Annotated in this window: 102 protein-coding genes (1 of these 102 running past the window's edge); 39 read left to right on the plus strand and 63 right to left on the minus strand. The window is 39.4% G+C overall.

Annotated elements, in window-relative coordinates; translation table 11 throughout:
* Positions 1–158: 158 nt before the first annotated feature.
* From I6F45_RS13365 to I6F45_RS13395, 7 genes are all read right to left on the minus strand, one after another.
* Positions 159–2420, minus strand: coding sequence for a xanthine dehydrogenase family protein molybdopterin-binding subunit (locus I6F45_RS13365; RefSeq protein ID WP_197160771.1), 2262 nt, complete (start codon positions 2418–2420; stop codon positions 159–161).
* On the minus strand, positions 2417–2914 hold the full coding sequence (locus tag I6F45_RS13370) for a (2Fe-2S)-binding protein (RefSeq protein WP_165721286.1): 498 nt from the start codon (positions 2912–2914) through the stop codon (positions 2417–2419). Before I6F45_RS13370 ends, I6F45_RS13365 begins: the two co-directional genes overlap by 4 nt.
* Before the next feature lie 187 nt (positions 2915–3101).
* Complete coding sequence (locus I6F45_RS13375) at positions 3102–3857, minus strand: hypothetical protein (RefSeq protein ID WP_197160772.1); 756 nt, start codon at positions 3855–3857, stop codon at positions 3102–3104.
* Positions 3858–3983: 126 nt separating this feature from the next.
* Entirely contained in the window at positions 3984–4772 is a 789-nt protein-coding gene (locus I6F45_RS13380; RefSeq protein WP_165728500.1) for a DUF3800 domain-containing protein, read from the minus strand.
* Positions 4773–5026: 254 nt separating this feature from the next.
* On the minus strand, positions 5027–7657 hold the full coding sequence (gene metH, locus I6F45_RS13385) for a methionine synthase (RefSeq protein WP_197160777.1): 2631 nt from the start codon (positions 7655–7657) through the stop codon (positions 5027–5029).
* Between the two features lie 9 nt (positions 7658–7666).
* Positions 7667–8740: a homocysteine S-methyltransferase family protein gene (locus I6F45_RS13390; protein ID WP_007581206.1), complete on the minus strand. Its 1074-nt coding sequence runs from the start codon at positions 8738–8740 to the stop codon at positions 7667–7669.
* The gene (locus I6F45_RS13395) at positions 8730–9677 is read right to left on the minus strand and encodes a homoserine O-succinyltransferase (protein WP_007376156.1); all 948 of its coding nucleotides are present in this window, start codon (positions 9675–9677) and stop codon (positions 8730–8732) included. Before I6F45_RS13395 ends, I6F45_RS13390 begins: the two co-directional genes overlap by 11 nt.
* A 223-nt stretch (positions 9678–9900) precedes the next feature.
* On the opposite strand from I6F45_RS13395, the gene ettA reads away from it, so the two are divergent.
* From ettA to I6F45_RS13420, 5 genes are all read left to right on the plus strand, one after another.
* Positions 9901–11574 (plus strand): energy-dependent translational throttle protein EttA, encoded by a 1674-nt coding sequence (ettA, locus tag I6F45_RS13400; protein ID WP_007581203.1) that lies wholly within the window; start codon positions 9901–9903, stop codon positions 11572–11574.
* 156 nt (positions 11575–11730) lie between these two features.
* Positions 11731–12099 carry a PilZ domain-containing protein gene (locus I6F45_RS13405; protein WP_007581201.1) on the plus strand — a complete coding sequence of 123 codons (369 nt, stop codon included), beginning with the start codon at positions 11731–11733 and terminating at the stop codon, positions 12097–12099.
* Between the two features lie 53 nt (positions 12100–12152).
* Positions 12153–13061 carry a histone deacetylase family protein gene (locus tag I6F45_RS13410; protein WP_197160779.1) on the plus strand — a complete coding sequence of 303 codons (909 nt, stop codon included), beginning with the start codon at positions 12153–12155 and terminating at the stop codon, positions 13059–13061.
* 62 nt (positions 13062–13123) lie between these two features.
* The gene (locus I6F45_RS13415) at positions 13124–13621 is read left to right on the plus strand and encodes a TlpA family protein disulfide reductase (RefSeq protein ID WP_197160781.1); all 498 of its coding nucleotides are present in this window, start codon (positions 13124–13126) and stop codon (positions 13619–13621) included.
* A gap of 82 nt (positions 13622–13703) precedes the next feature.
* Complete coding sequence (locus tag I6F45_RS13420) at positions 13704–14369, plus strand: hypothetical protein (protein ID WP_010555183.1); 666 nt, start codon at positions 13704–13706, stop codon at positions 14367–14369.
* A 99-nt stretch (positions 14370–14468) separates the two neighbouring features.
* Here I6F45_RS13420 and cyoE read toward each other — a convergent pair whose 3' ends face one another.
* The 17 genes from cyoE to I6F45_RS13505 all read right to left on the minus strand — a co-directional run bounded on the left by cyoE (position 14469) and on the right by I6F45_RS13505 (position 31575).
* Complete coding sequence (cyoE, locus tag I6F45_RS13425; RefSeq protein ID WP_197119093.1) at positions 14469–15353, minus strand: heme o synthase; 885 nt, start codon at positions 15351–15353, stop codon at positions 14469–14471.
* 9 nt (positions 15354–15362) lie between these two features.
* Positions 15363–15701 carry a cytochrome o ubiquinol oxidase subunit IV gene (cyoD, locus tag I6F45_RS13430; protein ID WP_165728489.1) on the minus strand — a complete coding sequence of 113 codons (339 nt, stop codon included), beginning with the start codon at positions 15699–15701 and terminating at the stop codon, positions 15363–15365.
* Complete coding sequence (cyoC, locus tag I6F45_RS13435; protein ID WP_165728488.1) at positions 15701–16342, minus strand: cytochrome o ubiquinol oxidase subunit III; 642 nt, start codon at positions 16340–16342, stop codon at positions 15701–15703. Before cyoC ends, cyoD begins: the two co-directional genes overlap by 1 nt.
* Positions 16339–18327: a cytochrome o ubiquinol oxidase subunit I gene (gene cyoB / locus I6F45_RS13440; protein ID WP_165728487.1), complete on the minus strand. Its 1989-nt coding sequence runs from the start codon at positions 18325–18327 to the stop codon at positions 16339–16341. Before cyoB ends, cyoC begins: the two co-directional genes overlap by 4 nt.
* Before the next feature lie 2 nt (positions 18328–18329).
* Positions 18330–19289: a ubiquinol oxidase subunit II gene (cyoA, locus tag I6F45_RS13445; protein ID WP_165728486.1), complete on the minus strand. Its 960-nt coding sequence runs from the start codon at positions 19287–19289 to the stop codon at positions 18330–18332.
* A gap of 318 nt (positions 19290–19607) precedes the next feature.
* Positions 19608–20027, minus strand: coding sequence for a hypothetical protein (locus I6F45_RS13450; protein ID WP_165728513.1), 420 nt, complete (start codon positions 20025–20027; stop codon positions 19608–19610).
* A gap of 1387 nt (positions 20028–21414) precedes the next feature.
* Positions 21415–21627, minus strand: coding sequence for a (Na+)-NQR maturation NqrM (gene nqrM / locus I6F45_RS13455; RefSeq protein ID WP_007376137.1), 213 nt, complete (start codon positions 21625–21627; stop codon positions 21415–21417).
* Positions 21628–21728: 101 nt separating this feature from the next.
* Complete coding sequence (locus tag I6F45_RS13460) at positions 21729–22760, minus strand: FAD:protein FMN transferase (RefSeq protein WP_197160783.1); 1032 nt, start codon at positions 22758–22760, stop codon at positions 21729–21731.
* Between the two features lie 109 nt (positions 22761–22869).
* Positions 22870–24099, minus strand: coding sequence for an NADH:ubiquinone reductase (Na(+)-transporting) subunit F (nqrF, locus tag I6F45_RS13465; RefSeq protein WP_007584893.1), 1230 nt, complete (start codon positions 24097–24099; stop codon positions 22870–22872).
* A gap of 19 nt (positions 24100–24118) precedes the next feature.
* Positions 24119–24727 (minus strand): NADH:ubiquinone reductase (Na(+)-transporting) subunit E, encoded by a 609-nt coding sequence (nqrE, locus tag I6F45_RS13470; protein WP_002958896.1) that lies wholly within the window; start codon positions 24725–24727, stop codon positions 24119–24121.
* Positions 24728–24737: 10 nt separating this feature from the next.
* Positions 24738–25370, minus strand: a complete 633-nt coding sequence (locus I6F45_RS13475; RefSeq protein ID WP_007584891.1) for an NADH:ubiquinone reductase (Na(+)-transporting) subunit D — start codon at positions 25368–25370, stop codon at positions 24738–24740.
* Positions 25370–26122: a Na(+)-translocating NADH-quinone reductase subunit C gene (locus I6F45_RS13480; protein ID WP_165728484.1), complete on the minus strand. Its 753-nt coding sequence runs from the start codon at positions 26120–26122 to the stop codon at positions 25370–25372. Before I6F45_RS13480 ends, I6F45_RS13475 begins: the two co-directional genes overlap by 1 nt.
* Positions 26115–27317 (minus strand): NADH:ubiquinone reductase (Na(+)-transporting) subunit B, encoded by a 1203-nt coding sequence (locus tag I6F45_RS13485; RefSeq protein WP_010555189.1) that lies wholly within the window; start codon positions 27315–27317, stop codon positions 26115–26117. Before I6F45_RS13485 ends, I6F45_RS13480 begins: the two co-directional genes overlap by 8 nt.
* Before the next feature lie 4 nt (positions 27318–27321).
* On the minus strand, positions 27322–28665 hold the full coding sequence (locus I6F45_RS13490; RefSeq protein ID WP_197141202.1) for a Na(+)-translocating NADH-quinone reductase subunit A: 1344 nt from the start codon (positions 28663–28665) through the stop codon (positions 27322–27324).
* Positions 28666–29292: 627 nt separating this feature from the next.
* A complete protein-coding gene (gene fabV, locus I6F45_RS13495; protein WP_197160784.1) occupies positions 29293–30486 on the minus strand; it encodes an enoyl-ACP reductase FabV in 1194 nt (397 codons plus the stop codon).
* Positions 30487–30590: 104 nt separating this feature from the next.
* On the minus strand, positions 30591–30902 hold the full coding sequence (locus I6F45_RS13500) for a BolA family protein (protein WP_165728481.1): 312 nt from the start codon (positions 30900–30902) through the stop codon (positions 30591–30593).
* A gap of 61 nt (positions 30903–30963) precedes the next feature.
* Positions 30964–31575, minus strand: coding sequence for an alpha-ketoglutarate-dependent dioxygenase AlkB family protein (locus I6F45_RS13505; protein WP_024589283.1), 612 nt, complete (start codon positions 31573–31575; stop codon positions 30964–30966).
* Between the two features lie 42 nt (positions 31576–31617).
* Here I6F45_RS13505 and I6F45_RS13510 point away from each other — a divergent pair, with 42 nt between their 5' ends.
* Genes I6F45_RS13510 through I6F45_RS13525 form a run of 4 tightly spaced genes read left to right on the plus strand, consistent with a single transcriptional unit; the run spans position 31618 to position 35374 of the window.
* Positions 31618–32760 carry a methyltransferase gene (locus I6F45_RS13510; RefSeq protein WP_007584883.1) on the plus strand — a complete coding sequence of 381 codons (1143 nt, stop codon included), beginning with the start codon at positions 31618–31620 and terminating at the stop codon, positions 32758–32760.
* Positions 32761–33321 (plus strand): YajG family lipoprotein, encoded by a 561-nt coding sequence (locus I6F45_RS13515; RefSeq protein WP_197160785.1) that lies wholly within the window; start codon positions 32761–32763, stop codon positions 33319–33321.
* 2 nt (positions 33322–33323) lie between these two features.
* A complete protein-coding gene (locus tag I6F45_RS13520; RefSeq protein WP_010555196.1) occupies positions 33324–33944 on the plus strand; it encodes a peptidylprolyl isomerase in 621 nt (206 codons plus the stop codon).
* A 50-nt stretch (positions 33945–33994) separates the two neighbouring features.
* Positions 33995–35374, plus strand: a complete 1380-nt coding sequence (locus tag I6F45_RS13525) for an AmpG family muropeptide MFS transporter (protein WP_007584875.1) — start codon at positions 33995–33997, stop codon at positions 35372–35374.
* 70 nt (positions 35375–35444) lie between these two features.
* On the opposite strand, the gene I6F45_RS13530 is transcribed toward I6F45_RS13525, so the two are convergent.
* Positions 35445–35684: a helix-turn-helix domain-containing protein gene (locus I6F45_RS13530; RefSeq protein ID WP_007584874.1), complete on the minus strand. Its 240-nt coding sequence runs from the start codon at positions 35682–35684 to the stop codon at positions 35445–35447.
* Positions 35685–36136: 452 nt separating this feature from the next.
* On the opposite strand from I6F45_RS13530, the gene I6F45_RS13535 reads away from it, so the two are divergent.
* Positions 36137–36325: a hypothetical protein gene (locus I6F45_RS13535; protein WP_165728476.1), complete on the plus strand. Its 189-nt coding sequence runs from the start codon at positions 36137–36139 to the stop codon at positions 36323–36325.
* Between the two features lie 48 nt (positions 36326–36373).
* On the opposite strand, the gene erpA is transcribed toward I6F45_RS13535, so the two are convergent.
* Positions 36374–36712, minus strand: a complete 339-nt coding sequence (erpA, locus tag I6F45_RS13540; protein WP_002958911.1) for an iron-sulfur cluster insertion protein ErpA — start codon at positions 36710–36712, stop codon at positions 36374–36376.
* A gap of 322 nt (positions 36713–37034) precedes the next feature.
* Between erpA and I6F45_RS13545 the strand changes: the two genes are divergently transcribed.
* The 5 genes from I6F45_RS13545 (at position 37035) to I6F45_RS13565 (ending at position 43632) form a co-directional block, all read left to right on the plus strand.
* The gene (locus I6F45_RS13545) at positions 37035–38717 is read left to right on the plus strand and encodes a chloride channel protein (RefSeq protein WP_007584866.1); all 1683 of its coding nucleotides are present in this window, start codon (positions 37035–37037) and stop codon (positions 38715–38717) included.
* Between the two features lie 15 nt (positions 38718–38732).
* Positions 38733–39167 (plus strand): CopD family protein, encoded by a 435-nt coding sequence (locus I6F45_RS13550; RefSeq protein ID WP_007584864.1) that lies wholly within the window; start codon positions 38733–38735, stop codon positions 39165–39167.
* A 114-nt stretch (positions 39168–39281) separates the two neighbouring features.
* Positions 39282–40298, plus strand: coding sequence for an aspartate carbamoyltransferase (locus I6F45_RS13555; protein WP_007584862.1), 1017 nt, complete (start codon positions 39282–39284; stop codon positions 40296–40298).
* Between the two features lie 33 nt (positions 40299–40331).
* Positions 40332–41612, plus strand: a complete 1281-nt coding sequence (gene hemL / locus I6F45_RS13560; protein ID WP_165741544.1) for a glutamate-1-semialdehyde 2,1-aminomutase — start codon at positions 40332–40334, stop codon at positions 41610–41612.
* Positions 41613–41790: 178 nt separating this feature from the next.
* The gene (locus tag I6F45_RS13565; protein ID WP_024608758.1) at positions 41791–43632 is read left to right on the plus strand and encodes a methyl-accepting chemotaxis protein; all 1842 of its coding nucleotides are present in this window, start codon (positions 41791–41793) and stop codon (positions 43630–43632) included.
* A 270-nt stretch (positions 43633–43902) separates the two neighbouring features.
* On the opposite strand, the gene mrcB is transcribed toward I6F45_RS13565, so the two are convergent.
* The 4 genes from mrcB to I6F45_RS13585 all read right to left on the minus strand — a co-directional run bounded on the left by mrcB (position 43903) and on the right by I6F45_RS13585 (position 49417).
* A complete protein-coding gene (gene mrcB / locus I6F45_RS13570; protein WP_165728474.1) occupies positions 43903–46245 on the minus strand; it encodes a penicillin-binding protein 1B in 2343 nt (780 codons plus the stop codon).
* A 150-nt stretch (positions 46246–46395) separates the two neighbouring features.
* On the minus strand, positions 46396–47625 hold the full coding sequence (locus I6F45_RS13575) for an ammonium transporter (protein ID WP_197141205.1): 1230 nt from the start codon (positions 47623–47625) through the stop codon (positions 46396–46398).
* 9 nt (positions 47626–47634) lie between these two features.
* On the minus strand, positions 47635–47973 hold the full coding sequence (locus tag I6F45_RS13580) for a P-II family nitrogen regulator (RefSeq protein ID WP_004587162.1): 339 nt from the start codon (positions 47971–47973) through the stop codon (positions 47635–47637).
* A 220-nt stretch (positions 47974–48193) separates the two neighbouring features.
* Positions 48194–49417 carry a diguanylate cyclase domain-containing protein gene (locus I6F45_RS13585; RefSeq protein WP_165728473.1) on the minus strand — a complete coding sequence of 408 codons (1224 nt, stop codon included), beginning with the start codon at positions 49415–49417 and terminating at the stop codon, positions 48194–48196.
* A gap of 365 nt (positions 49418–49782) precedes the next feature.
* On the opposite strand from I6F45_RS13585, the gene I6F45_RS13590 reads away from it, so the two are divergent.
* The gene (locus I6F45_RS13590; protein ID WP_165728472.1) at positions 49783–51300 is read left to right on the plus strand and encodes a S10 family peptidase; all 1518 of its coding nucleotides are present in this window, start codon (positions 49783–49785) and stop codon (positions 51298–51300) included.
* A 39-nt stretch (positions 51301–51339) separates the two neighbouring features.
* Here the strand turns inward: I6F45_RS13590 and I6F45_RS13595 are convergent, their stop codons facing one another.
* The 4 genes from I6F45_RS13595 to I6F45_RS13610 all read right to left on the minus strand — a co-directional run bounded on the left by I6F45_RS13595 (position 51340) and on the right by I6F45_RS13610 (position 56644).
* A complete protein-coding gene (locus I6F45_RS13595; protein WP_197160786.1) occupies positions 51340–53571 on the minus strand; it encodes an ATP-binding protein in 2232 nt (743 codons plus the stop codon).
* On the minus strand, positions 53558–54367 hold the full coding sequence (locus I6F45_RS13600; RefSeq protein WP_197160787.1) for a phosphate/phosphite/phosphonate ABC transporter substrate-binding protein: 810 nt from the start codon (positions 54365–54367) through the stop codon (positions 53558–53560). The genes I6F45_RS13595 and I6F45_RS13600 overlap by 14 nt, the downstream gene beginning before the upstream one ends.
* An 87-nt stretch (positions 54368–54454) precedes the next feature.
* A complete protein-coding gene (locus I6F45_RS13605) occupies positions 54455–55120 on the minus strand; it encodes an START domain-containing protein (RefSeq protein ID WP_197160788.1) in 666 nt (221 codons plus the stop codon).
* On the minus strand, positions 55121–56644 hold the full coding sequence (locus I6F45_RS13610) for a CYTH and CHAD domain-containing protein (protein ID WP_197160794.1): 1524 nt from the start codon (positions 56642–56644) through the stop codon (positions 55121–55123).
* A 214-nt stretch (positions 56645–56858) separates the two neighbouring features.
* Between I6F45_RS13610 and I6F45_RS13615 the strand changes: the two genes are divergently transcribed.
* The gene (locus I6F45_RS13615; RefSeq protein ID WP_197160795.1) at positions 56859–57464 is read left to right on the plus strand and encodes a TIGR04211 family SH3 domain-containing protein; all 606 of its coding nucleotides are present in this window, start codon (positions 56859–56861) and stop codon (positions 57462–57464) included.
* A 30-nt stretch (positions 57465–57494) separates the two neighbouring features.
* Here the strand turns inward: I6F45_RS13615 and I6F45_RS13620 are convergent, their stop codons facing one another.
* The 5 genes from I6F45_RS13620 to I6F45_RS13640 all read right to left on the minus strand — a co-directional run bounded on the left by I6F45_RS13620 (position 57495) and on the right by I6F45_RS13640 (position 63436).
* Positions 57495–58556, minus strand: a complete 1062-nt coding sequence (locus tag I6F45_RS13620) for a DUF21 domain-containing protein (RefSeq protein ID WP_197160798.1) — start codon at positions 58554–58556, stop codon at positions 57495–57497.
* Positions 58557–58578: 22 nt separating this feature from the next.
* A complete protein-coding gene (locus tag I6F45_RS13625; RefSeq protein WP_197160800.1) occupies positions 58579–59931 on the minus strand; it encodes a magnesium transporter in 1353 nt (450 codons plus the stop codon).
* Positions 59932–60245: 314 nt separating this feature from the next.
* The gene (locus tag I6F45_RS13630; protein WP_166420151.1) at positions 60246–60995 is read right to left on the minus strand and encodes a serine/threonine protein kinase; all 750 of its coding nucleotides are present in this window, start codon (positions 60993–60995) and stop codon (positions 60246–60248) included.
* 133 nt (positions 60996–61128) lie between these two features.
* Complete coding sequence (locus tag I6F45_RS13635) at positions 61129–61617, minus strand: MarR family winged helix-turn-helix transcriptional regulator (RefSeq protein WP_197160802.1); 489 nt, start codon at positions 61615–61617, stop codon at positions 61129–61131.
* Between the two features lie 151 nt (positions 61618–61768).
* Positions 61769–63436, minus strand: a complete 1668-nt coding sequence (locus I6F45_RS13640) for a methyl-accepting chemotaxis protein (RefSeq protein ID WP_197160804.1) — start codon at positions 63434–63436, stop codon at positions 61769–61771.
* 486 nt (positions 63437–63922) lie between these two features.
* Between I6F45_RS13640 and I6F45_RS13645 the strand changes: the two genes are divergently transcribed.
* The 7 genes from I6F45_RS13645 to pelG are packed head-to-tail and all read left to right on the plus strand — an operon-like array spanning position 63923 to position 75585.
* The gene (locus I6F45_RS13645; RefSeq protein WP_165728465.1) at positions 63923–66631 is read left to right on the plus strand and encodes an endo alpha-1,4 polygalactosaminidase; all 2709 of its coding nucleotides are present in this window, start codon (positions 63923–63925) and stop codon (positions 66629–66631) included.
* Positions 66631–69918, plus strand: coding sequence for a tetratricopeptide repeat protein (locus tag I6F45_RS13650; RefSeq protein ID WP_197119081.1), 3288 nt, complete (start codon positions 66631–66633; stop codon positions 69916–69918). The genes I6F45_RS13645 and I6F45_RS13650 overlap by 1 nt, the downstream gene beginning before the upstream one ends.
* 14 nt (positions 69919–69932) lie before the next feature.
* On the plus strand, positions 69933–70448 hold the full coding sequence (locus I6F45_RS13655; RefSeq protein WP_165728463.1) for a protein PelC: 516 nt from the start codon (positions 69933–69935) through the stop codon (positions 70446–70448).
* Positions 70445–71743: a PelD GGDEF domain-containing protein gene (locus I6F45_RS13660; protein WP_165728462.1), complete on the plus strand. Its 1299-nt coding sequence runs from the start codon at positions 70445–70447 to the stop codon at positions 71741–71743. Before I6F45_RS13655 ends, I6F45_RS13660 begins: the two co-directional genes overlap by 4 nt.
* A complete protein-coding gene (locus tag I6F45_RS13665; protein WP_165728461.1) occupies positions 71740–72723 on the plus strand; it encodes a HEAT repeat domain-containing protein in 984 nt (327 codons plus the stop codon). The genes I6F45_RS13660 and I6F45_RS13665 overlap by 4 nt, the downstream gene beginning before the upstream one ends.
* Positions 72716–74233 (plus strand): GT4 family glycosyltransferase PelF, encoded by a 1518-nt coding sequence (gene pelF / locus I6F45_RS13670; RefSeq protein ID WP_165728460.1) that lies wholly within the window; start codon positions 72716–72718, stop codon positions 74231–74233. The genes I6F45_RS13665 and pelF overlap by 8 nt, the downstream gene beginning before the upstream one ends.
* Complete coding sequence (gene pelG, locus I6F45_RS13675) at positions 74221–75585, plus strand: exopolysaccharide Pel transporter PelG (protein WP_007584803.1); 1365 nt, start codon at positions 74221–74223, stop codon at positions 75583–75585. The genes pelF and pelG overlap by 13 nt, the downstream gene beginning before the upstream one ends.
* 48 nt (positions 75586–75633) lie before the next feature.
* Here the strand turns inward: pelG and I6F45_RS13680 are convergent, their stop codons facing one another.
* On the minus strand, positions 75634–76608 hold the full coding sequence (locus I6F45_RS13680; protein ID WP_165741000.1) for a DNA topoisomerase IB: 975 nt from the start codon (positions 76606–76608) through the stop codon (positions 75634–75636).
* Between the two features lie 217 nt (positions 76609–76825).
* Here I6F45_RS13680 and I6F45_RS13685 point away from each other — a divergent pair, with 217 nt between their 5' ends.
* Together I6F45_RS13685 and purU are read left to right on the plus strand one after the other, a co-directional pair.
* Positions 76826–78712, plus strand: coding sequence for a hypothetical protein (locus tag I6F45_RS13685; protein WP_165728458.1), 1887 nt, complete (start codon positions 76826–76828; stop codon positions 78710–78712).
* 213 nt (positions 78713–78925) lie between these two features.
* Positions 78926–79756 carry a formyltetrahydrofolate deformylase gene (gene purU, locus I6F45_RS13690; RefSeq protein ID WP_007584800.1) on the plus strand — a complete coding sequence of 277 codons (831 nt, stop codon included), beginning with the start codon at positions 78926–78928 and terminating at the stop codon, positions 79754–79756.
* 181 nt (positions 79757–79937) lie between these two features.
* On the opposite strand, the gene I6F45_RS13695 is transcribed toward purU, so the two are convergent.
* Positions 79938–80588 carry a response regulator transcription factor gene (locus I6F45_RS13695; RefSeq protein ID WP_007584799.1) on the minus strand — a complete coding sequence of 217 codons (651 nt, stop codon included), beginning with the start codon at positions 80586–80588 and terminating at the stop codon, positions 79938–79940.
* 104 nt (positions 80589–80692) lie between these two features.
* Complete coding sequence (gene acs / locus I6F45_RS13700; RefSeq protein ID WP_165741001.1) at positions 80693–82633, minus strand: acetate--CoA ligase; 1941 nt, start codon at positions 82631–82633, stop codon at positions 80693–80695.
* A gap of 440 nt (positions 82634–83073) precedes the next feature.
* Between acs and I6F45_RS13705 the strand changes: the two genes are divergently transcribed.
* Together I6F45_RS13705 and I6F45_RS13710 are read left to right on the plus strand one after the other, a co-directional pair.
* The gene (locus I6F45_RS13705) at positions 83074–84240 is read left to right on the plus strand and encodes a DcaP family trimeric outer membrane transporter (protein ID WP_197119077.1); all 1167 of its coding nucleotides are present in this window, start codon (positions 83074–83076) and stop codon (positions 84238–84240) included.
* Positions 84241–84461: 221 nt separating this feature from the next.
* On the plus strand, positions 84462–86585 hold the full coding sequence (locus I6F45_RS13710) for a TonB-dependent siderophore receptor (RefSeq protein ID WP_165742066.1): 2124 nt from the start codon (positions 84462–84464) through the stop codon (positions 86583–86585).
* Positions 86586–86967: 382 nt separating this feature from the next.
* Here I6F45_RS13710 and recA read toward each other — a convergent pair whose 3' ends face one another.
* Together recA and I6F45_RS13720 are read right to left on the minus strand one after the other, a co-directional pair.
* Positions 86968–88011, minus strand: a complete 1044-nt coding sequence (gene recA / locus I6F45_RS13715) for a recombinase RecA (RefSeq protein ID WP_024591486.1) — start codon at positions 88009–88011, stop codon at positions 86968–86970.
* A gap of 68 nt (positions 88012–88079) precedes the next feature.
* Positions 88080–88568: a CinA family protein gene (locus I6F45_RS13720; protein WP_101217726.1), complete on the minus strand. Its 489-nt coding sequence runs from the start codon at positions 88566–88568 to the stop codon at positions 88080–88082.
* A 21-nt stretch (positions 88569–88589) separates the two neighbouring features.
* Here I6F45_RS13720 and mutS point away from each other — a divergent pair, with 21 nt between their 5' ends.
* Complete coding sequence (gene mutS / locus I6F45_RS13725; protein WP_165741561.1) at positions 88590–91175, plus strand: DNA mismatch repair protein MutS; 2586 nt, start codon at positions 88590–88592, stop codon at positions 91173–91175.
* Between the two features lie 252 nt (positions 91176–91427).
* On the opposite strand, the gene rpoS is transcribed toward mutS, so the two are convergent.
* The 11 genes from rpoS to I6F45_RS13780 all read right to left on the minus strand — a co-directional run bounded on the left by rpoS (position 91428) and on the right by I6F45_RS13780 (position 99013).
* Positions 91428–92402, minus strand: a complete 975-nt coding sequence (gene rpoS / locus I6F45_RS13730) for an RNA polymerase sigma factor RpoS (RefSeq protein ID WP_007584786.1) — start codon at positions 92400–92402, stop codon at positions 91428–91430.
* Between the two features lie 35 nt (positions 92403–92437).
* Positions 92438–93262, minus strand: a complete 825-nt coding sequence (locus tag I6F45_RS13735) for a peptidoglycan DD-metalloendopeptidase family protein (RefSeq protein ID WP_197160806.1) — start codon at positions 93260–93262, stop codon at positions 92438–92440.
* A 41-nt stretch (positions 93263–93303) separates the two neighbouring features.
* Entirely contained in the window at positions 93304–93882 is a 579-nt protein-coding gene (locus I6F45_RS13740) for a YqaA family protein (protein ID WP_197160808.1), read from the minus strand.
* Between the two features lie 9 nt (positions 93883–93891).
* Entirely contained in the window at positions 93892–94530 is a 639-nt protein-coding gene (locus tag I6F45_RS13745) for a protein-L-isoaspartate(D-aspartate) O-methyltransferase (RefSeq protein ID WP_197160810.1), read from the minus strand.
* Positions 94520–95284, minus strand: a complete 765-nt coding sequence (gene surE, locus I6F45_RS13750; RefSeq protein ID WP_197160812.1) for a 5'/3'-nucleotidase SurE — start codon at positions 95282–95284, stop codon at positions 94520–94522. The genes I6F45_RS13745 and surE overlap by 11 nt, the downstream gene beginning before the upstream one ends.
* Positions 95265–96317: a tRNA pseudouridine(13) synthase TruD gene (gene truD / locus I6F45_RS13755; protein ID WP_101217722.1), complete on the minus strand. Its 1053-nt coding sequence runs from the start codon at positions 96315–96317 to the stop codon at positions 95265–95267. The genes surE and truD overlap by 20 nt, the downstream gene beginning before the upstream one ends.
* Positions 96314–96811 (minus strand): 2-C-methyl-D-erythritol 2,4-cyclodiphosphate synthase, encoded by a 498-nt coding sequence (gene ispF / locus I6F45_RS13760; protein WP_197160813.1) that lies wholly within the window; start codon positions 96809–96811, stop codon positions 96314–96316. The genes truD and ispF overlap by 4 nt, the downstream gene beginning before the upstream one ends.
* The gene (gene ispD, locus I6F45_RS13765) at positions 96808–97509 is read right to left on the minus strand and encodes a 2-C-methyl-D-erythritol 4-phosphate cytidylyltransferase (protein ID WP_197160815.1); all 702 of its coding nucleotides are present in this window, start codon (positions 97507–97509) and stop codon (positions 96808–96810) included. The genes ispF and ispD overlap by 4 nt, the downstream gene beginning before the upstream one ends.
* Positions 97499–97786 (minus strand): cell division protein FtsB, encoded by a 288-nt coding sequence (gene ftsB, locus I6F45_RS13770; RefSeq protein WP_007584772.1) that lies wholly within the window; start codon positions 97784–97786, stop codon positions 97499–97501. Before ftsB ends, ispD begins: the two co-directional genes overlap by 11 nt.
* Before the next feature lie 37 nt (positions 97787–97823).
* Positions 97824–98459 carry a hypothetical protein gene (locus tag I6F45_RS13775; protein ID WP_197160816.1) on the minus strand — a complete coding sequence of 212 codons (636 nt, stop codon included), beginning with the start codon at positions 98457–98459 and terminating at the stop codon, positions 97824–97826.
* 74 nt (positions 98460–98533) lie between these two features.
* Positions 98534–99013 carry a DUF2947 domain-containing protein gene (locus tag I6F45_RS13780; RefSeq protein ID WP_165740820.1) on the minus strand — a complete coding sequence of 160 codons (480 nt, stop codon included), beginning with the start codon at positions 99011–99013 and terminating at the stop codon, positions 98534–98536.
* A gap of 60 nt (positions 99014–99073) precedes the next feature.
* Here I6F45_RS13780 and I6F45_RS13785 point away from each other — a divergent pair, with 60 nt between their 5' ends.
* Genes I6F45_RS13785 through I6F45_RS13800 form a run of 4 tightly spaced genes read left to right on the plus strand, consistent with a single transcriptional unit; the run spans position 99074 to position 102120 of the window.
* A complete protein-coding gene (locus I6F45_RS13785; protein ID WP_165728443.1) occupies positions 99074–99313 on the plus strand; it encodes a DUF1653 domain-containing protein in 240 nt (79 codons plus the stop codon).
* Between the two features lie 52 nt (positions 99314–99365).
* Positions 99366–100214 carry an AAA family ATPase gene (locus tag I6F45_RS13790; RefSeq protein ID WP_165740821.1) on the plus strand — a complete coding sequence of 283 codons (849 nt, stop codon included), beginning with the start codon at positions 99366–99368 and terminating at the stop codon, positions 100212–100214.
* A gap of 1 nt (position 100215) precedes the next feature.
* On the plus strand, positions 100216–101403 hold the full coding sequence (locus tag I6F45_RS13795; RefSeq protein WP_197160817.1) for a vWA domain-containing protein: 1188 nt from the start codon (positions 100216–100218) through the stop codon (positions 101401–101403).
* A gap of 9 nt (positions 101404–101412) precedes the next feature.
* Complete coding sequence (locus I6F45_RS13800) at positions 101413–102120, plus strand: hypothetical protein (RefSeq protein ID WP_197160818.1); 708 nt, start codon at positions 101413–101415, stop codon at positions 102118–102120.
* A 10-nt stretch (positions 102121–102130) separates the two neighbouring features.
* Here I6F45_RS13800 and I6F45_RS13805 read toward each other — a convergent pair whose 3' ends face one another.
* The 3 genes from I6F45_RS13805 to I6F45_RS13815 all read right to left on the minus strand — a co-directional run bounded on the left by I6F45_RS13805 (position 102131) and on the right by I6F45_RS13815 (position 103298).
* Entirely contained in the window at positions 102131–102445 is a 315-nt protein-coding gene (locus I6F45_RS13805; protein WP_197160819.1) for a helix-turn-helix domain-containing protein, read from the minus strand.
* On the minus strand, positions 102432–102764 hold the full coding sequence (locus I6F45_RS13810) for a type II toxin-antitoxin system RelE/ParE family toxin (protein WP_039486712.1): 333 nt from the start codon (positions 102762–102764) through the stop codon (positions 102432–102434). Before I6F45_RS13810 ends, I6F45_RS13805 begins: the two co-directional genes overlap by 14 nt.
* A 78-nt stretch (positions 102765–102842) precedes the next feature.
* Positions 102843–103298, minus strand: a complete 456-nt coding sequence (locus I6F45_RS13815) for a GNAT family N-acetyltransferase (RefSeq protein WP_197160820.1) — start codon at positions 103296–103298, stop codon at positions 102843–102845.
* 618 nt (positions 103299–103916) lie between these two features.
* Here I6F45_RS13815 and I6F45_RS13820 point away from each other — a divergent pair.
* Positions 103917–104696, plus strand: a complete 780-nt coding sequence (locus I6F45_RS13820) for a hypothetical protein (RefSeq protein WP_197142429.1) — start codon at positions 103917–103919, stop codon at positions 104694–104696.
* 15 nt (positions 104697–104711) lie between these two features.
* On the opposite strand, the gene I6F45_RS13825 is transcribed toward I6F45_RS13820, so the two are convergent.
* The 4 genes from I6F45_RS13825 to tkt form a co-directional block, all read right to left on the minus strand.
* On the minus strand, positions 104712–105887 hold the full coding sequence (locus tag I6F45_RS13825; protein ID WP_197160841.1) for an NRAMP family divalent metal transporter: 1176 nt from the start codon (positions 105885–105887) through the stop codon (positions 104712–104714).
* Between the two features lie 162 nt (positions 105888–106049).
* Positions 106050–106406: a ribosome hibernation-promoting factor, HPF/YfiA family gene (gene hpf / locus I6F45_RS13830; protein WP_007376058.1), complete on the minus strand. Its 357-nt coding sequence runs from the start codon at positions 106404–106406 to the stop codon at positions 106050–106052.
* Positions 106407–106593: 187 nt separating this feature from the next.
* On the minus strand, positions 106594–106908 hold the full coding sequence (gene ppnP / locus I6F45_RS13835) for a pyrimidine/purine nucleoside phosphorylase (protein ID WP_002958974.1): 315 nt from the start codon (positions 106906–106908) through the stop codon (positions 106594–106596).
* A gap of 490 nt (positions 106909–107398) precedes the next feature.
* The gene (gene tkt, locus I6F45_RS13840) at positions 107399–109390 is read right to left on the minus strand and encodes a transketolase (protein WP_197160822.1); all 1992 of its coding nucleotides are present in this window, start codon (positions 109388–109390) and stop codon (positions 107399–107401) included.
* Between the two features lie 303 nt (positions 109391–109693).
* On the opposite strand from tkt, the gene metK reads away from it, so the two are divergent.
* From metK to serA, 5 genes are all read left to right on the plus strand, one after another.
* Positions 109694–110845, plus strand: a complete 1152-nt coding sequence (gene metK, locus I6F45_RS13845; RefSeq protein ID WP_101164183.1) for a methionine adenosyltransferase — start codon at positions 109694–109696, stop codon at positions 110843–110845.
* A 175-nt stretch (positions 110846–111020) separates the two neighbouring features.
* Entirely contained in the window at positions 111021–111569 is a 549-nt protein-coding gene (locus I6F45_RS13850; RefSeq protein ID WP_197142433.1) for a hypothetical protein, read from the plus strand.
* 18 nt (positions 111570–111587) lie between these two features.
* A complete protein-coding gene (locus I6F45_RS13855) occupies positions 111588–112184 on the plus strand; it encodes a 5-formyltetrahydrofolate cyclo-ligase (protein ID WP_197119060.1) in 597 nt (198 codons plus the stop codon).
* 53 nt (positions 112185–112237) lie between these two features.
* Positions 112238–112891: a ribose-5-phosphate isomerase RpiA gene (gene rpiA / locus I6F45_RS13860; RefSeq protein WP_007584757.1), complete on the plus strand. Its 654-nt coding sequence runs from the start codon at positions 112238–112240 to the stop codon at positions 112889–112891.
* A gap of 9 nt (positions 112892–112900) precedes the next feature.
* Positions 112901–114130 carry a phosphoglycerate dehydrogenase gene (gene serA / locus I6F45_RS13865; protein ID WP_007584756.1) on the plus strand — a complete coding sequence of 410 codons (1230 nt, stop codon included), beginning with the start codon at positions 112901–112903 and terminating at the stop codon, positions 114128–114130.
* A 67-nt stretch (positions 114131–114197) separates the two neighbouring features.
* Here serA and panP read toward each other — a convergent pair whose 3' ends face one another.
* Positions 114198–115343, minus strand: the 3' portion of a protein-coding gene (gene panP, locus I6F45_RS13870) for a pyridoxal-dependent aspartate 1-decarboxylase PanP (RefSeq protein WP_024594075.1). 480 nt of this gene lie beyond the right edge of the window; 1146 of the gene's 1626 nt are visible here — the last part of the coding sequence; its start codon lies off the right edge, out of view; it ends in the stop codon at positions 114198–114200.

The following is a 115343-nucleotide window of genomic DNA, read 5'->3' on the forward strand; positions in this document are numbered from 1 at the left end:
GAACGAGTGAAACGTTATATTCTTCCAGAAAAAAGAAAACGGCCCAAAAGTAGGACCGTTCGAATTTCAAAAACTCGGTACACCATTAAGTCAAAGCATGCTTAACTGAATGGTGTTAGCCTTTTGGCGGTTTTTTTGTTTAAGCTGTAGTTATTTAGCTACGCTTTTAGCTGATCACCTATTGGTAACTGCCTAATGCGCTTTCCGCATGCTGCAAAAATAGCATTACATAATGCTGGCGCATAAACTGGTGTAGATGGCTCACCTACCCCTGCTGGTGGTGCATCGCTTTGTACAATTTCAACGTCAATCTCAAGCGGTGAGTCACTCATACGCGGTACGCGATAATCATGAAAGTTACTTTGCTGCACGCGGCCTTTATCAAAGGTAATACCGTCACTAATTGCAGTGGTAATACCGTAAATAGAGCCACCTTGGGTTTGATTTTTAACGGTGTCGGTATTTACAACCGTGCCCGCATCAATGGCAACCCACGATTTAATTACTTTTAAATCGCCAGTATCCGACACTTCTACTTCAACTACCGTCGCTACGTAAGTTAAAAAGCTTCTATGCGCTGCTATACCTAAACCTCGCCCTTTAGGAAGCTCTCGCCCCCACTTACTCATATCAGCGACCTTTTCAATAACATGGCGCAGCCTGCCAATATCTAAAGGGTAAACTGCTTTATCGCCGCCATAATTATCGTATGTAGCATTTTGCTCAGTTACATCAAGGATTCGGCTTGGACCTATAGTGTCTAGTAAATAGTCTTTTTGGTCGCGACCGGCTTTGTGCGCTGCTTCGCCAATAAATGACTGAATAGCAAAGGCATGAAAAATATTTGATACAGAACGCATCCAACCAATTCGTGCTTTGGCTTGCGCATCACCGTTTTCTAACTTCATGTTAGGTGTGTTAATTGGGTTATCGGTAAACCCTAAGCGCAGTTCAAAGCTCCCTGGCGTAGTTGCCCCTTCTGAAAAGGTAGAGGTAATTGGTGAAAACGCGGTGCGGTGTAAATACGATTCTATAGCGCCATTTTTATCTAGCGATGCTTCAATGTGCTGAGCCGAAACCGCATGATAAAAACCATGTTGTATGTCGTCTTCACGCGTCCATTGCACACGAATAGGCTTGCCTACTTTCATTGAAAGATAAGCTGCTTCTGCTGAAAAATCAGGTTTTGACTTACGCCCAAAGCCGCCTCCTAACATGGTAACGTGAACATTAATTTTGCTCTCATCCATGCCAAGCATTGCAGCCACTGTTTTCATATCGGCTTGTGGGTTTTGCGTAGCAGCCCATATATCAACACTGTCTTTGTTGTACATCGCTGTGGCACAAGGCGGCTCCATTGGTGCTTGAGCAAGGTGCGGCGCGTAGTAATCGGCTACGAGTTTATTGCTCGATTTAGCCAATACGCCCATGGCATCGCCTTTATCACGTATGTTTGCCTGTGGAGTTTGTACTGTTTGTAATAATGACTTTTTAAATTCTTCTGAATTGTAATCGCCATTTTTGCCATCATCCCACACGACTTTTAATGCTTTACGCCCTTGCCATGCAGCCCATGTGTTTTTAGCTATAATCGCAATGCCGCCTTTTGGCTGAAACTGCGGTGCGCCTTTTGGTACAGGCATTTCAATTACATCTATAACGCCATTTATCGCTTTTGTAGCACTGGCATCAAACGACTTAACAACACCGCCTACTACCGGCGGGCGTTCAATTATAGCCACCAGCGCTTGTGGCTCGCGTACATCGGCTGCAAATATAGCTTTGCCTGTTACTAAATCTGCTAAATCTATGTGCGCCATGCCGGTATTAATATAACGCCATTCTTTGCGTGTTTTAAGTGTTAGCTTGTCTGCCTCTGGTGGCGTTATTGTAAGTGCTAAGTCGATTAAATCTTTATAAGTAAGCGATTTACCTGAGCTGTGTGTAACAACGTGTTGATTAGCAGTACAGGTTTGTGGATCAACTTTCCAATACTTAGCGGCAGCGTGCTGCATCATGTAACGCACACTTGCGCCCATTTCACGCAGGCGCTGCATATTGTAGCGAATACTGCGCGAGCCATCGGTATTTTGATCGCCGTATTTAGGGTCACCCTTACCCTGAATAACAATAACCTTATCCCACGCAGCTTCCATTTCATCGGCAACAATTTGTGCAATCGCGGTGCGAATTTGCTGACCCATTTCAGAGCGATGGCAGGTTATTTCAACCATGCCGTCTGGGCGCAGTGCAATAAATAAGTTTGCGCGTTTTGCCAGCTCAGACGGTTGCTCTAACACGCCAGCAAATGCTCTTGGCGCACTGCCAACAAAATAAGTACCCAGCACTAGCGCACCTAGGGCACTAGTTTTTAAAAACTTACGGCGGGTTAAATCAAAGTATTTGTTATCTTGGTTCATACTTCTTCCCCTTGTTCATTTGGGTCGAAATACTGAACACTCGCCATTGTTTTAGCAGCTGATTTAATTGCTTTATGAATACGCGGGTATGTACCACAACGGCAAATATTTCCCGACATATTACTTACTATTTCATCATCGGTAGGGTTTGGATTGGCAGCTAATAAGCTTGCAGCTTGCATCATTTGGCCGCACTGGCAAAAACCACACTGCGGTACTTTATGCTCAACCCATGCTTGTTGTACTGGATGGTCGCCCTGCTCGCTTAACCCTTCAATTGTTGTAATTGAAAGACCCGCTACTGCCGCTACAGGTAATACACACGAGCGCTGAGCTACCCCATCAATATGCACAGTACACGCACCGCACTGAGCCATACCACAGCCAAATTTAGGGCCGGTTAAATTCAATTCGTCTCGGAGATACCATAATACTGGCGTTGACGGATCGCCAGAAAACTCATGTTTATTACCATTAATGGTAAGCGTGATCATACTAAACTCCTTGGCAAAGCGCTTTACAGGAGGGTTCCTTGTTGCGCGAGAACTATTTTTAATTACTTACTATTTTATACTTACTACTTTTAGCCTACCACTTAGATCTATTTTATAAAAATACTAATTATTAGAACGTTTTACTGTTAAAAACAGATCTACATTATCAAGCATACTAAAACATACATTAATGAGTGCTTATAACATCTTCAAATAGTAATCGCTCATCGTCTTTATAAACTTCAAGCCAACCTGGTGGTGATGTATCGCAGCCAATAATGGTTACTTGTAGCACATAACTATAGCGACCATTTTTAAACGTATAGTGATGATTCCCGCCGCTACCCTCAAATGTAATATCGCCGTTTAGTAAAACCATATCAGGCTTATCACTTGGCTTTTTATTAATACCCCACGATGCATACCGATAATTATGCCCCCCTAAATCATCAACACGAATATGGTAGTTAGCCGTTTTCCAATCAAGTACTGGTTTTTCAAAAGTGTTGATACTTGCGTGCAAGGATTGCTTATCGTGTTCGATTAAGCTTTTAGCAAGTGCCTGCTCTTTAGTATTTTGTGTATTTACAGCAATAATTTTACCGTCAGTATCAACCCACATAACGCCGTTATTTAGCATAATGCCGCGCCAACCAACTTTATCCCAATCGGTATTAATGTTTGAGGCGGCAATAACTTTGGCGAGTTCATCGTCAAACACTTCATCAAAGCGGTTAATAAACTCAGCTTCATTTTTAATGTCAGGTATGGGGTACTGTCGTTTTAGCGGGTAGCTAATAAGTGCAGCAATCGCAGTTTTATCATGCGTTTTAAAAGCAGCAATAACAGGTAAAACTCTCTCGTGATATTTTTGCTCAAGCGCAAATGTGCTAGATGTGAAAAGTAGAGATAAGCAAAGGAATATGTAATTTAGATACTTCATTGATAGTCCTTCAATTAAAGTCATTGAAAATGAAAGATTTGAGCCCTTTTGTTATTAAGTACGAAATGAAACAGAAGCGAGTAAAATTACAAAGTTCTCCCTAAGTACAGTTCGTTTAAAACCTTATTAAGAGCCTGTTATAACTTCATATTCTGCTCTGCTAACATTTGGTACTGCAAAATTGGGAACTATATCTCTAGTGTCTGGTATAGCTCTAGTTTCTATTGGAAAATGCCAAATGTTAAACATATTATTTGGTCTAGTATCGTAGGCTAATTGATCCCAACCTAAAATTGAAGCCATTCGAAAAGTGGCTAGTTTTTTTGCCATTTGCATATCAGATTTGGGGTTGAAATATAAAAGATAACCAGTATTAACTGCCCCAGTTAGTATATCAACAGCCTGTAAACCCCAATGGAGCTTAGAGTCCTGCATAGATACAAGCTCAATTTTTGAAGATGTTGGTAATTTAGCAAGCATATGATTAGTAATAATTTGAATTACTTCATCTTGTTTAGGATATTTTGTACTTTTCTGGTCTATATATACTTTAAAGTTAGCGTTTAAACCTTTACTACTTTGATTTAGAAGTTGATTATACGTTGTGTAAAAAGCCGCTTCTTCATCTCTATGCCATTTTTGATAAGGCGCTTTTGATACCGCAATGGCATGGAAAGTACACGGGCTACTTAGTACAAACTTTAAGATATTTAAGCATAAATTAATCTGTCCTGAGCTTTTTCTTATTTTTTCCCATTTTATCTCACCTCGAATCCCACTCGATTTATAAATTTGTTCAATTTTAAAATTGAATTCATCTAAATATCCACTTGGAACATTTAAGATACCGATAGTATAACAAGGTGATCCTTTTGAAATTCCACTTTCATCAGCAAATGATACTACATCGTTCACTTCATTCTCCTTATCTATAAGCATTAAATAGCCTATTATGTTCCACTTTTGGAGGAGTTATAACATCCCAAAAATGCTTATATTCGTTTGTTTAATAATTTCACTAAATAAAATTTTTGTAAATATATGATTATTTGGATAAGAACAGGTCTTTATTATTTTTCACCAGAACAATATTTATTAATGTCGTGTGACAAAAACAAAAAAGCGAGCTTAATTAAGCTCGCTTTTGTTTTAACGGACAGCTGTTCTATTTACTCCGGATCATACCCCAAGTTAGGCGATAGCCATCTTTCTGCCTCTGCGAGCGTCATATTAGTTCGTTTAGCGTAGTCTTCTACTTGATCGCGTTGTACCGCTGCTACTGCGTAGTACTTAGCTTCTGGGTGTGAAAAGTACCAACCTGAAACAGCAGCACCTGGCCACATGGCGTATGAGCTGGTTAACTGCATGCCAATGCGTTTTTCGGTGTCGAGCAACTGCCAAATTTTCTTTTTCTCGGTGTGCTCTGGGCACGCAGGGTAACCTGGCGCTGGGCGAATACCTTGGTAGTTTTCGCGTATTAGCTCATCGTTTGCTAGGTTTTCGTCTGGTGCAAAACCCCAATACTCTTTACGTACTTTTTCGTGTAGGTATTCTGCAAACGCTTCTGCGAGCCTGTCGGCAACCGCTTTAATCATTATTTTGTTGTAATCGTCTTGCTGTGCGTCAAACGCATTCGCTAAGTCGTCTTCTTCAAGACCGCCTGTTACAGCAAACGCGCCAAAATAGTCTGGTGTACCTTTGGGTGCTATGTAGTCGGCTAGGCAGTAATTAGCAAAGTCGGTTTTTTCGGTTTGCTGACGTAAATGGCAAGAGGTAGTTAACAGCTCTTTGCGTGTTTCGTCGGTGTATATTTCTATGTCGTCCCCAACGCGGTTAGCAGGGAATAAACCTATTACGCCAAGTGGTTGCAAACTGCCTGCTTTTTCAAGGTCGTCTAACATATCGTTAGCGTCTTTAAATAAGCTTTGCGCTTGCTCGCCTACTACTTCGTCGGTCATTATGCGCGGGTATTTACCGGCGATTGACCACGTCATAAAGTATGGCGTCCAATCTATGTATTTACGCAAAGTAGCAATTGATACGTTTTTAAACTCGATCACGCCAAGCTTTTTAGGCACTGGTGGCGTGTAGTTATCCCAATCGAGTTGTGCTGCGTTATCGCGTGCGCGCTGGATTGTAACAGGCTTAGAGCGAGGTTTTTTACGCGCTTGCTGCTCACGTACCTTTACATATTCAGCTTGTGTTTTAGCTAAAAAGTCAGGTTTAAACTCTTTTGATAATAAGTTTGAAACCACACCTACCGCACGGCTGGCGTTACTCACGTATACTACACCTTTGTCGTACTGTGGCTCAATTTTAACGGCAGTGTGCGCTTTAGAGGTAGTTGCCCCGCCAATCATTAATGGGAGCTCAAAGCCACGGCGTTTCATTTCTTTTGCTACGTGTACCATTTCGTCAAGCGATGGGGTAATTAAGCCCGACAACCCAATAATATCGGCTTTTTCGTCGATTGCGGTTTGCAGTATTTTATCAGCCGGTACCATTACACCTAAATCGATTACTTCATAGTTATTACATTGCAGTACAACACCCACAATATTTTTACCTATGTCGTGTACGTCACCTTTTACGGTCGCCATCACTATTTTACCGTTAGTTGAGCCTTCTTCTTTTTCAAGCTCAATGTATGGGTCTAGGTAGGCTACGGCTCGCTTCATTACGCGCGCCGATTTAACCACTTGTGGTAAAAACATTTTACCTGCGCCAAATAAGTCGCCTACTACGTTCATGCCGTCCATTAACGGCCCTTCAATTACGTGAATAGGTTTAGCTGCTGCGGCGCGGCATTCTTCGGTATCTTCATCTATAAAGGTAGTAATACCTTTAACAAGCGCGTGCTCAAGGCGTTTTGCAACAGGCCATGTGCGCCACTCTAAATCTTCTACTCGCTCGGCTTGCGCCATACCCGAGTATTTTGGTGCAAGCTCTACTAAACGCTCGCCTGCGCCTGAGTCGGTGTTAAGTATTACGTCTGTAACTGCTTTACGAAGCTCTGCTGGTATGTCGTCGTAAACAGCAAGTTGGCCTGCGTTTACAATGCCCATATCCATACCCGCTTGAATAGCGTGATATAAAAACACCGAGTGAATAGCCTCACGTACTGGGTTATTACCTCTAAACGAAAACGATACGTTTGACACCCCGCCCGACACTTTACAGTGCGGTAAGTTTTGCTTAATACGGCGCGTGCCTTCAATAAATTCTACGGCGTAGTTATCGTGCTCTTCAATACCGGTGGCTACGGCAAATATATTAGGGTCGAATATAATATCTTCTGGCGCAAAGCCAATGTCTTCTACCAATATTTTATAACTGCGCGCACATATTGCGAACTTACGGTCTGCCGTGTCGGCTTGCCCGTCAGTATCAAACGCCATTACAACAGCGGCTGCACCAAAGCGTTTTATTATTTTAGCTTGGCGAATAAACGGCTCTTCGCCCTCTTTTAGCGATATTGAGTTAACAATTGCCTTGCCTTGAATACACTTTAAGCCTGCTTCTATTACTTCCCATTTTGAAGAGTCAACCATAATCGGTACGCGAGAAATATCAGGCTCTGAGGCTATTAAGTTTAAAAACTTAACCATGGCGGCTTTTGAGTCCAACATGGCTTCGTCCATGTTTATATCAATAACCTGTGCGCCGTTTTCTACTTGTTCGCGGGCAACAGTTAGCGCGGCTTCAAAGTCTTCTTCCATGATTAAACGTTTAAACATGGCAGAACCCGTTACATTGGTACGTTCGCCGACATTAGTAAATACTGCTATTTGTTGGGTCATGCTGGCTCCTTAATTTAAGTTACAGGCTTCAAGGCCTGATAAACGCATGCGTACTTCAAGCTCTGGTAGCTGGCGTGGTTTAACGCCCGCTAAACCTTTTGCAAAAGCGCGAATATGCGCAGGCGTGGTGCCACAGCATCCGCCTACTATATTAATAAAGCCCGATTTACCCCAATCGATAATTTCGGTTGCCATATCGCCCGCTTCTAAGTCGTATTCACCAAACTCATTTGGTAAGCCCGCATTAGGATGTACCGATGTAAAGGTTTCGCACACGCGCGATAACTCTTCTACATACTGGCGCAGTAAATCAGGACCAAGCGCACAATTTAGGCCGATTGATATAGGCTTAATATGGCGAATAGAGTTATAAAATGCTTCGGTTGTTTGCCCCGAAAGCGTACGACCAGAGGCATCGGTAATAGTCCCCGAAATCATAACTGGTAATGTACGCCCTGCTTGCTCAAAGGCTTCTTCTACGCCAAACGAGGCCGCTTTTGCGTTAAGGGTGTCGAATATAGTTTCGATTAATATTAAATCGGCGCCGCCTTCCATTAATGCAAGTGTTGATTCAATATACGCAGTAACCAGCTTATCAAAGGTGACATTTCGGTAACCCGGATCGTTTACGTCTGGCGAAATTGAACACGTTTTAGATGTCGGCCCTAAAACACCGGCTACATAGCGTGGTTTTTCTGGCGTTTTAGCCGTAAATTCATCGCAAATTGCGCGTGCTAATTTAGCCGACTCTAGGTTTATTTCACGACTTAAGCTTGCCATGTCGTAATCTTCCATCGAAATAGTGGTCGAGTTAAACGTGTTGGTTTCGATAATATCGGCGCCCGCTGATAAAAAACCACGATGAATATCAGTGATTAAATCGGGCTTGGTTAGGCTTAATAAATCGTTATTGCCTTTAATTAATACATGCCAGTCTTTAAAACGCTCTCCGCGATAGTCTTCTTCTTCTAGCTTATGATCTTGGATCATGGTGCCCATAGCGCCATCTAAAATTAAAATGCGTTCTTTTAATGCGGCGCTTATTTCGGCTTGCTTATTATTTGTAGGAGCGTTATTCGGCATAGTTGTTAGTCCTCACGTCTTGGCTAACTAAATTAATATCATACGGTGTGGTTTGGTACACGTAGTAATTTAACCAGTTCGAAAAAAGTAAAAAAGCATGGCTTTGCCACGTTTTTGAAGGTTGTTTGGTTGCATCGTCATCCGGAAAGTAATTTTCGGGTTTTGGTGCATTAGGGCTTTTTTTACAATCGCGCTCGTATTCTGCTTTTAGCGAGTCGGCGTCGTACTCAGGATGGCCGGTTATAAACACTTGGCTACCTGATTTATTTTTAAGTAAGTAAGCCCCTACTCGCTCAGAACCAGCTAGTACAACTAGCTCATCACAAGCATTTATTTTATTTATATCAATGTGGCCGTAGCGTGAGTGCGGTACTAAAAAGGTGTCGTCGAATCCGCGAGTCAGTGCGCCGTGATCAAAGTAACATTGGTGAGTAAATACGCCACACAGTTTGTCGTCTTTTAAATCGCGCTTTAAATTGTAACGATGGTATAGCGCTGCATGTGCTGCCCAGCACGAAAATAACGTAGAGGTAACGTGTTGCTCAGCCCAATCAATAATGACCTTTAGCTCATCCCAATACGCTACATCGTCGTATTCTAAATGCGCAAGTGGCGCGCCAGTTACTATTAATGCGTCGTAATTGTTGTCTTTAACCTCAGAAAAATAACGATAAAAGGTATCAAGGTGCTCTTCTGAGTTGCTACTACTGCGGTGAGTGTCGAGGCGCAGCAGCTCTACGTTTACTTGCAAAGGCGAGTTGGCAAGCAAGCGGATAAACTGAACTTCGGTTTCTACTTTATTAGGCATTAAGTTTAAAATAGCCAAACGCATTGGGCGTATTTCTTGCGTTTTTGCACGTGTTTTAGGCATTACAAATACGTTTTCTTGACGTAAACGCGCAATTGCCGGCAACTCGTCTTTTACTGTAATTGGCATATTTTTACTCCTGCTCATAAAAACCGAAAGTTAATTATGAACTGAAAGTAAAAAATATCAACCTCTAGATGTATAGATGTCCAAATGAAATTTATTCATGATTTTATACTTTACTTACAAGCATGCTTTAGTGCTTTAAAACCCGCCATTCGTTGACTGTTTCACCTGTCAGCCACTACAATACAACATTGAAATTTTTATTATTATTTGAAGGCTTTCCTCCATGGTTTTACCTGATAAATTTATATTCTCGATGAGTCGAGTATCTAAGGTTGTGCCACCTAAGCGCACTATCTTAAAAGATATTTCGTTACATTTTTTTCCTGGCGCTAAAATTGGTGTGCTTGGTTTAAACGGTTCTGGTAAATCTACGTTACTACGTATTATGGCCGGTGTTGACCAAGATTTTGAAGGTGATGCACATCCTCAGCCTGGTACAAAAATTGGTTATTTACCGCAAGAGCCTGTTTTAGACGAAAGCAAAACAGTTCGTGAAATTGTTGAAGAAGCTGTTGGCGAAGTTAAACACGCACTTAAACGTCTTGACGAAGTGTATAACGAATACGCCATGGAAGACGCTGACTTTGACGCACTTGCAAAAGAGCAAGGCGAGCTTGAAGCTGTTATTCAGGCGCACGATGGTCACAACATTGATAACGTTTTAGAGCGTGCTGCTGATGCACTTCGTCTGCCAGAATGGGATGCTAAAATTGAGCACCTTTCAGGTGGTGAGCGTCGTCGTGTTGCTATATGTCGATTACTGCTTGAAAAACCAGACATGCTTATTCTCGATGAACCTACTAACCACTTGGATGCTGAGTCGGTTGCATGGTTAGAGCGCTTTTTACACGATTACGAAGGCACTGTTGTGGCGGTTACGCATGACCGTTACTTCCTTGATAATGTAGCTGGTTGGATATTAGAGCTTGACCGTGGTGAAGGTATTCCATGGGAAGGTAACTACTCTTCTTGGCTTGAACAAAAAGATGCGCGCTTACAGCAAGAACAAAAATCTGAAAAAGCACGTCAAAAATCAATTGCGCAAGAACTTGAATGGGTTCGTTCAAATCCTAAAGGTCGCCAAGCTAAGTCAAAAGCACGTATGGCTCAGTTTACTGAAATGCAGCAGTCTGATTACCAAAAACGTAACGAAACTAACGAGATGTTTATTCCACCTGGCCCGCGTTTAGGCGACCAAGTGCTTGAAGTAACGAATCTTCGTAAGAGTTTTGGCGATCGCGTTTTAATTGACGATTTAAGCTTTAGCATGCCAAAAGGTGCCATTGTAGGCATTATTGGTGCTAATGGCGCGGGTAAATCAACGCTGTTTAAAATGATCAGTGGTGAGCAAAAGCAAGACAGCGGTAGCATTACCGTTGGCGAAAGCGTACACCTTGCTACTGTTGATCAGTTCCGCGACGGTATGGACGAAAGCAAAACTGTTTTCCAAGAAATATCAGACGGCCAAGACGTACTAAAAATTGGTAACTTTGAGTTCCAAAGCCGTGCGTATGTAAGTCGCTTTAACTTTAAAGGTAACGATCAGCAAAAGTTTGTTAAAGACCTATCAGGTGGTGAACGTAACCGTTTACACCTTGCTAAGTTATTAAAAGCTGGCGGCAATGTGTTACTACTCGATGAGCCAACCAATGACTTGGACGTTGAAACACTACGCGCACTAGAGAACGCTATTTTAGAGTTCCCTGGTTGTGTAATGTGTATCTCGCATGACCGTTGGTTCCTTGACCGTATTGCTACGCACATTTTAGATTACCGCGACGAAGGTCAAATTAACTTCTTTGATGGTAACTATACTGAATACGAAGAGTGGCTTAAAAAGACACTAGGTGCAGCAGCAACTGAACCTAAGCGTATTAAGTACAAAAAAATTGGTTAATATTTACTGTAGCTAATTTATTACAGTAAAACTAAGCCCTGCATTTATGCGGGGCTTTTTTATGCCACCAGCATTACAGGAGCATATCCTGCTAGCATGTAGAGAATTACCCGCTATGCTTAATTTATTATAAAAACAGTAAGGCTAAATTAGGTTATGCAAAATCGTCGTCAGTTTTCTCGTGTTTTATTTTCAACCGATGCACAAGTAATTTTTAATGATCACCAGTACCCATGTAAATTACTTGATGTATCTTTACATGGCGCATTAATCACTAAATGTGATGCTTTTATTGGCAACCAAAATAGCCAAGCTGTTCTGCGTTTTTCGCTGCCTCAAAGCGAAATAGAAATAAAAATGGAGGTTGTGGTGTGCCATATAGAAGCGGATCATATTGGTTTAAAATGCCACCATATTGATATAGACAGCATTACTTATTTAAAGCGTTTAATAGAGCTAAACTTAGCTGATGACGAACTATTACATCGCGAACTCGCTATGTTGATTCACGACACACAAGAATAGACTCATTTGGATTAGTTGATTACCATAGTGCAAACTTTTTAACTTGTGCAAACATGACTTTAAATCCACATTTACCTTTGGTGTATCACCCTAACTACTCGTTTAATTTCGATCCAAAGCATCGTTTTGCAATGAGTAAGTTTGCACATTTATATCAGCATGTAGCAAAGCTTGGTTTGATTGGCGATAACCTGGTTGAGCCAATATTAGGCACGCCAGAGCCACTGGAGCTAATACACTGCGAAAATTACATACATGATTTGTGGAATAACCGCTTAGATGAAAAAGCAATGCGTCGCATTGGCCTACCTTGGTCAAAAGAGCTTATGACACGTACCTTTACAGCACCTCAAGGTACTTTGCAAACAGCTCGTTTAGCACTTAAACATGGTATAGCCTGCCACTTAGCCGGTGGTACACACCATGCGCATACCGATTTTGGCTCAGGCTACTGCATGGTTAACGATTTAGCCTTTACCACGCAAACTTTAATTGAATCGGGTGAAGTAACTAACGTACTTATTTTTGATTTAGACGTGCACCAAGGTGATGGCACAGCCGCAATGTTACAGCATCAAGCATACGCTTATACTTGCTCTATCCATTGTGAAAAAAACTTCCCTTTCAGAAAATCCGCTAGCGATTTAGATATTGGCTTAGCCGATAATATGAAAGACGACGAATACCTTGCCGTAGTTGACGACACCTTGAGTTATTTACTTAAAGAGCTAAACCCAAGCTTGGTACTTTACGATGCTGGCGTTGATATTTGGCAAGGCGATGGCTTGGGTAAATTAGATATAAGCTGGGATGGCATAGTTAAGCGCGACCATTTAGTGCTAAAACGCTGCCTTGAACACAATACACCCGTTGCTACAGTAATAGGTGGTGGCTACGATAAAGACCATCTTCGCCTCGCTAAACGCCATGCTATTGTTGTTGAGCAAGCCGCTCGCTTTTAGTTTGAAATAAAATTGTTAAATTCTCGTTCTTATTTAATATGTAAAATAAGAACGAACATATTATGAAACAACTATTTATTGCCATCGCACTAATTTTTATAAGCTTTACAAGCTATTCGCAAGAAGAAAGTACGCAAGAAACATACCCTAAGCTACCTACATTAAATTTACAAATGGCTGATGGGTCGCCGCTCAATACTCAAGATTTATTAGGTCAACCTTACGTTTTACACTTTTGGGCAACGTGGTGTCCGTACTGTAAAAAGCTGCAACCAGCACTTCAAAAAATTGATGATATGGGATTAAAAGTTATTGCCGTGAGCTTTAAAGAGGATGACGATGCTACTCCCGCTAAAGCGCTTAGCGATAGAGGTTATACTTTTAAAACAGCCGTAAAAGCCGATGCAACAGCACAGCAATTAGGTATACGAGGCACACCTACTACATTGTTTGTAAATAAAGAAGGTAATGTAATTTGGCTGACTAATACGTCAAACCCAGAGGACGCAAACCTACATTTAAAGGCACGAACATTGTTGCACTCCATATCTGAACAATAATATAGGTCTAAATTTAGTTTAAAAATATAAGTAATATAAACTTTATACTACAATTTAAGCTCATAAATTAATTGAGATTATAATGCGCTTACTACTTACTTTATTACTAATTACTTTAAGTGGCTTTGCCGCAGCTGAAGAAGAAAAAGCAGAACTTCCACCGGTAGACCCCGCTTACAATGCTGAGCACCCTATGGCTTTGGTTAATCAAGGCTCGTCTATTATTGCAATGAATTTACCCACCTATAATTTACCCAATGATGTGCAAGTTGTTTATAAAATAGGAAACCCCGATGTTCCATTTTTAGGCTTTGTTAGAAATGCCGAGTTAATCACCGTAAAGCCACAAGCGTTTAATATTCAGCATTTAATGCGTGGTGAAGAAATTACGATTATTGCCGATATTTACGAGGGTGATTATCAACAAGGTGGTAGTTTAATTTATTCAAAAAAAGAGTTGGTCTTGAGTAAGCAGCTGTATGCCAGAGAACTAAAAGATTTAAGTGAATCATCGCAATGGCAAGACTACGACATGATTACACTAAGCGGTACTGAGCGTATTTATATTCATAAAATTCAAAAAGCGCCGAGCTATAACCATCTTATTTTTGTCGATTTAGTTAATGCATGTATGCAAAAGCTTCGTACCTCAAAACGTGTCCCAGCTGAAAATGAGCTTACTTATAAATTTATTAATTGCGGCACCCTTAAACCACTTTATTACAATGCTGATGATTTTAAAAAGTAAAATAGCGAGTATACGAATGCTAAATAATTTCAATATTCAGGCATAAAAAAAGGCTCTTTCGAGCCTTTGGATTAACTTTGGAATGTTAAAGTTTTTAAATTAGGTAAGTGTTAATAGCTGTGGAGCAACGCTATGATAGTCAACAGCCATAGCAATACTTAACGCTGTAATATTAATGATAGAAAACGCGAACACTTTACGTGCCCAACTGGTTACATCAATATTTCGACGATACCCTCTTAGTGCCATTAGCAACCACCAAAAGCTGGTAATACAAGCAACAGCCATAAAAGCAGCACCTGTGTAGCCAGTAATTGGCAGTAACATCACAACTAACGCGTATACAGCAATATAAAGCACAATGTGGCGTTTTGCTTTGTCGATACCTTGCGCTACAGGTAATACTGGAATACCTGCAGCTTGGTAATCTTTAAAGCGAAAAATAGCGATGGCATAAGAGTGCGGCATTTGCCACAAGCTAAACATAACCAGCAGTATTAACGCGCCCATATCGAACTGGCCTGTTACGGCGCAGTAACCGACTACTGGTGGTACTGCGCCCGAAAGGCTACCTACAAAAGTGCCATATACTGAGTTACGCTTCATGTAGAGGCTATAAACCCCTACATAAATTACGTAGCCAAAGGCTGCAAAAAATACCGCGGCTTGAGTGGTATAGGCGATAAGTAAACCAAAGCCCACAACACCCAATAAAATACCGTGACTAAGTGCAGCAAAGGCCGACATTTCGCCTGTTACTGTTACTCGCGTACGAGTACGCGCCATGGCTACATCTATGTCTCTATCTATAACATTATTGATAGCACAACCTGATGCAACCACTAGCGACAAACCAATTAATGTAGCAATCATTAACCATGGGTTTATATCACCGCGCGAGGCAAGTAAAAACCCGCCCGCTACGCTGATCAAATTGCCCATAATAATACCCGGCTTTGTCACTGATAAATAACGACGAAACATCTTCAACTCCTAGTACATCATCATTGCGTTAGATTCATAAATGATCCAAACAGATAACCCAACCACCATTACGATGATCAGAGCACTGAATAGGAATGAGAAAGTACTTGCACGGCCATCTTCGGTCGTAAAATTAAGGTGTAAAAAGTACTTTAAATGCACCCAAATTTGTACGATTGCTAAAGTAACAATGCTCCAAAGCGTTGTTGCCTTTGTGAAGTCGCCTTCCATTACCATCCAAAATGGAATGGCTGTCAAAATTACTGATAACACAAAGCCAATTAAGTAAGTTTTAACACTGCCATGAGATTCATCATGGTGCTCAGCATGTGTTTCGCTGTGGCTCATTACATTGCTCCCATTAAATAAACAACGGTAAATACACAAATCCAAACAATGTCTAAGAAGTGCCAAAATAGGCTTAAGCAGCTTAAACGCGTTACGGTTGCTTTACCTAGACCGCGTTTAGCAACTTCTATCATCATTATGGTCATCCAAATTAAACCGGCTGTTACATGTAAACCATGTAAGCCAACTAATGAGAAAAACGATGTTAAAAAAGCACTATGTTGCGGACCATGCCCGTTCACTATTAGGTGATGAAATTCGTATATTTCCATACCAATAAACACAGCACCTAAACAAAACGTAATAAATAACCAAGTAAGTGTGAGCGCCTTTTTTTGCCCTTGAGCGGCAATCATGGCAAAACCAAAGGTAATACTACTAATAAGTAGTGCAGCTGTTTCTACTGCTACAAAGTCGAGTTCAAAAATATCTTTACCCGATACACCACCGGCTGTGTTCATAAATAACACGGCGTAGGTTGCAAAAAATGAGGCAAATAATAAGCAATCGGTCATTAGGTATAACCAAAAACCGAATACGGTATCGCCCGATGTATCGTGATGATCATGCTCGTGCGCATGATCATCGTGAGATACAGACTCTAAATTTGCAGATTCTAAATTTGCAGAAAGTGTACTCACGCTTTTAGCTCCTTATTCCCACTTGAATTGTATGCTGCTTCAATTCGTGCAATTTCATCAGGTTGTATATAGTAATCAACATCGCTGGCGTAACAACGTTTGATAAATAAAGCAATTGCGCCAATAAAACCAACAGCTGCTAACCACCAAATATGCCAGATCATCGCAAAACAAAATGCGGTTAAACTTGCTGCCATTAGCACGCCTGCTGATGTATTTTTAGGCATATGAATAGGGCTGTAGCTTGCCTTATCTTGGTAAGCTTGACCTTTTTCTTTCATGTCGGTCCATGCATCAATATCATCAATGTGCGGAATGGTAGCAAAGTTATACACTTGTGGAGGTGAGCTTGTTGCCCACTCAAGTGTGTGTCCGTTCCACGGATCGCCTGTTGTATCGTCAAGCGCTTCACGGTCTCTAAAGCTCACATATAATTGAACTGCTTGGCTAATAATACCAAACATAATAATGACAGCACCGCCTGCAGCAATGTATAGCCAAATGTTCCAATCAGGATTATTAGTGTGGTTTAAACGACGTGTCATACCTAAGAAACCAAGTACATACAACGGCATAAATGCAACGAAGAAACCGATAATCCAACACCAAAATGATGCCTTGCCCCATTTTTCGTTAAGCTTGAAGCCCATCGCTTTAGGGAACCAAAATACAAAACCTGCTAGGTAGCCAAATACAGCACCACCGATAATTGTATTATGAAAATGTGCAATTAAGAATAAGCTATTATGCAGTACGTAATCGGCACCAGGAATAGCAAGTAATACGCCAGTCATGCCGCCTACGGTAAAGGTAACCATAAAACCAAGTGTCCAAAGTACCGGAACGGTTATACGTAAACGACCTCGGTAAATAGTAAATAGCCAGTTAAACAACTTAACGCCTGTTGGTACGGCAATAACCATGGTCATTACCCCAAAGAACGCGTTAACGTTAGCACTTGAGCCCATTGTGAAGAAGTGATGTAACCAAACAATAAACCCTAAAATAGAGATTGCACCGCTGGCGTAAACCATCGATTTATAACCAAATAAACGCTTACCTGCAAATGTCGAAATAATCTCAGAAAAAACACCAAACGCCGGTAATACTAAAATATATACCTCAGGATGACCCCATGCCCAAAACAGGTTGATGTACATCATGGCGTTACCGCCCAATTCATTGGTAAAGAAATGGAAATCGAGATAACGGTCAAGCGTTAACATAGTAAGCATTGCGGTTAAAATTGGGAATGATGCTGCAATTAAGATGTTTGCCCACGTACATGTCCATGTGAAAATTGGCATTTTCATTAAGGTCATGCCTGGTGCACGCATTTTGATAACGGTCGCTAAAAAGTTTACTGCAGTTAAGAGTGTTCCAAGACCGGATATTTGCAAAGCCCAAATATAATAGTCGACCCCCACCCCAGGGCTAAAGGTCAGCTCCGAAAGTGGCGGATACGCCACCCAACCTGTTTTAGCAAACTCACCAAAAACCAGCGACATATTAATTAAAATAGCACCACCGGTAGTTAACCAAAAACTTAAATTGTTTAAAAATGGAAAGGCAACATCGCGAGCACCAATTTGCAGTGGTAGTACAATGTTCATTAAACCAATCATAAATGGCATCGCCATAAATATGATCATAATTACGCCGTGAGCTGTAAATATTTGGTCGTAGTGCTCTGGTGGTAAATAACCGGGCGCGCCACTAGTAGCAAGTGCTAACTGAGTACGCATCATTATTGCATCAGAAAACCCACGAAACAGCATTACTAAAGCTAAAATAATATACATTACGCCTAAGCGCTTATGATCCACAGATGTGATCCAGTCGCGCCAAAGCACGCCCCATTTTTTATGCTTTGTAATTAGCGCAGTAATAACAATTGCAGCTATTAAAATAGCTGCCATCGTAAACACAAGAATCGGCTCGTGAAACGGTATTGCATCGAGTGAAAGTTTACCTAAAAACGACATTATTATTCCTCGTCCTGGCTGTGTGATGGTTTCGCTGAATGTTTGTCCATTGCGTGATGTTGCATACCCATCTCGCCATGTTCGCTCATCGCATTGTGCTTTTTATTCATATCGCCATGCGCCTGCATATATTTCATGATAATGGTATGAAATAAGCTGTCTTCAACTTTACCGTAATAAGCAACAGGATTATTTTCGCTCGCTTTTGCAAGCTCAACATAATTTGCATGAGTCAGATTATTAGCGCTTGAATTCGCTTTTACATCACTCACCCACTTATCAAAACCAGCTTGAGTAGGGGTAGCAATGGCATTAAACTTCATACCAGTAAAACCTGCACCACTGTAATTTGCTGAGAAACCTTTAAACGTACCTGGCTCATTTGCAATTAAGTGAAGCTTGGTTTCCATCCCAGCCATTGAGTATATTTGACTACCCAATTGCGGAATAAAAAATGAATTCATTGTGCTCTCTGACGTGATTTTATATTCAACAGGTACATTTGCCGGAAACACTAATTCATTAACCGTGGCAATACCTTGCTCAGGGTAAATAAATAACCACTTCCAATTTAATGACACCACTTCAACAGTAAGATGCTTACCTTTACCTTCAATGGGTTTGTAAGGGTCTAGCTCTTGGGTAGACACCCAGGTAATAACACCTAAAATAATCACAATAACAATAGGAACAGCCCAAACTGCGGCTTCAATTTTATTTGAATGAGCCCATTTTGGAGCGTAAATTTCATGAGTTTGCGTGTCTCTATATTTCCATGCGAAATACAAAGTCATCACAATAACGGGAACGACTACAAGCAACATAAGCACGGTTGCGATGATAATTAAATTTTTCTCATCTATGCCTATCTGCCCTTTTGGATCGAGTATCCCGCCTTTACAGCCTGACAACGCCAGCACGGTACTAGCTAAAGCAATATTACAAAGGTTACGAATTAACAAGGGAGTATCCTACAAACCTAGAGTTTCAGTTTGCTGCTTTGCATAAAAACCAAAGCAACGATTTTTCAATAAAAACCCAAGTTAACTAGAATTAAATTATAAAAATAAGGGGGCTATTCAAAACCTAAAGCTCATGCCATTAATGACCTAGCAACAAACCCAGCTTTCTAAACGCATTTATATAACGTAATAAAAGTTAACTTGGGTGAGTGGTGGTTGGCTGAAGTGTGCTTAAAAAACACAGAGCTACTTTGTTTTAGCTAACCTTAATTATTTACAGCAAGAACAAATAATTAAAACCAGCAACAAGATGCAGCCTTACAGACAACCTGTAAAGCTAGGTGGAGCACGACAACCATGTGCAACATGCACTGGCTGAAGAACTTTAGCCTCGCTAAAAGCAAAGGCTGCTTTACGGAGGATAATTCCAGCACGACGCGCTGGAAAAATATGGAACAATAACCAACAAAGGCCAATAAGTAACTGACTTGAAATGATTGGATGAGCTAAAAATCCGGCAATAGTAAGTAACAGTGGCTCTACAATAAACCCATCACTTAATAGCGCCTCAAGCTTGAAGGCATCCTCTAGTGCACCGCTTAACAACATGACCGTATTAAACACTAATAAAGTTATAGCTACACACACGCCCTTACCCGCTTTATTCAAGCGTTCACACGTAACTGGCTCGCTTGGGGCGAGATCAGTATTGGTATGATGTAAAGAAAGTGTGTTCAAAGACATTAACCTACTTAAATGACTATAACAAAATTAAAGTAATACAAAGCAATGGAAAAATTTGAAAAACATTGCTGCTGTAAGCCCAAAAATCAGGTGCTGAATACGGATCAAATCCGGTTAGCACAAATTCACCTTGTGAAAATTGATCCGTATCAATCAAACTTTCAAAACTTACTGAAAGTTCGAACGTGAGTATAACAAAGAGAATTTTCTGTTCAACTAAAAAACAATAAATTTGAGTTAAGCTTTAGAAGCTATTTTGTTAATAAAAAATAACAACTTAAAAAACATAGGGTTAATTTAAATTGAAAACAATTTAAAGAGGTATATTTAATAAAATTATAGGTTTTTTGGAAGGAATAATAATTGTGTCGCACAAATAAAAACAGCCCAAATTCAGTCACCACCGAAATTGAGCCGCTTTTCACACTGACAACATCTTCACACACAATATAAAGATTTTTTGTTTACACTGCGTGGCATTGTAGGGAAATAAAAACAACTCAAATACAGTCACCACCGGATTTGAGTTGCCTTTCACACTGACAACATCTTCACACACAATATAAAGATTTTTTGTTTACACTGCGTGGCATTGTAAGGAAATAAAAACAACTCAAATGCAGTCACCACCGAATTTGAGTTGCCTTTCACACTGACAACATCTTCACACACAATATAAAGATTCTTGGTTTACATTACGTGGCATTGTAGGGAAATAAAAACAACTCAAATGCAGTCACCACCGAATTTGAGTTGCCTTTCACACTGACAACATCTTCACACACAATATAAAGATTCTTGGTTTACATTACGTGGCATTGTAGGGAAATAAAAACAACTCAAATGCAGTCACCACCGAATTTGAGTTGCCTTTCACACTGACAACATCTTCACACACAATATAAAGATTCTTGGTTTACATTACGTGGCATTGTAGGGAAATAAAAACAACTCAAATGCAGTCACCACCGAATTTGAGTTGCCTTTCACACTGACAACATCTTCACACACAATATAAAGATTTTTGGTTTACACTGCGTGACATTGTAGGGAAATAAAAACAACTCAAATGTAGTCACCACCGAATTTGAGTTGCCTTTCACACTGACAACATCTTCACACACAATATAAAGATTCTTTTAAGCGAGACCAACTTTGCCTCAAGCTTATGACTAGAGCCTTGCTCTGTGTCTATGATTAAACTTTAGAGTGTTAGCTCCAATTTGACAAACGAGAAAAATAAACCTAATAGGTGAAAAAAACTAAACTATAGACGTTTGTCTAATACATTAAGATTGGATTACTTATGAAATAAAAAAGATAAGAGGTTTTACAGACACAAAAAAAGCGCTATAAAGCGCTTTTTAATATTTAAGAGAACTTAAATAATTTGATTTTCTTTCCAGGCTTGCTCTTTAGCTAAACGGTTTTTGCGTTTATCACATGGATCATCGCAATCACAGGCTTTATCAATACCAACCGAACCTAAACCACCACAGCTACTTGCCATAGATTTTTTTTGCACGATCATACCAACGGCCATAGCCGACACTATTAAAATTAGTAAGCCAAAAGTAAGAAGAAAAAGTGACATTGCTTAGCCCCTATTGATCAGCAATTAATTAAACTCAAACATTTTTGAGCAACTGCTATTATATACCCAAATAACGTGGAAATAAACAAGACCGCACCATACTATAAATAAGGTTTAAATGCAGGACTTGAATAAGTAACTAAACCCTCTTCTGATTTACCTATTAAATACACTGGCAAATCGTGCTGCTGAGCATATGCCTGCGCTTTCTCCATACCCATCACAGTAAGAGCAGTCGCTAAACCATCTGCTGTCATAGCGCTTGGATGAAGCACAGTTACCGACACTAAGTCGTGCTTAATAGGCATGCCGGTTACAGGGTCAATTAAATGAGTATAGATCTCGCCATCCATTTTATAAAAAATACGGTAATCACCTGATGTTGCGATCCCACTTGTACCTGGTGATAAAACACGGTGTACTTTACGCTCTCCAGGTTGTGCATCTGGTTGTTCTATCGCAATTTTCCAATCCTGGTTGTTTGGCTTTTCACCTGCTATACGTAGCTCACCACCAATCTCAACCATGTAGTTAGCAATACTGTGGCTTTCTAATAGCTGCGCTACTTTGTCGATACCGTAGCCTTTAGCCGTTGCTGAAAACGAAAGCTCTAACCCATTAACTGTTTTAGCTAAACCCTGTTCATTTAAAATAAGCTTATCAATACCTATTTTTTCGACCATAGTTGCAAGCTCTTCATCTGTTGGGCGATTGGTTGGTTTTTTATCAGGACCAAAGCCCCATAAGTCAATGAGAGGTCCCATGGTTACATCAAGTGTTTTAGTTGATTCACCTAAGCGAATAGACTCGCTGATAACAGCTCTAAAATCTTCGCTAATTGGCATCACTTGATTTGCAGGTAATCTGTTAAATGTATTTATTTCAGAGTCTTCTATATAAGTAGACATAGACTGATTTACATCTTTTAAAACAGCGTCTATTTGCAGCTGTAATTGTGAGGCCGGTAGCTGGGTTTGCTCATCATAATATTTAATATGATAAGTGGTTCCCATAGTCTTACCTTCTAAAAAGGTTTCCCTCGACTCTGGTTTTTCACTACACCCAGACAGTAATAAGGTCAGTGTGATTAGTAAAAAGGCCATTATGCCTTGTGAAGTACTTACTCGATTCATAACAGCTCTACTTAATAGATTGATAAAATTAAAGAATAAAAAAAGCCTCGTAACACAAGTGCTACGAGGCTGGTATTTTAACCAAAACTAAACTGTTTTGGTATTAGTGTTAGCCACCAAAATCATCTAATAAGATATTTTCGTCTTCAACACCTAAATCTTTAAGCATAGTAATAACTGCCGCGTTCATCATTGGAGGACCACACATGTAGTACTCACAATCTTCCGGCGCTTCGTGATCTTTAAGATAGTTCTCAAATAACACGTTATGGATAAAGCCAGTATAGCCTTCCCAGTTATCTTCAGGTTGTGGATCTGAAAGCGCTGTATGCCATACGAAGTTAGGATTTTCAGCCGCTAGGCCGTCAAAATCTTCTACGTAGAACATTTCACGTTCAGAACGTGCACCATACCAAAAGCTCATCTTACGTTTAGAGTTTAAACGTTTAAGTTGGTCAAAGATATGTGAACGCATTGGCGCCATACCAGCACCACCACCAACAAAGATCATTTCTGCATCTGTGTCTTTAGCAAAGAACTCACCAAATGGACCTGAAATAGTTACCTTGTCGCCTTTTGTAAGTGACCAAATGTACGAAGACATTTTACCACATGGCAAGCTTAGGTTTCTCGGAGGCGGAGCAGCAATACGCACGTTAAGCATAATGATGCCTTCTTCTTCTGGGTAGTTAGCCATTGAGTATGCACGAATAGTTTCTTCGTCTACTTTTGACTCCAGATCGAAGAAACCAAAATGGTTCCAGTCGCCACGATATTCTTCAGGAACATCAAAATCTGCATATTTAACATGGTGAGGTGGCGCTTCAATTTGGATGTAACCACCCGCACGGAAAGGCACTGACTCATCACCAGGGATTTGCAGTTTAAGTTCTTTAATGAACGTTGCTTTGTTATCGTTAGAGATAACTTCACAATCCCATTTTTTAACACCGAAAATTGACTCTTCAAGTTCAATTTCCATGTCGTTTTTAACATTTACCTGACACGCTAAACGACAGCCTTCACGGGCTTCACCTTTAGATATGTGATCAAGTTCAGTTGGCAAGATATCGCCGCCACCTTCTTTAATGTGAACACGACACTGACCACAAGAGCCACCGCCACCACAAGCAGATGATACGAAAATACCTGACTCAGATAATGCACTTAAAAGCTTATTACCTGCTGATGTAGTAATGGCTTTGTCTTTATCGCCATTAATACCGATGATGATGTCACCGCTTGCAACTAACTGAGATTTAGCACCAATGATCACTAAAACTAGTAGTACAACGATAGCGATGAAAACACCAACGCCTAAGAAAATCTGATAATCCATGATTTATCCTCGCTACCCTTTACAGTGAAATACCAGAGAATGACATAAAGCCAAGTCCCATTAAACCAACAGTGATGAAGGTAATACCTAAACCACGTAAGCCGTCTGGCACGTCTGAATATTTCAGTTTCTCACGGATACCTGCAAGTAATGTAATTGCAAGTGCCCAACCAACACCAGCGCCAATACCATAAACAACAGACTCGCCGAAGTTATAGTTACGCTCAACCATGAATGATACCGCACCAAATATTGCACAGTTAACTGTGATAAGTGGTAAGAAGATACCTAACGCGTTGTATAGTGCAGGGAAAAACTTATCTAATGCCATTTCAAGTATTTGCACTAGTGCTGCAATAACACCAATGAAAGTTAAGAAACGTAAAAAGCTAAGATCTGCATCCGGGTAACCTAACCAAGTAAGTGAACCGGGTGCAAGTACCGCATGGTAAACCAAGTTGTTAACAGGTACAGAAATACCCAATACAACTATAACCGCTATACCTAGGCCAATTGATGTAGTTACTTTTTTAGATACTGCTAAAAAAGTACACATGCCTAAGAAGAATGACAACGCTAAGTTCTCAATAAAAACGGCTTTTACAAATAAACTAATATAATGTTCCACTATCTGCCCCTTACGCTTTAGCTTCTACTTGGTCTTTCTTATAAGTACGAAGTACCCATATGAATAAACCAATGATGAAGAATGCACTCGGTGGTAAGATCAATAGACCCATAGGCTGATACCAACCGCCATCTTGTACTAATGGGATAATATCAACACCGAATAGTGAACCCTTACCGAATAGCTCACGAATGAAACCAACAGTAAGTAGTACTACAGAGTAACCTAAGCCATTACCAATACCGTCAAGGAAAGACATAATTGGTGGCGACTTCATCGCATATGCTTCAGCACGACCCATTACAATACAGTTAGTAATAATTAGACCAACGAATACAGAAAGCTCTTTTGCCGTAGCGTAAGAGAATGCCTGTAATACTTGGTCAACAACGATTACCAACGATGCAATAATTGTCATTTGTACGATGATACGAACAGATGATGGGATCTGGTTACGAATAAGCGAGATAAAGAAGCTCGAAAATGCAGTTACTAATGTCAATGCGATTGACATGATTAACGCATTTTTTAAGCTAGACGTTACCGCTAGCGCAGAACAAATACCAAGTACTTGTAGTGCGATTGGGTTGTTAGCTAAAACCGGACCAAATAGGACCGCCTTCATTTCTTTAGTATCAGCCATTATTTCAATGCTCCTTTACGTACTTTCGCAAGGAAAGGGCCAAAGCCATTTTCGCCAGTCCAAAAATCAACTGCATGATCAACACCGTTAGACGTTAATGTAGCACCTGAAAGACCATCGATCTTATGCTCATCATTGCCCGCAGTACCTTTAACAATTTGAATTGGAAGTTCTTTACCTTCCCATGTAGCCGTCCACTGTGGATTCTGAATTTCGCCACCTAGACCAGGGGTTTCATTATGCTTGTAAAAGATAATGCTCTTAACAGTTTCAGCATCGCTTTCAAGCGAGATAAAACCGTACATTAAGCCCCATAAACCGTAGCCTTGGATAGGAAGAATAATTGCATCAACTGAACCATCTTCTTTTTTAGAGATATACACCGGCGACTCTTTAGTCACACGTTGAATACCAGCAATATCTTTAACGCCTTTCTCTTTAAGAGAAACACTTAGCGCTGCATCATATTTGCTTTTTTCAAAGTCAAAGATTGTTGGGTCTGTATCTACAAACTCACCTGTAGTCATGTTTACAACGCGCGCTTCGATTTTTGCATCAAATGTTTCTAAAACATTTTCAACTTTATCGATACCCGCAGCAGCCAAGATATTACTTTGAATATCTTTTTCTTTATTAGCTTGCTGTAAAGGACGAAGCTGTACAGAAGCAAACGATACAATGATTGCACACACTAAACATAGTGCGACAACAACTGATAACGTTTTACCGATTGATTCGTTATTACTAGACATTACGTGCCAACCTCCGCTTAATATTAGCCTGCACTACAAAGTGATCGAACAGTGGAGCGAATAAGTTAGCAAATAAGATTGCTAGCATCATACCTTCTGGGAAAGCAGGATTCACAACACGTATCATAACCACCATAAAGCCAATTAATAGACCATATGCTAATTTACCTTTGTCAGTAAATGCAGCTGATACAGGGTCAGTAGCCATAAAGAACATACCGAACGCAAAGCCACCAAGTACTAAATGCCAATACCAAGGCATTGCAAATACAGGGTTAGTTTCTGAGCCAACAGCATTTAGTAAAAATGCAGTTGCTACCATACCTAGGAATACACCTAGTACGATGCGCCAAGAAGCGATACGAACGTAAATTAAGAACAAACCACCTACTAATAATGCAAGTGTAGATGTTTCACCTACAGAACCTTGAATGAAACCGTAAAACGCATTCCACCATAATTCCATGTTTGCAAAATCAAGTGTGCCAGCAAATGCTTGGCCTAGCATAGTTGCACCAGAGAACGAATCTACTGCTGTCCATACTGTGTCACCTGAGATTTGAGCTGGGTATGCAAAGAACAAAAATGCACGGCCGGCTAAAGCAGGGTTTAAGAAGTTACGGCCAGTACCACCAAAGATTTCTTTAGCGATAACTACACCAAACGTAATACCTAACGCAACTTGCCATAAAGGAATCGTTGCTGGCAAAATAAGTGCAAATAGCACTGAAGTAACGAAGAAACCTTCGTTAATTTCATGCTTACGCACAGAAGCAAATATTACTTCCCAAAAGCCACCAACTGCAAATGTTACCGCGTAGATAGGTAGGAAGAAACATGCTCCATAGAACATCTTAGCGCCCCAGCCTGCATCAGCGGTTAATTCACCACCGAATAACTGGAACAAACCAACTTGCCACGTGTTTGCTAGTTCAAAACCTTGTGCTAAAGCACCTGCGGCCTGATGGCCGATATTGAACATACCAAAAAACATAGCTGGGAACGTCGCCATCCACACTAAAATCATCATGCGTTTTAGGTCGATGTTATCGCGTACGTGTGTCGCGCCTTTATTTACGTAGCCTGGTGTATAAAAAATAGTTGCAGCTGCTTCATACAGAGCATAAAATTTTTCATATTTACCACCGGCTTCAAAATTCGGCTCGATATCTTCTAGATATTTTTTTAAACCCATCTCTCTAGCCTTCCTTCTCGATCGTAGTTAAGCAATCGCGTAGGATAGAACCATACTCGTATTTGCCAGGACAAACGAAGGTACATAACGCTAAATCTTCTTCATCAAGTTCAAGCGCGCCTAATGAAATTGCACTGTCTAAATCACGCGCAATTAAGTCACGTAATAATAGAGTAGGCAAAATATCCAGCGGCATTACGCGCTCGTAGCTACCAATTGGTACCATGGCACGTTTTGAACCACCTGTTGACGTTGTCATTTTAAATAAACGACTCGGCGCAAGGTGAGAAAGGAATGTACGCGTTACAGAGAATTTATCACTACCTGGTGCAATCCAGCCAAACAATTCTTTTTCGCGACCTTCAAGTAAAACAGATACTTGAACGTGGTAACGACCTAAGAATGCATGAACACCGTTTGAAATAGAACCTGATAGAACAGAACCAGAAATAACACGGTTATCTCCGTCTTCTAGCTCACCAGCCACTAAATCATCCAATGAAGCACCTAGTTGTGTTTTCACTAAACGTGGGTTTTTAACGCGAGGACCTGCAAGCGAAATAACACGATTTGTGTAAATTTCACCAGTAAGGAATAAGTGACCATACGCAATAACGTCTTGGTAACCAATATGCCAAACTTGTTTGCTAACAGAAACTGCATCAAGATGATGGATATGAGTGCCAACGAGGCCAGCCGGATGCACACCACCAAACTCATGTACTTCTACTTGAGCTATAGATGAGCTAGGAACTTGGCTACCTGCTTTTTTACACACAAATACTTTGCCATCGGTCAAACGCGAAATAACAGCAAGACCCGCTTCAAATGCTTGCGCATTTTCGGCAATTATTACTGCAGGATCTGCAGCTAATGGGTTTGTGTCAGTTGCGGTCACAAAAATAGAACTAGGATTTGCATCCACAGCCGCTACTTTGCTGAATGGGCGAACACGAAGTGCTGTCCATTGACCAGACTGGATAAGTACTTCTTTGGCTTTTTCACGCTCTAAGCTCGCAAGCTCGTCTGCTTTGAAAGAGTCAAAGGTGATTTGCTCACTGCCGTTAACTTCAATAACAACAGATTGCAGCACACGTTTAGCACCACGATTTATTTCTTTTACTGTGCCAGAAGCTGGAGCAGTAAATAGGACGCCTGGGTTCTTTTTATCTTCAAAAAGTACCTGGCCTTTTTTGACTTGGTCATCCACACGAACATGCATGGTTGGACGCATACCGATAAACTCTTCACCAAGCACAGCTACACGTTTGACAGCAGAACCGTCATGTATAACTTGCTGTGGCGAGCCCTCTAAGGGTAAATCCAGACCTTTTTTTATATTGATCATACGCACTTGCATTACATTAAAGGAAAGAAACTGAAAAATCGTATCAACCACGTCGCCATTTGAGTTATTCCAAGTTATATCAAGGTACAAAAGAGCAGCTTGCTAGAAATATCAAACAAGCAACGTAGTAAAACTCATCACATATTGTCGAGATTTTAACATCATTTTAGATGACTATGCGAGTGTATTTATAAAAATTATACGACAGAAACACTTATTTGGTTTTGTTAAGTGACTTTAATTAAAATCAAGTTAGACCAAAGTGGTAGCCTAAGCAATTATTGTTCCTGATTTCATCGTAAATTAAACAAATCGCATAATATAAAAAAGCCGCTATAGCGGCTTTAATACCTAGGACCTGTTGACCTTTCAGGATTAAAATTTGTTCAATCTAGGGGCTATTTAATCGCGGCGTGAGGTTTGTAACCTAGTGGGCTAAGTAAAAACCGAGCAACAAAGAGTAAATAGCCCCTAGGCAGAACCCTTTGGGCAGCGCATGTTTGGCATTTATTCCACGTTATCGCCCATTTATGGGGAATAACCACACTACGTAGGCTCTGCCTTGCCTAAATACCAAACAGACTGCTGCAAATTTAACCTCGAAAGATAAACAGGCCCTAAGCTCTGTTAGTCAATCATATTAGCAATTGGCTTAACTGAACCTATGTCTTGCTCGTAGTCAACACCGTCTATACCAAAACCAAATAAGCGTAAAAACTCATTATGGTAACCAACATAGTCTGTTAGCTCATCAATGCTGCTTGTATCAACACTATCCCATACAGCTTGAACGCGTGCTTGCACATCGTCTTCTAGCTCTTTATAGTTTTGGAATAAATGCCCACCGTCGTCAAAGCGAGGCGATTCACCATATAGGTTTTCACTAAATAATGCGTGAATTTGCTCAATAGTGCCTTCGTATGTGCCATCTGCTTTCATAACTTTAAATAAAGCAGAAATATATAACGGCATAATAGGAATAGCAGAACTTGCTTGTGTCACTACTGCATTAAGTGATGAAACATACGCCTCACCATTTAAATCTTTTGTCGATTCTTTAATAGCAGCCGTTGCACGGTCTAAATCTTCTTTAGCTTTACCAATAGTAGCGTGTCCGTATATTGGCCATGTTAGCTCTTTACCAATATAAGTATACGCTGTAGTTTTAAAGTTATCGGCTAATACATCCGCTTCTTTTAATGCATCAATCCACATTTCCCAATCTTCACCACCCATTACTTTAATAGTGTTGTCGATATCGTCTTGATTTGCAGCTTCAACAGTAATTTCATCAATTTCACGCTTTGATGTATTTAAATTTTTAGTGGTTACTGCATTACCTATTGGCTTAAGTGTAGATGAGAACACTTCGCCTGTATTTGGATCAGTACGACGAGGAGACGCTAGGCTGTAAATAATACAATCTACTTTACCCAAATCTGCTTTAATAGTGTCGATTGCTTTTTGCTTGATTTCGTTAGAAAACGCATCGCCATTAATATTTTTAGACCAAAGACCCGCTTCGTCTACAGCTTCTTGAAAAGCAGCGGTATTGTACCAACCAGCAGAACCTGTTTTACGATCTGTACCTTCTTTTTCAAAGAAAATACCTAATGTTTTAGCACCACCACCAAACGCAGCAGTAATGCGCGATGCCAAGCCGTAGCCTGTTGATGCGCCAATAACTAGTACATTTTTTGGTGCACTTTTTAATGCGCCTTGTTGTTTTACATAGTTAATTTGTTCTTGAACATGCTCTGCACAACCAGCTGGGTGTGCGTTTGTGCAGATAAATCCACGAATTTTAGGCTTAATGACCATTGATCATCCTATATCTTTTACAATAAAAATTAGCGCTAGTTTAAAGGCTAATACTAAAAACACTGATCTGATCAGTTAAACACCGACCAAATTCCCTATTTATTTTAGTTAAGCTTTGAGCCGCCCATACAATTAGGAGAATCAGGCGCTTCACCGCCCTGCTCTGTATATTCGTCTGGTGTATATGTATGAATAGCGAGTGCATGAATATGATTTGCTAATTCATCTTTTAAAATTTCGTTAATTTCACGATGGCGTTGTAATAAGCGCTTACCCGCGAACTCTTCGCTAACCACTATAACTTTAAAATGCGACTCAGTACCGGCACTGTGCATATGACTTTCATTGATTACGTTTAAATGTTTACACGCAATGGCGCTGCTTATTTTTTCTTGGATCTGTTGCTGCATTGACATAAAAGACCATTTTAATTAGCTAATTAATAGGCTTACTATAACAATTTAACGCAGCGATTGGCTAACTAAATTGCTTTTGCTTAATGTGCTTTATAAATCGGTAAGTTAAACTTATGCGCGGATGCGCAAGCGTGGTTTGCTTAGGTATTGCATGTTGATAATCTCGTTGGCTATGTCCATTCATTATTAAACAGCTGCCACTTTGTAATTTTAAGTCGGTTACTTTATTGCTCGCCTTGTGCTTTAACTTTAAAACCCGATCAGCTCCTAGAGAGACACACACAATTGTTGGTTTATCACCAAGCTCTATTTCATCATCACTGTGCCACCCCATCGTATCATTACCATCTCGGTAATAATTAACGAGCAATGAGTTTAGAGGCTGGTTTAAATGTGCTTCTAAACGCTTTCGCATATTAAGTAACAATTCATCCCATGGTTCTACTATTTGCTTACTACTTGAATAGCCGTATTCAATATTTAAATCACTCATGAAACATTGCAGTCGTGGAATAGGCCCCGTTTTGCCATAAACGGTTACATCGGGTTGCTGCCAACGTAGGTTTTTTTGCAAATAATAAAATAGATCGAGGCTTTTTTGTGCACTAAGTGCCCTACTTTGATAAGAAAAGCCATTTGGTAACTGTTGGGGGTTGGCGTTTTGCCGTTGCATGTTAGAATTTACCTACATTAGATTACTGATCAACGAACCATTATGACGACGCAAGCCCAGCTAGGCGATAAAACCTTTACTCTTGAACGCTTTCCATTGGATCAAAAAAACCGCAGCTTACAAGCGTGGGATTCGGCAGATGAGTACCTTATCAATTATGTTAACGAACATCACCCAGATTGTCGCTCATTGCTTATTTTAAACGATAGCTTTGGTGCACTTGCTTGTTATTTTAATAAGTTAACGGTTTGTTCAGTTAATGATTCTTATATTAGCCACCAAGCTGCGGCTTATAACTTACATGAAAACAAGCTGCCTACAGCAGAGTTTACGCAAGTAGATAGTTTGTCGGCATTACCAGAGGATGTAGATTTAGTACTTATTAAAATCCCTCGTAATGTAGGTTTTTTACAGTTCCAATTAAGTGAACTTAGTGAAGTACTTGCACCTGGTACACCAGTAATTGCCGCAGGTAAAACAAAAGAAATTCATAATTCAACAATAAAATCATTTGAGCAATTTATTGGTGAAACAACAACAAGCCTAGCAGTTAAAAAGTCTCGCCTTATATTAAGCACAGCTAAAGGCGGATATAAAGCAGCAGACTTCCCTATAACATGGGAGCTTGAAGGTACTGAGTTTAATATAACAAATCATGCAAATGTGTTTTCGCGTGATTCGTTAGATATTGGTGCGCGCTTCTTTTTTAACTACTTACCAGAAACACCTAAAGCTAAAAGCATTATTGATTTAGGCTGTGGTAACGGCGTTGTTGGATTAATGACGCTTGCTCGTTGCCCTAATGCATCAATTACCTTTGTTGATGAGTCTTACATGGCAGTAGAGTCAGCCCGGTTAAATGTAGAAATTAACCTAGGCGATAAGTTTGATAACTGTGAGTTCATCGAAAACGATTGTTTAACAGGCTTTGAAAGAGACAGTGTGGATATGGTGCTTTGTAATCCTCCATTTCACCAAGCTCAAGCTGTTACCGATCACATTGCTTGGCAAATGTTTAAACAAGCAAAAGATACTTTAAAAGAAGGCGGCGAGCTGCGTATTATTGGTAATCGTCATTTAGATTATCACGATAAATTAAACCGTATGTTCGGAAACTGTAAGTTGTTAGGCTCAAACAAAAAGTTTGTCGTTCTAAGTGCAACTAAAAATAGTGGAATGCTATAAATGAAATTAACAAACATTATAATTGGGTGTTGTGTATTGCTACTACTTGGTGGCTGCGCTAATCAGCCTAGCCAAGTAATACTCAATCCTGTTTATAAAAGTGGTCAAATAAGCACTATAAATAGTAGCTTAAGCACCAGTGTAATTGATTTACGTGGCGATTCGTCAACACTTAAACTTATTGAATCAGACAAAACTAAAACCTTTGCAAGCCAAGGCCTTACTGAATCAGTTAAAAGTGTTTTAGACAGCGCCCTTAGCCGCAATGGTGCCAGTATTTCTAATTTAGCGTCTGTACGCTTTGAAGTAGATATTCATGCACTACAAGCGGTGGTAACCGAAAAACTAGTGAGCCATACCAGCGAAGCCCATATAAAGCTTGGCGTGCGCGTTATTCGCGCCTCAAGTAATTTTAGTAAAGTGTATAGAGGCAGTGCTAATTTAGAAGGTCCGTTTAGTCACGAGCGAGTAAAAATAGAAGGTCAGCTCAATAAGTTGACTGAGCAAATTATTACCCGCATTGTATCTGACCCTGAATTAATAGAATTTTTAGAAGGTTAACTATGAAACGACTTTTTTTAATCTGCTTAGGCCTATTTTTTAGTGTAAGTAGCTTGGCAGCCCAAGAAGGCCGCTTTGTGCAAAAAGACAATATTTTTCCACGCGTCGAAATCGTAACAACGATGGGCAGTATTGTTGTTGAACTGGACCGTTCAAAAGCCCCCATTACGGTCAATAACTTTTTAACTTACGTGTCAGATAAGAGCTATCAAGGCAGTGTTTTTCATCGTATTGAGCGCGATGTGGAAAATGACCGCGACTTTGTTATTCAAGGTGGTGGCTACGATAAAGATTACGACGGCTTACACGAAAATGACCCTATTTTTAATGAAAGCGGCAATGGTTTAAAAAATGATATGTACAGCATTGCTATGGCGTATCAAGACCGTGAACCGCACTCAGGAACACGCCAATTCTTTTTTAATATGGATAACAACGATCACTTAAATCCAGGGAAAGATTGGGGTTTTGCAGTATTTGGTAATGTAATGGATGGCTACGATACCCTTGATAAGATCATGGCTGTTGAAACAGGGTTTAATGAAAAGATTGGTTACGATTTTGTTCCTAAAAAACCGGTGATCATCTTAAATATTAAAATGCTTGAACAAGTTCCACTGTAATTTATTTAAGAGCAGCTTAGCTGCTCTGCATCAAAGCCAATGAAGGCCCTATGAGCAAATCTCTCTCTATTAGCGAATATTTTTCTTACTTTAAAGACAAACGCTTAATCCATATTTTTATATTTGGTATGAGTAGCGGTTTTCCGTGGGTATTAATTGGCTCTGTTATGTCGGCTTGGCTAAAGGATGAAGGGCTAAGCCGCAGCATGATTGGCCTATTCGGCATTGTATTTGGCGCTTACAGTATAAATTTTTTATGGTCGCCTTTAATCGATCGTACAAAACTCCCTATTTTATATAAATGGCTAGGCCAACGTCGTAGTTGGATACTATTTTGCCAGAGCTTTATTTTTATTGGCACCTTATTATTAGCTGGGCTTGATTTAAAAGCTAATTTAGCAATTGTTGCTGCAATTTGTTTGTTAATCGCCATTGCTTCTGCAACGCAAGACATTGCTATTGATGCATTCAGAATAGACACACTTAAAGCAAACGAATCTCACAAAGCAACAGCGGCAGCCGCTATGGCAACGTCTGGTTGGTGGACAGGTTATGCGCTTTTAGGTGCAATTCCATTTTATATGGCTGATATCCCCTCGCTCGACTGGCCACAAATTTATTACTTTTTAGCTGCTGTAATGCTGCTGCTAATGAGTGGAGCATTGTTTGCAAAAGAACCTGAATCAAATAGAGAAGCGGTACATGCAGAGCTTGAACGTGTGTACCTTGAAAAACTGTCCTCTACAAAACAAACCCCTCTTACAAAAACTGTTGCGTGGCTCGCGGTAACCGTTATTGATCCCTTTAGAGCTTTTTTTACTAAAAATGGCGTTAAAACGGCACTGGCATTACTTGCGTTTATTTTCTTATTTAAAATAGGCGAAGCGTTTTTAGGGCGAATGTCGATTGTTTTTTATAAAGAAATTGGTTTTAGCAATAGCGATATAGCTACATTTTCAAAGGTAGGTACTGCCGTACTTACAATCATATTTACCTTTGTTGGCAGTTTATTTAATCAAAAATATGGCATTGTTAAGGGTTTATTTGTTAGTGGCATTGCGATGGCGGCCTCAAACTTAGCCTTTTCGTGGATTGCTTTAGTTGGCCCTGATTTAAGACTGTATGCCTTTGCTATTGTTATTGACGGGTTTACGCAAGCATGGTCGCTGGTCGCTATGGTGGCCTTTATATCGATGTTATGCGATAGAGCATTTAGTGCAACACACTATGCATTACTGGCGTCATTAGGGAATTTAGGACGAACATTACTTTCGAGCTACAGTGGTGTAGTAATTGATGATTGGTTAATGGGAAATTGGTCGCTGTTCTTTGTTTTAACAGCCTTGATGGTTATACCTTCGCTGATATTTTTATACCTGATTAGGCATAAATTATATGAGCTTGAGAAAAATTATCATAAAAATATTTAATGCATCCCTGCATTAACATATTAATTAGCACTATCAAGTGCCCCTTAAAGTGTACTAAGCAATGTTTGAGTTAATCTACTTTTAGCAAGCTAAGTGCTTCATGTGGATCAACTTCTAGAGCTGTACAATAACGAACAAACTCAATCACATCTAAACGGCGTTCTTGATTTTCAATCTTGCCGATAAACGAATGAGGCGTTCCCAGCACTTGTGCTAGGCTTCGCATTGTATGACCCTTTTCGTGGCGCTTACTTTTAAGCCACTTTGTTAGCTTTGCATTTTCTTCAGAAGAAACTGTTTTGCCCATCATTTTACATCTCCTACTAGATGATTTGACGTACCTATTAAAGCAGTAGTCTCTATCAATAGCTGTAGGCAAGTAAGCAGTCATACCATATTTTCAATAGCAAGCTATTGCTTAACAAAGCATGTGTTGCTACTCACTCCACCAATATAGCTAAAAAACTACGCTAATAATGTGGTAAAGATTTGTTTTTATTGAGAATGAAATTTTGCCCGTCTCATTCTTGGATACATTATATACTATTAACACTTTGGTTAAATAACTAATTACATACTCGGTACAAATATGAACACGAGTGAATATTTATAAACGCTGAATATTGACCTAAGTACTCAAAAAGTATTAATAAATTAATTTCTAGTTATAAAATATTTAAATGAATTTTTATAACAATTTTGTTCCAATTTATCGTCACATGTTTATGATTAAGCAATAATTAGCACCAAAAAGGCCGAATAATGTTCAGACTTCTTTTTTTATTACCGATTGTGTTGTGCTTGGGTTGGTACTTTTTTTTGCGCCACAACGGCGTACCAATTAAGCAAGGCAAAAAAGGCTTCATATACATTTTAGCGTTTTCTACTTTTGTACTTGGCTTTTTTGTATTGATAATGCAAATAACTGAATACGCCCCAACCGATTTGTAGGCATTAAAAAAGCCGCAAAGCGGCTTCATTCTATTTAGCGTTTGGCTGTTAAACGCTAAAGCTTGCACCACAACCACAGGTTGTTGTTGCATTAGGATTAGATACAAAAAAGCGTGCGCCTTCTAATCCTTCAGTGTAATCAACTTCACCGTCAACCAAATATTGAATGCTCATTGGATCGATCACGAGTGTTACACCATTTTTTACAATTTCTAAATCGCCAGGATTCGCTTTTTCATCAAAAGTAAAACCATATTGAAAACCAGAACAACCACCACCTGTTACATAAACACGCAGTTTTAAATCTGGATTTTCTTCTTCGTCGATTAACTGTTTAACGCGAACAGCAGCTGCATCGCTGAACTTAATTGGTAATTCTTCAGACATTTTAAAACCCTCAATATCGCAATGGCGTGATTATCTAATACCCGAGTGTTTTAATCAAGTATAGTAAAACAACTCTTTACTCTAAGTTATACCTATAAATTAGTAAAAAAGTGGCTAAACATTAGCTCACTAAAATAATACTTAAGCAAACTAAAAGCGACCCTTGTAAACTATAAATTCATTAAAAATTTTAGTTATAAAAAATAGGTCTTAATCTTTACTGCAAATTGTTAATATAAGTTACGAAAAATTCAAAATCACAAGGACTTAACTAAACTCTTTTGCTAAAATGCTGCTGAAAAATGCGGCGAGGAAATAATGCATGTGGCTTGAGCAACTCAGGCGTCGACTGGCAAAACCTAAAACATCTGTACAATTATGCTTATTAGGCGTAGTTGCCGGATTAATTGCTGCATTTTTTATTATTTTATTTCGCTTAACTATTTTGTTTTTTCAAAGCTTATTTTTGGAAACACCTGACGACTTTACTACCCTACCCACTCTTGAACGCGTTTTAATGCCATTAATAGCCGCATTTTTAATTGCGTGCTTTGCTGCATTTACTGGCTTTAAACATTACCGTTTAGGCATTCCTTTTGTTATTCATCGTATTAAACGCCATTACGGGCAAATGCCTTTATACAATACGGTTAATCAATTTGTTGGTGGCGCACTTGCACTCATTAGCGGTTTTTCGGTTGGCCGAGAAGGGCCTTCCGTACATATGGGCGCAACAGGTGCGAGTATTTTAGCGGATAAACTACATTTACCGCATAACGCCATGCGTACTTTAAGTGGTTGCGGCGTTGCAGCAGGTATAGCCGCTTCGTTTAATACCCCACTTGCAGCCGTTATTTTTGTAATGGAAGTGGTACTTCGAGAATATAAAGTACACATATTTGTGCCAATCATGCTTGCTGCTGTTACTGGTGCACTCGCTACGCAGTTTGTTTTTGGTGAAGGCTCTGAACTTGCACTCATTACAATAGCGCCATTAAGTGGTTGGCATTACCCTTATTTAATATTATGCGGTATGGCGCTGGGCGCTATAGCATTTAGCTTTAATCAAAACTTAATGCTAATTATTAAAACATTTAAACCTTTAAGTATGTTTCCTCGTTTACTAATCGCAGGCTGTATTGCCAGCTTGATAGCTTACGCGGTGCCTCATGCTATGGGTTCTGGTATGAGTGCGATTACTATCGCGGTTGAATCGCCTGATAACGTAAAGCTGCTTACTACCATTTTAATAGCTAAACTACTTGCCACATTGTTTGCTATTGGTTTGGGTATTCCTGGTGGTTTAATTGGTCCGGTAATTGGGCTTGGTGTATTAATTGGGACATTAATGGCCTTTTTTGCTCAATATATTAGCCCGGGTACTGATATTGCGGGTACGTATGGGGTTTTAGGTATGGCTGGATTATTAGCGGCTACACTGCATGCACCACTTGCTGCATTAACAACAGTAATGGAGCTTACATCATCACCTGAAATAATCGTTCCTGCGATGATAGTTATAACCACTGCATATGTAACTGCATTACAATTTTTTGGAAATCGCTCCATATTTTTGCAACAATTAGATTTTCAGGGATTGCCGTACCATGTATCTCCCGCTACCGAAGCATTACAAAAAGTGGGAATAATGGATGATATGGATGAAGACTTTAAATTGCTTTACTCAGACGATAAAGAGCAAATAAAAAATACGCTTGATGCCATGGATAGCCAAACACCCTTGATTGTTTTTGACGAAGAAAATGGCTATCGCCTCGCTGAATACGATTTAACGCTAATGTCTGATGAAGCAATAAATATAAATTACATTAGCTTGCAGGGCATCAGCAGCCAAGCCACCCTAGCCGATGCATTCGATATACTAAAAGATAAAAGAAGTGGCGCGCTTTACGTTTATAACCTTTTAGATAATCAACAAATTATGGGGCTATTACGCTGGGATCAAATTCATCATATTTTAACCATTCGTAACAGCTTACTTTAAGCAATAAGGACTATTATGAGCGCATTATTGATTTATAAAACACTCCACATATTTTTTATGATTGCGTGGTTTGCCGGTATTTTTTACTTGCCTCGATTATTTGTATATCACGCAATGAGCGAAGAAAGATCATGTAACTCTATGCTTAAAGTTATGGAGCGCAGGTTACTTTATTTCGTAACCCCATTTGCTGTTTTAACGGCTGTATTTGGTGTGTTAACCATTGTTGAATATGGTCGTGATTGGTTTAAATACAGTATGTGGCTACATTACAAACTTGTACTGGTAATTATTTTATACCTATACCACGGCTACTGTTTTAAGTTATTAAGTGACTTTAAACATGACCGAAACACTAAAACAGACCGCTTTTACCGTATTTTTAATGAGCTCCCTGTTATTGCGCTGCTCATCATAGTGGCACTTGCGGTAATAAAACCTAATTTATAAGCGTTTCGGTGCATGTTAAACTGCGCTGCAATTTACAATACTTACTATAACACGCGCGATTGCGTGCTCCATTTATGGATTATCGCGCCCATTTGATTGATTAGGAATTACCCCATGTTAAGTTTCCAAGGCGAACATATACTGTCTGTAAATCAGCTAGACAGAGACTGCATTGAACGTATTTTTGCAGTAGCTAAAAAAATGGAGCCTTATGCTAAAAAACAAAAGCAAACAACGGTGCTTAAAGGCGCTATTTTAGCAAATTTGTTTTTTGAACCAAGTACTCGCACGCGAGTTAGCTTTGGTACAGCCTTTAACTTACTAGGCGGGGGTGTACGTGAAACTACAGGTATGCAAAGCTCAGCGCTTGCAAAAGGTGAATCACTTTACGATACCGCGCGCGTTATTTCAGCTTACGCCGATGCTGTTGCTATGCGCCACCCCGATGCAGGCTCAGTAAGTGAATTTGCTGATGGCTGTACTGTGCCAGTTATTAATGGCGGCGACGGTCCAAATGAGCACCCGACTCAAGCATTACTTGATTTATTAACCATTGAGCGTGAATTACACCGTTTTGATCAAAATATTGATGGCATGCATATAGCGCTTGTGGGTGATTTAAAATATGGTCGCACAGTGCATTCTCTATCAAAGCTATTGTGCCATTATAAAAACGTAAAGTTTTCGATGGTCGCGCCTGATGGCCTACAAATGCCAACGAGTATTTTAGATGCCGTAGAAAATGCAGGACACAAAATTGAGCTAGTAAACAAGATGGAAGGTAATTTAGCAGCCGATATTGTTTACCAAACACGTATTCAAGAAGAGCGCTTTCCTTCACAAGAAGAAGCAAATAAATACCGTGGCGGTTTTAGAATTAGCCAATCTATTTACAGCGCTCATTGCAAACCTAACTCTGTGTTAATGCATCCGTTACCACGTGATAGTCGCTTAGAAGCCAACGAGCTTGATAACGACTTAAACAGTAACGACAATTTAGCAATATTCCGCCAAGTACAAAATGGCGTATTAATTCGTATGGCACTGTTTGCTTTAACACTCGGCGTAGAAAATAAAGTCGATAAGTATGAAGTGGACGTACCTTGGTTTAGCCGCAAACGCGACAGCTAAACCCTCTTTAAGTGACAATTTATAGGATTTTTCATGACAATTAGCCAAGACTTATTTGAACGCGCTCAAGCCTCTATTCCAGGTGGCGTAAACTCGCCAGTTCGTGCTTTTAACGGTGTAGGCGGTACGCCGCTATTTATTACAAAAGCAGAAGGCGCGTTTACATTTGATGCCGACGGTAATCGTTACATTGATTATGTTGGCTCTTGGGGGCCTATGATCATGGGCCATAACCACCCTGCAATTAAACAAGCCGTGCACGAAGCAGTAGAAAATGGCCTTAGCTATGGCGCGCCAACTGAAGCCGAAATACTAATGGCTGAAAAAGTAAAAGAGCTGGTTCCATCAATCGAAAAAGTACGCATGGTTAGCTCAGGCACTGAAGCAACAATGAGTGCAATTCGTTTAGCGCGTGGCTTTACCGGCCGCGATAAAATATTAAAATTTGAAGGTTGTTACCACGGCCATGCTGACTCGTTATTAGTTAAGGCAGGCTCTGGTGCACTAACAATGGGCGTACCTAATTCTCCTGGTATTCCTGAGGACTTTGCTAAGCATACACTTACTGTGTCGTTTAATAACCTAGATGAAGTAAAAGCTATTTTTGCAAAATACGCTGACGAAATTGCCTGTATTATTGTAGAGCCAGTAGCCGGTAACATGAACTGCATTCCACCAGTACCTGGCTTTTTAGAAGGTTTGCGTGATGTGTGTGACGAATATAAATCAGTACTTATTTTTGATGAAGTAATGACGGGTTTTCGTGTTGCACTTGGCGGCGCTCAAGCGTATTACAACATTAAACCAGACCTTACGTGTTTAGGTAAAGTCATTGGCGGCGGCATGCCCGTTGGCGCGTTTGGTGGTAAAACCGAAATAATGGATTACATTGCGCCTGTGGGCCCTGTTTACCAAGCGGGTACTCTTTCTGGTAACCCTATTGCGATGGCTGCAGGTTTAAAATCACTTGAGCTATTATGTGAGCCAGGTCTACACGATAAGTTAGAAGCAACGTCTAAAGCAATTTGTGAAGGCTTTGAAGCTGGCGCTAAAAAAGCAGACATTGCATTAACAACTAATTATGCTGGCGGCATGTATGGATTCTTTTTTACTGATGCTGAAAAAGTAACGACATACAAACAAGCTACTGAATGCGACCTAGAGCGCTTCAAACGTTTTTTCCACCTTATGCTTGAAGAAGGTGTGTACCTTGCTCCATCAGCATTTGAAGCTGGTTTTGTATGTGCTGCGCATACTGAGCAAGAAGTAAAAGAAACAATAGCGGCAGCAGAACGCTCGTTTGCTAAACTTTAAGTTAAAATTACTTTTTATATTTTATAAGCGCTTGTTTTTACAGTGTGTAATTAAGACTAAAGATTGAAAAAAGCCCGAAAGGGCTTTTTTTATTTGTAAAGTACTATAAATGAATGATAATTAAGCATAACAAGGTCTATTCACCTTTACCCTAATTACAAAAATACAAGAGAGCCTTATGTCAGGATTACGCCAATTTTCTTTTCCCGCTATCCAGCTAATGGCAAATTTAAAATACAAAACTAAAATCAGCTTAATGTTTGGAATTTTACTCGTTCCTCTCGCACTTAGCTTGTTTTTTTTAGTCTCATTATTAAGTGAAAGTATCGCTGTTTCAAAAATGCAGCAACAAGGTTTAAAAGGCTACAGGTCAATACTCTCAAATCAAATGCAGGGGGAAGCAAATCAAAATATAAAAATAGCTCGCTCACTCGGTTTTGATATAAAAGACGATCAAGCAAATGATGTACTTGAACTTGTTTCTATTCAGTCTAACTTAGCATTAGATAGCCAGTTAGCTAGTGCTTACGTAAACCGCTCTTTAGTCACGCCAATTCCTGCACTTATAATGCAAATAAACTCGACAGCGCAAAGCGCAAATACTGTTTTGGCAAGTAATCGTTTTACGCCAGATACGTTTATAGCACTTTCAAATTTTAGTAAGTCACTTCCTTTATACGAAAAACAACTCGATAAAATACTCAATGTAGCCACCAATGCAGACAAATCAGTAAATAAAGCGCTCATGCCCTCGTTAGATAATTTACACAGTGCTGTTGGCGCATTTAAAAAAGCGATAGATGAAAAACTACTTGAGCCAGACGATATTTTATTAACTCAATCAGAATTTACTAAACTAACAAACAATGTTCACAGCAGTATTAATCAACTTGTTAGTAAGAGTATTCCAACGCTTGAGAGCCTTATTGAAGCAAAACTGCAAACTCAACAGTGGACTCGAAATCTTGTTTTAGCCGCTTCATTGATTAGTTTGTTATTTGCATTTTATTTAATGATTGGTTTTTATTTTGCAGTTGTTGATACCATTAATCGCTTTGCTGATGCAGCGAATAGAGCCGCGAATGGCGACTTAAATGCCACTATCGATTCGAGCACTAATGATGAAATGGGAATTATTGCATCGCGCTACAACGCATTACTTAATGCATTTTCACATTTATTAATTGATGTTAAAGCAAGTACAGAAGAGCTATGCGGCGCAACTAAATCGCTATCACATGCGAGTAGCCAAACAAGCAATGATGTTTCAAAACAGCAAATCCGAGTAAATGCCATTTATAATGCACTCAGCGAAATGGCTCAAAACGCACTTGCAGTTGAAGAGTCAGCCCATCAAGCAACGCTTACCGCGCAAGATGCTGCTGCGCATGTAAAACAAGGTTCAGACAATACAATGGAGCTTGCTAAATATATGCAAGATCTACAAATTGAATTTGCAGAGAGCCAACAAGCGCTCGATAAGCTAGCACAAGATAGCCAAGAAATTAGCAAAGTAAGTAAAGGTATTAGTGAGATAGCCGATCAGACAAACTTGCTTGCACTAAATGCCGCTATTGAAGCTGCACGAGCTGGCGAGCATGGTCGAGGCTTTGCCGTTGTAGCTGATGAAGTAAGAACTCTTGCTCAGCGTACACAAACACAAACACAAGAAATTCATCAAATTATTAGCTCCTTACAACAAGCATCTGACGACACTCAGCAAAAAATGCGTTCAAGTGTTGAAAAAATGGAGCAATCGGTAAAAGCAGCCAATCAAACCAATGAAGTATTGCAAAGCGCAGAGCAAAGTATGGGCGACATTAAACATCAAGGTGAAGTTATTGCAGAGCGTGTTAAACAGCAGTCAAATGCGACAACACAAGCATTAAATGATTCGCAAGAGGTGAGTAATTTAGCAGATCAAACGCTAACATCAGCTCAATCAACGCTGCAAGATGCACAGCAGCTAAGTCGCTTATCTAATGATTTAACCAAATCAATGCAGTTTTTTAAATCTTAATACCAATTCGCTTAATTAAGTGATCTATTTTGAGGGAAGAAAATAGTGTCGATAACAAGGCAAAAATTTCGTTATTTAGTTGTTCTCGGCAATTGCTCCTGCATTGCTCTACCTCCTGCATCCATGCAGTTGTATATCAGAAATTTTTAACGTCAGATTTAACCCCTCAAATTGATTAAGTATTATTACGGATTGGTATAATTACGTTAACTATACTTTAAACAACAAAGCCGCTAAATAAGCGGCTTTGTTGTTTAAAGTAATCTTAAATTAACGAATACATTGTGGTCTTGGCTCAAACTCACTCGCTCTAAGTGGTAGCTGAATCACCTTGCCACATCCTGGTGGTGCCTGCTTACCCGTTTGCTCATTTACAAATGCCCAGCGTATTGATGGCGGACGCGTATCGGCTATTGCTTGTGGATTAAGTGGCTTTAAGTAGCGAATATATGCTTCTAATGCACCTACGCTGCCCGTTAAACCCGTGCTTTTGTTGTCGTCTCGACCAAGCCAAGCTACCGTCACTGTATTTTGATCAAAGCCTGCAAACCAACTATCACGTAAATCGTTACTAGTGCCAGTTTTGCCTGCAAGTTGGATTGATGGGAAGTGTAAATTTAAGCGTTTAGCAGTGCCGTCTTTCGTTACGCGTTTCATCGCGTATTTAGTCATATACATTGCAGATTTATCAAAACGAGGCTCTGCATTTACTTTATGCTTATAAAGTACTTTACCAACCGAGTCGGTTAATGCCGAAATTGCAGTAAGCTTTTTATATTCGCCATCTGCAGCAATTGTCGTATAAAGCTGAGCAACTTCAAAACTCGACATTTCAACAGCCCCTAAAAGCAACGATGGGTATTCGTTTATCGCCCCTTTAGCGCCTAATCCTTTTAGTGTATTCGCGACTTTATCAACACCTACATCGAGGCCTAAATTAACCGCTGGAATATTAATACTGTTACTAAATGCTTTATAAAGAGGTATTGCACCACGGTATTGATGATCAAAATTTTCTGGTTGCCACACTTTTCCCTGCTCATTTGTAACCTGTACTGGCGAGTCATCAAGCAAAGTAGCTAAATTATAATGTGGTAATTGCAGTGCGGTTAAATACACAGCAGGTTTTACCAGCGAGCCAATATTACGTTTTGTATCTAAAACACGGTTAAATCCTGAATAACGAACATCGCGCCCTGCAACAAGTGCAGATACACCGCCCTTTTCTACATTAACAGAGATCATGGCTGCTTCTAGTTTTTCGGTTCTAGGACGATTTTCCAGGTACGGTAAGCTCTTTTCAATAGACTCTTCCATTGCTGTTTGCTTTTGCAAATCAAAATAAGTAAATACTCTTACGCCTGCATCAAGTGTTTGCTGATCTGGCAATAATTCATTTAATTCTCTGTTTACTAACTCTAAATAGCCTGGATATGATTTTTGTAAACTCGCTTTCATTGGCGCAATATCAATTGGGCGATTAAGCGATGCACGGTACTCTTTTGTGCTAAGTAGCTTGTTTTCAACCATAAGGCGAAGCACTAAGTCTCGGCGCTCCATTGTGCGCTCTTTATAGCGACGTGGATTGTAATAAGATGGACCTTTAACCATTGCCACCAGCAAAGCAATTTGATCGTACTCAAGCTCATCTACCGGCTTTGAAAAGTAAAAGTCAGCAGCAAGCCCCATACCGTGCACACCTTGGTTGTATGACTGCCCTAGGTATACTTCATTTAAGTAAGCTTCCAATATTTGATCTTTTGAATAACGATAATCTAAAATAAGGGCAATAAAGGCCTCATTTATTTTTCGTACTAAAGAACGCTCACGTGTTAGGTAAATATTTTTAGCTAACTGTTGAGTAAGCGTACTGCCACCTTGAACGGTGCGCCCCGCTTTAATATTAGAATAAAGCGCGCGTAAAATAGAAAACACTGATACACCATGATGTTCGTAAAAATCACGGTCTTCAACCACCAATAGCGTATCTTTTAGCATTGCTGGAAACTTATCTAGTGGTACAAATTCTCTATCTTGTTTAGAGTCATTACCAATACGCGCTATTTGCACAGGCTCTAGACGAGCTGAATTTAAACGCCTACCAAACTTATCTTTAATGGTCGCAACTTTTTGCCCTGCAAAGCGAAGTTCAATAATATGTGATTCTTCAAGGCCATCATAAAATTCAAAATCACGACGATAAATCTTGATGCTATCTGCTGTTTTAACAAACTGTCCTGTGCGGCTTAATCTATTAACCGATGAATAATTTAAACGCTCTAGCTCAAACACTACTTCCTGGCTTGATAAAAATTGCCCCGGATAAAACTCCATAGAACGAGCATACACTTGCGCTGGAAGTTGCCATTTATTACCTTCAAATATACGCGTTGTTTTTGAATCTAAATAAATGAAGTACATTGCCATTGCAATAAAAACAGCCAAGCTTAGTTTCCAAAACACTGACCATGTTTTTCTCATAAAAGAGCGTTTAACAGTGGTTTCCACTGTTTTTTTACTGCCCTTTGAGGTGCTTTTCTTTGTCTTGCTTGACGATTTACTTGCACGTTTAACTGCAGGTTTACTGGTAGGTGTTTTTTTATTATCGGCCATTTAAGTGTAATTTATTCCAAGGGTTATTCACGAGTGTGAGCTTAGCATATTGGATATATCCTAACATCCGAAAAGTTAACCCCCCCTGAAACAAAAAAAGCCCTACCGAAGTAGGGCTTTGTGTAAACACACTATTATTTAAATAAACTATTAGCTATTTCGAACAGAAACAAACTCTGGGTAGGCTTCAATACCACAATCGTGTTGATCCATACCGTTTAGTTCTTCTTCTTCGGTTACTCGTATACCCATTGTTTTGTTAAGCACAGTCCAAACAATAAATGATGCTACAAATACAAAGGCAAGAATACATACTAGACCCGTTAACTGATTAACAAAGCTTGCGTCACCATTGGTTAGCGGTACTAACATAATACCTAATGCGCCACACGTACCATGAACAGAGATAGCACCCACTGGATCGTCAATCTTAACTTTATCAAGTGCTATGATACTAAATATAACAAGTGCACCACCAAGTAGACCAAGTAGACATGCCATTAATGGTGATGGAGATAGAGGGTCTGCTGTTATAACAACTAAGCCAGCTAATGCACCATTTAAGACCATTGTTAAATCTGATTTACCCCAAAGTACTTTACATACAAACAGTGCTGCAATAGCACCCATTGCAGCTGCTGCATTGGTGTTAAGTAATATTTGGCCTACTGCAGTTGCGTTTTCTTTATCCGAAAGTAGTAATTGAGAACCACCGTTAAAGCCAAACCAACCCATCCATAAAATAAATGTACCTAGTGTAGCAAGTGGTAAGTTTGAACCTGGAATTGGGTATATTTCACCATTCTTACCATATTTACCTTTACGAGCACCTAGGATTAATACACCAGCTAGTGCAGCTGCTGCACCTGCGCCATGCACAATTGCAGAACCTGCAAAATCAACAAAGCCCATTTCAGATAAGAAACCACCACCCCATGTCCAGTAACCTTCAATAGGGTAAATAAAACCAGTTAGTACTACAGCAAAACCTAGGAAAGCCCACAGTTTCATACGCTCAGCAACAGCACCCGATACAATCGACATAGCGGTTGCAACAAATACTACTTGGAAGAAAAAGTCAGATTCTAAAGAATGGTCAGCATCGGCAGCTTGTGTACCAATTAAAGCGCCTATTGAAGGAATAAAACTACCTTCGGCATTGTCTACATACATAATGTTGTAGCCAACTAATAAAAACATCGTACATGCAATTGAATATAGCGCGACATTTTTAGTTAAAATTTCAGCTGTGTTTTTAGAGCGAACTAAGCCCGCCTCTAACATGGCAAAACCTGCTGCCATCCACATTACTAATATACCTGATATTAAAAAATAGAAGGTATCGAGTGAAAACTTTAGTTCTATTATTGTATTTTCCATGAGACCCCCTTAAATTGCTTCTTCGTCAAGTTCGCCAGTACGGATACGAACAATTTGATCCAAGTCGTACACGAAAATTTTACCGTCACCAATTTTACCTGTTGATGCAATTTTAGTGATTGCTTCAACAACGCGTTGACAATTTTCAGTACGAGTTGCAATTTCAAGTTTGATCTTAGGAATAAAATCTACTTGGTATTCTGCACCACGATATAACTCAGTATGACCTCGTTGACGTCCAAAACCTTTAACATCAACTACTGTCATCCCCTCAATTCCTAAATCAGCGAGTGCTTCACGCACGTCGTCTAATTTAAATGGTTTTATGATTGCACTAATCATTTTCATAGCGGCCCCCTCGGACTCTTTATTGTTATCCTATTGGGTTAAACAATCCAACCTTTGTGCCACTATTTTATATCAATTAAAAACAGCCACTTAGTAAAAAATACGAACTCAAGATCAAAAAAAACGCACCAATTAGGTGCGTTAATTTAACAAGTCAGCTACATTGGTGCGTGCTATATCTCTATATATTTATCACGTACCTAGTTTTGTTTAAGAAGGGTTATACCACGCAGTTTCTGCCTTGGTTTTTAGCTTCGTATAATGCTTTGTCAGCAACACGCATAGCCTGCGTTAGACTAGTGTCTTGAAAGTCAGCCAAGCCTATACTCGTGGTAATTTTAATTGATTTATCGCTAATAGAAAAATCGTAACTAGCCATCTTTTTCCTAAATGCTTCAAAGTATTCACGACCGCGTTCTAGCTCTATTTCAGGTAATATTATGGCAAACTCTTCTCCGCCAACCCGTGCAACCGTAAACTTTGAAAACGTAGATCGTATTAATGAACCAACCTGCTTTAAAGCCTGATCGCCGCCTTCATGGCCTAATGTATCGTTAATGTTTTTGAAAAAATCGATATCAAGCAATGCCAAAGTATTTTTCTGGTTTTTACTTTTAAGGAGCTTTTCTGCATATTGATAAAAGTAGCGTCGGTTATGAAGCCCTGTTAAGTGATCCCTATGTGCGCTTTCTTTAATATCTGAAATTAACGACAGTTGCTCCATTGTTTGAAGTACTCGACAATGAAACTCTTCATTCATAAATGGCTTTGTTAAAAAGTCATTGGCGCCGTATTTAATAAATCGTGCTGATAGGCCATGCTTTCCCGCGCCCGATAAGCCAATAATTGCTAAGTCGTCTCGGCCTCTAAAATTACGTACCGCTTTGACAAGTTCAAAGCCATCCATAGAGGGCATAGCGTAGTCGGTCATAAGTAGCTTTATATCAGGATTAGCTTTTAATATTTCGAGTGCTTGTTGTCCATCGTGGGCATCTGTTACATCAAACAATTGCTTTTCTAGCATTTGCTTCATTAACGAGCGACTTAGTAATGAGTCATCTGCTATTAGTGCTTTACAGCCTTGATTTCTGAGTAATTGCGCAACGAGCTTAACGGCATAATGGTAAGAATCGCGATTATCTTTAATAACATAATCAACTACGCCCAATTCAAGCATTTGTTGGCGCTTGTACTCATCTATTTTTGAGGTTAAAACAACCGTAGGAATTTTTTTAGATAAAGTATATTTTGCAACTTCACCGTGCGGAGCATCTGGCAAAGTTAAATCAACTAACGCAAGCGTATAATCGTGCTTTTCTACGAACGTAGCGCATTCTGCTAAAGACCAAGCAAAATCAATTACTACATCAAGGTATTGTGCAGTTAAGTGGCGAAGCACCTGCTGCACTACTTTACTGTCTTCAACCACTAATACTCTTTGCATAAAGCTTCTCTTTACCTTTAATTAATTTTGTAACAAAACGACAAATACAACGCTATTACTGCAATAGCATTAGTCATAAACATCCGGTGTAGAGTGCACTTATGTGCTTGAAAGCGTAATCCATTAGATTTTTTTGGTGATAGCTTGTATATAAAATCAATACAAGTAGGCCCGCAATATACCTGAATTCTGTGATTAACTAAATAAAGAAACCAAATCCTAAATAACTATAAAAGTGGTTAGCACGCGTCTCTAAGCGCATTAATACCTTACTTAACTAGTATTATCGGCCACTAGTCTCAATACTTTTGTTATTTAACTCATTAATGTCTTTAATGGTGTATCAACAATAATAAGGACACCTAATGAAGCTTAGTCGTATTATCAGTTTACCGATAACCGTTATTGCATTAATAATCAGTACAAGCACGCTTGCCGATAACCAACGTCGTATTGATGTAGACAGCAAAGTTGTTACTCAACATAAAGCTAAAATCAACGGTCAACGCTTTAATTACACCGTTGCCACAGGCACACAACCTGTATGGGATGATAAAGGCGACGCGGTTGCGACATTGCAATACACCTACTACACACGCGACAAAGTTGACGACAGGACAACTCGCCCATTACTTATTTCATTTAATGGCGGGCCAGGCTCGGCTTCTGTATGGATGCACCTTGCTTATACTGGTCCTCGCGTATTAAAAATTGATGACGAAGGCTATCCAATTCAACCTTATGGCGTAAAAGACAACCCATATTCTGTACTTGATATTGCCGATATTGTTTACGTAAACCCTGTAAATACAGGCTACTCTCGCGTACTTGAAAACGAAAAAGGCGAACTTCCTTCTAAAGCAAAACAAAAAGAGCTATTTTTTGGTGTTAATGCCGATATTAAGTACCTTGCTGAGTGGTTAAATACTTTTGTAAATAGGGCTGAGCGCTGGCGATCGCCTAAATTTTTAATTGGTGAAAGCTACGGTACAACACGTGTATCGGGCCTAGCTCATGAGCTTCAAAATAGTCAATGGATGTACATAAACGGTGTTGTTCTCGTATCACCTACTGATATTGGTATTAAGCGCGACGGCCCGATTAAAGCCGCTAACCGCCTACCTTACTTTGCAGCAACTGCTTGGTATCACAAAGCACTTAAAGCCGATTTACAAGCTAAAGATCTAGATGAGTTATTACCTGAAGTTGAAGAGTTTACTGTAAACGAATTAATCCCAGCGCTTGCCAAGGGTGGCTTTATTAATGCTGAAGAAAAACGTCGAATTATTACAAAAATGGCACACTACGCTGGCTTATCAGAAAAGTTTGTTGAACAAAATAACTTGGATATTCCAACTCAATTTTTCTGGAAAGAGCTACTACGTGAGCGTGGTCAAACTGTGGGTCGCTTAGATTCTCGTTATTTAGGAATAGATAAACGAGGCGCGGGTGAATCCCCAGACTACTGGGCTGAACTTACCTCTTGGTTACACTCTTTCACTCCTGCAATTAATCACTACTTACGTGAAGAGCTAAACTATAAAACAGATGTAAAATATAATTTATTTGGTAATGTTCACCCATGGGATAGAACCGGTAATAATACGGGCGAAAATCTACGTTTAGCAATGGCGCAAAACCCTTACTTAAACGTGATGATTCAATCAGGATACTTTGATGGTGCAACCAATTACTTTGACGCTAAATATACGTTATGGCAATTAGACCCAAGCGGTAAAATGAAAGACCGTTTGAGCTTTAAAGGCTACAGAAGTGGGCATATGATGTACCTTCGCCACGCTGACTTAGAAAGCTCTAATAACGATTTACGTGACTTTATACAGGACGCTTTACCTAAGAAAGGGGAAGCGGCTAAATACTAAAATATTTTAAACATAAAATGGCTCTTTATGAGCCATTTTTTATGTGCGTTTTTCATATCGTAAACAATAGCTTTTAAGTTGCGTTACTACATCGTTAAAGCAGGTCTCGAGACTTTGCATTTCATTGTTATCAATAGATTCATTTTCTGCATACGTTTCGATCTGCTGGCATATATCAGCCAGTTTAATAGCCCCTACCGATTTTGACGACGACTTTAAGGCATGGGCCTGAAAAGCCAAATCAACATAATTTTTACTCTTAGCATACGCATTAGCCAATTTAATTTGCTCCCCTGCTGTTTGTAAAAACGCATTAAATACCATGCAGTGGACTGTTGCGTCATCACCAAGCATTGCTTTTAGCAGCGTAATATCGAGTTGGTCAAAACTATCTGAAGCTATACTTTCAGTATCTGGCTTTTCTGAGCATGTATTAACTATTGTTTGCGAATGTTCCATCAATAACGACTTTAATTTAACAAGCTCAATGGGTTTGGTTAAAAAGCCGTTCATTCCGCAACTATAACAATTATCTATATTGTTTTTGGTAATGTTGGCAGTAATTGCAATTATGATAAGTTCATCAAAACGGGTGTTTTCGCGTATTTTTTTAGCTAACCCTAACCCATCGAGTAAAGGCATTTGAATATCGGTTAGTAAAATATCGAAGTGTTTATTTTGCAGAGTTTCCCAGGCTTGTTCCCCATTACTTACAAAAGTAGAACACACTCCAAGCATGGTTAATTGCTGTTTTAATACTTGCTGATTTGTAACCTGATCTTCTGCCACTAAAACCTCAAGCGTAGGAAGAGTGACTGTATCTAAGCTTTGCTGTGTTATTTGAGGAGCTTGCACTTGTGCTGGCAAATCAGTTTGATCAAAGCTGTTAAAGTTTAGTGTAAAACAAGAGCCTTTGTGCTGCTCACTTTGTGCATTTAATGAGCCCTGCATCCGCTCTACCAGTTGCTTAGTTATTACTAAACCAATACCTGTACCATTTACCTTACTGGTTTCAGCACCTAAACGGTCAAAGGGTTTAAATAAGCGAGAAATATCATCTGCAGCAAATCCACATCCTGTGTCTATTACATCTATTTCGCACTGTTTATTACTTAATACCCGGCAATTAATATTAATACTGCCGTTTGGTTTGTTGTATTTAATCGCATTTGAAAGCAAGTTAAGCATCACTTGTTTAAAGCGGCGCTGGTCAATATAAACCCTTAGCCCTTCTAAGGACTCAAACCCTTGTGTTTTCAACGTTATTGATTGTCCTTTAATAAGCTCAGTGACGAGCTCTACAGACTCCTCTAATACGCTTTTAATAGGCACATAAGAAAAACTAAACTGCATATTACCCGACTCAATAGCCGTTAAATCAAGTACATCGTCTATAAGTAATAGTAAATGTTCTCCGGCTTGATAAATGCTTTTCGCGTTTTCTTTTTGTACTTTGTTTGCACTTTCATCATATTCATACAGCTGGGCTAAGCCCAAAATTGCATTTAATGGGGTTCTTAATTCGTGGCTCATACTGGCCATAAAGTCTGATTTAGCTTTACTTGCCGACTCTGCTTGAATACGTAATACATTCAATTTTTGATGGTTATTAGCAACCTCGTCAACCATGTTATTAAATGCACTTATTACACTGCCCACTTCGTTTTGTTGCTGTTTATCTATATGGCAATCAAAGTCGCCTTTTGCTAAGCGTGAAAACCCCAGTTTTAGGGTCCTCAAAGGCGATGTAACCCTGTAATCCACCAGCCAAGCTAAGCCAATAAAAACAATAACTAAAATAATAAATTGTATATATATTAGGGTGTAATGAAGTTTTGAAGATTCGTTTATTTCATTAGTAAAGTTAACTACCAAGCTAATATTAGCCAGCGGTTTATCTAAAAACACCACCTGCTGAGATAACAGCATGTCGCCGTTTTCATTTGCTCCAACCCAATTTTCAAGCGGGTATAATTGGTTTTTTGAATCAACATCAACAATTTTAATACTTTTCCAATTAGGGCGAGTTTGTAGCTGGCTGTCTATTTCTTCATATAGCTCTGCATACTGCCTAGTTAACAACGGAGTCGTTATAGAAGTCGATAACTGCGCTAAAGAACGCTGGGCAGCCTTTGAAAGCCCATCATTTACCCAACGCGCTTGCTCAGGTAAGGCGTAAAACATAAAAAGACAGGCCATAAGCAAGCCACAAAGCAATACAACAATAAAGCTTTGCGCCCTTAAACTACGAAACCCTCTAATTTTCAACATAAAATGAGCGCAAGCCCCACTGAGTTAACTGCCGATATTCAGCTAAATTTGCAATACTAGGTTTAATAATTGGGATACCTGCAAGTAAATGTTTATGCTCTGAGCTTTGCCCAATATCTAAAATAGCTTGTTGTACTTTTAACTGTATTGCAGGGTCAACCCTTGGGTGGGCTACAATTGGATGGCGACTAATTTCACGTGTTTTATAAAGAATTTTAAGCTTATTTTGTAAGCTTTCGGGCTGTTGTTTAAATGTGCCCATTACGCCGCCGCCAGCCATTGTTGAGTGCAGCGCTACATTTAAATATACCGATGGGTGGGTTTGGACATATACAGGCTTTATGCTCAAGCCGTATAACAATGCTAAGTCGGCTCTCATTAATAATGACGCACCTAATGCATTAGGTGCAGGGAATGCTATTTCGGCGCCCTCTAACTGACTTAAATTATCAATACCACTGTCTTTATTTACTACCAAAATACCTTGCAGCTTTCGTCCTGCATCTTTTATTAGTGGCAAATATCCCTGCTGCTCATATGCTATAACACTGTGCCATGGGTTCATGTATGCAAAATCGTACTCGCCGTTAGCAAAAGCTTTTTCAAATACTGGAATGGACTCAACTGTAATTAGCTTTATTGATACCCCTGTTTGTTTACTTACTTGCTCTAACAAGGGTTGCCAAATCGCGTTTAACTTTTGCGGCTCATATTGCGGCACTACACCAAAGGTATACTCTTGAGCAAATAAGAGTGAACTGTGTATAAAACATAATATAGCCACTAAATACTTCATCAATTCTCCAATTAATAGCGTGTCATTATTGCTTAAGCGTAGTTAAAGACGACTAAACACACCATAAAATTATTATGTATTCTATCTTTAGCACTGACCGGCTATGATTACAGGTAGTTTTGGAGTGTATTTTTTATGTGTGAGCATATGGTGCAAATTCATAAATGTGTTGTAAGTACTTTTCAATCCAACCTTATTGCTTAGCCAAGTAGGTATTGCCCCATCAGGCAAAGCATATACTTGGTATTCAATATCAAGGCGGCCTTTCTCCCCACTGAGTAGCCAGCGTGCATTTAAAGTAGTAATTCTTATAACACCATCATTTTGGGGCAGCTCATTAGGGCGAGCATTAATAAGCAATTGGCTCTTATTTTCAGTTAACTGTGAATAACAAGAATGAGTAATGCTATCTCTATCTCTAACAGGCCAAGGAGAATTAAAATAACTGTACACTAAATTTTCTGATGGGCTTATGTGCTTAATAACCTTTACCTGAGATACATTTTCGAGCCATTGGGGTGCGGCATCGGTATCGCTAAGTAACTCTAAAAACTCATTGGTAGATACACCTTTCACGCTCATCTGCGCTTTTACTTCAAAGGTATTATCACTGTGGCTTTGATAATACACACTTACGCCATTTTTGTTTTTATACAAATGCCATGTTGGCTCAGCGTAAGTGTTAAAACTCACTAATAAAAGAATAACGAATAAGCACTTTTGCAACTGAATTTCATTACAAAAGTGCATCATTTATTTTTGCCAGTAAGGTTCTATGTCAAATGAAGCCAAACGGCTTTGCTCCATGGCACTAACCAAATATTCAGACTTTTGCTCAAGCCATGATTGGATTTTAGCAAGCTGCTCATCTTCTTGCCCGGCACATAACTGCTTTAAATACTCAAGCGTGCTTAACTCATAAATACCATGGGAAATATCAAGCCATGGTAATCTAAATTCTAAGCGTTCTTCTTTATCAAATAACGATCCTAAACAATTACCGCTCAGTAGGCTATTTTCAAGTTGAGTGCGCAGGTTTAAATACGAAGCGACATCGAGTGTTTGCTCTTTTGGAAGTAATTCGTGCAGGTTTTTCCAGTCTTTATTAAAAAGCCTACTAGCAATAGACGACACATTATTCTCAGCCGCTTGAAGTTCTGTTTGCCCCCAATCTTTACGCCATTGCTTATCGATTAACCAGGTAGTTAACGACAGTAATAAACGATTATAACGCGCACTATGAAACAGTGCATTTATATCGTCAATACTTGGCTGTAACTCTTTTAAATCACCAATGACTTGAGTAAGTGCTGGAGCAGCATTAATTTTTTTATAAAAAGCATGGCGTTTAGACGTGTACGTTTTTAATTGAATCGCGTTTTCTACCCACGCTAATTCGCTTAATAACCATTTAAGCTCTGTACGTAAATGTTCTGTACTTTCTTTGGATACTATATCGTCGTACAGCCAAAAAGTATGGCGTATTAGGCTAATGCCGTCAGTTACGCGTTTAAGCGTTTTTAAACTTGGCTTATCGAAATAGCATTGCTCATGCTTTTGCACAAAGCGAATGCCAAAGTTCATGGCTTCAACTAAAGCACGCTCTTGGGTAGTCGACTTTGGTAATTGAACAAAACCAATAGATTTGCTTGGTATTAAAGGTTTTTCATCTGCAAGGCGATAACCACGCGCGGCCTTAGAGTATAATCCTAAACGGATACAGTTCTGGCTAACCAGTACATCTGCAAACGCAAACAACTCATTACGACTGCCCTCAACAAGCTCAATTTCAAGCTCGCTAATAATTTCAATTTTACCCGAAGCCGCAATTTCACCTTTATCGAGTACAACTTCAATTTTAGCGCCACTTTCGGTTTCAATTAACCAAGTACGACGAATAAAGTTAGTACTAAATATTGGATACAAGTTTTTTGAGATTGCGCTTATTTGCATGCCATGAGGCCAAATATCAGCATCAAACGCCATTAAATTAGGGCGACTTGATTCAATTGGTAAATTGTACTCTGGACGTTGGTGTAAACCACCTACAACTTCACCTGCAAGCTTTATAGTTTGCTCGCATTCGCTGTCAGAACAGCGAGTTCTAAAGCCTATGTCAAGCGCTCTAAGCTCTCGGCTTGGCGTGTCGTAGTATGCATTTTGTAAGCTGCGTGACGGTTTATTCTTCACCGTTTTTGCAAATTGAGTAATTAACGAGGGGATCAGTGGAATAACGGCATCTGATACCAAAAATTTCAGTTCTATCTCAGTATCCATTCGGTTTGCGGATTACCTTTAAAATAAATAAGTGCTCAAAATAAACAAAGCGCCTTAACAATGCAAATTTTTTAGCCTTATTTCTCTTGTCATATCAGGGGTGAGTTACAATATCAGTCTTGCTATTGAGCTATTTAATCCATACTATCTAACTACTTATGTGAAATGAAAATCACGTTCATAACGGACGCAGCTAGATCAACAAGGTAGATAAATGCTAAAACATTGTTTATTAGGGCTACTTTTAACAGCCACCACATTTATGAGTTATGCACAAGAAGCACAACCTGCAAGTTCAACTAATGCAAACACCGCTTATATTATCGATAATTTATATACTTTTATGCGTTCTGGTGCGAGTAAAAATTATCGACTACTCGGCTCTGTAGATGCTGGAACAAAGTTAACCTTGTTATCAAACGAAGAAAACGGCTTTATAAAAATTAAAGATGATAAAGACCGTGAAGGTTGGATAGAAACTAAGTTTATATCTAAAACGGCAGGCTTACACCAACAGTACAAAACACTTAGCAGTGAAATGAGCACTATGCAAGAAAAGCTACGCCAAGCTCAGGTAGAACTTCCGCAACTGCAAGAGCAAAACCAAACCTTAACTGATAAAAACCTGCAGTTATCTGCTCAAATCACTAAGCTTAAAACAACGCTAGAGCAAGAGCGCACCCAAAAAGAAGCTGCTAGCTCAAAAGAGAAACGTCAGCTACTTACCTACGGTGGTGCTATTGCATTTTTAGGCCTGTTTTTAGGTATTATTTTAACGATAGTGTTGTCGCGTCGTAAGCGCTACGAAGGTTGGGCGTAAAGCTCCATCCAACTAAATACAAAAAGCCGCTTATTGCGGCTTTTTATTCTCTGTATTTTCATGTAATTCGAGCTTTGGTGCGCTCATACCTTTGAGCAATCGACCAAATATATCAGCGCCGGTAATAATGCGTTTCACGTCACTCCACACTAATACCACATCTTGATCAATGGCTCCATCAAACGATTTATCTAAAGAATGATTAGCGCGTATTTTTAAAATCACTTCACTCAATCGCATCGCTTCGTCAGCAACAATTATAGGTCTGTGACAATAATGATACGGGTCAAACGTCTCTGGCTCAAACAACGCTGAGCGTAAAAAGCCGTCTGCATCAACAACCAATAAAGGCCAACCATCTTCATTAGTAATGATCACCCAGTTGTAACCAGACTTATGTAGTTTTCGTAAAAACTCATTATCTGTCGTTAAAGTAAGGTCTGGGAAAATAGGTAAATCGAGTTTAGTCGGCAGTGCAATAATAGAATCAGGATCAATTATCTCCCCTTCTTTGGTTACGCTTATTTCATCTAAACTAAAAAAGTTAAGCGCGCCTATTCCCTCAACGTGCTGAACATCAGCCTCTTCCGCTTCTATGTGTTTGCGAATAATACCTCTGAGTTCACTTTCAGCAAAGTACGTAATCCCTTCTTTACCTAACCATGCATCAAGAATTAAAGCCGTTGGCTTAGCAACTATATAAAACAGAATCTGATAAAACTTAATTAGCGGCGAAAGTAGGCTCGCCATTTTTAGCGCATTACGCGAAAAATAAGCCTGCGGCGTTATTTCACCAATAATAGTAATCGCGATAGTTGAGAATAAAAACGAACTTGCGCCCATTAATACCGAGTCAGAAAGTAGCGTAAGCAGTACGTTAATACCTACATTACCCCATAAAATAGTCGATAATAAAAAGTTAGAGTCGTTTCGAAGTGCCATCACTTTTATGGCAGCTTCGTTGCCTTTTGTACTTTCCATTTCGAGCTGGAGTCTACTTAGTGAAAAAAACGCTAAGTTTAAGCCCGAAAATATTGCCGATTGTGAAATACACAAAGCAATTGCACACCAAATCATGACTTCAAAGGTCATTGTATTTTCCTGTTAAAAATGCCTATAAAAGCAATAAACTGCCTAAACCTAAAAAGGTAACAAACCCAACAATATCGGTAACGGTAGTTAAAATTACCGAACCAGATAACGCAGGATCAATTTTCATTTTGTCTAAAATAGACGGAATAACTACACCCGCAAGTGAAGCGGCCACTAAATTTAATAATATGGCTACCGTAATCGTAATACTGAGCATTAAATCGTTAAACCATAAGAAGGTAAGCAGACCTATTACAAATGCCCACACCAAACCATTTACAGCGCCAACACGTAGCTCTTTTTTAAGTAACGCATTGCGGTTTGAATCTGTAACCTGCCCAAGCGCTAAACCACGTACAATAACTGTTAGAGTTTGACTACCTGCAATCCCACCCATAGAAGCAACCACCGGCATTAATACAGCGAGTGCAACAACCTGCTCTATAGTTGCGCCAAATAAACCAATAAACCACGACGCCAAAAACGCAGTCGCTAAATTAATACCCAACCATATGCCACGGTTTTTAGCACTTTTTCGCACACTTGCGAACAAGTCTTCGTCTTCACGTAAACCACCGGCTTTAGCGGCTGCTTCGTCAGCAATCTCTTGGCGTAATTCGTACGCTGATGCAATAGTTAAACGCCCAAGTAATTTGTTATCTGCATTAACCACTGGCAGTGCCATTTGCTCACTGTGGATCACCACTTCTGCCGCTTCGTATAAATCATCATCAGCATGAAGCGATGAAAAGTCATGATTCGCCAATGTCATTAAGCTGTCGGTATCGCTCGCCTTAATTAAATCGTTAACCGCAACCTCGCCTATTAAGCTGCCCTTACGGCTTACTAAATAAACAACCTCACTGTATTGCGGTAAACCCTTGTGTAAAAGCTTTTTAGCGCCACCTGCGGTTAGCTTCTCTGATACTTTTAAAAAATCAAAACCTAACCAATGACCAAGCTGCTCTGGCGGGTATTGCTGCGCTAAGTCGTATTGTTTGGTTTGCGCTTCATCGAGTTGTTTTTTTGCATACTCAACAAATCGCTCAGGTATAACTTCTTCAAGTTCCAGTAGTTCTTCTACATTAACTTCGTCAAGAAGCTTAAAGGCATCAGTGTCCTCTAGTGTTTGCAGTAACCACAAACAACTATCTTCACTTAAATTTACAAAAATTTCGTGTTGCGTGTCTTCGTCAAGCAGTTGCCATATTTCTAGTCGTTGCTCTTTTGGTATCGCCTCAAAAAGTAATGACAAGTGCTCTGTAGAAAGCGTTAACTGCGCATCTGCTAATAACTTATTTTTACGTTCTGTTGTATCGCATTGCAGTAAATCATTTATGAGCTGTGGAAGTTGGTCTACCGGATACTCAATCATCTTAAAACCTTAAAATTTAAAAGCGCACATTACTTATAGTTTACTTGAACAATAAAAAATTGCAGAAAAAGCGTGAACTTATTAAGCATGCACAGGCTATTTTTGCGCATTGTATGGGCAAACTAAATACAGTACTAATATTTATTTTAAAAAATTAAAAAAACAGTAAAAGGAATTGTTTTTGAGGAATTAAACGACAAGTAAGTAAACCAAACGGATTACTTATAATAAAAAAAATCCCATATTAGCCAAGCTAATATGGGCAAAATCACACAATGAATAAGGTGTTTTTAAATTACGGTTTGTGCTTTAAATTAAAGTCTGTCAGTAATATTTCGTACTAAGTCAGAATCTACAAATTGAGTAATAAGTGCAGCGCCCCACGCATAGCCACGCTGTATTGGATAACCTTTAAAAATCCAGCGCTTACGCACATGATTAAAATGTTCTAGGTAGTCTTGTTTAGATTGTGGCAAAGGTTGATCGCCTAGTTTATTCCATGCTTTATATACGCCCGACATATCAGAGCCTCGCATAAAGCGTTGCAACCAACGCGGAAAACGCGAAAAGCTAATGGTTGACTGAAAATCGATAAAATATGGCTTACCGTCTGCACCACATAAAATGTTACCCATATTACGCAAATCTAAATGTACGATGCCTTTGCGGTGCATTTTTGCTACTTGACGCTCAAGTTCACTAAAAAAGTTAACCGGTAGAGTTTTGTCTTCATGAATTAAAGAGCGCAGTGGCGTGCCTTCAATATAGTTATAAGCCACAGCTATCGGCGATAACCTACAAAAGCGATTAGCAACAGCATCAAGCTCAGCTAATCGGCTCAATCCTTTATATTCTTGATTTACAGATAGTCGCGCAAATGTTTTGCGAATAAGCCACGGGCTTTGGCTAAAATCTTTAACAATTAAATCAAATTCATCATCTTTATATCGATATACAATCGCGTTAGCAAAACGCCCCTTATGAACAACACTTAAGTGATGTTGCATAAAAGTATGTTCTGGATATTGCTGCTGTAATTGTACTAACAAATTATTTTCAATCATAACAAACCTAACAAGATGATAACATTGATTGCCTAGGCAACTATATTACCAAAATTAGATTCTACGCACAATCAGATCAGCTAACTTGCACGCTAACTTTCTATTGAAACAGTATCGCTATTTTATTGATAATCTATTTGTGAGGGACTACTTCGGGTAATGAATCGAGGTTATTTATAGCTTTGAAGAGTAAGTCTATTATTTGGTTTTTTTCAGGCTCTGAAAAACCACTTAATGCTTGAGCATATACTTCATTTACTACTGGCATTATTTCTGGACAAAGGACTTTACCTTTTTCACTTAAACACAAAATAGTTGAGCGCTTATCAAGCTCACATTGTGTTTTAATAATGAGTCCCTTTTCTTCAAGTCGATTTAGTAAACGGCTCATAGCGCCACGATCATAAACCATATACTCGCATAATCCAGCAAGCGTATTAACCGACTCTCTCGCAAGTAGTACTACCACAATATATTGCGCTGAGGTTAAATCCATAGGGAGTAATTTAGCATCGACATGAGTGGCTAATCTCGAACGTAAAAAAGACACTAAACGCCCCAAGTCTTGCTCTGGTGCTAGTTCTTCTCGAGTGCAGTGTTTAATTGATGGCATATTTTGCATGGCTATTTCACTATAGTAGATATATTTGCATGCAGATAGACCTTAGCACATACAAAAAATTCAATAATTTTTATAAAAATTAAGCAGCTAAAACTAAGCCAAAAAATAAAGCCGCAATCTGCGGCTTTATTTTATACAGTTTAGGGTTTTATTAAATTTTAAACTGTCCAACAAGTTGGCCTAAGTTTTCACCACGGGCAGCCAAATGCTGACCTACTGTAGAGGTGGTTTTGCTTGAAATAGTTAACTCATTAACTATTTCTTGAATGGCGAATACATTACGGTTTATTTCTTCTGTGACACTACTTTGCTCCAGTGCTGCAGTCGCAATTTGCGTACTCATATCGTTAATTGATCTAACTGAGCTTGTTACTGCACCTAAACTTTCTGAAATAGCACGAGACGATTCAACAGAGCGGTTACAGCTATTTTGACTCGCTTGCATTGCGGCTACTGCATCTGATACTAAATTATGCAGCTCACTCAACATTTCACTAATCTCTAGCGTACTAACTTGAGTACGACTAGCTAAACTTCTTACTTCATCAGCAACAACTGCAAATCCTCGGCCTTGCTCGCCCGCTCGCGCAGCCTCTATTGCAGCATTAAGTGCAAGTAAGTTTGTTTGTTCGGCTATTCCGCCTATTACACTTAGTACGCTATTAATTTTTTTAGATTGGTCACTTAGTGAATCAACTTGTTTAGCGGCTAAGTTTATCTCGCCCATTAAGTTAGATACTTCACTGAGCGAAATATCAACACACTCTTGAGCTTTAGCAACTTCTTGCGTTGCCGCTTGGGTTGATTCTGCTACTTGATTCGTATTTTGTGCCACCTCATGAGAAGTAGCTGACATTTCGGTAATTGCTGTCGCGACCAAGTCTGTTTCATGATTATGATTAAGTAGTTTGTCTTCAATCAATCGTGTTTGTGTATTTATATCACCAGAAGCTGTTTTTACATCGTGTGTTACATCAACCACATTAGCAATAATGCCATGTAACTTACTTACGAACATATTGAATGCTTCGCCAAGTTGGCCTATTTCATCGTTAGTATCAATATCTAAACGTTTAGTTAAATCGCCCTCACCTTTGGCAATATCGTCAAGGCTTTGCGCCATACGCTGTATTGGTTTTACCATTGTATTTGCGGCAATTAACGCACATATAATTGTTAAAACAACCCAAAATAAAGCAATTAATAATAAGGTCATTACTTTATCATTCATGTGTTCTTGCATTGTCGTTTGGTATTTAACTAATTCGGCGTCTATATCATCCATATATGCGCCAGTGCCAATCATCCAGTTTGTGCCGGGGATCATTGCTGCGTAGCCCATTTTCTCAACTAGACCTGTCGTGTTTGGTTTTTGAAAATGATAGTTAAAAGCCCCGCCGCCTTTTCTGGCTTGCTCCAGTAAACCTACTATGATTTTTTTACCGGTAGGGTCTGTCATCCCTATTTTGTTTTGCCCTTCAATAGCATCACCTAATAATGCATGAAAAACACTAACACCATTTGTATCATATATAAAAAAGTAACCACCTTGGCCAAACGTCAAGTCTCTTAAAGCGTTTTTAGCATCCTGCTCAGAGCCATTAGCTAATTGATAGCGAACAATTTTGCTAGCAATTTCAACTTCGGTGCTTAATAGCGTTTGTTTGTCACTTATTAACTTAGTTTGAAATGCTTCAAAATTTTGTTGCTGATTTTTATTCTCTAAATAATAAGAACTCAGCATCAAGCTAATCAAAAGTAGCATTAAGGGCAATATAGCTAATAACAACAGTTTGTTTTTCAAGCTTAAATTACTCATTATTTCTCCGGGGTATATAAATGCATATATAGCGACAATAGCCAAAAATTAAATTACGGCTGTTTACATTGTTTTATTGGGTTTAAAAGCATAGTAAATAAAAAAAATTGGTGGGAGTAAACTCATACCATGCTCAATTAGCTGATATTATAGTCACAAGGAAGGTATTTGGACACTAAAAACACTGAGACCTTCGTATTAATTAATATATAATTTGCCACTCTTTCACTAGAGATTTAAAGTTCTAGCAGCTGCATTGATCTAAACTTAATTTTATAACGTACTAAGACGATTAATCACCAGCTATGTAATGAGTTAACGCACGACTCATGTTAGTATTAATTTTAGGTTCATATAAATAATGAACATATAGATATTAAACTTCCATTAACATATAATAACCCTATATTACTAATACCAAACAACTAGAAAATCGGAACGCATCACTTTGAGCCACAGTTATAATCTAATAAAAATGAATTATTAATGAAATATATTTTATACCTTGCACTTTTAGTGTCTGCTCATGCATTCTCAGCACCTGTAAATAATAGTATCGCTTTTTACTACTCAGCGCCGATGCCATTAGCCGAAATGACTTTTTATTCTCGCGTTGTCGTCCAGCCTGAACTCGTTACCGAGCACGAGCTTAATTGGTTTAAAAAACGAAACATTGCCGTTTACGCTTATTTAAGTGTGGGTGAATCGTTCAATAAAAGTGATTCTTCACTTTCAGTTAATCCTAATTGGAACAGCCACATTGCAGATTTAACATCTACGGATTGGCAACAACAAATGCAAGACAGCGCAGCTTCTTTAAAAGCGCGTGGTTTCAGTGGTTTATTTTTAGATACGCTAGACAGCTATCAACTTTTAGATGACAAACACAGTAAATCAGATCAACAAGATGGCTTAGTCGCGATTATAAAAAACCTCTCTGGTACGTTTAATAAGCATCTTATTCTTAATCGAGGCTTTGAGTTATTACCTAAACTTACTGGTTTAGCCAATGATTTAGTTGCTGAAGGTTTATATAGTCATTACAACCCAACTAATAATAGCTACAAATTAACCACAGAGAACGATCAAGCTTGGCTAAGCGCACAATTAAAAACAGCACAAAACTTAGGTTTTAAAGTACAAGTTATTGATTATGCGCAGCCTGATAACCGCCTTGCTATGGCGCAAAAAATAAAACAAGCTGGCTTTACTCCTTGGGTAACAGATGGGCACTTACAAACATGGGGTACATCAACCATATCGCCAGTACCAAGACGCATCCTAATTCCGTTCAACAGTAATGTAAGACCACTCATTTACACTACCGTACATTTAAAGCTTGCGACCATGATTGAGTATTTGGGATATATTCCTGATTATGTTGATGTAGCTAAACGAGATTTGCCATTAGTAGATCCAAGTTTACATGCTGGTATTATTTCATGGACAAACAGCGATGCTTTTTACACCCCAACTATTACTAATTGGTTGGAAAGTAACTTAGGCGTTGTACCTGAGCTAATTATGGGTGAGCTACCGCAATCAACTAAACTATTACTTAACCTTGGTATTGAAGCGCTTAGCGTATTGCCTCCAGCCCCTTATGAACTTAATCATTTTACTACATGGCTAAAAGGCGAAGCGACAACATCGCCTGCGATAATTAAGCCCTACTTACTGAAATTAGCAACTGATGCCACCCCGCTTATCAATATAAAAGCGGCTGATGGAACTATAATAGTGCAGAGTACTAAAACAAAATATGGCGCGGTTGTTGTTGCACCTTGGCTTATAGATACCTTGCCAATGGAAGGGAGTAAATGGGTTATTGACCCACGTACACTACTCACCAAAGCAATGGGACTACCTCCGATTCTAGTGCCTGATACGACAACTGAAAGCGGTAGGCGCATGCTAACGCTGCATATAGATGGCGATGGCTTCACAAGCCCGGCACATTATGCAGGTAAACCATATTCTGCAGAAGTGATTCGCGATGAAATAATTAAGCGCTATAAACTGCCTTTGACCTCATCGGTTATTCAAGCTGATATTGAAAAAAGTGGCTTACATTCAAAACAAAGTGCCAAACTTGAAGGTATAGCGCGCAGTATTTTTAATTTGCCTTATGTAGAAATTGCTTCGCATACTTATAGCCACCCTTATTTTTGGACTGCGTTATCTGGCCTTAGAATAGTAGATAAAGATGAAGTAGATTATGGTTTTCATCTTGATGTACCTGGCTACGACAAAATAAGCTTAAAAAAAGAAATCACCGATTCAATAAAGTATATTGATGAAAACCTGACACCAAAAAACAAAAAAACAGTGATGATGTTATGGTCAGGCGATGCAACTCCCGGCCCTAAAGCGCTTGAATTGGCTCGCGATGCTGGCGTATTAAACGTCAACGGTGGTAATACAGATGTAAATGCCGATAACCCAAGCCTTACGCATGTTTCACCAATAGGTAGACCAGAGCACGATTTGCTGTATCAAATTTATGCCCCCATATTAAATGAAAACGTATATACAAACTTATGGCACGGGCCTTATTATGGTTTTAGACGCTTAACCGAAACATTTGAAATAACAGAAAAACCATATAGATTAAAACCCTACACTATTTATTTTCATTTTTACTCAGGTGAAATCCCTGCGGGACTAGACGCACTAAAACACAATATAGATTATGTTTTAGCTAGGCCAAATACACCGGTACATTTGAGCCATTACGCAAAAGTAGCAAAAGACTTTTACTTTTCTGCGCTAGCAAAAAACAGTAATAATGAATGGTTATTTAGCTCAAAATACATTCGTACTTTACGAATTCCTACTGATTTTGATATGCCTAACATTGCCCAAAGTGAAGGTGTGTCAGGCGTTACTGAAAAAGGTGACTATATACACATTATTAATAACGTAGCTCGTCTTAGCTTTGATCACAGTCAAAATAGTAAAAAACCTTATTTAGCGTCTGCAAATGTTGTTATTGATAACTGGCAAGTTAACGGACCTGTTAGCTTTAAAGCGTGGGTGCCTGCTTCGCTTGATTTAATTAATGCACGTTCTTGCGAATTTGTATCTAGCTTAGGAGAGCACTTTAAAGGTATTACACGCGCTAATGTGACGCACTTTAATCTTCCAAAGGGTCAATTTTATGGTTATCTTAACTGCAATGGAGTCGCTCGATAATGAATGCTAAAAAGCGCCCTCAGTTAATTTCTGTAAAAACAATATTAGCAATATTAGCTGTAAGTTGTTTTGCACTTTATGCATTATTTCCTCACACCTTATTTTTTGAAGATGATGAACTTTCACAAGATTATACCTTTGAAAAATCGTACCTTAATGCAGCGCTCAACACTGAGCCTAACAACGAAAAGCTACGCGCAAAATTGGTTGAACTACATATAGGGCTTAGTGAGTATTCACAAGCCACTAACGAGCTTGAAAAACTACCAAGAGGTGAGCGCAAAGCAACTCTAGAAATAAAGCTGCTTTACTCATTATGGCTAGCAAGCGGGGCTAAAGTTGACGATCGCTTTGAAGATCTATCTTTAAAAATAGGTGTCCATAAGCATTGGGACGAACAAATACTAACTATTGCAAAAGCAGTTGGGTTAAACGCAAAAGTTGCTCTGTACTATCAAAAAAATAAACAACCACTACTTGCAGCTGATTACTGGTTGAGCGCTGGCGAACCAGCCAAAGCTCTCGCTATTTATAAAACAAATATAAATGCTGACATTGCAGCTAAAGCGATTGAGACTGCACTTGGCGCAAATAATCCGATACAAGCTTACGCCTGGTGGAAAACTTATGGCGACCAAGCTAATGTTAAACGCACCCTTTATTTAGCTAACTTAGCTGGCAATACAGAAGATTCAGCTCAAGCCATTGAAAGCTTATTAAAGAGCGATCCAAATAACACCGAGTACTTAACAAAAGCCATGCACCTGCGTTTAGCAAATGGGAATGCAAAAGGGGCTGAGCAATTACTCGCCAAGCTATTACTACAAACTCCAAATGACAAAGAGCTACGCTTACTAAATTGGAAAATAAAGCGCTGGCAGAACAAGCCTAAAGAAGCGCTTAAAGAGTTTAAATGGCTAATGTCGAACAGAGCTGTAACCCCAGCGATGCTTACTGACAGTGTTAATGACGCTGCGGCATTATATTTATACCAAGACGCCAACGATATATATGAATACAAAGCACAAAACCGACAATTAAAAGGCAATGGCTTTGCTAAGTGGATGCAAACAAACGAATTTATAGGCAACACAAAACAAGAACTCAGTAATATTGACCGTTTTGAACAAATAAATGGTAAGAGTGCATTATCGCAATATTGGAAAGCGAAAGTACTTCACGATTCCGGAAATTTAAAAGCACTAAGAGCTTTATGGCCTAAATATAAAGGGCCTAAAAATGAAGAAGACTTACTTTGGATAGCTCGTGCATTTTGGCTTGAGGATGACTTTAAAACAGCATTGTCTATTTTAAAAAACAAGCAACAAAGTACTAATGGAGAATTTTGGACTGCACGAGTAGATATGGCAATGCGTGTTCAAGATAAAAAAGATGAGCTTTATGCTTTTGAGCAACTAAAAGCAATCAGCACACTAAGTGTTGGCGACACGCTTTATTACCAACAGCTGCGCTTTGAAGGACGGCCTCAAGAGCTTCTCGATTATCTATGGGAAAATGAGTCACTTACAGACCGCCAACTGATACAAATTGCATTATTAAGCACGCAAGTAAACGATGCTAAATCGGTTGCCCGTATTCACACAGAGCTTGATAAACAACGTTATAATAAAGCTCTCTACCCTGCTTGGGTTATTCTTTCAAATTGGTATCAAAATCAAAGTGATTTAAATTCGGCTTATACAACTCTAAACCGCGCCGCTAAATTAAGTGAATACGACCCCGATGTTGTACTCGCACAAGGTTGGTTAGCGCTACAAATGCACGACACTATAATGATCAGCCGTATTTTAACTCGCTATTCGGACAGCGATCCTACCTACGCGTGGACGCAATTATTAGCTAGCCTATCTATTTATGAAAAATCATATAACAGTGCTTACTTTTATTTACGAAAACTAGCTGTTGCAGATCCAAGTGACTTAACAACACTGGTTAACTTAGCCGATGTAATGAAGCAGCTTGGTTATTATGCGAATGCTGCCGAGCTAAATCACTATTTATTACAGCATTTACCTAAAGATAAATACGCATACAGAGGCCTAATGTACCGCTGGGCAGGTGCAATGGCTGTTCCTCATTTAATGCAATTAAACACCATGGATGAGCTCGCGCCCGACACTATTGGTGAGCCTCAAGCAAACTGGTGGTTAGCACGTCGAGCTGCACAAAAGTTAGAACCTTGGCAAAAACTACAGCTTTATATGACCAACGGCGAGTTTAATAAAGCGAAACAGCTTATAGCTGAAGGTTCACTAAGCAAATTAGATGAGCTAAACGCCCTACTCTATTTAAAACAACCCTATGCCACCATGCAACGTTGGTACGAAGAACTTACTGGCGAGGCAAATGAATCGCAATTGAGTTTACTCAGAAATGCACGCGCATCCTATTTTAGAGCACTTGAAATAAACCTATCGCCAGAGGCTGGTTTAAACAGTAGCCAGTACGATGTAAACGTTTATTTTCCTTATGCTAATGGGCAATGGAAATTGAGTTTAAGTAATCAGCAAAATCTTGATAACAACGGATTACTGTTTGCGATAGAAGATAAGATGACATTTGGTCGTTGGTATTTTGATGCAAAAATAGATTCTCACCAAGGCAGCTTAGTTAGTCGCCAAGGTCTTAGCTTAGACTCTCGTTATCAATGGGATTCGCGTACTCAGGTAGGTTTAAAGCTTGAATATAATGTTGAAAACCGCCAATCAGAAGCGCTACTTAGCTATGCTCAGCTAGATAAAGCCACGGCCTATGTTAACTACAATATTGATGGTAGACAAAATGTACAGCTATCAGCAGCAGCGATGTCTTTTTCTCGAAGAAGCGATGGCAGCTCACTAATAAATGGCCAAGAATATAATGCACGTTACCAATACAGTATTTTAAAAGACCGCCCAATTTGGAACGCTTATTTTAGTGCACAGTGGCAAGACTTTGAACGTGTTAATGCATTAATAAATACAGATGCAAGTAGAAGACCGCTAAGAGTTGACCTTCAACCATTTAGACGTTTTGCACTAGGGACCTCATTTGCTTCAACAGGTTCGTTGGAGCCGCCTTATTTAGGCGCAAGCCCTTCATGGTTATTTGATATAAGTACTGGCTATCAAACACTTAACGATACAGTAGATGTATCAGTTTCAAGTGGCGCTGGTTGGTCTGTACTGGGCGATGATTTATTTAAATTACAGCTGGGTTACCAAAGTAGTAATAAAGTGGGTAACTCAGATACACAATTACAATTAGGTTATTACGTACATTTTTAATGTTAGGAGAGAGTATGTTTCGTTTAATTATACCGTGTTTGGTATTACTATTATCAGCATGTACCACCAGCAGAGTTGCTGATGATGTAGAGCTTAGCCCTTCAAAAATTGTGGCATTAATGCCACTTGTTAATCATGCTCAAACACCGCTTGCTGGTGAGCGTGCTGAAGATATTTTGGCCAGTATTTGGCAGCAAAATAAATTGCCAACTCTTATACGCGCTCCTCGCGTAAACACTAAAGAGCTTCCACCACTGGACGATCAATACCGTTTAGACAATGCTATGCAATGGTTAAGCACTCAACAAGCTGACTATGTACTAACAGGTAGCATTGAAGAGTGGCGCTATAAAGCCGGTCTTGACGGAGAACCTGTTGTAGCACTGACCTTATCACTCACAGTTAACGGGCAAACAACGCCAATTTGGACGGGAACTATTGCTAAAAGTGGCTGGGGTCGCGATAGCATTGCAGCAACAGCACAAGATGTGATTGCCGATTTAATTTCTTATATAGAGGTTAGTGAGTGAAAACACATTTCCTTAGACCAAGAGACGTTCCTGAGCTACAAATATGGGCTGAGGTATTTATATTTACCGCGCTTGCTTTAGGGCTGCCTGTATTATTTAACGCAGAGGACCCATTTTGGACTGAGGGAGGGTTTTCGTGGCCTGTACTTGGCCCACTTTTAGTTTCTCTACGTTATGGCTTTTCAAAAGGCTTTATTAGTATTTTATGTTTGCTTGTTGGTCAACTTTGTTTACTTCAAGCAAATATTTTATCACCACAAAGCGACTTCAATATTAACGCCATGATTGGCTACATTATTGTAATTATGATCACTGGCGAATTTAGGGATGTGTGGGAACGTACTAATCAACAACAAAGTATTCAGCTTGAGTACGTAACCGATCGCCTTGAAACATTTACTCGTCAGTATCACTTAATTAATTCATCTCACGATAGAATAGAGCAAATGCTTGCTGGCCACACGTTAAGTTTGCGTGAATCGCTACAAGCAGTAAGAACCTCTATCGGGCTATTAAAAGAAAGAAGGCTTGATAGCGCAGCGCAAAAAATAATCGACCTATTCGTTGAATATGGCTTATTAGAAAGAGCGGGATTATATAAAGTTGAAAACGACACTGTTTTAGAGCCACCACTTGCCTCTATTAGCCAAATGGGTCAAATAGCTGAAAATGATCCTCTTATATTAGCGATGATTGAAGAAAAAGAATTAGTATCAGTAAAAGACGCAAAAACTGCATTAGGTATAAGTAAATACCATATGGCAATCCCACTTATCGACGTAAATAATACAATTTACGGCGTTATTTTAGTTGAAAGAGTACAATTTTTTGCACTTAAAAATACCACTCTTACACTACTTGCTGTTATGGCTGGGCATATTGGCGACCTGCTGCGCCATGAAATAACAAACCCAGTAATGACGTATGAAGAGTCTCCATACTTTATTCGCCAAGTTAAACGCGCGAATAAAGAAGCAAAACGATACAACATTCCATCGCAGCTGCTAAAAATAAAAGCCAATAATATTACTGATAAATCGACTCAACTTATGAGTTATTTAAGTGAAGCACGCCGTGGTTTAGACATTTATTTGTATGATAATCAAAATCAGGTATTACTGCTATTAATGCCATTAGCTGATGAACTTGAAAAAGCAGGCTTTATTGCCCGAATGAACACGTGGTGTAAAGAGCGCACTGGTAGCACTTTAGCTGAGCTTGATATTGTTATTGAGCAACAACTTGCACTACCAATAAGCTCAGATGATATAAAGAGATTGGTTTCACTTTCATGATTATAATTATTATAGCGGCTATTTTAGGGTGTATTTGTCAGTACTTTGCACTAATAGAAGTACTGGAAACACCTAATTGGTTTTTAGCTATACTATTACATGCTATTGCTAGCATCCTTTTTGCTATTGTTAGTTATGTGTTTATACCTAAAAAATACAAAACGACTCCTTATAGCTCTTTTTTGCTCATGTTTTTATTATTGTTTACATTACCAGTACTTGGAATTATAGGTGTTGTAGTAGCGCTTACGTTTGCTCTGTGTAAACCTCTAAAAAACGATGATATAGAAATTGAAGAGCATAAAATACCTGAGCTTCCTTTTGAAGCCAGAGCTATATCAGCAAATCCAACCTATTCTATGGGCGGGCTTAAAGCAATTTTAAAGCACGCGAGTGAACCAAATAAACGTTTAAGTGCTGTAATGGCAGCTCGTCACATGAGTGACTCACAAGCTATTCCTATTTTAAAGCTAGCACTTAAAGATTTAGAAGATGATATTCGCCTACTCGCCTACTCAACCCTTGATGGTAAAGAAACCAAACTCAACGAAAAAATCAGTTTATATCAGCAAGAAATAGCCGTTACGACTAAGCAGCCTAAATTGAGTCATTTACAAAAACAACTAGCCGAACTTTATTGGGAACTTAGCTACTTAGGTTTAGCCCAAGGTGCACTGCGAAAATACGTTTTAGAAAAAGCCGAAACACTTGCACAGCAAAGTATTGAGCACGTAAAAACACCTGCAACCTTTATATTTTTAGGCCGTATATCTTTAGCCTTAGACAAATACGAAATAGCCCATGAGTACTTACTTAAAGCAACCGAATTTGGTATGGCAAGGCGTCATGTTCTCCCTTATAAAGCCGAAGTTGCCTTTTGTATGAACAAGTTTGACGACTGTAAACGCTACTTAAAAGAACTCCCAGAACAACCTAAAGGCAGTGAATTACGTCATTTGCAGGAGTATTGGCATGAGTAATAAAAATGCAGACATTTTACTGCTTTTGGAAGGTACCTACCCTTACATACGTGGTGGTGTATCTAGCTGGGTTCATCAAATAATTGAAGGGTTACCTCATTATAACTTTGAGCTTGTTTTTATAGGTGGAGCGCCAGAGCATTATGGCGAGATTCAATATACTTTACCTAAAAACGTTACCAAGCTGCATGTTCATTATTTAGTGGAAAATGACACTTCTGAAATAAAAGCTAAGCATGGCATTAAATATAAAAAAGAGCTCTTTGATTTTTGGCAGCAACTACAAAATTATTTTAGAGATTGTAACGAGCCTATTCCGAGTGAATTGTTAAAATTTGCATTTGAAACTTTGGCTAAAAAAGACGGTATTAACGAAGCCGACTTTTTATATAGTGAATCATCGTGGCAAGTGCTCATCAATTACTATTCAACTTTTTGTGATGAATCCTCTTTTATTGACTTTTTTTGGTCATACCGCAATTTATATAAACCGCTATTTAAAATAGCCGAAATTGCACGTGGACTTCCAAAAGTTAAACTTATTCACTCAATATCTACCGGGTATGCTGGTATTTTAGGATCTGGTGCCAGTGTAATAAGCGATACTCCCTTTTTGTTGACCGAGCATGGTATTTACACCAAAGAGAGAAAAATAGATCTTATTCAAGCCAGTTGGATCAAAGAGTCTGAACAAAGCCTAGGTAAAAACTTAAATACCGAGATGGGCTTTATTCGCCGAATGTGGATCAGCTTTTTTGAGCAAATAGGCCGAACAACATACCAAGAAGCAGATAAGATCATTTCGCTATACGATGGTAACAGACAGCGCCAAATAAAAGATGGTGCAGCGCCTGAAAAAGCATTTGTTGTACCTAATGGTATTAAAACAGTGCGCTTTATTGAAGCGCTTGAGCAGCGTCCAAAACAGATACCACCGGTTGTTGGATTAATTGGACGTGTAGTTCCTATAAAAGATATTAAAACCTTTATACGTGCGATTAAAGAAGCGCAATCGATATTACCAGAGGTCGAAGGCTGGATCATCGGCCCTTATGAAGAAGATCCGCAATATTACAAAGAGTGTGAACTACTTGTAGGCAGCCTTGATTTACAAAACAGTGTTAAGTTTTTAGGTATGCAAGATATTACCAAAATTTTACCTAAGCTCGGAATTGTTGCTTTAACCTCGATTTCCGAAGCGCAGCCTTTAGTGCTTTTAGAAGCAATGGCGGCCGGTGTGCCTGTACTTGCTAGTGATGTTGGCTCGTGCCGCGAAATAATCGAAGGCGGCACCGATGAAGATAAAGCATTAGGTAAAGCTGGTGAAGTTGTCTCAATTGCTTCACCTAGCGAAACAGCACAACAAATATCAAATATGCTAACAAATGAGCAAGCTTGGCTTGAGTATCAAAAAAGTGGTTTAGACCGCGTACAAAAATTTTATGACGAGAGCCACATGTTTGCCCGTTACGATAAACTTTATAAGGATACAATGGCATGGCCGGAATAGGTTTTGAGATACGAAAAATTCTCAAAAAAAATACCCTGCTCTCAGTTTTTGAAGCATACGGCTACGCAGGGTTAATAGGCTCAGGCCCCTGGCTGCTCTCTATTGTAGCGTTAATGCTAATTGGTATTTTAAGTTTAGGAATTGTATTACCTAAAGTACTTATTATTCAGTTTTTAACGCTTGTTACCTACATGATGGCAGCCTCACTTATTTTAACGGGTGGCTTGCAGTTATTACTAACTCGGTTTATTGCCGATTTGTTTTTTCAAAAAGAAGAGGCAAAAGTACTCCCTAATTTACTTGGTGCGCAACTTGTAACAACAATAGCTGCGTTATTGGTGGGCTTAGCTGTATGGCCTATGCTCCCTATACCCGTTGTTACTAAGATTATAATTTTAGGTGCCTTTGTAAGCTTATGTAATCAGTGGCTTGGCGCTATTTTTCTATCAGGTATGAAAGAGTACCGGTTAATTTTAATAACTATGCTAAGTGGTTACGCCTTTATGGTATTGCTTGCATATTTATTAAGAGACTGGCAGCTAGACGGCTTATTTTTTGCGTTTTTTGCAGGCGAAGCACTGCTCTTTTTTAGCTTTTTATTTATGATTATTCGCCGCTACCCAGGTGAAAAACTTATAAGCTTTGACTTTTTAAGCAATAAAAAAGTGTATTACAGCCTATTCTTTTGTGGTCTGTTTTATAACATTGGTGTATGGGCTGATAAAATCATTTTTTGGTATTCTCCAAGCACATCAATTCAAATTATTGGTACATTAAGAGCCAGCCCAATTTATGACTTACCTATATTTTTGGCTTATTTGTCTATTATCCCCGGTATGGCGGTATTTTTAGTAAAAATGGAAACAGACTTTGTAGAAGAGTACGACCGTTTTTACACCGCTATTCGTGGTGGCTCATCTCTTGAAGAGATCTACATATTAAAAGACAGTATGATCCAAACTGCGCGTGCCGGTTTATACGATATATTTAAAATTCAGGGTATTACCGTTGCCTGCTTATTATTATGGGGTGAGCAAATACTTACCTTTATTGGCATTGATCCAAACTATAAAACGCTTTTATTTATTGATGTAGTAGGTGTAGGCGTACAAGTTATATTTTTATCTATTTTAAATATTTTGTTTTATTTAGATAAACGCTCAACAGTGCTATTTTTAGCGGGGTTATTTTTGGTAATAAACGTTGTTTTAACTTTGTTATCAATTGCTTTTGGACCGCAGTTTTATGGCTATGGCTTTGCATTAGCAACCATTATTACCTCGGTAGTAGGATTATTTTGGCTTTCAAAACAATTTGAAGATTTAGAATACGAAACGTTTATGCTGCAATAGCATAATATAAAAACTTAGCATAAAGGCTGTAAGCTACAGCCTTTATCGTTACGTTAAAAACTCTAATAAACCGCGCTCAAACCGACTAAGATACTTTGTTTTACGGGGTAATTTAAAATTGTCGCGCCAATGAGTTTGTTCTGATTCATTTTTCTTACAAAGCTCAATAACATCAGGATGAATATAAGAATTACGCGCTATTGTTGGCGTATTCCCAAGCTTTGAAGACACTTCATCAAGCATTTTTTTTAATGTAATAGCGCCTTTTGCTTCATACACTTCTTTAAAAGCAATCACACTTGCTCGCCATGTTCTAAAGTGTTTTGCGCTAAATTCTTCACCCATTATATTTTGAATATACTGATTGATTTCAGTAGAGGTAACGTTAGAGCGCTCCCCCTCTTCTATATATTGAAACAAGTGTTGCCCGGGTAAGTCCTGAAGCTCCTTAATAACACTACTCAATGCTTTATCCGTTATATTTACTTCCCTTTCTTTGCCTGACTTTGCACGGTATTTTAATCTAATATTTTTTCCTGTTAATTTTGCATGCCTTGATCTTAGGGTTGTCGCACCAAAACTTTTATTTTGTTTTACATTACGTTCATTCCCCACCCGTAAAGCACCTAAATCCATTAATCTAACAATGGCTGCTAAAGTACGTTCATAATCGAGCTCATCACCTTGCAATGCTTCCTTTAATTGAGCCCTAAGTAACGGCAGCTTATGTCCAAACACACTACAAGCTTGATACTTTTTAGCATCTTGTTGTTGTGTAAATAATGGATGATATCGGTACTGCTTTCGTCCTTTACTGTCGTAACCTGTTGCTAAAATATGCCCATTTTCTTCAGGGCAAAACCATACACTTTTATAAGCAGGCGGGAACGCGAGTGAATTTAAGCGCTCAATAACGGCCTTCTCTTTAATTATTTTTCCTATTGGGTCAAAATACTGCCAATGTTTGTTTTTTTTCTTTCGGGTAATTCCGGGCAAACTATCATCAACGTAAATCAATTCCATCATTCCTCCTCAAGCATTTAAAAGAGATATTGTTAACTCGCTTAAGCTTATATTTCAAAGCATAGAATGTACCACTTTAAAATAACCTTAAACTGAACGACTTTATTGATATATAATCAAAAATTGAGCAAAAACAAAAATACGATATATATAATGGTTATTATAACTACGCTTATATTCTCCCTTAATTGGGCATGCTGTTTAAAAGGAGCATTCAATGGCTTTTGATTATGGATCGATTGATCTTGGACTAAAAAACCCCTTCAAACTTGAAGGTAAAGTAACAGCTGTAAGAGGACTCATTGAGTCTATAGCGGGTATTAGTTTACTTGTTATTGCTGCGGGATCAGTAAAAGAAGATACAACCGCTGGATGGATTTTAATGGTGTTTGGCATGCTTATTTTAGCATTCGGCATTCGCTCACTTTCAAGTGGTATTTATGCAACTCTTAAGTATTTTGTAGGCAGAAACCACCCTACTTCACTTGCTTATAACTACAGCAAATCACAAGCATCAACCGCCCAAGAAGAACAAAAAGAAGTAGCCTACACCGCGCAATCACTCGAAGAAATGCTGGTTGGTCGTAAAAACAGTACGTTTAAAGAGCCTAATGGTTTTTTATCACGTTTACTTCACAGCTTAATCCCTAAGTTATTATTCCTACCTTATCCTATTCGTAATGTTGCTCAGCGCTTATTTGGCTCATGGGTAAGTACCCTTGTTGCACTTATTGCTTATGGCCTTGTAGCATTTGTATCTTTATCGGGTTTTACCGGTGAAGCAGGCGAATTAGCATTTCCTGTTTATAGTGCCATATTAATGTTCTACGTGCTTTTTTCGTGGCGCTCTACGGGTAAACCTATTTCTAGAAACGCTGAAAAAAATATTGAAGCACTTGGTACTGGTGCACTCGCTAAAATTATTTCTTTATCTTTTATTCTACCAATCGCTATTGGCCTTTCTATGTCATGGCTGATGAAAGAACAACACATTAGCAAACAAGAAATAGATGGCTGGATTGAGCAACTACCTAGTCTTCATGCTGGCATGTACTTAATTGCGATTATTGTATTAGCCACTCTGAGCTGCGCAATTGCTTTTATTATGATTAAAGCGCGTTTAAATGCAGTTACCCCTTCTGCTGAAGTATCAGAACTACGTGAAAACTGGCAAGAGTCTGTTCATCCAGACGAAATTTTTATAAACCTAGACAATCTAGTAATGGCTAACCGTCGTTATAAAGAAGTACCTAACAGAGTTTATCGCGAATTAGATCCTAAGCTTCAAGAACAAATTGAAGGTAAAGGCGGTTTTAAAGGTGAAATGATCCAAGAGATTCAACCTAAACTGCACTCAATAGACTTAGGTAAAAACTTTACGCTAGCAAGGTTACTTGCTTTAGTAAGTGGTAACTTGCTTTATATTATAGCCTTAGCGTTTACTGTGTTTTTAGCGTATTCGTTTATTAATATTTATCATTACGTTGACGCTGCAAATATTAGTAGCTTTAAACAAGCATTTAATAACCAACATGTTATTCAATTTAGTGAGCTATTAATGACAAGCTTTCACTTATTGCTAATAAGTATACTTATTAAAGCATTTGCGCAATTGCTTACAAATACAGCTCATCTATTTTTTGCTGAAATGCAATTTGAATCACTACTAGTGTACTTTAAATGCGAAGGCACATTTACTGAGTCTAAAATATCAACAGGTACTGGTATTCATGATAGTACCCGCTCAGAAAATACTTTAGTACGCAGTAGCATAACGCCTTGGATTATTGTTTCTCGTGTTATTTCTACTACGTTTGCAGCAACAGGTATGAAAAATCTTGAACATCCTCGCCATATTATGGAAATGCATAAAGACGAAGGACAATTACAAGCAATCAAAAAAGACGTTATCGCGTTCTTGAAAGACCGTGAATCTATCGCCTCAATCACCAGTGAGCGTGATTTAGGTAATGCTTCACAAATACATCAATTAAATCAGCAAACGCGTGCTATACCTACTCAGCAAGCGATAGCTAAAGATGACGAAGAAGCTGCCGGGTATTTAAGACAAGAAGAAAGCTTATCTCCCGAGCCAAAGGGTTAATTAACTTAAACTCTGGATTATTAGTATTAATGCCACCTTGTAAATTAGGTGGCATTTTTTTATCCTTTATTAACCTCTATTCAATACCTTTTAACTTTACTACCTCTTTTATACTCAACAACATGATTAATATTGGATTAGTCCACAAAGCCCTTGCTTTATGTGCCAAAACACAAATAATGAAGTATTAATCACAGGGTAAGAATGAGGACAATGAGCTATATACTAACCACCCAATGTGCTGACGACGTAGGCTTAATAGCTAAAATCACAGGGCTTTGTCATAAAAATAATTTAAATATTACGCGTAACAACGAGTTTGTAGATAAAGACGCACAGCGATTTTTTATGCGCACAGAGCTTACAGGCGAGCCACAAAGCGACTTTTTAGATCAACTACGCGCACTGTTGCCACAAGGCGCTAAACTTGCCCTACATTGCGGTGCAAAAACTAAAGTAGTTTTACTTGCAACTAAAGAAGCCCATTGTTTAGGTGGTATGTTGCTAAAGCAATTTGAACAAACTCTTAATATTGAAGTATTAGCAGTTATTGCTAACTACGCTGATTTAGAGCCTTTAGCAAAAGGGTTTGATGTGCCGTTTCATGTTGTATCGCACGAAGGACTAACTCGTAGCGAGCACGATCAAAAAGTAGGTGATTTAATTGCCAGCTACAACCCTGATATTATTGGTCTTGCCAAATACATGCGTATTTTAAGCCCTGAATTTGTGGGTCGCTTTGAAGGCAAAATAATTAATATTCATCATTCATTTTTACCCGCATTTATAGGTGCTAAACCTTATCATCAAGCATTTGAGCGCGGCGTAAAAATCATTGGTGCTACCGCTCACTTTGTGAATAATGAGCTTGATGAAGGACCTATCATTCTTCAAGACGTAACAAGCGTAACGCACGCTAATACTGCAGAAATGATGGCTAAAATGGGTAAAGATGTAGAGAAAACAGTGTTTTGTAAAGCACTCCAACTTGCATCAGAGCATAAGCTATTTATTAATGGTAATAAAACTGTAGTGTTTTCTTAGCATTGTACCAATTCGCTTAATTAAGTAGTTTATTTTGAGGTAATAAAACAGTGTTGATAACAAGGTATGCATTTTGTTATTAACCTGAATTCTGATTAACTATTCTACACATAAAAATATGCCAGCATTGTTGCTGGCATTTTTTTGCTCATAATTAAGCAAGTGACTTTTTAAATGTAAATTATGCCTGCTCTATTGGCTCGAGTTTTAATTTCGCGGCAATTAAAACGGCTTGGGTACGATTGTACACGCCGAGTTTTCTAAATATGGCTGTAATGTGTGCTTTTACTGTTGCTTCTGATATGTGCAGTTCATAAGCAATTTGCTTATTAAGTAAACCTTCGTGCAGATATTGCAGCACTCGGTATTGTTGAGGTGTTAATGAGGCAACTTGCGCTGCTATTTCTCGGTCTTCACCTTCAATTTCAGCTACTTTGTTTTTTAACTCTTTTGGTAGCCATGTATCGCCTTCAAGTATTTGGTTAATTGCACTGGCAATATCATCAGACGATGACGATTTAGGAATAAAACCCATAGCGCCGTAACCCATTACTTTAGAAACTATATTAGCGTCTTCACTACCCGAAACAACGGCAATAGGTAAGCTTGGGTATTCTTCTCTAATACGAATAAGACCATATAAATCACCATTACCTGGCATGTGAAGGTCTAGCAGTAATATATCAAGATCCTCTTGCTCGCTTAACACTTGCAGTGTGCTGTCAAAATCGGATGATTCAAAAACCTCTAAACCTTCAAATTTTGCGCTCAATGCGCCCTTTAGTGCTTCACGAAATAACGGATGGTCGTCCGCTATTAAAAACTGACTCATGGTTCACTCCTAATAAATTCGGCTGCCAGTTAGGTATAAAACCCTTACTGACAGCCGATATACTACGTTTAGAATCAACTTGTAATCAAGTTTTTAACGCACATTTAACGATTTAATCTGTTCTCGATTAGTTCATCGACTACAGATGGATCTGCAAGCGTTGACGTATCACCGAGTTGTTGGTGCTCATTTGCAGCGATTTTACGTAAAATACGACGCATAATCTTGCCTGAGCGCGTTTTAGGTAAACCTGGAGACCATTGAATCATATCTGGTGATGCTATTGGGCTAAGCTCTTTACGAACCCAGTTACGTACCTCTTTGGTTAACTCATCGCTTACTGTTACACCTTCATTTGGCGTAATATAAACATAAATACCTTGGCCTTTAATATCATGCGGGTAACCTACAACAGCGGCTTCTGCTACTGCTGGATGTGATACAAGAGCACTTTCAATCTCCGCAGTACCTAAGCGATGACCTGATACGTTAAGTACATCGTCCACACGTCCTGTGATCCAGTAATAACCGTCTTCATCACGACGACACCCATCACCAGTAAAGTAAACACCTGGGTAGGCGCTAAAATAAGTTTGTTCAAAACGTTCATGGTCGCCATAAACAGTTCGCGCTTGCGATGGCCAACTATCTAAAATAACTAAATTACCATCTACGGCACCTTCGAGTGTATTACCTTCAGCATCAAATAATGCTGGCGCAATACCAAAAAATGGATGGGTTGCAGAGCCAGGCTTTGTATCAGTTGCACCCGGTAAAGGCGTAATCATTATGCCACCGGTTTCTGTTTGCCACCACGTATCAACAATCGGACAATTAGATTTACCAATACTCTCGTAATACCACGTCCATGCTTCTGGATTAATTGGCTCACCAACCGAGCCTAAAATACGTAAACTATCGCGATTTGACGAAGCAGTTGGCTCATCACCTTTCGCCATTAGCGCACGAATTGCTGTAGGCGCAGTATATAAAATAGTTACACCGTGTTTATCAACAATTTCGCCCATACGTCCTGCAGTTGGATAAGTTGGTACACCTTCAAATAATACTTGTGTACAACCGTTTACTAATGGCCCGTATGCAATGTAACTGTGGCCTGTGATCCAACCTACATCGGCACTACACCAATACACATCGTCTTCTTTTAAATCAAATACGTATTCATGTGTCATTGATGAGTAAACTAAGTAGCCACCAGTAGTATGCACAACACCCTTCGGCTGACCTGTTGAACCTGATGTATATAAAATAAACAATGGATCTTCAGCGTTCATTGGCTCTGGTTCACACTTTGCTGGTAAATCAGCAACTAGGTCATGCCACCATATATCGTGCTCATTCCAATCAACTTCACCGCCGGTTAATTGGTGCACAATAACATGCTCAATTGAGGTTACAGTTTCTTGCGCTACCGCTTCATCTACATTTGCTTTTAATGGAACACAATTACCTGCTCTGCGCCCTTCATCCGAAGTAATAACAATTTTGGCACCCGAATCTCGAATACGATCTGCAATCGCAGAAGGTGAAAAGCCACCAAATACAACCGAATGAATAGCACCAATACGTGCACAAGCCTGCATTGCATAAACAGCTTGAGGCGTCATAGGCATATAAATCGCTACACGATCACCTTTTTGAACACCTAGCTTTTTTAAACCATTGGCAAACTTAGCCACTTCATCATGCAATTGTTGATAAGTAATATTCTCACTTTGAGATGGGCTGTCACCTTCCCAAATAAGCGCCGTTTTGTCTGCTTTGGTTTTTAAGTGACGATCGATACAATTGTACGAAGCATTAAGGTAGCCATCCTCATACCATTTAATATTTATATGTCCTTTGTCGAATGATGTGTTTTTAACTTTTGTATAAGGGGTAGACCAATCAAGACGTTTGCCATGCTCACGCCAAAAACTTTCTGGGTCATCAATAGATTGCTTGTAAAGCGTATTATATTTATTTTTATCTACAAGAGTCGCATCTTTAATATGCGCCGGAACTGGATAGATACTTTGTGACATCTTCGTCTCCATTAAATTACTTGCCTTAGGCTCTTATCAAGGATTACTCAGCAGTACTTTATTAAGTATTAGACCTTAGTTGTATTCCTCACCAATTTGCTCATTTGTAGTTTATAATCCTTCTGCTTTCAATTTTTTTACATAAATAATACAACGCGTTAAATGTAAGTGAATACAAACTTATCAACTCTAAAACCTTAGTCTTATAGACCAATAGGTAATTGAGTAAATATTGCGCATATTCAACAGTGTTCGGTACTGTAATAAACGTATTTACTGCAGTACTTAATAAAAGCTTTATTTAACGAATGAAAACAATATGTGTATTGAAAAGCTAAATTAACACCCTTTTTATTCGTAAGTAATACTCGTAGCAAGTAATACAACCTTACATGAAAAAAAAAGTAACAGACAACAAGTAGCCTATAAAGGACACCACAATGAAATTTATCCCATTAAAAACATTGGCAGCAAGCGCTGTACTATGTGCACTATCAAGTACTGCATACGCGGCAACTGCTGCAAAAATTGGTGATACCGAATTTACTTACGGTGGATACATCAAGCTAGACACAATGTGGAGTGATTACTCCGCAGGTGCACCGGCTGGTACAAACGTTGGCCGTGATTTTTACGTACCAAGCACGCTAACCGTTGGTGACGACAATAGCTCTGATGCAGTATTTGATATGCATGCACGCGAGTCACGCTTTAATTTTGGTACATCAACTTTAATGGATAACGGCAAAACCGTTAAGACTAAAATTGAGATTGATTTTTTAGCCTCGGCTGCTGGCGGTAATGAGCGAGTTTCAAACTCTTACGCACCACGTATTCGCCACGCGTTTGTTACTTACGATGGTTGGTTATTTGGTCAAACGTGGTCTAACTTTCAAAACGTGGGTGCCCTTGCTGAAACGCTTGATTTTGTAGGGCCTGCTGAAGGCACTGTGTTTGTGCGTCAATCGCAAATTAAATATACCACTGGCGCATGGTCTTTCTCATTAGAAAACCCAGAAAGTACAATTTCTACGACTAGCGGTATGGTAGTCACTGATGATGCATCATTACCCGATTTTACAGCTCGTTACACACACAAAGCTGATTGGGGTAACATTGTTGTTGCCGCGCTTGCTCGCCAACTTACTTATAAAGTAGGCAGTGTTGATGCCGATGAAACATCTTTTGGTATTAGTGCATCGGGTAAAATAAACCTTGGTGAAGACAACCTTAAATTTATGCTTACTCAAGGCAAAGGCTTAGGCCGTTACGTAGGCTTAAACGTAGCTCACGGTGCAGTACTTAATGGCGATGAACTAGATGCGATTGACTCAACTTCTGGTTTTGTTGCTTACCAGCACAAGTGGACAAGCAAATGGCGCTCAACGTTCTTATACTCATTCTTTAGCGCTGATAACAACACTGATTTATTAGCTATTTCTGGCGATCCGACAGAATCAAGCCAAAGCTACAGCGCAAATATTCTATACTCACCCGTTAAACGTTTAACGTTTGGTGCTGAACTAAAGCATGCTGAACGTGAAACTGAAAGTGGCGTAGATGGCGATCTAGATCGCTTACAGTTCTCTGTTAAATACTCTTTTTAATAACTAAAAAGCTAACTACTTTAAAAAAGCGGCCTAGGCCGCTTTTTTTATAAGGGATATTAAGTTCTATATAATTCATCAATTCGTACCCATAATCTCTTTATGTGACGCTAAAATCCAACAAAATAGAATAATAATAGGTAAAAACACACAACCTAATTGCAAATCGATATCATTTAGATTAAGTTACGCACTTCTTTTTGAACTAACTGGAAAAACTTATGTCGTCCCCTCAAGTTTTGCGTTTATCTAAATTAAGCTTTGCTACTTCTTTAATTCTATCTGGTTATGCACTTGCTGATGAAGCAACTGTAAAAGATGAACCTCTCGAAAAAATTGCGGTATATGGTCAACATCACAAAAACTACATAACAGAAGAAGCGCAATCAGCTACCAAACTAGGTCTAACAATTAAAGAAACACCACAGTCAATCTCGGTAGTATCACGCGCATTAATGGACGACTTTTCACTAGACGATATAAACTCAGTACTTGAAAGCACCCCCGGCGTAACAGTAGAGCAAATAGAAACAGATCGTACTTACTTTAAAGCTCGTGGCTTTGAAATTACTAACTTTCAAGTTGATGGCTTAGGTATTCCACAAAGCTCTGGATCTATTCAAGGCAGTCTTGATACTTCAATTTATGACCGTGTAGAAATAGTTCGTGGCGCTAATGGCTTAATGACCGGTGCCGGTAATCCTTCTGCAACTGTAAATATGGTTTTAAAAAAGCCAACTTACACAACACAAGCAAATGCATCAGCCTCGTATGGCTCATGGAATAAAAAACGTTTAGATTTAGATGTATCTACGCCAATAAATGAAGAACACGCCGTACGTGCTGTATTTACAAAGCAAAAAGCTGATTCATACCTAGATCGCTACGAAACAGATAAAACAATTATTTATTTAGCCTACGAAGGCAAATTAACAGACAGCACATTATTAAGCGTTAACTACGTTAACCAACAAAAAGATGCTAATAGCCCACTTTGGGGGGCACTACCTCTTTATTACACCGACGGCTCACCAACTAACTATGACGAATCAACCAGTACTGCTGCTGATTGGTCTTACTGGGATAACAGTGCAGAGCAAGTATATGTAACGCTTGAACAAAACTTATCAGCAACATGGGTGGCTAGAGCACGCTATGCTCACATCGAAAACAAGCAAAACTCAGAGCTGTTCTACGTATACGGTACCCCTGATAGAGATACTGAACTTGGTTTAACAGGTTATGCTAGCCGTTATGATTACGAAGATAAGCATGACTTATTTGATTTATACGCCAGTGGTAAGTTTGATTTATTTAATCAAGAGCACGACCTATCATTTGGTGTTAGCCAAGCTAAAATGGATTACAACGAGCAGTCTCTTTACGATTACACTACAGGCAATGGTTTTCCAGATATGCCATCACTTAAAACGTGGGATGGTGTAGTACCAGAGGCAACACTTGTTGATGGCGTAAATGGTAGTGATATTACTAACGAGCAAAAATCAGCTTACATATCTACTCGCATTAAATTAAGTGAGCCTTTAAGTGTGCTCGCTGGCGTGCGTTATACCGATTGGGAAACAAAAGGCACAGCCTATGGCGTTGCTCAAACTCGAAGTGACTCTGAGCTAATACCGTACATTGGTACAGTGTACGACTTTAACGAATCTCTATCGGCTTATGCAAGCTATACAGAAACATTTGTACCGCAAAAAGAACTAGACATAAATGCCAATCAACTACCTGCTGTTACTGGCAAAAGTAGCGAAATAGGTGTCAAAGCACAGCTTCTAGACGACCAGTTATTTGTAACGTTTGCTTATTTTGATGCAAAACAAGATGGCCTTGCTGTTGCTATAGCTAACTCATTACCAAGTGATACGCGTTATTATGCAGCTGATGGCATTAGTAGTAATGGTTTTGAAGTAGAGTTAAGTGGTAAATTTACAGATGATTTAAGTGCAAGTATTAGCTTTAGTAATTTAAATATTGATGGTGATGATTTAGTAAAAGATTACACACCAGAAAACCAACTTAAAGTGGCCGCAACCTACCAAGTGCCTTTAGTTGATGGCTTATCATTTGGTGCAAACTATCGCTGGCAGGATTCAACTAGCCGAGTTCAAGTTAAAGATGCTAATGGTATTGCAAGTGTTACTACCAACCAAGATGCATACGGGTTACTTGATTTAATGGCCACTTACAAAATTACAGATAACGTAGGAGTCACTTTCAACGTTAATAACACCACAGGTGAAAAATATTTGCACAGCCTATACTGGGAACAAGGTTACTACGGTGCACCGCGTAACTACGCTCTATCTGTAAATTGGCAGTTATAAATATATTTGATTAATTAAAGGCTGTAGATTTTTGCGGTTAAATTAAAAAACGACACATTTTTAATGTGTCGTTTTTATTTTTATCTAACCTAAACTCTGGTTAAGAGATTTACTAACGTATTGAATCATAGTGGTATTTAAATTTATTTTCTCTAGCCAGAGATTTTCAGTGGAAACAAGGCGAATTTACGCGTCAATAGCTGGCCTATTGTAAGTAAATTCAACGCAGTTAGCGCTGAAAATAGCTGCTCGAGATAGATTTATTATCCAGAGCTCAGGTTATCTACTTTAAGTTTTTAATAACAAAAAAACGCTAATCATTACTGATTAACGCTTTTTAAAGCTCGGGTCAAATCAAGCTTAAAAACTCATTTTGAGGCTGTTAAAGATCAGCGTCATCGCCCAACTTATCTTCACCATCATCTGGTTCAATAGTTGCTTTTAATAAAAGCATTTCGCGTAACTTGCCTTCAATCTCATCTGCAATTTCTGGGTTTTCTTTCAAAAACTTAATTGAGTTAGATTTACCTTGGCCAACCTTGTTGCCACAGTAACTATACCAAGCACCTGCTTTTTCAACAATTTTATGCTTAACGCCTAGGTCAATTAGCTCGCCTTGCTTAGAAATACCTTCACCATACATGATGATAAATTCAGCTTGTTTAAACGGCGGCGCTACTTTGTTTTTAACAATTTTAACGCGAGTTTCGTTACCAACAACTTCATCGCCTTCTTTAACAGAACCAATACGACGAATATCAATACGTACCGATGCGTAAAACTTAAGTGCATTACCACCCGTTGTTGTTTCTGGGTTACCAAACATAACACCAATTTTCATACGGATTTGGTTAATGAAAATACACAACGTGTTAGAGCGTTTAATGTTACCAGTAAGCTTGCGTAATGCTTGCGACATTAAACGTGCTTGTAAGCCCATGTGCGAATCGCCCATATCGCCTTCAATTTCAGCTTTTGGTGTTAGTGCAGCAACCGAGTCAATTACAACAACATCTACTGCGCTTGAGCGTACTAACATGTCACAAATTTCTAGTGCTTGCTCACCTGTATCTGGTTGAGATACAAATAATTCATCTATATTTACACCCAATTTTTGGGCATATACTGGATCTAGAGCATGCTCAGCATCAATAAAGGCACATGTTTTGCCTTCTTTTTGTGCTTCTGCGATAACTTGTAAAGTAAGCGTTGTTTTACCAGATGACTCAGGTCCGTATACTTCAACAATACGTCCCATAGGTAAACCACCTATGCCTAAAGCAATATCAATACCTAATGAGCCTGTAGATACAGATTCAATGTTTAACGCTTTGTTATCACCCAATTTCATAATTGAGCCTTTACCAAATTGACGTTCAATTTGTGATAGTGCTGCGTCCAACGCTTTTTGTTTGTTATCGTTCATTTTATTCTCCAAATCCAGCTAATGGAATCAAGTATACTGTATGAAATCACAGTATCAAGCTAATTTTTTTATTTTATCTCATCTATTACACTTTTCAATGCAAATACAATAGCTTGCAGTCTAACTTGAGCCCTATCGCCAGAGAATACTTGTTTAAAGGTCAGTACTTTGTCATTAATTTGTATGCCAAACCACACAAGTCCCACAGGTTTGCCATCAGTTGCCCCGCCAGGTCCTGCAATACCCGATACAGCTATAGATATATTTGCATTTGTTGCTTTAATAGCACCTAATGCCATTTCACGCACTGTTTGTTCGCTCACAGCACCGTACTTTGCTAATGTGCTTGCACTTACATTTAGCAAATCTTGCTTTGCTTGGTTGCTGTAAGTCACAAATGCGCGGTCAATATAAGCAGAGCTTCCGGGCGTATCTGTAAGGGCATAACTCACTCCGCCACCAGTACATGACTCAGCACTAGTGATCCATAAGCATTTATCCGTTAAAATAGCGCCTAATTGCGCAGCAAGTGTTTTAATCTCTTGATGTAATTCCATATTCAGCCTTTGGGTAAATACATGTCGTTTGATCTTTATGCACCACACACTATAAAACAACAAACCCCTATGATGCAGCAGTATCTAAAAATAAAATCAGAGCATCGCGATATTTTATTGTTTTATCGTATGGGCGATTTTTACGAACTCTTTTTTGATGACGCTAAACGCGCCGCTCAATTACTCGATATTTCGCAAACTCATCGCGGTAAAGCCGGTGGCGATCCTATCCCTATGGCGGGCGTACCTTATCATGCAGTAGAAAACTACCTAGCACGCCTAGTCCAAATGGGTGAATCAGTCGCTATTTGTGAACAAGTGGGTGACCCTGCAACTAGTAAAGGCCCTGTCGATCGTAAAGTTGTTCGTATAGTTACACCTGGTACAATTTCTGATGAAGCGCTTTTACAAGAACGACAAGACAATCTTCTTACTAGCGTTTGGCAAAGTAAAAAAGGTCTGTACGGTATCGCGTACCTTGATATTAACTCTGGTCGCTTTAACGTTGTAGAGGTTAACACCGACGAAGCCTTTAACTCAACTATTCAGCGCTTAGCTCCGGCAGAACTTCTGTATAGCGAAAGCTTTGAAAACTTTCATTTAATTGAGCATATAAAAGGTGCCCGCCGCCGCCCAGAGTGGGAGTTCGACTTAGATACGGCTCAGCACTTATTATGCGATCAGTTTGGTACTAAAGATTTAGTTGGTTTTGGTGTTGATAAAGCCCACAGCGCGCTTGTTGCTGCCGGTTGTTTAATGCAATACGTAAAAGATACACAACGTATTGCACTGCCACATATTCGTGCAATTACGCTTGAGCACAACGAACACGCTGTTATTTTAGATGCCGCAACCCGTAAAAATTTAGAACTTACCGTTAATTTATCAGGTGGGTTTGAAAATACACTTGCCCAGGTACTTGATAAAACAGCAACACCTATGGGCTCTCGTTTACTTAAGCGCCGTATTCATACACCTGTACGTAATAAAGACGAGCTAAATTCACGCTTAAATGCAATTAGCGCTATTTTAGATGTACAACTGTGCGGTGAATTACACGAATCATTAAAAGAGATTGGTGATGTAGAGCGTGTTATTGCACGCTTAGCTTTATGTACTGCTCGCCCGCGCGATTTAACTCGCCTTCGCAGCGCATTACAAGCACTTGCGCCACTACACACTTTGTTAGGCGATGCTAACGATCCTCGTATAGCGGGTATTATCAAGCACTCGCCTGAGCTCCCTGATTTACAAGAGTTATTAGAACGTGCAGTGATAGAAAATCCACCGGTACTTATTCGTGACGGTGGCGTTATTGCCCCTGGTTACAACAGCGAACTAGATGAGTGGCGTAACTTAAGTAAAGGTGCAACCGATGTACTTGATCAACTAGAGTTACGTGAACGCGAACGCACGGGTATTAGTACGCTTAAAATTGGTTATAACCGAGTACATGGCTTTTTTATTGAAGTAAGCCGCGCCAATGCCCACTTAGTGCCAGCCGACTACATTCGTCGCCAAACGCTCAAAAATAACGAACGTTACATTATTCCAGAGCTTAAAGAGCACGAAGATAAAGTACTTGGTAGCCAATCAAAAGCCTTAGCGCTTGAAAAGCAACTATACGAAGAGCTGTTCAGATTTATCGCTCCACATATTGAACAGCTGCAAATGATGGCAGCAGCACTGGCCGATTTAGACGTGTTGAATAACTTGGCCGAACGTGCATTTGCACTCAATTATGCAAAACCAGAACTGTGCGATAACGACAATATAAGCATTAAGCAAGGTCGTCACCCTGTTGTTGAACAAGTAATGAAAGAACCGTTTATTGCTAACCCTGTTGAATTAAACAGCCAACGTAAAATGTTGATTATTACGGGTCCAAACATGGGCGGTAAATCAACCTATATGCGCCAAACAGCACTTATTGTACTAATGGCTCACATTGGCAGTTACGTACCTGCAGACAGCGCTAAAATAGGTAATATTGATCGCATATTTACACGTATTGGTGCAAGCGATGATTTAGCATCAGGTCGCTCAACCTTCATGGTAGAAATGACCGAAACAGCGACTATTTTAAATAATGCCACGGCGCAGTCTTTAGTGTTAATGGATGAAATTGGTCGCGGTACAAGTACCTATGATGGGCTCTCGCTTGCGTATGCAACAGCCGATCATTTAGCGTCAAAAATATCAGCTAAAACATTATTTGCTACGCACTACTTTGAGTTAACAGAACTTGCTGAACAAACAACAGGCCTGGTAAACGTGCACCTTGATGCAATAGAGCATAACGATACAATCGCCTTTATGCATACAGTACTTGATGGCGCAGCAAGCAAGAGCTTTGGCTTACAGGTAGCTGCTCTTGCGGGTGTGCCAAAAGCTGTTATTGCACAAGCAAAGCAAAAACTTAAGTTACTTGAAAATCATCAAAGCGTTACTGCACCAAATACTGAGCAACAAGCCTTTACTTTTAATAACGAAATTGCACAAAGTGCCCCTTCTGAAGTAGAAGAACAATTAAGCGCTATCGACCCTGATAATTTATCGCCACGCCAAGCGCACGATTTATTATATAAACTAAAAGCATTGTTGTAATACCAACCTGCATAAATCTTTGATCAATTTAACGAATTAAATTGCACTATAACGTCGTTAGAAATTTTTTATTTAGAACAACTAGATACAAAAATTTTTGCCTAGTTCTAGCGTAATTTCCTTAACGTTAAATAGACCCCGTATATAAGCAGATTGGTATAATTTATATCATCTAATTTACAAGCATAAAAAAGCCGAAGAATAAATTCTTCGGCTTTTTAACACACATAGTCTCTTAAACTATTTAACCAGTTACGAAAACTGATTAAACAAGCTATCTGTACTTAAACCTTCTTGTTGCAAAATGTCTTTCAAACGACGTAATGCTTCTACCTGAATTTGTCTTACACGCTCACGTGTTAAGCCTATTTCACGACCTACATCTTCAAGTGTAGATGGCTCGTAGCCAAGTAATCCAAATCGACGTGCTAACACTTCGCGTTGTTTAGGGTTCAATTCACCTAACCAATCTACAATGTGTTTATTAATATCATTATTTTGTACTTCGCCTTCAGGGCCTGCACTTTTTTCATCTGGGATGATATCAAGCAGTACACTGTCGTTTTCACCACCAATCGGCATATCAACCGATGCTATTCTCTCGTTTAAACGTAGCATTTTAGTTACGTCTTCAACGGGTCTGTCTAGGCAAGCTGCAATTTCGTCAGCTGTTGGCTCATGGTCAAGCTTTTGAGTTAATTCACGCGCTGTACGTAAGTAAACATTAAGCTCTTTAACAACATGTATTGGTAGGCGGATGGTGCGAGTTTGATTCATAATGGCACGTTCAATTGTTTGACGTATCCACCATGTAGCGTAAGTAGAAAATCTAAAGCCACGTTCAGGGTCAAATTTTTCAACAGCGCGAATTAAGCCTAAGTTACCTTCTTCAATTAAATCGAGTAGAGCAAGGCCACGGTTATTGTAACGGCGTGCTATTTTAACAACTAAACGTAAGTTACTTTCAATCATACGTTTGCGTGAGGCTTCACAACCTCGAAGTGATTTGCGAGAAAAAAACACTTCTTCTTCTGCGCTAAGCAAAGGAGAAAAACCAATTTCGCCTAAATAAAGTTGGGTTGCATCAAGGTTTTTAGTTACTTCTTCTTTTGCAAAGATTTCATCGTCTTCTACTTTATCTAGTAAAGTTGTGCTTTCATCAGCAGCGATGTCATCGAATTTTTCGTCAGTCGTAGTGTGTTTGTCAAGTTTTGCTGCGCTAGCCATAAGCCTTCTCCCGAGCAATTATCAATACCTGAAAATTAGGGTAGGTATTTAGCAGGATTGACAGCTTGCCCTCGGTAGCGAATTTCAAAACGAAGCGCGGTGACCGGAGATTCTGAATTACCAATTTCTGCTATTTTTTGTCCTGCCTTAACCTTCTGCTTTTCTTTAACAAGTAATTTCGAGTTATGTGCATAAGCACTTAGGTAATCATCATTATGTTTCAATATGATTAAACTACCATAACCTCGTAGAGCGTTACCCGCGTATACCACTGTTCCTTGTGCCGCAGCTAAGACTGAAGCCCCTTTGCGATTAGTAATCTGTAAACCTTTATAACCGTTTTCCTTATTAGAAAAGCGTTTGGTAATTTTGCCCTTTGCAGGCCAAAACCACTTTACTTTACTGCTCGACAAACGTTTAGTATTACTAACTTTGTTACTGGCTTGTTTCTGAACATACTCTCGTTGTTTTGGAGGATCAAGCTCTTTCTTTAATATTATGTTATTTTTTTGTGTGTTTTTTATAGACTTTTTACTCGAATTCGTATATTTTTCATCCCTTTTTGTTTTTTCGAGCTTGGGGGTTAAGGAGATGTTTTGCCCAGGGAAAATTGTGTAAGGTGATGGAATTGAATTGTTTTTTGCAAGTAATCTAAAATCTTTACCGGCGCTAAAGGCTATCGAATAGAGCGTATCACCTTTTTGCACCTTATAAATATCGCCATTTATGTTAATGGTATGACCTAAATCATTAACATTATTATTTAGGCTGCTAACTGGCGCTGGAATATGGCGAGAAGAGCAACCAGAAAGAAAAACACCAACAAATATAGTCACATACAGTAAAAACTGTTTATTCATTGTATTTTTCTCCCAAATTAGACAATTGATATTTTTAACGCTTAACGCAATAAAAAGTACGCTAGCGCAATTAATACCACTAATCCCCAACCAAGTATTTCAATATATTGACGTAATTTTGCTTCCATTTTAGCCCCGCCCCACTTCATTAAGGCTGAAACTAAAAAGAATCGCGCACCACGTCCAATCGCCGATGCGAGTAAAAATGGCAAAAATGTCATTTGTAAAACACCTGCGCCAATGGTAAATACTTTATATGGTATAGGCGAAAAACCAGCTAAAAACACAACCCAAACACCGTAATCTTTAAACCAATTTAATGCGATATCAAACTTTTCTTGCCAGTGCATTTGCACAATCAATGGCTCAACAACGGGTTCAAATAGCCAAAACCCAAGCAAGTAACCAACTACTCCACCAACAACCGATGCTATTGTGGCAAAACTTGCAAAACGCCATGCTTTTTTGGGTTGCGCAAGCGACATAGGTGCAAGCATTACATCGGGCGGTATCGGAAAAAAAACTGACTCTGCAAAGCTCATTGCAGCTAAATAACGTTCCGCATGACGGTGTTTTGCCCACACGAGGGCCATATCGTATAACTTGGTAAACAACTTCAAAATGAATTCCTATTCAATATCGCCAGGTACTAGCGGCACAAATCTAACGGGAGCAATAACATGCTCTTTATAATTATCGCCTTTGCGGATAACCATTATTAATTTTTGATCACTCTCACCAATTGGGACTAATAACACGCCACCATCGGCTAACTGTTCAAGTAAGTCTTGCGGTACTTTAGAGGCCGCAGCAGTCACTATAATACCATCAAACGGCGCTTGTGATTGCCAGCCTTGCCAACCATCGCCATGCTTCATAGTTACATTATATAAATCGAGTTGCTGCAACCTGCGTTTTGCCTGCCACTGAAGTGTTTTAATACGCTCTACCGAATAAACCTTTGTAAACGTTTTAGCTAATATTGCAGTTTGATAGCCAGAGCCAGTGCCAATCTCCAATACTTTATCGCGTACACCAGCAAGCCTAAGCAACTCAGTCATACGCGCTACTATATAAGGCTGAGAAATAGTTTGCCCTTGCCCAATAGGTAACGCTGTATTTTCATAGGCTTTGTGTTTTAGCACATCATCTATAAAAATATGGCGAGGAATGTCAGCTATTGCACTGAGTACTTGTGTATCTTCAACGCCTTCACGCTTTAGTAAGTCAGATAACGCTTTTGCACTGCGAGTATAGTTAGCGAGCACGATTAATCTCCAAATCGGCTAACCAGTCTCCTACGGCTTTTAAGCTATCTTTTGCTGTCATATCAACACTTAATGGCGTCACCGATGCATAGCCATTGTTAATAGCGTGAAAATCGGTCCCTTCTCCTGCATCGCTTTCAGTCCCTAGCGACCCATACCAATAAATATCACGACCCCAAGGATCTGTTTGTTTGGTCATGGTTTCGGCTTTATGACGAGCGCCTAGGCGTGTTACTTGCACCCCTTTTAATTCACTTAATGGAATATCTGGCACATTAATATTTATTATTTGATCTTTTGGCAGCGGGTGCGAAGCCAAGCCTTTAATAATATTTACGGTAACTGCGGCGGCTGTTTCAAAATGCTCGCCCTTATGTGAGCAAAGCGATACTGCAATTGCAGGTAAGCCCAAATGGCGACCTTCAGTTGCAGCGGCAACGGTGCCCGAATAAAGCGTGTCGTCGCCTAAATTAGCACCATGATTAATACCTGCAACAACTAGATCTGGTTTTTCATCAGCTAACTGGTTTACACCTAAATGTACGCAATCAGTAGGCGTGCCATTAACCGACATAAACCCATTTTCGAGCATTGTAGCCCGCAGTGGATTCATTAATGTTAAAGAATTACTTGCGCCACTACAGTTGCGATCAGGTGCAACAAGGGTTACATCTGCAATTTGTATAAGCGCCTGATATAAAACAGCAATGCCTTTGGCATTTACGCCATCGTCGTTACTTAGCAGTATCTTCATTTATGTCATTATCCTTTTCTTTGCGCTCTCGAGGGCTAGCATCTTTATAATCCACCAGCTCACGTAATAATGCAGTTGCAAAACACCCTTTTGGCAAACCAAAACTCAGTTTTAAACTGGTTTCATCTATGGTCTCAACCGTTAAGTTTTGCGGAATTAAACGCAGCATCCTACGCTCATTTTTAAGGCCTAGCTCACCTAAGCCATCGCACCATGTTTGGAAAGGTTCAAGCCATATTTTTTCTTGTTCGGTTAAACCTTTTTCGCTTTTACCCACCATAGGTGCCGACATCATAATATCGCCAGTGGCTAGTCGCTCTATGTTTTCGTCGTTAATTGCATCTTCAAAAAATGCATTACTGCCGCTGAGCATAAATACTTCACGGTGCATTGTTTTAGCTAAACCATGCTCTTTAACACGTAAATTTACTATTTGATTAAATACATGAGAACGCGCTGCTGAAATAATAATACCGCGCAGTTTTTTATCGCGAATGCGCTCCCCAGCAAACATTTTTTCAGCCATTACTAAGTTATGACCGCCATGCCCAAAGCGTTGTTCACCAAAGTAATTAGGCACACCTGCGCGTACTGCATTAATACGGCATAAAATATCAAGGGGCTTGGTTACATTACGAAGCGTAATAGTAAATCTATTACCTTTGTGGCAACCCGTGCGTAATTTACGGTCGTGGCGCTGTTGCGACACAATAAAAATACTCTCGCTATTTAAATCGCTAAAATCGATAGGCTTTTTAATCGGTACTTTTACACTAAACCACTGTGAGCACACTCCGTGACGATCTTTCATGCCGGCGTAACTTACGTCTCGCGGTGAAACACCCGCACGCTGTGCAATTAGCTTTGCAACGTATTGCGTATTTTCGCCTTTTTTAACCACCTGCAAACACACGTGTTCGCCACTGCCGGTAAATTCTATACCTAGGTCTTCATCAACCATAAAGTCTTCAGCAGTGGTTTTAAAATCAGCTTTAGAAAGCGGTGCACCGTATAAATAATTTAAATCGCTCATGCGTTTTTTGTACTCGCAAGCTCTTTATTCATAATAACCACTGCATGGCTAGAAATACCTTCCCTGCGCCCTTCAAAGCCTAGCTTTTCGGTAGTAGTGGCTTTAACGTTAATTTGGCTAAGGTCACAATTTAAATCGCTGGCTAAATTAGCGCGCATAGCTTGAATATGTGGCAGCATTTTTGGCGCCTGTGCAACGATAGTCACATCGCCATTGCCAATTACATAACCTTGCTCTTTAGCTAAGCTCATCACATGGCGAAGTAAAATACGGCTGTCGATATTTTCATACTCGCTAGCCGTATCTGGAAAGTGCTTACCAATATCACCCATTGCAAGCGAGCCTAAAATAGCATCGCATAATGCATGAATAGCAACATCACCATCTGAGTGCGCTAAAAAGCCTTGTGGGTAATCAATTTTTTCACCACAAATAGTCAAAGGGCCTTCGCCACCAAATTTATGTACGTCAAAACCATGGCCAATTCGTATCATAATGCACTCTCGTTTTGTTGTTTATGTAATAAAAACCCAGCCAAGTCTAAATCCTCTGGCGTGGTTATTTTAATATTATCGCTGCGACCTGCTACAAGCTTTACTGGCTTACCCGCCCATTCAATTGCACTTGCTTCGTCTGTAATAGTTGCCCCACTTGCTAATGCGCCTTGAAGTGCATTTTTAAGCTCGTCATATTTAAAAAACTGCGGGGTAAGTGCTTGCCATAAATCGTCTCGTGGCACAGTTTGTAGGGCATGAGTGTGGCCGCGTTTTATGGTGTCTTTTACTTTGCTAGCTAAAATACCGCCTTCATCAGCGCGTATACATTCATCAATTAAGCGTTCTATATCACTGATATTAACTAGCGGACGCGCAGCATCATGTACAAGCACCCATGCTGGAGGATTGGGCGCTAAAAAAAGTAAGCTATTGAGTACTGAATCTGCACGCTCTTTACCGCCACTGGCGCGAACAATGCGCTTATCAAGTGTTGGGAGTTCGTCAAAATAGGGGTCGCTGTCGCTAAGGGCAACAACAATAGTGCGTAATTGAGATAATTGAGAAAGTTTAGCTAAGGTGTGTTCTAAAATGGTTTTACCCGCTAATTGTATGTATTGCTTAGGCGCACTGTGCTGCATTCTACTGCCAACGCCCGCAGCTGGTACAATTGCTGCAATAGTCTGTTTATTTGTCATATTGTTTGCCCGGTAAAACACGAATAAATGTTTCGTCCGGTTTAATCATTCCCAATTCGTTGCGTGCACGCTCTTCAATGCCTTCTTGGCCAAGCTTTAAGTCTTCAATATCTGCTTTAAGTACTTTATTACGTTTAATGAGCTTTTCGTTGGTTTCTTGATGCGACGCTACAGCACCTTTTAGCCGTGTGTAGTCTTGTAAACCATTATGACCAAACCATAATCTGTATTGTACAAACAGTGCTAAGCACAGTAAGCCAACTTGAAAAATACGCATTTAACACTCCTTATTTTAAATTCCAAATACCTTAACTTTAATACGCTAAGGGGCGCTTTAAATTGCGCCAATTAATACTACCCGCTAAAAGCATTTCACGTAGTGATAAAACCCGTGGCATACAACGCTTCGAAAATTGCCACTGATGCCCGCAACATGCAGCGGTTAAACTCACTTTACTTGGCTTTATTAACTGAGCATTTTGCTGCTCTAGCCCATTTCCTAAAAAATCAAACCAACCAAGCTCGTTACAATGCAGCTTATTTTCGCCTAACTGATCGATACTGTCTATTCTAAGACGTACCTGATCGTAGCCATGTAATATAACGGGCACTATAAGCCCCACTTTGGCATACGTTTGATAAAAAAGTTCATTAGCGTGAACATTCACATCGGGTGGGGTCGGTTTTTGCTTTTCAAGCCACGTCCCGTTTTGTGCATCAAGCGTAAAAGGCGTGTCGCCATTAGCTACTAACGTTGCCGCTCTCTCAATATAATAAGGTAGGCTTTTTAACTGGCGGCGCAATTTCTCGGCATTAGGCTCTGCAACTAATCGCTGAACCTCACGCTGATAAAACGCATTGCACAATTGTGCATACAACACTTTTTGTGTATCAGTTTGCCAAATTTCAACTTGCTGCTGAGCACCAAGTGACTGATTTTTAGCGACCAATAGCTGTACTCAAAAATATTCAGGTAAATGTTTTATAACACAGTATTGAATGTTTTTTAAGCGCAGCGCACTAATTAAGCGCTTGGCTTTTCACCTAATTTTGCTTTACCTGATTCTAAAAATTGCACAACCGTATTACGCTTTTTACCAATCAGCAAACTGCCATCGGCTAAAAACATAAAGTTTTGCCAATTGCGTTTAAATACATCAAACGTCGTTTCGATAATATTATCGCGCGCCATACAAAAATAAACCGTGGTATTAGCTTCCCAATCTAAAAAAGTTAAGATTGCTTCTGGTGGTTGCGCATCGCCATTTTCCCACGCATCTTGCCAATCTACTTCTTGGCTAAAGCTTTTTTCTTGGCCACACCAATCGGTGTCTTCAAAAAAATCTGGGTGATCAAACTCACGGCTCACCATGGTTGTCCAAAGTACGGCTGCACGCTCATCGCCCATAGGCTTTATTTTTGCTGCGTCTTCATCAGATACAGGTAAATCTTTGTGGCGAAAAACCCACGCCTTTTTGTAATCATCTAAAGAAATATAGTTCATAGTGTTGGCAAATTAGTTAACATTAAAAGTGCAAAGCCAAATTATACAAGAGATCAAAACATGACTACAGCAATAAAACCACTTTCCCTCAAACCAGGTATGTACCAACACTACAAAGGGCCGCAATACAAAGTTATTCACGTTGCCACCCATAGCGAAACCGAGGAACAACTTGTGATTTACCAAGCACTCTATGGTGAATTTGGAATCTGGGCACGTCCACTTAGTATGTTTTTAGAAACCATTGAAAAAGATGGAGAGGTCATACCGCGTTTTGCCTACCTTGGACCTGCCGTTTAACTATGGCATTATAACAAAATAACTTACTCCTCAGACCAGACAAGGGTACACCGTGCAATTTAATTCTACTGACAATTACATCGCAAGCAGCTCGCTAAAACAGGCAGTAAATGCGGCCATTATGCTCGAAAAACCACTTTTAATTAAAGGCGAACCCGGCACAGGTAAAACTATGCTGGCTGAGGAGTTAGCTAAAAGCTTAGATACAGTACTTATCCAGTGGCATATAAAATCGACTACTAAAGCGCAGCAAGGCTTGTACGAGTACGATGCGGTTTCGCGCCTGCGCGACAGTCAATTAGGTGACGAGCGTGTACACAATATTGGTAACTACATTGTTAAAGGTAAGCTTTGGCAAGCATTTACTCATGCAGAACTACACGGTAAACGCCCAGTGCTTTTAATTGATGAAATAGACAAAGCCGACATAGAGTTTCCAAACGATTTACTACTTGAGCTTGATAAAATGGAGTTTCATGTTTACGAAACTAATGAGCGCATTGTCGCAAAAGAGCGCCCTATTGTGATCATCACTTCTAACAACGAAAAAGAATTACCGGACGCATTTTTACGCCGCTGCTTTTTTCACTATATTGATTTTCCTAGCAGCGATGAAATGCAGCAAATTATTGACGTGCACTACCCTAACGTTAAACAAGATTTAGTACGCCAAGCACTCGAAGTGTTTTTTAACCTGCGCGATGCAAACGGCCTTAAAAAGAAGCCATCCACCAGCGAATTACTCGATTGGCTTAAATTACTAATGGCTGAAGACATTGACGCTAAAACACTGCACGATAAAGCTAAAAAAGGTGGCTTAATGCCCATGTTTGGCGCATTACTTAAAAATGAGCAAGATATAAGCCTAATCGAAAAACTTGCCTTTATGAGCCGCCGTTAAGATGTTGATTGCGTTTTTCTTCAAACTGCGTGAATACCGCTTGCCTGTAAGCCTGCGCGAGCTACTCGATTTAATAAACGCCTTAAAAAAAGGCGTTATATTTGCCGACGTAGACGCCTTTTACCATTTAGCACGCACCATAATGGTAAAAGACGAAACGCACTTTGACCGATTCGACAAAGCCTTTAGCGACTATTTTAGTGGTATTGCTGACCTCGATTTGCTCGAGAGTTTAAAGCAACAGCACAACTTACCCGAAGACTGGCTACGTAAAGAGTTTGAAAAAAACTTAAGCGATGAAGAAAAAGCTCAGCTAAAAGCTATGGGTGGGCTCGACGAGCTTATGAAAACCCTAAAAGAGCGTTTAGAAGAGCAACAAAAACGCCACGCAGGCGGCAATAAATGGGTGGGCACTGGCGGCACATCACCTTTTGGTGCATACGGCTATAACCCAGAAGGCGTGCGCATAGGTCAAGACGGCAATCGTAACCGCCAAGCGGTAAAAGTGTGGGATAAACGAGAATACAAAAACCTCGACACCGACAGAGAAATTAGTTCGCGCACAGTTAAACTCGCCCTTAAAAAACTACGTAAATTTGCCCGCACTGGCGCAAGCGACACGCTTGATTTAAACGAGACTATTCGCGCTACTGCAAAACAAGGCGGCATGCTTGATGTAAAAATGGCACCTGAGCGCCACAATGCCGTAAAAGTATTGATGCTGTTTGATATTGGCGGCTCAATGGATGACTACATTCATACCTGCGAAGAGCTATTTAGCGCCGCCCACAGCGAATTTAAACATTTAGAGTTTTACTACTTTCATAACTGCTTGTACGAGCACGTGTGGCAAGATAACGCGCGCCGCCATTCAAACGTAATAGACACCATGACGCTGATTAATAAATTTACCAGCGACTACAAAGTAATATTTGTTGGCGATGCCACTATGGGCCCATACGAAATAGCCTACCCTGGCGGCTCCGTAGAACATTACAACGAAGAGCCCGGCAGTGCATGGTTATCACGAGTCACCAACCACTTTGATAAAGTCGCCTGGCTCAACCCACAACCCGTTGAACACTGGCCGTACTATCAATCAATTGGCTTTATAAAAGAGCTAATGAACAACCGCATGTACGCGCTGAGTTTAGATGGGATAAGTAGAGCGATAAAAGAGCTGAGTTAAAGGAATAACATGAAAAAAAGTATTTATTTAAATGAATGGCTTGTTTGTACTCTTCTCATATTAATTGGATTTATCGTAGGTATTTCTACGAATTCAATTATGGATATACTACTAAGCAAATTTAAACAAGATAGCCTTACTAACTGGATAACTTCTACCAGTACTTTCTTGATAATGATCGGCACAATTGGACTAACTTATTTGGCGTGGAATGCAAAAGATAGCTGGTTCACACAGAAATCATTGGATACAAAACTTGAATTATTAGGAAGTACTGTTAATTATTTTATAAATATTAGCGAGTCTGTTCATCAAACGAATGAACGTAAGAAGAAAATAAACGAGCTAAAGAAATTAGATCCTCAGCTAGATCTCTTAAGCAACTTAAATTCTAATAGGGCAAAAGTAAGAGAGTTAGAGCAGGAATTTAATCAATTAAAAGAGGCAATAAGTCACTTCAATAAAGACTTAGCTAATATAGCTATACAGATTGAAAACTCAAAACAAAAGCTATTAGTTAATGTCGCAAAGTTACCTGATAATAAACTTAAATCCAATGAATTAGTGCTAAAGATGATTGGATTAAAAGCAGAGCAAGCATATAGTAATTTCCCCGAGTTCTATGAAGAAATGAATACCCACTACCTAGACTTACAAGATACATTATTTCCCAAACAAGAAAAGTTAGCATTACCAAGTCAAACCGTAGAATCTTAATTTCAATATGTTACAAATCAGCTATATGATTCAATGTTTCAGGATGACGCTGCACAAGCTTTAACAATGTTATCGCTTGCCCATTCGGTGCGCTGCGTCCTTGTTCCCAGTTTTCGAGCGTTCTTGCTGAGGTATGTAGAATGTTTGCAAATACACCGCGCGACATATTAAGTGTTTCTCGAATATTTACTATTTCATCAGGTGAGATAGCAAGATCGTTGATATCATTTACTGAATGAGTACGTAACGTAAGCTTTCCTTGTGAATGCGCTTTAGCGTTCACAAGTGCTGTAGTTAATTCTGAAAATAAATCACGTTTGCTCATTGCGCCACACCTCTAAGAATTCTTTTAATTGCTTTTTCTGATCTGCTGTTAAATCGGTTACTTCGTTTTTACTGTAAATAGTGAGTAGATAAAAACGTCTTTTGTCGTCCAAGTAATAATATATAACTCTTGAACCACCACGCTTACCCTTTCCTTTGCTCGCAACTCGTATTTTACGTAAGCCGCCTGTTCCTTGAATAACATCCCCCTGTTTTGGGTTAACCATTAGATCTGCTTGAAATAAACGATACTCGTCATCACTCAAGTACAGCTCTCGGTACTTTTCGAATATGTTTGATTCAACAAATAGGCTTTTCATACATTAAAGTATACGCAGATAGCGTATAAATTCAATTAAAGATTTTAAACGAGTAGCGGCAGGTACCTCTTGCTTTAGCTAAAGCCCTTTACTCATAAACAAGCTGTACGGGTCTAGCTCATAATCACCAAACGGTTCGCATTTTTTAAAACCAAATTGAGCATAAAGCTTTTGTGCGGGTAAAAATGCCTCTGCGGTGCCGGTTTCTAGACTTAGCTTTTTATAACCACGCAGTGTGAATTGCTCAATTATATGGGTGAGCAATTTAGCTGCTATGCCTTGGCGTAAATAGCGGCTTGATGTGCGCATTGACTTAATTTCGCCATGCGTTGTATTTAGTGCTTTTAAAGCACCAACACCCGCTAAATTATTATCAATCCATAAGCTATAAAAGGTTATATTGGGCTGAGTAAGTTTAGTTACATCCAGTGCATGTACGCTCTCCGCAGGTGAGTGTTTTAGCATATCGTTATGATGCCCTTGTAGTAGCTTTATAACGTGTGGGTTTGAAAGTTCACCTGTTCTAATATCCATTTATACCTCGTTTAATCCTAGAATTTAATGCTTGAGGGCTTTAGGGCTTTAATTAAAACCCTAAAGTAAGGGGTTATATTTAGGCTGCTAGCTCCCACACTATAAACGCTACTGCAAAACCTACTAAATACACTAGTCCTAACCACGTTAAGCTACGTAATAACACGCTGTGTTTTATTGCTAAATCAAACTAGACATCCACCTTAATTAAACAAACAAAGCTATCTCAATTAAGATAGGTGTTGTCTTAATTTTTTTACCTCGCGAGTAGTAAAAAAAAAACCAAAAACGCGGCTTAAAGCCGCGCCTACAAATATAACCCCAATCCTGTAGGCGCGAGTTTACCTCGCGAACATGCTTAATAAAACATACTTAACAACAAAATTTAGGGTGGGTGTTTTGTTGGTGTCTTGTTTATTTTTGTTTTATGAGCGACCTGATAAAAAGCGGATCGTTACCCAAATCAGAGGGCGAGTATTTTTTTGTTCGCACTACTGAATAACTTATTTACACGTGGTTTTCAATTGTGAGTAAGGGTAATCTTTACCAAATTGAACTTTTGATTAAAACCGTTATAATTCACGCACTTTTGATTAAAGCTGTTGTAATTCATCCATTATGAAAAATATTTTTATTGTTATTTCACTCATTTTAGCCGTTTTTTTTGGCTACAACTATTTCACTTCCAACTCGACAAAAGTTGTATTAGATAGCGCATCCGAAACTTCAACACAAAAACTTGCTAACAATTGGGATGATATCACTCTTCCAAAAGAGATTGAAAATCATTCAAATATTGAAGCTTGTGATACAACAGAGGCAAACATTTGTTTTGGCTCAGGAAGTATATTTTACAAAGAAACCAAAGATGTGACTGTAGCAAGCTTAGTATCAACTGCAGAAACATCGCGTTACGGTGTCCAGGTTAAAAAAACAGGTGAGCTGTTTGTGTTTTCTATAGAGAATGACATTTCTGACGACGAACTGGATTTTGGTAATATTGCTTGTTACAAATATGAGGGTAGTGAAGAAGGCTTTACCGAAACGCGTGAATTAAAATTAGATATTTACGGTACAAAAGTAACAGGGACAAAGTTAGGTTACTCCCAATCAGTTGAATACAGCGTTGGGTATGAAGGTATTGTTGAAGGAGTACTAAACAGCCTTGGAGGAAATACTGTAAATGCTATCACTACACTTACTATTGCAGATGGAGCGGAGATCCGCCAAGAAGAAATATACATTTTAGGTGAAAACTCAATGACTGAAATGCGATATCGTTTAGTCGATGATTTTAAAAATAGTATTTTACGTATCGATAAGAGTATAAAAAAATCCGCAGAAGGTCAGATTTTCCCTATTGAGTATAAATATAACAAAGTAGAGTGCCCGTTATAGGGCTTCGATCTTTAATTAGGCTGCCAACTTCCAAATTATAAAAGCTAAAGCAAAACCAACCAAGTACACTAAGCCTAACCAAGTTAAACTACGTAATAGCACGCTGTGCTTAATAGCTGGCTCTGAGCGTACAAGACTAAAGTTAAGCCATGCAAAAATAGGCGTTGTAACAAATGAAAGCGTCATCGCAAAGGTAAGCATGGGGCCAAGGGCTGATTTAAAAAATAAAATAACCGCCATACCGGCAAGAGCTTGTAGTATTAGCCAAATATTTAAGCTGTGTTTCGATTGCTTAAAGCCAAGTAACTTATGCGATTCGTTTAAAGTACGCGCGTAACCATCTAGTACAGTTAATGTGGTGCCAAACATACATAAAAATGCGATTGCTGATACCAGCGGCCTTGCCCACTCGCCTATTGTTAATGCGTACATATCAATAAGCTGTTTGGCAAACGCGACACCACCGAGTTCTATACTGCTGGTTTGCCCGTATTGCACTAATACGCCTAAGCTAAAAAATACCAAGGCTAAGCCGGCTGTAAGCCAGTAACCTACGTTAAAATCGAACAGGCCTTGGCTTTTAGTGACGGTTTGCTGCGCTTGTTTTTCTTTTAGCCATAAAGAACTTAATGCAGATATTTCGATAGGCGCTGGCATCCACCCCATTAAAGCCACCATAAAACTCAGCATTGCAAGTTCGTACGGTGAAGGCCCTACATAGTCAGCAGGTGCCATTGGACCGTTACTAAATGCTATAGCAAGAGCAATTAATGTTGCAAGTGTAAGCAGCCCCATAATGCCTTTGGCAACGTTATCGAGCGCTTTAAAGTGCCCAAGTAGTAATATAACTAAACATACCCCTAGCAGCATCCAACAAAGTAAGGTTACTTCAATAACAATAGGTAGAGCGTAATGCAGTAAGCTTGCGGTAAGCAGTAATACGCCGGCGGTATTAACAACGGCGGCTACAATGTTTAAACCAATAAAGCTATAAAAGTAAAACGGACCTTTACTTTTATACCCCTCTACTAGGCTATTTTTAGTAGCGAGAGTGTATTCCATACCAAAGCGAAAAAACGGGTACTTTAAAACATTAACAACGAGGATAAGCCAAAATAATTGCCAGCCAAATATTGCCCCAGCTTGTGTAGAGGCAACTAAGTGAGAACCTCCAATAGCGGCTGTTGCCATGAGAATCCCAGGGCCAAGCGCGTTCAGGCTTGATTTCCATTTCGATACTGCTTGGTTCATTTACTGCTCAAAAATAGTGTGTGTGAGCCTCTAACTTACAGAAATTACAGGCAATAAAAAAGAGCCAGGCGGCTCTTTTTTACAATACTTTGTGACTAATTTTTATTTAAGATCCATCTCTTGGATGATCTCGTGTGCGATTTCAGGTGTCGTGCTTACAGGCTTTTCGTGTAAGTTTGCTTTTATTTGCCCTTTTCGATGTTTTAGTGCCGCATCGAGTTTTTTAGCTGCGCTTGCAATAGCTGGGTACATAACTTCGTTTTCCCCTTTTACCGATATGCGCGTGCCTTCGTAATTTGTGCTAATTTCAGCTTGGATCTTATGATGCTCTTTAGACAAAATAATATCGAGCGCAATAAGCGATGGGAAATGGCTCTCGATTTTTGAAAATTTTTCGTTGATGTGCTCTCTAATAGAGTCAGTAACTTCAACATGGTGACCAGAAAGATTAATTTTCATAGGGTATCCTTTTATTTGTTACCTACAATTAGTATTGGGGGCTATTTAGATTAACACAAGGAAAAAAGAGAGATATTTGAGGGTTATTTACGGCTTTTGGTGATTTAAATCATGTGTTGCGCAAAGTTTATGCAAAGCCCACATTGCATGGGCTTTCAGACGTCTACTTAATTTAAGCTCTGATTGATTAATCTGTGTACGAACAACAGTAATCAGCAAAGTCAGATACTTTTACTTTAAAGCTTACGTTTGCATCTACATTAAACGATTCACCTGCATTAAATGTTTTCCATTCGCTCGCGCCTGGTAATAAAATATCCCATTGGCCAGCTAAAAGCTCCATGCATTCTTTTTGGTTTGTATCAAAAACAAACTCACCTGGTTGCATAAAGCCTAACGTTTTCGCTTCGCCATCACCTAAAATAACGGTACGGCTTGATACTTTTCCGTCAAAATATACATTGGCTTTTTTTACTACACTTACGTTATCGAACTTTGGCATTTTTAGCTCCTGCTATTAATTTAAGATTTTTATTTATAAATTTTATCGCACTACCTTGCCTGATAGGTAAATAGCTTGCAAGAGAAGCGTATTGAAAGTTACTCACTTAAAGTATTCAAAGCAGCCCTTTGGGTAATATTAAATAAATTAGAAGCTGCCTTCCCACGTGAGCAAACTCTTCGCCTACCACTCAAAATTATACCAACCTGCATAAATCTTTGATCAATTTAACGAATTAAATTGCACTATAACGTCGTTAAAAGTTTTTTATTTAGAACAACTAGATATAAAAACTTTTGCCTAGTTCTAGCGTAATTTTCTTAACGTTTAATAGACCCCATATATAAGCAGATTGGTATTAAACTCCCTGTAGACGCCCAGCTTGCTGGCGTTTTAAAGCAACGCTTTTACAGTTATTCAAACAAAAAAGCCCGCGCTGTTTTTCACAGTGCGGGCTTTTCAATTACTTACTTTATTTAATCAAATACTATTAAAAAAGCTCGTTTGCTTTGCTTACAATGTTTGCCACTGTAAAACCAAAGTGCTCAAACAGCTCGCCTGCAGGTGCTGACTCACCAAAGGTAGTCATACCTACTACTGCGCCGTTTAGGCCTACGTACTTGTACCAGTAGTCAGCAATACCTGCTTCTACTGCTACGCGACGTGAAACAGATGCCGGTAATACGCTTTCTTTGTATGCTGCGCTTTGATCTTCAAAGGCATCAGTACATGGCATAGATACAACACGTACCTTTTTACCTTGGCTGCGTAGTTCGCTTGCTGAATCTTGTGCTAGTTGCACTTCAGAGCCCGTCGCAATAAAGATAATCTCTGGATTGCCGTCACAGCTAAGGATGTAACCCCCCTTTTTAACATCTGCTAATTGCTGTGCGTCACGTGCTTGTTGCTCAAGACCTTGACGAGTAAAGATTAATGATGTAGGACCATCTTTACGCTCAATAGCTTGTTGCCATGCAATTGCCGACTCAACTTGGTCACACGGCCGCCAGTTGTATAAGTTAGGCGTTAAACGCATGCTTGCAATTTGCTCTACTGGTTGGTGAGTTGGACCATCTTCACCTAAACCAATAGAATCGTGCGTGTATACAAAAATGCTTGGTTGCTTCATTAATGCAGCCATACGTACAGCATTTTTTGCGTATTCAACAAACATTAAAAACGTAGCACCGTAAGGAATAAAGCCTTTATGAAGGGCAATACCATTCATGATGGCCGACATACCAAACTCACGCACACCGTAGTAAATGTAGTTACCGCTTGCATCATCGCGTGTTAAACCTTTAGAGCCATCCCAAATTGTTAAGTTTGAGCCAGCTAAATCGGCTGAGCCACCCATAAATTCTGGTAATAACGGACCGAACGCATTTAATGCATTTTGCGATGCTTTACGAGACGCTGGGTTTGCTGGGTTTGCTTGTAATTGCTCAATATACGCTTGAGATTTTTCAGCCCAATCGCCAGGAAGTTCGTTGTTAATACGACGCTTGTATTCTGACGCTAGCTCTGGGTATGCTTTTGCGTATGCTGCAAATTTTTCGTCCCAGCTTGATTCAAGCTGTTGGCCTTTTTCTTTGCTATCCCATTGTGCGTAAATATCATCAGGAATTTCGAACGCATCGCCAGTCCAACCTAAAAATTCGCGAGACGCTTTAATTTCGTCATCACCCAGTGGAGCACCATGACAATCGTGGCTACCTGATTTATTAGGTGAGCCGTAACCAATAATTGTTTTACAACAAATTAGTGATGGCTTGTCGGTAACGCTCTTAGCCTCTGCAATTGCAGCACTTACAGCATCGCTGTCGTGGCCATCAACACCACTAATTACATGCCAGCCGTATGCTTTAAAGCGCGCTGGTGTATCATCGGTAAACCAACCTTCTACTTCACCATCGATTGAAATGCCGTTGTCATCCCAAAACGCAACAAGTTTACCAAGGCCTAATGTGCCAGCAAGTGAACCTGCTTCATGTGAAATACCTTCCATTAGGCAACCGTCGCCCATAAATGCATAGGTAAAGTGATCAACAATATCGTGACCTTCACGGTTAAACTGTGCAGCAAGTGCTTTTTCAGCAATTGCCATACCTACTGCATTTGTGATCCCTTGACCTAATGGACCCGTAGTAGTTTCGATTCCTGGTGCATAGCCATACTCAGGGTGACCTGGTGTTTTAGAATGCATTTGACGGAAGTTTTTAATTTCGTCTAGCGGTAAGTCGTAACCACTTAGGTGCAATAGAGAATATATAAGCATTGAACCGTGGCCGTTTGAAAGAATAAATCTGTCACGGTCAGCCCACTCTGGATTCGTTGGGTTATGTTTTAGATAATCGCGCCATAATACTTCTGCGATATCAGCCATGCCCATAGGGGCTCCAGGGTGACCAGATTTGGCCTTTTGTACTGCGTCCATTGACAAGACGCGAATAGCATTTGCAAGTTCTTTGCGAGATGGCATGAATTCTCCTACCTTTATGTGTATTTGCGCGGGTATTTATGTGTTTGTTTATGCACCCAAGTAACTTGGGTTTGTTTATACCGACCATTCTTACTTATTGTGGGGGCGGTGTGCAATTAAAAACCCTATAAAAGGGAGCATTATGAATATTTTTTAAGACCAAAAAGTTATTAGTAATTTTATTTAGACGTCTAGGCGTAAAAACACTATGCAAGGTGTTTTGTTTTCGATAAAATACGCCCCTTAATTTTTTAGCGCTAATACCGACGTTTGTGAAGCGCAATATTTGTGAGCAGAATTACAATGGCAAAACATTTATTTACTTCTGAATCAGTTTCTGAAGGTCATCCGGATAAAATCGCCGATCAAATCTCTGATGCGGTACTTGATGCTATCCTAGAGCAAGACTCTCATGCCCGTGTTGCATGCGAAACTTACGTAAAAACCGGTATGGTTATGGTTGGTGGTGAAATCACTACTAGCGCATGGGTTGATATCGAAGAAATTACACGTAAAACAATTCGTGACATTGGCTACACAAATTCTGACATGGGCTTTGATGCCGATTCATGTGCAATTTTAAACACTATTGGTAAACAGTCTCCTGACATTAACCAAGGTGTTGACCGTACTAGCCCAGAAGAACAAGGCGCTGGCGACCAAGGCTTAATGTTTGGTTACGCATGTAACGAGACAGAAGTACTAATGCCTGCTCCAATTACTTACTCACACCGTTTAGTTCAGCGCCAAGCTGAGGTTCGTAAAAGCGGCGAGCTTAACTGGTTACGCCCAGATGCAAAATCTCAAGTTACTTTTGCATACGAAAATGGCAAACCAGTAGGTATTGATGCTGTAGTACTTTCTACTCAGCACAGCGAAGATATTTCACAAAAAGATTTAGTAGAAGCGGTGATGGAAACAATCATCAAGCCGGTACTTCCTGCAGAACTTATTACAAGTGCAACTAAGTTTTTCATTAACCCAACAGGTCGCTTTGTAATTGGCGGACCAATGGGCGATTGTGGTTTAACTGGTCGTAAAATCATTGTAGATACATACGGTGGTATGGCTCGTCACGGTGGTGGTGCATTCTCTGGTAAAGATCCATCAAAAGTTGACCGTTCAGCAGCATACGCTGCACGTTACGTTGCTAAAAACATTGTTGCTGCTGGTCTTGCTGACAAGTGTGAGCTGCAAGTTTCTTACGCAATTGGTGTTGCAGAGCCTACTTCTATCAGCGTTGAAACGTTTGGTACAAGCAAGCTAGAAGAAAGCCGTTTAATCGAGCTTATTCGTGAACATTTTGACCTGCGCCCTTACGGCTTAATTCAAATGCTTGATTTAGAGCGCCCTATCTACCTTCCTACAGCGGCTTACGGCCACTTTGGTCGTGACGAATTCCCATGGGAACGTACAGATAAAGCAGACGCACTTCGCGCAGCTGCTGGCCTTTAAGCCAAAATTGTTGTAGTAAATTAAAAACGGCCCTTTTAAGGGCCGTTTTTGCATCTAAAACTTATTCGCTATATTGTTTGTAGCGCGTCTACAAAATAACTATTAAATCGACCTCGAATTCTTTTGTACTTTAGGTATATACTCATTTCATTATAAAAGCTTTAGGGACAGTTAAATGGCCGATAACTTTCGCGTTATATTTGCAGGACTTGCCGATAACGTTGACATAAAAATAGCATGTACAAATTTAGCTGCAAAATTAAAAACATCAGATGAAAAAGTAGCTCTTTTTTTTAAAGGTAAGCCACTGTTTGCACCAAGCGATAAAGACAAAGCGTTAAAACAGGCTAAGTTACTAGCAGGCTTAGGCATTAAAAGTAAGCTTCAAGCTGTTTCAAACATCATTCAAAATGGCTCAAACCCTGCTGCAAATAACAACCAACGTGACGAACGTATTTTTGATGCACTCGATTACATCACTAGCAGCTTAATTCGCCTTGAAGAAAAGCTAGACGAGTTAGAGCAACGACTTCCTGAAGCTCAATTAAAAGCACCAGACGAAAGTATTGACGAATGGCAAGGTGACGATCTAATGCTAGATGATGATTTAGCGCCTCCTAAAAAACGCAGTAACTTACTTTTATATTCATTGATTGCAACTGCCACAATTTTGCTAGTCGTACTGGCTGTTTTTTTAATTTTTCCCGATTTATTCTCTTTTTAAGAATGGCTAATTAATTTAATGAGTAATAAACGCGCAAAAATAAGAGCAGAAATTCGTAATACCCGTAAAAACTTGTCAAATAATCAGCAAATAATTGCTGCGCAATCGCTAAAAATGAATTTTATTCAACATTTAAAAAGCGAAAAAACAACGAATTCAAAGCATATTGCCATTTACTTAAGTAACGATGGAGAACTCGACACCTCATTGTTAATTAAAGAATTACGGAGTTTAAACCATACTGTTTGCCTACCTATAATACACCCATTCAATGGCGCTAATTTACTATTTCAGCGCTATGAGAAAAACTCACCCATGAGAGCAAATCGCTATGGTATCTTGGAGCCTAAGCTGAACTGCTCTCAAATATGCCCATTACCAGTGCTTGATTACCTCCTTATGCCATTAGTTGCATTTGACAAACAAGGTAATCGCCTAGGAATGGGAGGTGGGTTTTACGACCGGACATTGGCACGTTTACACGAACAAAATTGGCAAAAACCACAACTAATTGGCCTTGCACATGAATGCCAAAAAGTTGAGGCTCTACCAATCGAGTCGTGGGATGTACCACTTAAAACCATTATCACCCCAGATAAAACATACTGTTGGTAACATTTAAATTTAGTTACTAACCGCATATTTCTGACATACATGAGCACAAAGCAATGACACAAGACGAATTAAAAAAAGCAGCTGCTTGGGCAGCACTCGAGTTTGTAAAAGAAAACACTATTGTAGGTGTGGGTACAGGCTCTACTGTTAATCACTTTATTGATGCCCTTGGCTCAGTAAAGGACACTATTGTAGGCGCTGTATCAAGCTCAGAAGCCTCAACCGCGCGCTTACAAGCGTTAGGTATTGAAGTATTTGAGCTTAATAACGTTGCTGCTTTAGATGTATACGTTGACGGCGCTGACGAAATAAACGCCCAAAACGAAATGATTAAAGGTGGCGGTGCAGCCCTCACTCGCGAAAAAATAGTAGCCGCTGTAGCTAAACAATTTGTGTGCATTGTAGATGACACCAAATTAGTAAAAACATTAGGCGACTTCCCGCTTCCGGTAGAAGTTATTCCAATGGCTCGCAGCTACGTTGCACGAGAATTATTAAAGCTTGGTGGTGACCCCGTTTATCGCCAAGGCGTAGTTACCGATAACGGTAACGTTATATTAGATGTATTTAACTTAAAAATTACCAATGCTAAACAACTTGAAGCACAAATAAATTCAATTGTTGGCGTAGTTACCAACGGCCTATTTGCAATGCGTGGTGCTGATAAAGTGATTATCGGTACTAAAAATGGGCCACAAATTAAATAGGATGAGGTTATGAGTAAGGTATCGTTAGCAAAAGACAAAATTAAAATTCTCTTGCTTGAAGGTGTTCACCAAAGCGCTGTTGAAACGCTAAAACGTAACGGTTACAGCAATATCGACTACGTTAAAACATCCTTACCTGAGGACGAATTAAAAGAGCGCATTAAAGATGTTCACTTTGTAGGACTTCGTTCTCGTACTCATATTAACCAAGCCGTATTAGACTCAGCTGACAAGCTAGTTGCTGTTGGGTGTTTTTGTATTGGTACAAACCAAGTTGATTTAGATGCAGCACGCGAACGCGGTATTGCTGTATTTAACGCACCATTTTCTAATACTCGTTCAGTTGCTGAACTTGTACTTGGTGAAATCCTACTTTTATTACGCGGTATTCCAGAGCGTAATGCAGCGGCTCATCGTGGTGGCTGGTTAAAAACAGCAAATGGTTCGTTTGAAGCACGTGGTAAAACTTTAGGTATTATTGGCTACGGTCACATTGGTACTCAGCTAGGTATTATGGCTGAAAACATCGGTATGAATGTGGAGTTTTACGATATCGAAGATAAATTATCACTCGGTAATGCAAAACAAGTTCACAACCTAACTCAGCTGTTACAACGCTCTGATATTATTAGTTTACACGTACCAGAAACACCGCAAACTAAAAATCTTATTGGTAGTGCAGAACTTGCTGTTATGAAGCAGGGATCTATTTTGATCAACGCTTCACGCGGAACTGTTGTTGATATTGATGCACTTGCAGAAGCACTAACAGAGAAAAAACTAAGTGGTGCAGCAATCGATGTGTTCCCTACTGAGCCAAAATCTAACGATGAAGAATTTGTATCGCCACTGCGCCAATTCGACAATGTTATTTTAACGCCGCACATTGGTGGTTCTACACAAGAAGCGCAAGAAAACATTGGTATTGAAGTAGCGGGTAAACTGGCTAAATACTCAGATAATGGCTCAACTATTACAGCTGTTAACTTTCCTGAGGTATCACTACCAGAGCTTGCTAATCGTAGCCGTTTATTACACGTGCACCACAACCGCCCTGGTGTACTAACGCAAATTAACCAAGCGTTTGCACAGCACGGTATTAACATTGCTGCGCAATACCTACAAACAGACGCATCTATTGGTTATGTAGTTATTGATGTAGATACAGATCAATCTGAAGTAGCACTTAAAGAACTAAGCGCTGTTGAGGGTACAATTAGAGCACGTATTCTGCATTAGTAATTTAATCAGCTATTCTAATATCAAAAAGGGTCACTTCATTAAGTGACCCTTTTTTGTATTTAGATTACATATACTTTCTTAAGTATTTTTTGAATACCGGATCTGTTGCTGCCAACTCTTTTTGCTCAGCTAATATCTCTTTTAAAATAGCACCTGAAGTAAGCGGGTTAGCTAGTACCACCCTAAATACAACTGTTGGTTGATTGTCGTATTTAGAAGGCGTTAAACGAGTACGTGATACAAATGAGCGACCAGACTCTCGCTGACGTTTTTGCATACTGGCAGTAAAACGGTTCAGTGAAGCAAAAATATCTAACCGAGTTGCTGCATCAGCATCGGCTATTGCTTGTTTAATTTGCTTAGGTACATAACGATACGTTAATAAGCACAACTCAGGCTCCGAAATAAGCTCAAAGTCTTCATCAGCCTTAATTAAATCAGCAAAGTAATGTGCTTTTTTGATGCTTCGATCAATCAGCATTTCGTAACCTTTACGACCAATAACACGTAAGCAAGCATGTACTAACATTGCCATACCAGGTCGGCTGCCTTCTAGCGTGTGGCTACCTAAGTCTTTTGAACCTTTACGTAATATGTACTCAGCGTGATGCTCTATTGCATCAGTTGCAGCGGGATCTTTAAATAAAACTAAGCCCGCTCCCATTGGTACATACATTTGTTTATGTGCGTCGATGGTAATTGAATCTGCTCTCTCAATCCCTTTAAGTAAAGGGCGATGCGTGTTCGATAAAAGGGTCGCTCCTCCCCATGCAGCATCTACATGAAAATGGCAGTTAATGTCTTGTGCTAAGTCGGCCATTTCATCAAGTGGGTCAATATTACCGGTTTCGGTTGTACCCGCTACCCCAATAATCGCCATTACTTTAATGCCTTGCGATTCAAGCTCACGTGCTTTTTCGCGCATAGCTCCTACATCAACTTTATTATTTTCGCAGGTTTTAATACCAATTAAGTTATCGCGGCCAATACCGAGTAAATCAACCGATTTACCTAATGAGTAATGTCCGCGTTCTGATATTAATACTGCTAAACCTTTATAGCCGTAATGCAGCATACCGGCAATTAGGCCTTGTGCGCCGATACCTCTAAAATCGCCATCGGGTTTTAATAAGCGGTTTCGAGCAATCCAAAGCGCAGTAATATTAGCAACCGTTCCACCAGAGCAAAATGCACCTAATGAGGTTTTAGC

The sequence above is a fragment of the Pseudoalteromonas sp. SWYJZ19 genome (assembly GCF_015864375.1).
Lineage (GTDB): Bacteria > Pseudomonadota > Gammaproteobacteria > Enterobacterales > Alteromonadaceae > Pseudoalteromonas > Pseudoalteromonas arctica.

Bases quoted from the DNA above. Each gene is read 5' to 3' on its own strand.
- hpf (WP_007376058.1), bottom strand. From the start codon at position 106,406: ATGAAAATTAATCTTTCTGGTCACCATGTTGAAGTTACTGACTCTATT.
- I6F45_RS13390 (WP_007581206.1), bottom strand. From the start codon at position 8,740: ATGCCGAATAACGCTCCTACAAATAATAAGCAAGCCGAAATAAGCGCC.
- I6F45_RS13555 (WP_007584862.1), top strand. From the start codon at position 39,282: ATGTTAAGTTTCCAAGGCGAACATATACTGTCTGTAAATCAGCTAGAC.
- I6F45_RS13375 (WP_197160772.1), bottom strand. From the start codon at position 3,857: ATGAAGTATCTAAATTACATATTCCTTTGCTTATCTCTACTTTTCACA.
- surE (WP_197160812.1), bottom strand. From the start codon at position 95,284: ATGAAGATACTGCTAAGTAACGACGATGGCGTAAATGCCAAAGGCATT.
- pelG (WP_007584803.1), top strand. From the start codon at position 74,221: ATGGCCGGAATAGGTTTTGAGATACGAAAAATTCTCAAAAAAAATACC.
- I6F45_RS13420 (WP_010555183.1), top strand. From the start codon at position 13,704: ATGCGCTTACTACTTACTTTATTACTAATTACTTTAAGTGGCTTTGCC.
- I6F45_RS13805 (WP_197160819.1), bottom strand. From the start codon at position 102,445: ATGAGCAAACGTGATTTATTTTCAGAATTAACTACAGCACTTGTGAAC.
- ftsB (WP_007584772.1), bottom strand. From the start codon at position 97,786: ATGCGTATTTTTCAAGTTGGCTTACTGTGCTTAGCACTGTTTGTACAA.
- I6F45_RS13490 (WP_197141202.1), bottom strand. From the start codon at position 28,665: ATGATCAATATAAAAAAAGGTCTGGATTTACCCTTAGAGGGCTCGCCA.
- mutS (WP_165741561.1), top strand. From the start codon at position 88,590: ATGTCGTTTGATCTTTATGCACCACACACTATAAAACAACAAACCCCT.
- I6F45_RS13625 (WP_197160800.1), bottom strand. From the start codon at position 59,931: ATGATTGAGTATCCGGTAGACCAACTTCCACAGCTCATAAATGATTTA.
- I6F45_RS13480 (WP_165728484.1), bottom strand. From the start codon at position 26,122: ATGTCTAGTAATAACGAATCAATCGGTAAAACGTTATCAGTTGTTGTC.
- I6F45_RS13615 (WP_197160795.1), top strand. From the start codon at position 56,859: ATGCTAAAACATTGTTTATTAGGGCTACTTTTAACAGCCACCACATTT.
- I6F45_RS13545 (WP_007584866.1), top strand. From the start codon at position 37,035: ATGTGGCTTGAGCAACTCAGGCGTCGACTGGCAAAACCTAAAACATCT.
- I6F45_RS13485 (WP_010555189.1), bottom strand. From the start codon at position 27,317: ATGGGTTTAAAAAAATATCTAGAAGATATCGAGCCGAATTTTGAAGCC.
- ispF (WP_197160813.1), bottom strand. From the start codon at position 96,811: ATGATACGAATTGGCCATGGTTTTGACGTACATAAATTTGGTGGCGAA.
- tkt (WP_197160822.1), bottom strand. From the start codon at position 109,390: ATGCCATCTCGCAAAGAACTTGCAAATGCTATTCGCGTCTTGTCAATG.
- I6F45_RS13785 (WP_165728443.1), top strand. From the start codon at position 99,074: ATGACTACAGCAATAAAACCACTTTCCCTCAAACCAGGTATGTACCAA.
- truD (WP_101217722.1), bottom strand. From the start codon at position 96,317: ATGAGCGATTTAAATTATTTATACGGTGCACCGCTTTCTAAAGCTGAT.
- hemL (WP_165741544.1), top strand. From the start codon at position 40,332: ATGACAATTAGCCAAGACTTATTTGAACGCGCTCAAGCCTCTATTCCA.
- I6F45_RS13600 (WP_197160787.1), bottom strand. From the start codon at position 54,367: ATGAAGTATTTAGTGGCTATATTATGTTTTATACACAGTTCACTCTTA.
- cyoB (WP_165728487.1), bottom strand. From the start codon at position 18,327: ATGTCGTTTTTAGGTAAACTTTCACTCGATGCAATACCGTTTCACGAG.
- I6F45_RS13645 (WP_165728465.1), top strand. From the start codon at position 63,923: ATGAAATATATTTTATACCTTGCACTTTTAGTGTCTGCTCATGCATTC.
- nqrF (WP_007584893.1), bottom strand. From the start codon at position 24,099: ATGGATTATCAGATTTTCTTAGGCGTTGGTGTTTTCATCGCTATCGTT.
- I6F45_RS13620 (WP_197160798.1), bottom strand. From the start codon at position 58,556: ATGACCTTTGAAGTCATGATTTGGTGTGCAATTGCTTTGTGTATTTCA.
- I6F45_RS13810 (WP_039486712.1), bottom strand. From the start codon at position 102,764: ATGAAAAGCCTATTTGTTGAATCAAACATATTCGAAAAGTACCGAGAG.
- I6F45_RS13735 (WP_197160806.1), bottom strand. From the start codon at position 93,262: ATGAATAAACAGTTTTTACTGTATGTGACTATATTTGTTGGTGTTTTT.
- I6F45_RS13510 (WP_007584883.1), top strand. From the start codon at position 31,618: ATGACGACGCAAGCCCAGCTAGGCGATAAAACCTTTACTCTTGAACGC.
- I6F45_RS13635 (WP_197160802.1), bottom strand. From the start codon at position 61,617: ATGCAAAATATGCCATCAATTAAACACTGCACTCGAGAAGAACTAGCA.
- I6F45_RS13475 (WP_007584891.1), bottom strand. From the start codon at position 25,370: ATGGCTGATACTAAAGAAATGAAGGCGGTCCTATTTGGTCCGGTTTTA.
- I6F45_RS13610 (WP_197160794.1), bottom strand. From the start codon at position 56,644: ATGGATACTGAGATAGAACTGAAATTTTTGGTATCAGATGCCGTTATT.
- I6F45_RS13605 (WP_197160788.1), bottom strand. From the start codon at position 55,120: ATGATGCACTTTTGTAATGAAATTCAGTTGCAAAAGTGCTTATTCGTT.
- I6F45_RS13855 (WP_197119060.1), top strand. From the start codon at position 111,588: ATGAGTAATAAACGCGCAAAAATAAGAGCAGAAATTCGTAATACCCGT.
- I6F45_RS13665 (WP_165728461.1), top strand. From the start codon at position 71,740: ATGATTATAATTATTATAGCGGCTATTTTAGGGTGTATTTGTCAGTAC.
- I6F45_RS13825 (WP_197160841.1), bottom strand. From the start codon at position 105,887: ATGGCAACAGCCGCTATTGGAGGTTCTCACTTAGTTGCCTCTACACAA.
- I6F45_RS13460 (WP_197160783.1), bottom strand. From the start codon at position 22,760: ATGAATCGAGTAAGTACTTCACAAGGCATAATGGCCTTTTTACTAATC.
- serA (WP_007584756.1), top strand. From the start codon at position 112,901: ATGAGTAAGGTATCGTTAGCAAAAGACAAAATTAAAATTCTCTTGCTT.
- purU (WP_007584800.1), top strand. From the start codon at position 78,926: ATGAGCTATATACTAACCACCCAATGTGCTGACGACGTAGGCTTAATA.
- I6F45_RS13680 (WP_165741000.1), bottom strand. From the start codon at position 76,608: ATGGAATTGATTTACGTTGATGATAGTTTGCCCGGAATTACCCGAAAG.
- metK (WP_101164183.1), top strand. From the start codon at position 109,694: ATGGCAAAACATTTATTTACTTCTGAATCAGTTTCTGAAGGTCATCCG.
- I6F45_RS13655 (WP_165728463.1), top strand. From the start codon at position 69,933: ATGTTTCGTTTAATTATACCGTGTTTGGTATTACTATTATCAGCATGT.
- fabV (WP_197160784.1), bottom strand. From the start codon at position 30,486: ATGGTCATTAAGCCTAAAATTCGTGGATTTATCTGCACAAACGCACAC.
- I6F45_RS13820 (WP_197142429.1), top strand. From the start codon at position 103,917: ATGAAAAATATTTTTATTGTTATTTCACTCATTTTAGCCGTTTTTTTT.
- I6F45_RS13695 (WP_007584799.1), bottom strand. From the start codon at position 80,588: ATGAGTCAGTTTTTAATAGCGGACGACCATCCGTTATTTCGTGAAGCA.
- metH (WP_197160777.1), bottom strand. From the start codon at position 7,657: ATGACCCAACAAATAGCAGTATTTACTAATGTCGGCGAACGTACCAAT.
- I6F45_RS13720 (WP_101217726.1), bottom strand. From the start codon at position 88,568: ATGGAATTACATCAAGAGATTAAAACACTTGCTGCGCAATTAGGCGCT.
- I6F45_RS13685 (WP_165728458.1), top strand. From the start codon at position 76,826: ATGGCTTTTGATTATGGATCGATTGATCTTGGACTAAAAAACCCCTTC.
- rpiA (WP_007584757.1), top strand. From the start codon at position 112,238: ATGACACAAGACGAATTAAAAAAAGCAGCTGCTTGGGCAGCACTCGAG.
- I6F45_RS13395 (WP_007376156.1), bottom strand. From the start codon at position 9,677: ATGCCAATTACAGTAAAAGACGAGTTGCCGGCAATTGCGCGTTTACGT.
- I6F45_RS13530 (WP_007584874.1), bottom strand. From the start codon at position 35,684: ATGATGGGCAAAACAGTTTCTTCTGAAGAAAATGCAAAGCTAACAAAG.
- I6F45_RS13575 (WP_197141205.1), bottom strand. From the start codon at position 47,625: ATGGAAAATACAATAATAGAACTAAAGTTTTCACTCGATACCTTCTAT.
- I6F45_RS13650 (WP_197119081.1), top strand. From the start codon at position 66,631: ATGAATGCTAAAAAGCGCCCTCAGTTAATTTCTGTAAAAACAATATTA.
- ppnP (WP_002958974.1), bottom strand. From the start codon at position 106,908: ATGCCAAAGTTCGATAACGTAAGTGTAGTAAAAAAAGCCAATGTATAT.
- I6F45_RS13550 (WP_007584864.1), top strand. From the start codon at position 38,733: ATGAGCGCATTATTGATTTATAAAACACTCCACATATTTTTTATGATT.
- I6F45_RS13800 (WP_197160818.1), top strand. From the start codon at position 101,413: ATGAAAAAAAGTATTTATTTAAATGAATGGCTTGTTTGTACTCTTCTC.
- I6F45_RS13370 (WP_165721286.1), bottom strand. From the start codon at position 2,914: ATGATCACGCTTACCATTAATGGTAATAAACATGAGTTTTCTGGCGAT.
- I6F45_RS13505 (WP_024589283.1), bottom strand. From the start codon at position 31,575: ATGCAACGGCAAAACGCCAACCCCCAACAGTTACCAAATGGCTTTTCT.
- I6F45_RS13565 (WP_024608758.1), top strand. From the start codon at position 41,791: ATGTCAGGATTACGCCAATTTTCTTTTCCCGCTATCCAGCTAATGGCA.
- I6F45_RS13580 (WP_004587162.1), bottom strand. From the start codon at position 47,973: ATGAAAATGATTAGTGCAATCATAAAACCATTTAAATTAGACGACGTG.
- erpA (WP_002958911.1), bottom strand. From the start codon at position 36,712: ATGTCTGAAGAATTACCAATTAAGTTCAGCGATGCAGCTGCTGTTCGC.
- recA (WP_024591486.1), bottom strand. From the start codon at position 88,011: ATGAACGATAACAAACAAAAAGCGTTGGACGCAGCACTATCACAAATT.
- pelF (WP_165728460.1), top strand. From the start codon at position 72,716: ATGAGTAATAAAAATGCAGACATTTTACTGCTTTTGGAAGGTACCTAC.
- I6F45_RS13535 (WP_165728476.1), top strand. From the start codon at position 36,137: ATGTTCAGACTTCTTTTTTTATTACCGATTGTGTTGTGCTTGGGTTGG.
- cyoE (WP_197119093.1), bottom strand. From the start codon at position 15,353: ATGTTTCGTCGTTATTTATCAGTGACAAAGCCGGGTATTATTATGGGC.
- ettA (WP_007581203.1), top strand. From the start codon at position 9,901: ATGGTTTTACCTGATAAATTTATATTCTCGATGAGTCGAGTATCTAAG.
- I6F45_RS13515 (WP_197160785.1), top strand. From the start codon at position 32,761: ATGAAATTAACAAACATTATAATTGGGTGTTGTGTATTGCTACTACTT.
- ispD (WP_197160815.1), bottom strand. From the start codon at position 97,509: ATGACAAATAAACAGACTATTGCAGCAATTGTACCAGCTGCGGGCGTT.
- I6F45_RS13500 (WP_165728481.1), bottom strand. From the start codon at position 30,902: ATGTCAATGCAGCAACAGATCCAAGAAAAAATAAGCAGCGCCATTGCG.
- acs (WP_165741001.1), bottom strand. From the start codon at position 82,633: ATGTCACAAAGTATCTATCCAGTTCCGGCGCATATTAAAGATGCGACT.
- I6F45_RS13815 (WP_197160820.1), bottom strand. From the start codon at position 103,298: ATGGATATTAGAACAGGTGAACTTTCAAACCCACACGTTATAAAGCTA.
- I6F45_RS13365 (WP_197160771.1), bottom strand. From the start codon at position 2,420: ATGAACCAAGATAACAAATACTTTGATTTAACCCGCCGTAAGTTTTTA.
- I6F45_RS13710 (WP_165742066.1), top strand. From the start codon at position 84,462: ATGTCGTCCCCTCAAGTTTTGCGTTTATCTAAATTAAGCTTTGCTACT.
- I6F45_RS13525 (WP_007584875.1), top strand. From the start codon at position 33,995: ATGAGCAAATCTCTCTCTATTAGCGAATATTTTTCTTACTTTAAAGAC.
- I6F45_RS13410 (WP_197160779.1), top strand. From the start codon at position 12,153: ATGACTTTAAATCCACATTTACCTTTGGTGTATCACCCTAACTACTCG.
- I6F45_RS13630 (WP_166420151.1), bottom strand. From the start codon at position 60,995: ATGATTGAAAATAATTTGTTAGTACAATTACAGCAGCAATATCCAGAA.
- I6F45_RS13780 (WP_165740820.1), bottom strand. From the start codon at position 99,013: ATGAACTATATTTCTTTAGATGATTACAAAAAGGCGTGGGTTTTTCGC.
- I6F45_RS13405 (WP_007581201.1), top strand. From the start codon at position 11,731: ATGCAAAATCGTCGTCAGTTTTCTCGTGTTTTATTTTCAACCGATGCA.
- I6F45_RS13595 (WP_197160786.1), bottom strand. From the start codon at position 53,571: ATGTTGAAAATTAGAGGGTTTCGTAGTTTAAGGGCGCAAAGCTTTATT.
- I6F45_RS13590 (WP_165728472.1), top strand. From the start codon at position 49,783: ATGAAGCTTAGTCGTATTATCAGTTTACCGATAACCGTTATTGCATTA.
- mrcB (WP_165728474.1), bottom strand. From the start codon at position 46,245: ATGGCCGATAATAAAAAAACACCTACCAGTAAACCTGCAGTTAAACGT.
- I6F45_RS13520 (WP_010555196.1), top strand. From the start codon at position 33,324: ATGAAACGACTTTTTTTAATCTGCTTAGGCCTATTTTTTAGTGTAAGT.
- I6F45_RS13585 (WP_165728473.1), bottom strand. From the start codon at position 49,417: ATGCAAAGAGTATTAGTGGTTGAAGACAGTAAAGTAGTGCAGCAGGTG.
- rpoS (WP_007584786.1), bottom strand. From the start codon at position 92,402: ATGGCTAGCGCAGCAAAACTTGACAAACACACTACGACTGACGAAAAA.
- I6F45_RS13850 (WP_197142433.1), top strand. From the start codon at position 111,021: ATGGCCGATAACTTTCGCGTTATATTTGCAGGACTTGCCGATAACGTT.
- I6F45_RS13795 (WP_197160817.1), top strand. From the start codon at position 100,216: ATGTTGATTGCGTTTTTCTTCAAACTGCGTGAATACCGCTTGCCTGTA.
- nqrM (WP_007376137.1), bottom strand. From the start codon at position 21,627: ATGTCACTTTTTCTTCTTACTTTTGGCTTACTAATTTTAATAGTGTCG.
- I6F45_RS13705 (WP_197119077.1), top strand. From the start codon at position 83,074: ATGAAATTTATCCCATTAAAAACATTGGCAGCAAGCGCTGTACTATGT.
- cyoD (WP_165728489.1), bottom strand. From the start codon at position 15,701: ATGAGCCACAGCGAAACACATGCTGAGCACCATGATGAATCTCATGGC.
- I6F45_RS13415 (WP_197160781.1), top strand. From the start codon at position 13,124: ATGAAACAACTATTTATTGCCATCGCACTAATTTTTATAAGCTTTACA.
- I6F45_RS13640 (WP_197160804.1), bottom strand. From the start codon at position 63,436: ATGAGTAATTTAAGCTTGAAAAACAAACTGTTGTTATTAGCTATATTG.